The organism is Candidatus Poriferisocius sp. (genome assembly GCF_965202595.1).
GTDB lineage: Bacteria > Actinomycetota > Acidimicrobiia > Acidimicrobiales > Bin134 > Poriferisocius.
Map to the genome: position 1 here is coordinate 2708419 of NZ_OZ241836.1, position 115343 is coordinate 2823761.

Here is a 115343-nt window from a genome sequence, read left to right on the forward strand (position 1 = left end):
GCTCTTCACCCTGGGGATCCTCAGTCTCAAGTGACTTGGAGCGATCCATCACCAGTACGATTTCGGCGCGCTCAATCGAGTCTCCGTTTTGACGGCACGGTGCCCAATCGTCTTGGTTTGCTTCTGCCTGTGAGCCTTGTTGGGCATGCACTGACGCTGTGGTTGCGATTGTGGGCAATCCCGCGGCGAGTACCAGAAGAGCCCACGACAAGGCAAGAGTTCGGCGGCGCATCAGCCGGCCTGCCAGCGGGTTATTTCCTGGGCCAGGAACCAGAGATGGGCAACCCCAACCACCCAACCGACGATTGCCATCACAAATGTGGTTGGTTGGCTGGGTAGGAACCGCCAATCCCCGAACTTTCCTTTATTTGACCGCTGCTCGCTGGTTACCAGAAAGCCGATCAGCAGGAGGGGACTCGCCAGGATCCCAAACAGCGCACCGATGACGTTACCCGTGACCCCCCAAACCCAAAGAAGGCCTGCTGCGCCCAGCATCGCAGCTCCGACCAAGAGCGCAAGAACTAACGGAGGCCGTTCCGCAGTTCCTTTCGGCCTGGCCCCGGGGGAGGGAAGGCTCCACCGGTGATCGCGACAGGTCGGCCATGATGGTCGATCAGAAACATTGGCGAATCACCGGTGGAGGTGTTCCAGTATGGCACAGAGGTTGTGTGCGGGCGAGCGTGCCCGCATCGAGACTATGGTTGGGATGGGGGTGGGGACAGCTGAGATGGCCCGCCGGTTGGGCAGGAGCCGCTCCGCGGTGTGGCGGGAGTTGCGGCGCAACGGGGGTGGTTCGGTGTATCGGGCCGATGCGGCCCAAGCCGTTGCCGATGTGCGGGCTTTGAGGCCTCGCCCATCCAAGTTGGCCACAGATCCGGTGTTGGCCGACGCGGTGGCCGAGTTGTTGGCGCTTCGTTGGTCCCCTCATGCGATCTCAGAATCTCTCCGCAAACAAGGGCTGCGGGTGTGCGCAGAAACCATCTACCGGGCGTGTTACGACCCCAGCGGACGCAGCGGCCTAGCAGCCGATAGCTGGAAACTGCTGGTGCGCCGTCGCCGGCGGCGCAAACCCCGAAGCCGTTGTGAGCAGGCGAAACGCTCCGTGCTGGGTGATTTCCGGCCCATAGCGCAGCGCCCCGCAATAGTCGACACCCGAGCCGAGGCGGGCCACTGGGAAGGTGATCTGATAATCGGTGCGAACAACCAATCAGCCGTAGCCACCCTGGTGGAGCGCACCAGCCGCCACACCCTGGTAGTGCCTTTATGTGATGGTTACGACGCCCGAAACACCGCCAAAGCCGTCACCGCCGCACTCAAACGCCAACCCGCCGAAATGGTCAAAACCCTGACCTGGGACCAAGGAACAGAAATGGCCAAATGGGCCGACATCGAAAAAACCCTCAACATACAGGTCTATTTCTGCGAACCCCGATCCCCCTGGCAACGACCCACCAACGAACAAAACAACGCCACACTCAGACGCTGGCTACCCAAAAGCACCAACCTCAACATCGGCCCGGTACGCCTCGCCATCATCGAAGACCTCATCAACACCATGCCCCGCAGAATCCACCAATGGCAACCCGCCCAAACCATCTACACTAAACTCTGTCGCGATCACCAATAGAGCCTACCGAGCCTGCCGCCCTCGGCCGAGCTTGCCCACCTCTAGGTGGGGGTGGTGGAGATTTCTGGGGTCTCCGGGGCGGCGGGGCCGGGCTATTGCTCACCGGCCGCGAGCTGGTCGGAGCAGGTCGGGGGGGGGGGGGGGGTGCTCATAGCCTTGGCCTCACAACCAAGTACCCCAAAATCACAATGTGCCGCATGAGCCGGGAACCATAACAACAATCTTCCGATGACTGCAAAAAGTCTCGTGGAGGGTTTACCCCTGCTTCAGGCACCCCCATGCCGGGCAATGGTTCAGCTATCCGAACGGTGCCGGTGGATGTGTACCGAAACGGCGTAATTGCCGCCGTTCCAAGGGGCACGTTCCCAGGTCGAGAACCGCTGCTTCAAAGTTAGCTCGGCGGCGGTGCAATCCGTGTCATATTGATCCAGCCCGTAGCCCCCGGTCCGCAGTTGGAAACCGGCTACCAGGGCTCCTCCCGGCGACAGGTGAGCCGCACACCGGGCCACCACCGCGGCCTCGGTACCCGGCACGGTGAACAGCAGCACATTACCGGCCATCACCACGGCATCGAACCCCTCGCCCAGGTCGAAAGTAGACAGATCGAGTTGGTACCACACCAGTTGGAGCGCTTTGGCTCGAGCCTGCGCGATCATCTCGGTGTCGATGTCCACCCCAACCACCTGGTAGCCACGGCGGGCCAGCTCGATGGCCACCCGTCCTGTCCCACACCCCGCATCCAGCACCCGACCGGAACCACCCAGCAACTGGTCCACGAAATCAGCCTCCCCGTGGGGGTTGTGCCCATCGGCCGCCAGTTGCTCCCATCGAGCATCGTAATCCCGCCCCGACATCCGGCCACCCCACATGGATCCCACCCCCAGAGCATGTCACACCTGGTCGGTATCCTGGGTTCGTGCCCTTCCCACCACAGCTACAGGACAGAGACTGTCCCCGCGGGTGCGCTTCAACCTGGACCCAGCAACCCTTAGATGCCGTCGGTGCCCTTTACTTTCATCCCCGCGGGTGCGCTTCAACCTGGACCCAGCAACCCTTAGATGCCGTCGGTGCCCTTTACTTTCATCCCCGCGGGTGCGCTTCAACCTGGACCCAGCAACCCGTCGGTGCCGGGCTGCGGGTCATGCCGGCCCCAGGGTTTGGCGTGCCTGTGTTTCGAGGTGGTCGAGGCTTGCCTGCCAGCAGGCCGTCGTGCGGGTCGGGCGGAAACCCATGGCGGTATTGATGGCCAGCATTTGGGCGTTGCTCACCGCGTTTCCGGTTTGCAGGGCCGTGACTTCGGGCTCGGTTGCCCGCAGCCGCTGCCACATGGCCGCCTTCATCCAGCGGCCGATGCGCCGACCCCGGTAGTCCGGTAGCACCACGGTGTTCCACTGCCACGAGCAGTCGGGCCGGTGCCGGTTGACCAAAACCTCGGTGGCACCGGCGACGCCGGTGCCGGGCACTGCTGCGAGGATCCCCTGGTATTCGAGCCCGAGGGCGGCGCGGGCCTCGATCTCGGTGCGCATCATGGCCGCGTTCACGATGGTGTCCGCCATGTCGAGATCGTCAGTGGGGGCATCGTTCATGGCGTTTACCGCGGCCACCAGCATGCCCATCCACTCCTCGGGGCACTCACGGTGCCAGTGCAGCAGCTCGACATCGGGCGGTGCCGCATTGATCCACTCCTGCATCAGTGCGGAATCGACATCGGCCAAGCGCAGGCACGACTCCTGCTCGGTATAGCGCAACTCAGCGCCGAGGCCGGTCCAGGAAGCGTCATTAGCCGGGGTGTGGTCGCCCATGGCGATCACCGAGGTGCGCCCTGCGCCGCGGGCCCGCTCCAGAAGTTGCACCAGCACTGCTGTCGACCCCGGTACGTCTGCGGGCGTAATCTCCATCGTCGCCAATGCTGCGTTGGCCGGGTCGCTGGTCAGCTCCAGATGACCCATGGCGACCGCCGTGGCACCCTGAAGGGCGACGATCCGCTGGTGGTGGGCAAAATTGGTGGCATCGTCGTTGAAGAGGGCCCGCAACTCGGCGGCCCCAGTCACGGCGAAGCCCGGATCGCGCTCCCGGTCGAGCCGCTGCTGGAGCTCCAGCGCAGCCGCAAAATCCTCGGAATCGAGCAGTCTGGCATCAACCACCCGCGCGCTGGCACCACCCCACGTGGATCCCACCTCCAGAGCATGTCACACCTGGTCGGTATCCTGAGCTCGTGCCCTCCCCGACGCAGCTACAGGACAGAGACTGCCCCAGCGGGTACGCCACAACCAGCCACGATTTCCACCCGGCGGTGCATACCTGGTTCCAGCAGCGATTCCCGGCCGGGCCAACCGAGGCCCAAGCCCAGGGGTGGCCGGCCATCGCCGCGGGCCGGAACACGCTGATCGCCGCCCCCACCGGGTCGGGCAAGACCCTGGCCGGGTTCCTCATCGCCATCGACGATCTCTACCAGCGCCACACCAGCGGCGAAACGGTGATCGGGGCCAGCCAAGTGGTGTACGTGTCACCCCTCAAGGCTTTGGCCGGCGACATCGCTGAGAACCTCCAGCGCCCCCTGGATGAGATCGCAAGAACCGCCCGCGAGCTCGGCTTCGACCCCCCGCCGCTCACCGTGGCCGTCCGCACCGGCGACACTCCGGCCCACACCCGGGTCGCCATGATCAAAAAACCGGCCAACTTCGTGGTCACCACCCCCGAGTCGCTCTACCTGCTGGTAACCGCGGCCCGCAGCCGGGAGATGCTTCGCACCGTGAAGACGGTGATCGTCGACGAGATCCACGCCACCGCCCGCGACAAGAGAGGCAGCCACCTGGCCCTCACCCTCGAACGCCTGGAGCACGTGACCCTCACCCGTCCCATCCGCATCGGCCTGTCGGCCACCCAGCATCCCATCACCACCATTGCCGACCTTTTGACCGGCATTGGCCCCACCGATTGCGCCATCATCAACACCGGTCACCAACGCCAGCTCGACATCGGGCTGGAGCTGATCGACGACGAGCTGGAGGCGGTCACATCCCACGCCCAGATGGACCGGATCCTCGACCGCATGGCCGAGCTCATCGGCCACCACCGCACCACCATCGTGTTCGTCAACACACGCCGACTCTCCGAGCGTCTGGCCCATCAACTGGCCGAGCGCCTGGGTGAGGACGAGGTAGCCGCCCACCACGGTTCGCTGTCCACCGAACGCCGCCTCCTCACCGAGCACCGCCTCCGGGCCGGTCAACTCAAGGCCCTGGTGGCCACCGCCTCGCTGGAGTTGGGTATCGACATCGGGCCCGTCGAGCTGGTCTGCCAGGTGGGCTCCCCCCGCAGCATCGCCACCTTCCTCCAGCGGGTGGGCCGCGCCAACCACAGCCGCCACGGCATCCCCAAGGGCCGCCTCTGGCCCCTTACCCGGGATGAGCTCATCGAGTCCCTCGCCCTGATCAACTCGGTCAACCAGAACCTGCTCGATGCCATTCACCCCCCGGAGGCCCCGCTCGACATCCTGGTACAGCAGCTCATCGCCGAAGCCGCCGCCGACGACGGCCATACCGTTGACGGCCTCTACCGGATGTTCACCAGAGCCGCCCCCTACACCCGCCTTACCAGGGCGCAGTTCGACGAGGCCGTGAACCAGGCCGCCCGGGGGGTGAACACCGGCCGGGGGCCGAGAGGCGCTTACCTGCATTACGACTCCATAAACCAGGAGGTGCGGGGCCGGCGGGGGGCCCGGCTGGCCGCCCTCACCTCCGGCGGTGCCATCGGTGAGAACGGCGACTACCGGGTGCTGGCCGAACCCGACGACACCTTCATCGGGACCGTGAACGAGGACTGGGCGGTGGAGTCGATGGCCGGCGACATCTTCCTGCTCGGCTCCCACTCCTGGCGCATCAAGCAGGTGGCAGCGGGGGTCGTGCGAGTGGTCGACGCCGGCGATGCCCCTCCCACCGTCCCCTTCTGGCTCGGCGAGGCCCCGGCCCGAACCGCCGAGCTGTCCCAGCAGGTGTCCCACCTCCGTAACCACATATGCGGGCTCCTTCCCGGCGGCCCGGATGCCGACTCCCTCGATGATGCCGTGCTGGCCCGAGCCGCCCAGCAACTAGCCCGAACCACCAACGCCCCCGGGGCCGCTGCCGAGCAGGCCGTGACCTACATTGCCGCGGCCCGGACATCCCTCGGGGTGGTGCCCACCCAGCAGGACATCGTGTTCGAGCGCTTCTTCGACGACACCGGTGGCCAGCAGCTCGTAATTCACTGCCCCTTCGGTGGCCGCATCAACCGGGCTTTTGGCCTCGCGCTCCGCAAGCGGTTCTGCCGCCGTTTCGACTTCGAACTCCAGGCCGCGGCCAACGACAACGCCATCATCCTGTCCCTCGGCCCCCACCACAGCTTCCCCCTGAGCGATGTCCCCGCTTTCCTGCACCCCGACTCGGTGAAAGAAACCCTGGAGCAAGCAGTGCTGGACTCGCCCATGTTCACCGCCCGCTGGCGCTGGAACCTCAACCGAGCGCTGGTGGTGCTCCGCAGCCGGGGAGGCCGCCGCAACCCGCCCCCCATCCAGCGCATGGAGGCCGACGACATCATGGCTGCGGTGTTCCCCCAGGCCGCCGCCTGCCAGGAGAACGTGACCGGCCCCATCCAGATCCCCGATCATCTTCTGGTTCGCCAGACCCTTCATGACACCCTCCACGAGGCCCTCGACGTTGCTGGTCTCCAAGAGCTGCTCGCCGACATCCGCTCCGGCAGGGTGAGAACCCACTTCCGGGACACCACCGAACCCTCCCCCCTGAGCCACGAAATCCTCAACGCCCGCCCCTACGCCTTCCTCGACGATGCCGAGCTGGCCGACCGGCGCACCAACGCGGTCGCCCTCCCCCGGGGGATACGCACCCAGCAGGGCCAATCCCTTGATCTGGGTGGTATCACCCCCGATGTGGTTGCCCAGGTAGTGGAAGAAGCCGCCCCCGACCCCCGCAACCCCGACGAGCTCCACGACATCCTCACCTCGTTGATCGTCACCCGACCCAACCCCGAGTGGCTGGATCTCTATACCCATCTGGAATCCCGGGGCCGGGCCCGCACCCTGACCGCCGCCGGCGACGATCGGCTCTGGGCCACCACCGAACTGGCCGGCGACGACTCGCTCTGGGCCACCACCGAACTGGCCGGCACCGCCCTTTGTCCCGACTCGGCCACCGACATCGTCCGCGGCCACCTGGCCACCATGGGACCCACCACCCCCGACCAACTGGTTTGTCGAACCACCCTGGCGACCTCGACCGTCCGACAAGCGCTGACCACCCTGGAGCAGGAAGGCACCGCCATGCGGAGCGACCAACTCCCCGATGCCGGCCCCGACACCTGGTGCGCCCGCCGCCTGCTTTTGCGCATGTCCCACCTCAGCCGAACCCGAAAGCGGGCCTCGGTGCAGCCCGCCAGCCTCCAGGACTTCATGCGCTTCTTGCTCGATTGGCACCACGTGACCCCAGACACGACAGTCCGGGGCCGCCCCGGCCTCACCCGGATCATCGAGCAGCTTCAGGGTCTGGACCTGCCCGCCGGGGCCTGGGAATCCCGGATCATCGCCAAGCGCCTCCCCGACTACCAACCCCTCTGGCTCGATGAACTCTGCTACCGCGGCGAGCTGGCCTGGCTCCGCCTCAACCCGCCGACCAGCCCCGTCAGGGCCAACTCGATGGCTCCCCGCAAGGCCACCCCCATCACCCTGGCCTTCCGATCCGATCTCCCCTGGCTCCTGGCCGCCGCCCGCAATCATGCTCCCGAAGTCCCCGAGGCCGGTGCCGTCCAGGAAATAGCCGGCATCCTTGCCGATCGGGGGGCCAGCTTCCTGCCCGACCTGGTCGCCGCCACCCACCGATTGCCCGACGACATCGAGAGAGCCCTGTGGAATGGGGTCGCTCTCGGCTTGTTCACCGCCGACGGGTTCGCCGCGGTTCGCGCCCTGCTGAATCGCACCGGACGCCGTTCCGGGCACCACCGCTTGGGCCCCAACCCCCGGTTTAGATCGCGACGTGGATTCCGCACCGCTACCGACCTCATCGCTCCCGGCCGGTGGTCGCTGGTGGATCGCAGCGAACAGCTCTGCCCCGACGACCCGCGAACCAGGGTGCCGGTGTCGAGGTCGCTGGTGGACCGCAGCGAACAATTCTGCCCCGACGACCTGGCCGAGGCTGTAGCTCGGCAATTGCTGGCCTGTTGGGGCATCGTGTTTCGCGATCTGGCTCACCACCCCGCCGCGCCCGCCGTGGTGGGGTGGCGAGACGTTCTGAAGGCCCTGCGTCGCTTCGAGGATCGGGGGCTGGTGCGAGGAGGTCGCTTCGTCACCGGCATCAGCGGCGAGCAGTTCGCCATCCCCGACGCCGCCGAGCAGCTCCAAGCCGTCCGCCGCCGTCCCCGTACCGGCCGGGCCATCACCGTCTCCGCCTGCGACCCCCTGAACCTCACCGGCATCCTCCTCGACACCCCCCGCATACCGGCCATGGCCGGCAACACCATCACTTACCGAGACGGAGTTCCCAGCTCCGATCCTTAGGGTCGAAAGGATCGGGAACTGCTACCGGCGGTTCAACCCCCCACGACCAACCACCGATTTTATCTGGGCCGTCCCTCTCCGGTCGGCACCGCCCGCTCACATCCCACGAGCCATGTTGGCGAAGCGGGTGTGATTCTTGATGAAGGCGAGCCGGGCCACGCCGGTGGGACCGGTACGGTGCTTGGCCACCAGCACCTCGGCGGTGCCGGCATCCTTGGTCTCGGGTTTGTAGATCTCCTCCCGGTACAGGAACATCACGATGTCGGCATCCTGCTCGATGGAACCCGACTCCCGCAGATCGGCAAGGATGGGCCTCTTGTCCCCACGCGTTTCCAGGCTTCGCGACAACTGGGACAGGGCCACGACCGGGCATTCCAGCTCCCGGGCCAGGATCTTGAGCCCCCGGCTGATCTCGGAAACCTCCACCTGGCGATTCTCAGCGGTACGGCGACCGGTCATGAGCTGGAGGTAATCCACGATGATCATGCCCAGATCACCGGTCTGGCTGCGCAACCGCCGGGACTTGCCCCTGATCTCCATGATGGTCACCGCGGGGTTGTCATCGATCCAGATGGGCGCTTCGGCGAGATGGCCCAAGGCGTTGCTGATACCGATCCAATCCTGGTCGGTGAGCTTGCCGGTGCGCACCCGGGAGGCATCCACTCGGGCTTCGGCGCAAAGGATCCGCTGGCTGATCTCCAACTGGCTCATCTCCAGCGAGAAGATCAGCACCGGCTTTCCGGCTCGGATGGCGGCGTGGGCAGCCATGCCCAACGCGAAGCTGGTCTTGCCCACCGAGGGCCGAGCCCCCACCACCACCAGGGTGCTGGGTTGCAACCCGCTGGTGATCTCGTCCAGGTCCTTGTAGCCCGTGGGGGTACCGGTGATGACATCGCCCTGCTCATAGAGCTTCTCTATGCGTTCCAGGTTGGCGGGCAACAGTTCGGCCAGGCTGGCCGTGGTGTCGTCCATGCGATCTGCCGCCAACCGGTACACCATCGCCTCGGCCGAGTCCACCGTCTTGGTCACATCATCGGAACCCTCGTAGCCCAGATCGACGATCTCCCCACCGACCTCGATCAGCTTCCGCAGCACCGCCGCCTCGTGCACGATGTTGGCGTATTTGGCCGCGTTGGCCGATGCCGGGGTGCCGGTCTGGAGCTTCACCAGGGTGGCGTTGCCCCCCACTTTGTCGGCCAGGCCCAGCCGGTTCAGCTCGGCAGCCACCGTCACTGCATCGGCCGGCTCTCCCTTGGAGTACAAGGAGCACACCGCCTCGTACACATGGGCGTGCGCGGGCCGATAGAAGTGCTCGGGGCGAATCAGGTTAACCGCGTCGGCAATGGCATCACGGCTCAGCAGCATCGCCCCCAGCAGCGCCTCCTCGGCCTCCAGGTCATGAGGGGGCACACGCCCCGAACGTCCTGGCGACCCCGCCGGGGAGCGGTGGGTATCCGGGTAGCCGGAGGGATCGCTCACCGTCGCGCCCCTTTCGTCCCCGGGCCCAGGGCTACCACCGAGTTGACCGGCGCTGGCCCAGAGCGTCCAGAGGCCCCTTTCGTCCCCGGGCCCAGGGCTACCACCGAGTTGACCGACTCCGAGTTGTCCGGTTGAGTGTCCACGGTGGCCCACTCTTGTTGCTGAGAGCTGTGTGACGCTAGGGGAAATATCGTGGAAAAACTGTATTCACCTGGGGATTTGCCGGTCACCACCAGACCGCGATCACTCTGCGGCAATCACCTCCACCCTGATGGGAAACTCCACCTCAGGATGGGGCTTGGCCGTCACCGTATGGCTACCGAGCTCTTTGATCCCCTCGGACGAGAGGGCTTTGCGTTCCAGCATGATGTTGGCCTGCTCGGCCACGGCCCGGACGATGTCAGCGGTGGTCACCGAGCCGAACAGCTTGCCCTCCGCTCCGGCCCGAGCCGCGATGTGGATGGGAGTGGCCACCAGCCGGCTGGCCATCTCCTGGGCTTCGGCCAACTCCTTGGCATCCCGCAACTCGCGTGAGCGACGCATGCGCTCCGCCTGGCGTTCCGCTCCGGCCGAGGACTTGAACGCCTTGCCGGCCGGGATCAAGAAGTTGCGGGCGTAGCCATCGGCCACCTCCACCACATCACCCTTCTTGCCCAATTCATTCACGTTGTCGCGCAGAACCACCTTCATGATGCCACCTCCGGGGTGGGCTCATCCTCGGCCTCGCCCGCCGACTCCGGAAGCGCCGCATCCGGGACGACCTCATCCTCGCTCACCAATCCTGGAACCGCCGCATCCGGGACGACCTCGGCCTCGGCCCCCAACTCCGGAGCCGCCGCATCGGGGACAACCTCGGCCCCCAACTCCGGAACCGCCGCATCGGGGACAACCTCGGCCCCCAACTCCGGAACCGCCGCATCGGGGACAACCTCGGCCCCCAACTCCGGAACCGGCACATCCGGGGTGAGCGCCTCGCTGGTGGGGTCATCGACCACCGGAGTTTCCGGGTCGTCGCCGTCCACCCCCGCCGGGGTTCGTATGCCGGGAGGCGGAGCCGTGGGCTGGGGCGCGGGCCCGTCGACACGGTTGTCGTCACGGGTCCGAGACGAGCTGCGCTGGGTGGTTATCCGGTTGTTGTAGGGCAAAAGTGCCATCTCCCGGGCGTTCTTGATGGCCCGGGCTATCTCCGTCTGCTGCTGCTGATTGTTGCCGGTCACCTGCCGGGCCCGGATCTTGGCCCGGTCCGACATGAACCGGCGCAGCAGGTTGATGTCCTTCCAGTCCACATAACCGATGCTCTCCTGGGTCAGGACGCTGACCTTCTTCTTGCGGCGCCGGTTGACGTCCTTGGCCTTCGCCTTCTTGAGCTGCTTGGCCATCAGAACGGCTCCTCATCGGGATAGGGCTCCGGCTGTGAGTTGCGGGGGCTGCCACGGCCACCGCCCGGGTTTGCGGGAAGATCTCTTCGGCTGGATCCCCCACCGTCCTGGTAACGGCCCCCGTCCCGCCGCTCGTTCTTGGTCACCTCGACGGTGGCCCACCGCAGGCTGGGCGAGACCTCATCAGCGACGATCTCCACCTTGCTGCGGCGCTCACCGTCCGGGGTCTCCCAGGATCGTTGCTCCAACCGCCCGCTCACGATCACCCGAGTACCCTTGAACAAGCTCTCACTGACGTTTTCGGCCAGATTATTCCAGCAGGTCACATCGAAGAACGACACCTGCTCTTCCATCTCGTTGGTCTGACGGTTCTGCCAGCGCCGGTTCCAGGCCAGCCCGAATGTGGTGACGGCACTGCCGCTGGCAGTGAACCGAAGCTCCGGATCCCTGGTCATGTTCCCGGTGACGGTCACCGTGTTGTCAAATGCCATTTTGTGTTTCCTTTTTCTCTTTGAGTTACCCGACCGGAGCCGGGGGGTTATCGCCTTCCAGCAGGCCGCGCCGGGCGGCCTCCCTGTCGGGCAGACGGATCAGCTTGTGGCGGATCACATCATCCGCAAGTCGAAGGAGACGTTGCAGATCACCCATGTCGCGCGTCTCGGTCACGAACTCGAGAACCAGATAGTAGCCCTCGTGTTGATGGTTGATCTCATAGGCAAAGCGACGCTTGCCCCACCGGTCCTCGGACATCACCTGGCCCCCGCGAGCGGCGATGTTATCCGTAACCTGCTGGACCCGGGCACCCACATCGGATTCCCCCACGTCCGCGTCCATGATGATCATCAGCTCGTATGCTCGCATGGCGAGCCTCACCTCCCTATGGTCCCGGCAACCAGCCGGAGCCCCGCTCGAGGGGCAGGGTCCAGTTGTCCGGGTAACTCTACCCGATGGTCTCGAGGTCCACTTCATCAACCCCATTATCCATAGGGGTGCGACAGTTACCGGTACCGGACCCGGATTGTCCCGGGCTACGCACAACTACCCCAAGTGTGTACCCCAAGTATGCGACAGGTACCCGGGAGGGCGGTCATACCCGATGGCCATACAGACCCAACGCCATATCCTCCTCGCCGGGATTCATCTCGTAGCTCTCCCCCGGGCCGGGAAAGGCCCCGGATCGCACATCGGCGGCGAACCGGGCCAGGGCCCCCACCCCGTCGGAGTGCATCGAGGCATAGCGACGCACGAACCGGGGGAGCACACGGGTCTCCAGGCCCAACACATCATGGAACACCAGAACCTGGCCGTCGCAGCCGTCACCGGCACCGATACCGATGGTGGGCACATCCACCGCCTCGGTGATCATCCGGCCCACGGTGGCCGGCATCCCCTCCAGCACGATGGCGAAGCAGCCGGCGTGGGCCAGCGCCTTGGCATCGGCCACCAACCTCAGCGCGGCCTCACTGCTGCGCCCCTGCACCCGGTAGCCGCCCTGGGCCAGCATCGACTGGGGAGTGAGCCCCAGATGGCCCATCACCGGTACCTGGGCCGACACGATGGCCTCGATCATCGGCACCCGCTCGACACCACCCTCCAGCTTCACCGCCTGGGCTCCGGCCCGAACCAGCCTGGCCGCGTTGGTGACCGTATCGGCCTGCGAAACGTGGTAGCTCATCCACGGCATGTCAACCACCACCATCGCCCGGGGACGGGTGCGAGCCACGGCCGCAGCGTGGTGAGCCATGTCGTCGATGCTCACGCTCATGGTGTTCTCGTGGCCCAGCACCACCATGGCCACCGAGTCGCCCACCAGGATCAGATCGGTACCGGCCTCGTCGGCCATACGAGCGCTGGGAGCGTCGTAGGCAGTGAGCATCACCAGCGGGTCGGCACCCAGGCTTCGCTTGCGCCTGCTGATGCCCGGCGCGTTCAGCTTCGTGCCCATCTTTGTTCTCCTTCCCCGTCCAGCGCACTGGGGCTGCCGGCGGTTCCTGGCACTCTAATCCACTCCCCCCACCCCCGCGCCAACGCCGGCCGCGGGCGGGGCCAATCCGAGGGAATCTTCTCCCCCCTGCTACCACCCCCGCGCCAACGCCGGCCGTATGGTGCTCATGACCTTCGTGCAATGCCTATTATCAAGAGCTAACGGATTGTGTTCGTAAGAGGATGGGGGCCGGGTTCATGGCGCTGGATGATTTGCTGGATAAAACCGATGCGGTGGGCTTGGCCGAGGCCATCCGCACGGGTGAGGTGTCGCAGCAGGAGGTTCTGGATGCCACACTGGCCCGAATTGCCGAACGTAACCCGGCGCTGAACGCCATCACCACGGTGATCGAGCCCGAACCGGCCGCCGGCGGGCCGCTGCGGGGAGTACCGTTCGCCATCAAGGATCTGCATTTCCCGGTGCGGGGCACGGTCACCACCCATGGATCGCGGTTCTTCGCCGACGCTGCGGTGGATGACCACGATGCCGAGGTGGTGAGCCGTTACAGGGCCGCCGGTTTGGTGCTGGTGGGCCGCACCAGCAGTCCCGAGTTCGGCCTGTCCACCACAACCGAGCCGGCCCTGTTCGGCCCGTGCGCCAACCCGCTCGACCCCTCCCGCAGCGCCGGCGGTTCCAGCGGTGGGGCATCGTCGGCGGTGGCCTCGGGCATGCTGACCATGGCCCACGCTTCCGACGGGGGCGGCTCCATCCGCATCCCGTCCTCGGCCTGCGGCCTGTTCGGGCTCAAACCCAGCCGGGGACGGGTCAGCTTCGGTCCCGATGCCGGGGAGGGGTGGAGCGGCTACTCCTGCACCCACGTGATCACCCGCTCGGTGCGTGACAGCGCGGTGATGCTCGACCTCACCGCCGGTTTGGCCCCCGGCGATCCCTACGTGGCCCCCACTCCCGCGGGCCTGTTCGAGCACGCCATCACGACCACCCCCTCCCGGTTGCGCATCGCGGTGTGGGACGGCTCGGCCGACGGCATCCAACTCGACCCGGTGGCCCGGGGGGCGCTGGACACCGCCGTGGCGCTGTGCGAGCAGCTCGGCCACCATGTGGAGGAAGCCTTGCCTCCCGTGCGCCGGGGCGACTTGGGCAACGCCCAGGGGGTGATCACCGCGGCCCACACCGCGGCCCTGTTGACCCGCCGATCTACTGAAGCCGGACGGTCTCCGGGAGAGGACGATCTCGAGCCGGTGGCCGCATGGATGGCCGAACGTGCCCGGGGGATGACCGCCACGGACTACGCCGAAGCCCTGCGCACCACCCACCGCATCGGCCGGCTGATGGGCCAGTACCATGCCTCCGGGATCGACCTGATGCTCACCCCCACGCTGGCCGCCGTCCCGCCCCCTCTGGGTGAGCTGGTGGCCACCAAAAGCACCGTGGCCGAGTGGGGGGCCCGCCAGGGTGCTTACAGCCCGTTCTGCGCCCTGGCCAACGCCACCGGCCAGCCGGCCATGTCGGTGCCCCTGTACTACGACCAGCGGGGCCTCACCGTGGGCAGCCACTTCATCGCCCCCTACGGCGGCGAGGCCGTGCTTTTGCAACTCGCGGCCCAAATGGAAAAGGCCCAGCCCTTCTGGCCCCAACCCCGGTAGTAACCGGCAATAGCCAGTATCAGCAGGGCACGGGGACGATGACGCTCACGGCCTCAACCCAGTATCAGCCAGTATCAGCAGGGCACGGGGACGATGACGCTCACGGCCTCAACCCAGTATCAGCCAGTATCAGCAGGGTTGCAGAACGAAACTGCGGCGGAGGTAGTTCCAGCGGCAGTCGGGGCACACCTCCACCTCGTAGCAGGTGAACCTGCCCTTGCGCCGGGCCAGCTTGGCGATCTCCCCGCTGTAGCTGATGCACCGCCCGTGAGCCGGCAGGCGGGGGCCGAATACATACGACACCAGGGCCAGACCATCGCCCTGGCACACCGGGCACGGCTCCCCGGCGGCGGTGCCCACCTCCCGGCCGGCTCGCACCAGCTCCGGATGGGCATCGCACACATCGTCGGCCATCCGGACCCCGCTCTTGAGCCGGTTCAGAACGTGGGTCCGCGCCAGCCGGTAGTGCACCGTCGAAGCGGGTTCGGGTTGAACCCCTGCTGAGGCGGGCACCGGATTGGCCATCGCCCCAGAGTAGCCCCATACGCCAAAAGCGGGGCAGAACCTTTGTTTTGGTCCGCCTCCCGCTGACGTGGCCCACTGCCCGCAAGCTTTGGCTCTGCCCCACCCGACTGGCTCCGTCCAACCTGGCTGTCACTGGATCCCACTACTGTGAACTCATGGTGTTCGGATGAGCGGAGCCCTCGATGGGATCAGGGTGTTGGATCTGTCCACCCGCATGGCCGAAGCCACCGGCAAGACCCTGGCCGACCTCGGGGCCGAGGTGATCAAGGTGGAGCCCCCCGGGGGGTGCGATGCCCGAACCACCCCGCCATTCGCCACCGATGGCCGCTCGCTGTTCTGGGAGGCGTGGGGGTTGGGCAAGCACAGTGTCGTCTGCGACATCGGCACCCCCCAAGGCCGGGCCGAGCTGCTGACCCTGGCCGCCGGGGCCGATGTGCTGGTGGAGTCATTTGCCCCCGGCCACCTGGGCGGCCTTGGCCTCGGGCCCGACGACCTGGCTGCCATCAACCCCGCTCTGGTGTACGTGTCGGTAAGCCCGTTCGGGGCCGGCACCCCCGACGCCGCCGTACCCATGACCGACCTCACCCTGTCGGCCGCGGGAGGGCTTTTGGCCATGCAGGGCGACCACGACCGGGTTCCCACACCGGTGGGCTACCCCGAGACATCTTTTCTGGGAGCGATGCAGGCGGCAGCCGATGCGACCATGGCGCTGTGCGAACGTGACCGCAGCGGCCGGGGCCAGCACCTGGACAGCTCCATCCAGGCCGCGGTGCTGTGGTCGCTCATGTCGGTCACCAGCTACGCCGCCCTGGGTCAGGACTTCCCCAACCGGGGGGACGACCGGGCCGGCGTGACCCGACCAGAGGTGGTTCCCGGGGTGCCGATGCCGGTGATCGAACCCTGCGCCGACGGTTACGTGGGCATGACCCTGGTGGTGGGCGAGCAGGGCAACCGGGGGATGAAGTCGCTCATGGACTGGGTGATCGAGCAGGGCGCGCTAGACGACGACCTGACCGACGTGGCATGGGATGGCTGGCTGGAAATGCTGGCCAACAAGACCATGCATCCGGCCGATGCCGCCATCGCGGTGCGAGATCTGCTGGCCTTCCTCAAAACCAGGACCCAGGCCGAGATCCAGACCCGGGCCGTGGCCGGCAAGATGCTGGTGGCCCCCTGCTACACCACAGCCCATCTGGCCGGCGACCCCCAACTGGCGGACCGCGACTACTGGGTGGAGGTGGAGGGCACCATCCATGCCGGACCGTTCGCCCGCCTGTCGGCCACCCCCATCACCTACCGCCACCGGGCGCCCACCCTGGGGCAGCACCAGAACCTGCTGGCCGCCGTACTCCCCGAAGCCCCCTCCGGGGCCGGAAATCAACCCGGTGGGGTGCCGGCAACTCGACGACTCCGCCAGCATCATCACAAAATTAGTACCGGGGCCGGAAACCAACCCGGTGGGGTGCCGGCAACCCCCCGGGGCGATTTGTTCGAGGGGCTGAAGGTGGCCGACCTGTCGTGGATCGCCGCCGGGCCGCTCATCTCCAAGGATCTGGCCAACCTGGGGGCCACCGTGGTGCGGGTGGAGACCGAGGCCCGCCTCGACACCCTGCGCTGGATCCCTCCCCACCTGCCCCACACCTCGCCCATGAGCGCCGGTCACCCCATGGCCAACATGAACCAGTCCAAGCTGGGGTTGGGCCTCAACTTCACAGTTCCCGAGGCGAAAACGGTCATCGACCGGCTGGTGTCGTGGGCCGATGTGGTGGTGGAGAACTACACCCCCGGCACCGCCGCCCGGCTGGGCTTCGGCTACGAGCATGTGCACGCCCTCAACCCCCGGGCGGTGATGCTCTCGAGCTGCATGCGGGGCCAGACCGGACCCGAGGCCCGTCACACCGGTTTCGGCCTTCATGGGGCCTGCCTGGCCGGCTTCGTGGCCATCACCGGCTGGCCCGACCGCAACCCCCATACCCCCTGGGGGGCCTACACCGACTTCATCTCCCCCCGCTACGCCCTCGCCGCTCTCGGAGCTGCCCTGCATCACCGCCACCGCACCGGCGAGGGGCAGTACATCGACATGTCCCAGATCGAGGCCTCCATTCATTTCCTGGCCCCGCTGGTGCTGGAATACCGCGACAGCGGCCGGGTTCGGACCCAGGCCGGCCTGAGCTCGGAGCGGGCCGCCCCCCACGGGGTGTACCGCACCGCCGGTGTCGAGCGCTTCTGCGCGGTGGCGGTCGAGACCGGCGAGCAGTGGGAGGCCATGTGCTCGGTGATTCCCGAGCTGGGGAGATTGGACGACCGGTGGGCTCAATCGGCCACGGCCGACGAGGTGCTGGCCGCCTGGTTCGCCCCCCGGGACGGTTTCGAGGCCGCCAGGCAACTGCGGGAAGCGGGCATCCCCGCCTACATGGCCCTGCGAGCCGGCGACTTCTGCTCCGACCCCAACCTGGTGGCCCGGGGGTTCTTCATCGAACTCGACCACACCGCCATCGGCCCCATGAAGTTCGACGGTCCCGTCACCCTGTTCTCGGCCACCCCCGCCCGCCCCCGCCGAGCCGGACCCCTGGTGGGCGAGCACACCCAGCAAGTCATGTCCGATCTCCTCGGCTTCTCCGACCGGGAGATCACCGCCCTGGCCGCCACCGGAGCCCTCACCTGACCTCCATGGCCGGCCGCTATACCCCCCTACCCCTACCCACCCGAGGAGGATCCCATGACCGCCAATCGTGAGCCGGACCGGACACCGGCCGATCCATCGGTGTACGAACGCCTGGCGCTGCATCTGCCCAACGACATCGGAATCGGCAGCGCCCTCATCACCATGGTGGAGCCCCACGAGGGCCACGAGCACGACTACAACCGCTGGTACGAGGACGACCACTTCTATTCCGGGGCCATGCACGGCCCCTGGGTTTATGCCGGTCGCCGCTGGGTGGCCCCCAGGGCCCTGCGCGACCTGAGACCCGAGGTGGACGACCCCGCGGTGCGGCCCCCCGATGCCGGCTGCTACATCTCGCTGTACTGGAGCACCCCCGGCCACGAGGACGACATGGAACGATGGAGCTTTCTGGCCATGGCCGAGGCCCTCATGCCCCATGGCCGGGGTTTCACCGAACGCACCCACGTCTACACCGCCTTCCACCGGTTCCGGTTTGCCTGTGTCCGGGCGGGCAGCGGCCCCATGAAGCCCCATCTGGCCCTCGACCATCCCTTCGCCGGGCTGGTGGTGGAGGTGGTGGATGCCGCCCCGGCACCAACCCTTCATGTCGATCAACTCCGCTGATGGGCGGGTACCTGTAACCTTTTAGCCGTCGTAACTGTAATATTTGAGCCGTCGTAACTGTAACATTAATTAGTGGATTACCTGGCTGGAACCATTGACGAATAGCTGAGGAGACCGGGGGGTCCAACTAGCATCCGGGCGTGACCGTTGAAACGCACTACCGGACCTGCCCTCTTTGCGAGGCCATGTGTGGTCTCGTGATCAAAACCGAGGGGGAGAAGGTGCTGCCCCCCATCCGACCCGACCGCGACGATGTGTGGAGCAAGGGCTTCATCTGCCCCAAGGGCACCACCCTCGGCCACCTCCACGAGGATCCCGACCGGGTGCGGGTACCACTGGTGAAAGACAGCAGCGGCAGGTTCCGGGAAGCCACCTGGGAGCAGGCCTACGCCCGGTGCGAGGAGCTTCTCCACGGGGTGCGCAACACCCACGGTGTCGATGCCATGACCGTCTACGTGGGCAACCCCGCGGCCCACAACTTCTCGCTCAGCCGCTACATCGGCGCTCTGGTCATGCAGTCGGGCGTCCCGATGATCTACTCGGCGGGCACCGTGGACCAGTGGCCCAAGAACGTGTCCTCGAGGTGCATGTACGGCAACTCCTGGACCTTCCCCGCTCCTGACATCATGCGCACCCAGTACCTGGTGGTCATGGGGGCCAACCCTCATGCCTCCCAGGGCAGCCTGCTGGCCTGCCCCGACGTGCTCGGAGAGATGGACAAGATCCGCGAGCGGGGCGGCAAGTGCGTGGTGATCGACCCCCGCCGCACCGGCACCTGCGACCACGCCGACGAGTGGATACCCATCACCCCCGGCACCGACGCCGCCCTCCTGCTGGCCCTGGGCCACGTGCTGTTCGACGAGGGGCTGGTGGATCTGGGCACCATGGCCGATCATGTCAACGGGCTCGAGGAGGTCCGGGCCCTGATGGCGAGCTGGACCCCGGAGAGTGTGGAAGCCACCACCAGGGTGCCGGCGGATACCGTGCGCCGCCTGGCCCGGGAGATTGCCGCCGCCGAAAGCGCCTGCGTTTACGGCCGCATCGGTTTGTGCAACCAGGAGTTCGGCACGCTGGCCTCGTGGCTCATAGATGTGGTGAACCTGCTCACCGCCAACTTCGATGTCCCCGGCGGGATGATGTTCGCCAACCCCATAGCCCCAGCCATGGTCACCCTCAACTTCGAGGAACCCTGCGAACCCGAGTTCGGCCGGTGGCACAGCCGGGTGCGGGGCGCTCCCGAGGTTCTGGGCCAGGTGCCGGTCTCTTGCCTGTCGGAGGAGATCCTGACCCCCGGTGAGGGTCGGATAAGGGCACTGGTGGTGGTGGCCGGCAATCCGGTGATCAGCTCGCCCGAGGCCGGCCGCCTGGATGAGGCGCTGCCCCTGCTCGACGCCATGATCTGCATCGACAACTACGTGAACGAGACCACCCGCCACGCCGATGTGATCCTGCCCGGCCTCTCCTCGCTGGAACAGCCCCACTGGGACGAGCTGATCTGGTCGTGGGCGGCCCGGACTGCGGGCAACTGGTCGGACCGTATTTTCGGGTTCGGTGACCGCCCCGACGAGTGGGAGGTACTGGTGAGGGTGGGGGCACTGATGGGCGGCCGATCCAACGACGAGATCGACGAGCGCGCCATCGACGACGAAATGTTCTCCGGGCTCTGCCTGTTCTTCGGCCTCGACCCCACCCATGTGCTGGCGCACTACAACTCCGCGCCCCAAAACCCCGGTGGCCCCGAACGAATCACCAACCCCACCTCCAATGGCCCCGAACGAATGACCGACTTCATGATCCGGGTGGGGCACCGGGGCGACCGCTACGGCGAGAACCCCGACGGTCTTACCTTGCAGCATTTCAAGGACAACCCCCATGGTCTCGACTTCGGGCCGATGGTGCCCCGGGTACCCGAGATCCTCCACACTCCGTCGGGCAGGATAGAGATGGCCCCGCCCTACATAACCGCCGATGTGGAACGGCTGTACCGCCGCCTGGGTCGCGACGACGGGATGGTGCTGATCAGCCGCCGCCATGTGCGATCCAACAACTCCTGGATGCACAACGTGAGGGTGCTGATGAAGGGCAAGGACCGCTGCACGCTGCTGATACACCCCGACGATGCCGCCGGCATCGGGCTGGGCGACGGATCGACGGCCCGGGTCAGTACCGAGATCAGCAGCATCGAGATACCGGTGGAGGTGAGCGACGAGATGATGCCCGGCGTGGTTTCACTACCCCACGGGTGGGGGCACGGTCTGGACGGTGTCCAACTCTCGGTGGCCAAGGAGTTCGCCGGGGTGAACAACAACCTGCTGGCCCCCGGCGAACTGGTGGACAAGATCTCCGGCAACGCCATCGTGAACGGCATCAAGGTGGAGGTGGCCCCCGTCCCCGGCTGATGTTTTAGCCGCCGGGTGGGTATTCTCCGATTCCTATGGCTATTCCCCAAGACCGTGACATCGAAGCCCTCAAGGCCGTGCTGTCCGACTGGATGAACACCCAGCCGGGGGTGTCCGGTGCCGAGGTCACCAGGCTGGTCAATCCCGAGGCCTCCGGGTTCAGCAACGAGACCCTGGTGTGCGACGCGGTGTGGACCGCCAACGGGCAAAGCCACGACTCGGGCATCGTGGTCCGCAAACGCCCCACCAACTACGCCATCTTCCCCACCTACGACATGAGCGTGCAGTACCGCTCGATGCAGAACATGGCTGCCTGCGGCGCGGTGCCGGTGCCCGAAGTGCTGTGGGTGGAGAACACCGGCACGGTGATGGGAGAACCGTTCTTCGTCATGGAACGGCTGCACGGCCGGGTCCCCACCGACAACCCACCGTTCTTCCAGGAAGGTTGGGTTCGCGAGGCCACCCCCGACCAGCAGTCCGTGCTGTACGAATCGTCGATAGACACGCTGGCTGCGGTGTCGGCCACCGACTGGCGGGCCACCGGGTTCGACTTTTTGGACCTTCCCCGATTCGGCCCCCTGGGGTTCGCCCAGCAACTCGGCTACCAGCGCTTCTACGCCGACTGGGCCGCAGAGGGGCGACCCAAGCCGTTGATCGATGCCGCCCTGGACTGGTTCGATGCCAACGATCCCAGCGGGTCGATGCCCATAGAGCTGAACTGGGGGGACGCTCGGCCCAGCAACATCATGTACGGCGAGGACTTCCGGGTGATGGCCGTGTTCGACTGGGAGATGGCCGATCTGGGGCCGGGCGAGGTGGACCTGGGCTGGTTCCTGTTCATGAACCGGTATCTGAGCGAGGGTGCGGGAATCGACTGGCTGCCCGGTTTCACCGACCGGGCCGGCACCATCGCCCGCTGGGAACGCAAGCGAGGCCGACCCGCCGAGCACATGAACTATTTCGAGGCTTGGGGGTGCCTTCGCTTTTCGATCATCATGGTGGCCATAGTGAACATGCAGGTCAAGTACGGCTATCTCAGCGCCGAGGACGGGGCCCAGTACGAGCGGGTCAACCCCTCCACCCAGATGCTGGCTGGTTACCTAAACCTGCCGGACCCCAAGTGAGGCAATTGAGGCAATAATGACTGCTGCTGAGAACCGGGCAATAGCCGAAAAACTTTTCGCCAACTTGGAGGATCACGATGAGCGCTGCTGAGAACCGGGCAATAGCCGAAAAACTGTTCGCCAACTTGGAAAGCATGGACTGGCCCGCAGTGGCCGAGCTGTTCACGCCCGACGGTGTGTACCAGGACATGCCGTTCGAGACCGACTCCGGCGGTACCACCGGCCGGGATGGGATCATCGCCAAGCTGGAGTTCGGCCTGGGCGAGCTGGACCGCTTCGAGCTGGGGGTGACCGGTATCTGGGTGGACGGCGACGATGTGCTGGTGGAGCGGGTCGAGGTATGGCACCACAAAACCGGCGAGGTGGCCAGCCTGCCCGTTCTGTGCCGCCTCCAAATCCGCGATGGGCAGATCGCCCGCTGGCGGGAGTACTGGGACTACAACTACCTCATCGCCCAACAACCCGATTCGTGGCTCCCCCAATCCCCCCGACCCCGCTGGGACTGACCTCAACCGGCAATTGCCCCGGGACTGGAGCCCAATCGAAGGTCCCAACCCGCCTTGGTTCTTGGGGAACCCCTAGCTTTTCTGGGAGAGGGGTTGCCGTCAAGCCGCGGTGACCACCGGGGTCGGCTCCCGTTCGCCGGTGAGGCCGATGATTGGGAGAGGGGTTGCCGTCAAGCCGCGGTGACCAGGATGCGCTCGCTGGCGAAGCCGCCGATGCCGACATGGTGGCCGCCGATCTCCACGGTGGTGGTGCCATCGGGCGAGGTGGCGGTTATGACCCCCTCAGCACCAGGAACCATGGAGGCGTTCTCGAGGTAGTCCAGCAGCCCCTCGGTGAACTCCAGCTCCTCGGTGATTCGGGTCACGACGAACCGCTGGCCCACCTCGACCTTGGCCAGTGCCTTGGTGGGGGGGGACTGGTAGTCGGCACCGGGGATCGGATTGCCGTGGGGGCAGGTGGTGGGATCGTCCAGCACCCGCATCATGGCCTGCTCCACTATCGGGGAGATCACGTGCTCCCACTTTCCAGCTTCGGCATGGGCATCGGCCCAGGACAGACCCAGCACCCGGGTGAGGAAGACCTCGGCCAGCCGGTGGCGGCGCACCACCCGCTCGGCCAGGTCCATCCCCTCCGGGGACAGCTCGATGGATCGACCCTTCAGGGTGACCAGGCCCTCGGCCTTCAACCGGTGGATCATCTCGGAAACCGCGGGGCGGGACACGTCCAGGCGCTCGGCCACTCGAGCCTGGATCACGTTCACATCGTCCTCGGCCAACTCGAAAATGGTCTCGCAATACTCCTCGAAGGCCGGATGCCACTCGGGAGTCTGGTACTGAGCCACGGCTCTTATCCTAATGGATTATCCTAATGAATCCCGGCCTCCAGCACCCGAGCCAGCTCGGACCTGTCGGGCTTTCCCGAGGCCAGCTTGGGTAAATCGACAAGCGGGATGATCCACTCGGGGGTCATGAATCGGGCCGCTCCGGATCGGGAGAACCAGCGGCGGCACTCGTCCAGATCGAAATTGTCGCCGGCCACCACAAAAGCGGCCACCCGCTCCCCGAGACGGCTGTCGGGGCGACCCAGCACCACGGCCTGGTGCACCGCGGGGTGAGACTCCAGAATGCTCTCCACCTCGGCGGGGTCGATGTTTTCCCCGCCCCGGATTATCCCCTGACCCAGCCGCCCGGCAACGGTGAGCCTGCCGTCGCCGTCGATCCGCCCGAGATCGCCGGTGCGGAACCAACCGTCGGGGGTGAAAGCGGCCGCGGTATGAGCAGGGTCGAGGTAACCGATGCTCACCTCGGGGCCGTGCACCTGGATCTCACCGTGCTCATCGATCCGCACCTGGGTGGGGGCGAACGGGCGACCGTCGGTGTTGGCCATGAGTTCGAGATCCTCGTCGTTGGTAAAGGTGGTGACGGTCGGAGCCTCGGTGGAACCGTAGGCCCGTTTGACGATGCAGCCGAAGGTGTCCCGCGCCCGATGCACGAAGGCAGGTGTCACCCCGGCTCCACCGACGGAGAGAAACCGAAGGGAAGCGGTCCGGCCGGGATCGAAGTCGGGACTGGCCATGAGATCGGTGAAGAACGGGGGCGGACCGACCATATAGGTGACGCGCTCCCGCTCTATGAGCCGCAGGGCTTCGCTCGGGTCCCAGCGAGCCATCAGAACGGTTTTCATGGAAATGGCACCGGGAATGAGCACACCGTGCAGCAAGCCGGCGACATGAGCCACAGAAGCCGGGAACAGCACCACATCCTCAGAGGTGAGGTCGTTGATCCGGATGTACTGGCGAACCTTGTAGGCCAGGGCGGCCTGGGTGTGAATCACTCCCTTGGGAACCCCGGAGGAGCCGGAGGTGAACATGATGAGTGCCCGGTCATCGGGTCGAACCCCAACAAGGGAGCATCGGGAGGAATAGCCGGAGGCATCGCTGGAAACATCACTGGAGGAATAGCCGGAGGCATCGCTGGAAGCATGACCGGAGGAATAGCCGGAGGCATCGCTGGAAACATCACCGGGGGGCCGGTGGTCGGCCGGGTCGAAGAGCCGATCTATGCCGAGGCGGGCAAAGACGTGCTCCTTCTGGCGACCGGCATCGGCGTAAAGCAGGGGTACCGGAACCGCACCGGCCTGCCAGCAAGCCCGGTAGGCCACCACTGCATCGGGGCCGGTGGGCAGTTGAAAGGCGGTTGGCCGGCCCGGGGCAAGGGCGGTGGCGGCCTGAGCTGCCCAGGCAATCACCTCCCCGCGGGACAGGCGGCGGTCACCGGCAACGATAAAATCGTCCCGCTCCTCTCCGATGGTGAGCAGTTCGTGGATCATCGCTACGACTTGAACCGCTCGATCAAAAGACACCCGTGGATCATCGCTACGACTTGAACCGCTCGGCCAGGAGACGCTTTACCCCCGTAAGGTCGATCTTGCCCGAATCCAGCCAGGGCAACGCGCCGGGAGCATCAAAGAGCGCGAGATGGCGGGGGACCTTGTACGACGCCACCCGTGAAGCGACGAACGCCCTGAGGTCCTCGGCGGTTAGCGTTCGGCCCGGCCGCAGAACCACGGCGGCGGCCACGTCCTCGAGCCGGTCGGGGTGGGGCACACCGCACACGAAGGCATGCATGACCGCATCGGACTCCTCCAGAACCAGTTCTATCTCCCGGGGAGTGATGTTCATGCCCGACGACTTGATCAGGTCGCCCATACGCCCGGTGAAGTAGAAGTAGCCGTCGCCGTCGAAGTAGCCGCTGTCGCCGGTGCGATACCAGCCGTCGGGGGTGAAGGCATCGGCTCTTTCCACCTTGTACAGCCCAACCATCAGGGCGTAACCCCGCACCCACACCTCGCCCCGGCGGCCCGGCGGGCAATCCTCCCCGGTTTCCGGATCGACTATCCGGTGCTCCATGCCCGGCACCGGCCGGCCGAACGAGGCCCGCCTCTTTTCGGGAAGCGGGGTGCCCATCATGTCCAGGGTGTGGGGGCCGAGGGTCTCGGTCATACCCAGGGAGTTGACCCGCAGCTCGGGATCCTCGATCTGCTCCTCGGGGGGCAGCAGGGCGTAGAGGCTACCGCCCCGAACCGAGGACAGATCACGGGTGGGAAAGTCGGGATGGTCGGTGAGCAGCTTGGCCATGTGGGGCCAGCCCGCCACCAGCGTGACCCGCTCCCGCTCGATCAGGGCCAGGGTTTCACCGGGCTCGAACCGCTCCTCGAACACCAGCCCGGCACCGACATGGATCACCGCCACCAGGGTGAACGACATCCCCCCCACCCAGAACATGGGCATCGGTGTGTACAGGCGGTCGCCGGCCACCAGGTCACGGAACCGCCACAGGTTGTGGGCATGGCGCACCACCGCTCCCTGGGTGTGAACCGCACCCTTGGGAGCCGCGGTGCTACCCGAGGTGTAGACCACCACGAACTCGTCGGCCGGGCTCACCTGGGCCTCGACCGCGGCCAGCAACCCGTCGTCGATCGCCTCGCCGGCCGCCACCAGCGAATCCATCGAGGCCAGCCACGGGCGATCGGGTTGCCCCCAAACCCACACCGAACGCAAGTAGGGGTGCGACGGTGCCCGAATGACCCGATCATCACCAAACCACCCATCACCACCACCAGCATCCTCAACACGGTCGGGCGACGGCGCTCTAATGACCCGACCATCACCAGGGGTGGCTATTTCCTCCAGCAGGGCCGGGTAATCGTGGCCCAGATGGCGGGACGCACAGAGCAGCACCTGCACGTCCCCGTGGCGCAGTACCCAGTCGAGTTCTTTGGCCCGGTAGTAGGTGTTGAGCAGCACCCCGAGCGCGCCGATGCGACCGATGGCCAGCCAGGCCGCGATCCAATCGGGGCTGTTGGGGGCCAAAAGCCCCACCCGGGTGCCCTTGCCCACCCCGATGGCCAGCAACCCCTTGGCGATGGCCTTCGAAGCAGTGTCGGCGTTGGCGTAGGTCACCCGGTGGTCACCGAGCACGGCCAGCATCCGGTGACCGTGCTCGCCGACCGCGGCCCGGATCATCCCGGGAACCGTCGGCTCGTAGGCTGGGAAGTCGACCGGGCCCAGCCCCCCAGCGGTGCCGCCGGGAATCCCCGAAGGCACCGGTCAACTCCGGGTGGGGGAGATCACCGTCTCACCGTAGCGGGCTGAACGGGTCGATCAGGACGGGCAACACGTCAACTCCGGGTGGGGGAGATCACCGTCTCACCGTAAAGGCGCATGGTGTCCAAGGTGGCCTCGATGTCGTCACCGGGGAGATTGACCGTGATCCATGTCACTCCCAGGGCCTCGAGATCGGCCAGCCCGGCAATGTGGGTGTCGGCGTCGAAGTTGGCATCGGCCGGCTGGCCCCCGGCGGGGTTCAAATAGCTGATGTCGATGTCGGCCGGGTTGCGGCCGGCCTGATCCACGTAGGCCCACAACTCGTCGAGCATGGCGGACAGGTCGTCCAGGGTCTCCAGGGGTGGGGTCTTGGCGGTGGTGGCCAGAACCCGGGGAGCGGGAAACGGGGTCCAGCCGTTACCGACGGCAGCCACCCGCCGGCGGGCCCGCTTGGAGTTACCACCGATCCAGATGGGGGGGTGGGGTTTTTGCACCGGCTTGGGGTTGGCGGTCTGACCCAGCGCGGTGAAGGTACTGGCCTCGTAGGCGAAATCATCGGTGGTCCAGATGCCGATCATCGCCTCGATGGCCTCGTCAAATATTTGGTTGCGGTTCGCGAAATCCACACCGAGGGCCTTGAACTCGCCCTTCAGGTAGCCGGTGCCGGTGGCAAGGATGAAGCGTCCGTCGGAGAAGGTGTCCACGGTGGCGATGGCCTTGGCCATGATGAACGGGTTGCGGTAGGGCACCACAACTATGTTGGGGATCAGCTTGATGCGGTCGGTGATGGCCGCACAAAAGGCCAGGGCGGCAAACGGGTCGACGGCATCGTGGCCGCCCGCTCTCAGCCAGCGGTCGGTGGGGCAGGGGTGATCGGTGAAGCCCAGCCCATCAAATCCGGAGTCCTCGGCGGTGCGGGCAAAATCCCGCACGCCCTGCTTGGTGATCAGCTTCGGATCCCACGGATGGGCCACCATCGGATAGGTCACTGCAAACTTCATCCATCTCCTCCATGTTGTTGGGTTATTTTCTACTCCTTTTACCCCGCGGCCTCAGCGCTTGCGTCACAGGTCCGTTCACCCCGCGGCCTCAGCGCTTGCGTCACAGGTCCGTTCACCCCGCGGCCTCAGCGCTTGCGTCACAGGTCCGTTCACCCCGCGGCCTCAGCGCTTGCGTCACAGGCGGCTCGCCACTTCGGGTAGCGGCGGGCGCAGGCCTCGGCCCAGGCGGGACGGGGCTCGACCCGGTGATCGATATGGGCCCAGCGCCGGGCTCCGGCCGGGTCCCGATCCTCCAGGCCGGCAGTGATGCGGGCCAGGTAGGCCGCGCCCCGGGCCGCGCCCTCGGGAACAGCAGCCACGTCCACCGGCAAGTTGCTGGTGTCGGCCAGAGCCTGCATCCAATGCCCGACGCAGGTACCCCCGCCCACGGCCACGATGCGGTCGGGTGACACGCCGGCCAGATCGAGGTGATGGCGAACGACAAATCCCGATGCCTCGTAGGCCGCCGCCAGCACCTCCCGGGGGCCGTGGCCGACATCCAGACCGATCAGCGCCGCCCGGAGACCGGGATCGTGGCGGGGAGTGCGCTCGCCCCGGATATAAGGCACCCACAACGGCAAGCGGTTGGGGTCGAGCCGGCCGATCTCGGGGTCGCCGGTGAGTGCCCGGACCCTTTCCAGGAACAAGCCCCCGGCATTGCTCGGCCCGCCGATTCCGGCCAAACCGGGTACCACCGGATGGGGGATGGTCCACATACCCTCGGCCTCGGGCCAGCCCTCGCATACCGCCCAGGTGATCAGAGTGGTCCCGCAGATCACCAGCACATCGCCCGGCGAGTCGGCTCCGGCAACGAGCTGCTCAGCCAGCGCATCCACCGTGCCGGCGGCCACCGGCGAACCGTTCCGGTGACCAATCGGGTTCGAATCCATCACCAGATCGGGCAGCAGGGCAGGATCGCACCAGTCGGCGTCCCAGCCATCGGCACCCAGAAGGGGAAGGCAGCTCATGGCGGTGGCCCCGTCCACAGCCCCGGTCCGGCACAGGGCTGTATCATCCACCGCCACAGCACCGGTCCCACACAGGGCCGCACCATCCACCGCCCCGGTCCCACACAGGGCCGCACCGGCCACCGCCTGAGCGGGCCAGTAACCGTGGGCACCGGGGAAGGCCTGCTCAAGGTGGCGCAGGAACCCGATGATCTCACCGTCGGGGTGGTGACCCCGGTGGTCTCCGTACAGGATTCCCGGAGAGATCGGCATCCCCCCAGCATCCACGGCGGCCAGGGACAGAACCATGGCCGCCAGCCCGATACCGGCCACCCGGTGACCGACCGATACCGAGTCGCAGGCCACAACCACGTTGGCGTGCCACACGGCAGCGGCATCGTGCTCGAACACCGCCGGGGTGGGGGCATGAACGGGGTGGGGGATGCGAATACGGGCTCGGACCTCGCCCCCGGCATCCACGGCCACCGCCTTCACCGAAGTGGTACCGATATCGATGCCCACCGTGACCGGCCCTGCCGTAACCACAAGCACCAACCGTAGTGGCCAGGCCGCGAAATGACAGTACGGCAATGCTACAAACTGCCTGCTTCGGGCCAAACGATTGGGTTTGGGAACTGGTCGGATACCACGCACGGCAATGGCGCAAACTGCCTGCTTTGGCTCAAACGATTGGGTTTGGGAACTGGCCGGATACCATGCACGGCAATGGCGCAAACCCGGGAACCGGGTCATAACCTGAACCGGTGGGTCGGCATCGAGTATTGGTCACCGCCCCCCTGCGGGGGTCGGGCCTGGACCAGCTTCGTGAGGTGGCCGATGTAGTGCTGGATCCGTGGATCGACCACCAACCCGTCCGGCTCTACCGCGCCGCCGATCTGGCCGCCCGGCTGACCGAGGTAGAGGCCGACCTGCTGGTGTGCGAGGCCGACGACTGTCGAGGGCCGGTGTTCGAGCAGCCGCTGAAGGCTGTGGCCTCCACCCGGGGGGATCCGACCAACGTGGACCTGGCCGGTGCCACCGCCGCGGGCATCCCGGTGCTGCATACCCCGGGACGCAACGCCGACGGGGTGGCCGAGATGGCCGTGGCGCTGCTGTTTGCGGTCAACCGCCACCTGGTGCTGGGTGACAGGGACATGCGGGCAGGCACGGTGTTCACCGGTACCCTCCCCTACCAGCGGTACCGAACCTGGCAACTGGCCGGTCGCACAGCCGGGCTGGTGGGGCTGGGGGCGGTGGGACTGGCAACCCGGTGGCGTCTCGAGGGTCTGGGCATGAAGATCATCGCCAGTGACCCCTACCAACCCGATGGGGACTGCGAATTGGATGAGTTGCTGGCCGCAGCCGACGTGGTGTCGATGCATGCCCCCATAACCCCCGAGACCCTGGGCATGATCGGAGCCCAGCAGTTCGCCAATATGAGGCCGGGAACGATTTACCTGAACACGGCCCGAGCGGGGCTCCACGACACCGGTGCCCTGGTGGATGCCCTGCGGTCGGGCCATCTGGCCGGGGCGGGCCTCGACCATGTGGATGGTGAGGTTCTACCGACCGATCATCCGTTGACCCAGCTCGACAACGTGGTGCTGACCCCGCATGTGGGCGGTGCCACCTATGACACCGAGGTGAATCAAACCGACATGGTGGTGGAGGACATCCTCCGGCTGCTGGCCGGAAAACGGCCCCACCGCCTGGCCAACCCGGAGGTGTGGCAATGACCGAGAACACCGACATTCGAGCCGAGGTGGTGAGGGCGGCTCAGGCAATGGATGAGTCGGGGCTGGTGGTGGGCACCGCGGGAAACGTGTCGGGGCGGCACACCGGCGGGACTATCTGGTTGACCCCATCGTCGCTGCCCTACGACCAGGTGAGCATCGACAATCTGGCGGGAGTGGACCTGGAAGGGAACCTGGTGGCGGGAGTGTCCCGCCCATCCACCGAGAAGGCCATGCACCTGGCTTGCTACCGGGCGTTTCCCGAAGTGGGCGGGGTGCTGCACTGCCACCCGGTGCACGCCTCCATGTTCGCTGTGGCCCACCGGAGCATCCCCGCGGTCATCGAGGAGGTCATCATCTATCTGGGTGGGGATGTGGCGGTGGCCGACTACCGACCCACGGGGACCGACGAGCTGGGCGAGGAGGTGGTCCGCCATCTGGCCGACCGCTCGGCGGTGCTCATGGCCAACCACGGCATGCTGTGCGTGGGGTCGTCGCCCAATCACGCCCTGCACGCCGCCCAGGTGGCCGAGCACACCGCCCGCATCGTGTGGGGGGCCAGCCGGCTGAGTGACCCGGTAGAACTCCCCACCAAGGCCCGCTCCGACTTCGCCGAGGTCTACTCCTACCTCCGCACCCAAACCTGGGCAACCTCGGCGAGGCTTCTATCCTGACAGTGCCCTTGGGGTGTGGGAGCTAGGTGGCGGTTGGTTCCAGGGGGGCGATCTCGTCGAGGGTGATGGGCCGGTCGGCGATGCCCTCGAAGGCGTCGCCGGAGGAGTAAACCTCCTCGCCCGACAGCCTGGCCTCGGGGTCGTTCGGGTCCACCGGCCACACGATGCCCATGCGGGATTGGGCCATGTAGTACGAGTCGGCATCGGCCACCGGTATGCCCATGGCCTCCAGGGTGTGACCGGGATAGGCCATGCGCATAACGCCCTCGGTGAACACGGCATCGTCATCGACGATCACCCGGTCGCAGTCGAACTCCAAGCGGTGGGCCCCGGTTTGCACGATGCTGCGGTCGTAGAAGCCCCGGATGGCATCACGGGAACCGCCGGGGCTGGCCATGGGGTCGTCGGGGTTGGCCCAGATGATGTACTGGGGCTTGTCGCTCAGGGTGGCCACCACCCCCTCTATGTCGGCCCGGGCCTCGCACTTCATGTGGGCCAGTACCAGTTCCAGCACATGGCAGCGACGGGGGTTGGTCTCCGCCTCCAGGCGCTCGGCCACCAGCCGCCATGTTTTGTTGGGATTCATCTTCACGGGTTTCCCCTTTCGCTCGGATCCCGACCATAGAGCCTGAGCGGTGGCTACGTCACAAACACGAGCCGCAAGCTCATGACCGGTATTGTCGCAAGCCGATGACCGATCGGGAGTTCGCAGGCAGAACCGCCATAGTGGGCATAGCCAGCAGCGACTTCGCCGGTTTGTACCGCACCCCCGACCGGCACCGCACCGGCGAAGCCCTGGCCACCGAAACCATCGGGGCAGCCATTGCCGACACCGGCCTGGAGAAATCCCGGATCGACGGGCTGATAACCGGCGGGGTGGCCCACTACGAGCCGATTGCCTACCGCACCGGTCTCACCGACGTGCGCTTCGTGGCCGACTACCCCCAGGCCGGACGGATGTGCGCCACCGCTCTGATGCATGCGGCGGCCGCAGTGCATCACCGGCTGGCCGACTACGTGGTGCTGTTCAACTCGGTGGTTTTCCGCAGCCAGGGAACCAGGTTCGGGGCCCAGGGCCAGGGGCTTCTGTACGACTCGGTGTACGGCATGGCCTCCCCCGGGGCCCAGTACTCGCTGGGGTTCACCCGCTACCAGGCCCGGTACGGGGGCACCGAGGAGCAGCTCGGGGCCATTCCGGTGGCCATCCGATCCCACGCCCGGCTGAACCCGGCGGCCATCATGCAAGCCGAGATGACCATCGACGACTACCTGGCCTCCCGCTACATCGCCCAACCGCTGCGGCTGTTCGACTACTGCCTGGTGAACGACGGGGCAGTGGCCTACGTGGTGACCACCGCCGAGCGGGCCCGGGATCTGAACCATCCCCCGGTGCTGATCGCCGGTACCGCGGGACGGGCCAACTTCCGGGAGTGGTACGTGGACCTGGAGTTTTGGGACGAGGCCTGCCGCTCGATGAAGACCGACCTGTTCGACCCTCTGGGGGTGACCACCGGCGACATCGACTGCCTTCAGGTGTACGACAACTTCAGCGTGGCGGTGCTGTGGGGGTTGGAGGGGTTCGGGTTCGCCCCCCGGGGTCAGGGTTTGGAGTGGGTACAGAACGGTCGCATCGCCCTGGGCGGGGAGCTGCCGATCAATACCAGCGGGGGCATGCTGAGCGAGGCCTACCTCCAGGGTTGGAACCAGCACGCCGAGGCGGTACGACAACTCCGGGGCACCGCCGGGGTGCGCCAGATCCCCGACTGCGACTGGTCGCTGTACTGGTGCCTGTCGGCCCTGCCGGGCGCAACCCTTCTATGTCGGGACGGGGTGCTATGAACAACGAAATCCCACACCCGGACGGAGTGCCATGAACAACGAAATCCCACACCGCGCCGGGATGCTATGAACAACGAACTCCCACGCCAAAGTAAGGCGCTATGAACGGCAGCGGGGCGGGGTATTTCAAGCCGCTGCCCACGGTTACCACCGAGGACCGGGAGTTCTGGGCCGAGGCCCGGCGGCACCGCTTCGTGCTGCCCCGGTGCCGGAACTGCGGGCACGTGTGGTTCCCGCCCTACGCCTCCTGCCCCCGGTGCCTGTCCTTCGACCGGGAGTGGACAAGGGCATCGGGCCGGGGCACGGTGTGGGGCTTCACCCTGATGCGCCAGCCCTACATACCTTCGTTCGAGCCGGAACTGCCCTACAACGTGGTGCTGGTGGAATTGGAGGAGGGGCCCATGATGTACTCCAACCTCATCGGCATCGACAACGCCGCCATCACCTGCGGCCTGGAGGTGGAAGCCGCCTTCGAGGACATCACCCCCGAGATCACCCTCATCAAGTTCCGCCCCGCCGAGCGGGGTACGACGAGCACAGAATTATAAAACGGAGCCCAGGCCGGAGCGCACCGAGGCCCACTTTCAGCAAAGGCCTACACGAGCACAGAATTATAAAACGGAGCCCAGGCCGTGGGAGTGGCCTGCGGTGTAGCCACCGTCCACGGGCAGGGCGACACCGGTAACGAACGAGGAGTCGTCGCAGGCCAGGAAGAATGCCGCTCCTGCTATCTCCGAGGGCCGTCCCCAGCGCTTCAGCTTGTGTTGCTCGCGGATGCTGTCGGCAATCGGGCCAAGCGGGGCAATGACGGCCTGGAACATGGGGGTGTCGATGAAACCGGGGCAGATGGCGTTGGCCCTAATGCCTGCCGGGCCGTAATCACTGGCGATGTTCTTGGTGAGAAGCACCACCCCACCCTTGGAGGCGTTATAAGTGCTGCCGCCCTCGCACCCCTCGAGCCCCTCCACGCTGGCAATGGTGATGATGCTCCCCGACCGGGCCGCCACCATGGGTTTGAGGGCGGCTCGGCACGACAGCATGGTGCCCTTGAGGTTGATGTCCTGCACCCGATCCCACTCCTCGACCTCGATGGTGTGAACGTGCCCACCCCCGGCCACCCCAGCCGCGGTGACCAGCACGTCGAGCCGGCCGTGCTCCTGAATGATGCGGGTTACCAACTCCTCCTGGGCAACCGCGTCGCGGACATCCACCAGATGGAAGCCCGATGCCGGGGCGGCATCGGCCACCGCCGGCCAACCCTCCCCTTCGCTGATGTCGGACCCCACCACAATCGCTCCCTCGGCCGCGAAACGCTCCGACGTGGCCAGGCCGATGCCCGATGCCGCCCCGGTGATCCAGGCCACCTTGCCCTCCAGTCGCCCCATATCGGTTCTCCTCTCCCGTGCCCGTCAAAAGTTATGCCACCAGGCGGACCCGTTGGTGTTTCACGGCCCCCACGTGAAGGTGACCGTGACGCTCGGTTTCGCCGACCAGTTCCAGCCGGGGCAGCAGGGGCAGAACGGCCTTGAGCATGGCCCGAAGCTCCCAACGAGCCAAGTTGGCCCCCAAGCAGAAATGCACGCCGTGGCCGAACGCCATGTGGTGGTTGGGGATGCGGCCCACATCGAAACGGTAGGGGTCGGTGAACACCGCCCCGTCCCGGTTGGCCGACGGATAGAACACCCCTACGGTGTCGCCGGCCCTTATGCGCCGGCCGTGAAGTTCGACATCGGCAGTGGCGGTGCGAGCGAACTGGATCACCGGGGAGGTCCAACGCAAGATCTCCTCCACCGCGGGCTCGATCAGGGACGGTTCGGCCAGCAGGCGATCCATCTGATCGCGGTCCTGGAGCAGGGCAGTGAGGCCCCTGGTGGTGGCGTTGCGGGTGGTCTCGTTGCCGGCTCCCAGCAACAAGACGATGTAGCCGGTGAGCTGCTGGGTGGTGAGCGGGCAGCCATCAACCCGGCCGTTCACCACCGCACCGGTCAGATCGTCGCGGGGCTCCTGCCGGCAGTCCTCGATGATCGTGGATATGTAAGAGCTGAACTGGCGGCTCATCCGCAACTTGAAGTCGTCCATGGTCTCGCCCGGCTCGGCCCAGCGCAGGTTCTCCTCGTCGTCGAACATCATCTCGGTAAACCTGTGAATCCTGGCCCAGTCGTCCACGGGCAAGCCCATGAGATCGCAGATGGTGGCCAGCGGCAGCTTCACCGCGTAATCGAGTACCAGGTCGGCCTCGCCCTCGCGCTCCAGCACCTGCTCGAACTCGGTGGTGAACCGGGAGGCGTACTGATCGAGATGTGCCTCGTGCTCCCTCATGGCCCGAGGGGTGAACCGGCGAGCGGTCAGGAGGCGGAACTTGGTGTGGCGGGGACGGTCCATGAACACCATGTCCATGGGCTCGTCCAGGTCCCAGCCCAGCTCTGTGAGTCTCTTGATGCGGCGCTGCATCATTCCCTCGTCGTCTTCGATGCTGGCCAGGCGCAGGCGGGGGCCTCCGTTGATGAACAGCTTGTCGTTGGACGAAACCCAGTGGATGTCCTCGTAGCGGGTAATGGCCCAGAACGGCTCGATACCGGGGCGGTCGTACCAGTGGACCGGGGCCTCGGCCCTCAGCAGGTCCCACGCCGCCCACGGGTACCCGTGATCTCGGTACTGCTCATTGGAGTGGATGTCGATCTCATCGAGAGAGATCGCCCCGGCGGTGTCGGTCATGGCCATGCGTTTCCCCCCACGCTGCGTTGGTAACACCATCTTGTTGGTAACACCATCTTGGCAGAGTCGGCACCTCGGCCCCAAGAATCGAGCCACCCCCGCCCCCCGCATGGGCAAACCTCATGGTTAGGGGGACAGGCAGTGGGTTCCACGGGTTTGCCCGGCCCTACTGGGAGTCGAAATTGCCGCCGATGATCCCGAGTTGGGAGCGGAGCGGTTCGGGGACGACCAACTCGAAACTCTGGCTGTCGAGCCGGGCGAAGCCGGCCGGCGGGTAACCGGGACGCCACCACAGGGCATTCGGGCTGACCGAGTTGGGGCCGGTCAGGTAGCGGATGTAGCCGGCCGCCAGCATGGATGCCGAGCGATCCACGAACCGCTCGTTCAACTCCACCGGGCAAACCAGCATGGTATGGGCCGCGGGCACGGTCACCACCGCACCCAGCGGACCGATGTCGGGTACCGAGCGGGCGAAGTCGAGCAAATGGCCGGAGACAAACAGGGAATCTCCCGATAGAACCCGGAACCCTCCGTTCGACTCATCCGGTTCTTCCACCGTCAGCGGCTCGGCCATGAGCGTGTTGGCCAGCGCCACCGCCATCACCTCGTCCTGCTCAACACCCCAGTCGTGGAAGTAGCTGCGGTCTATCGGGCTGGAGGCCCCGTCCAGGTTGAGCGACAGGCAGGCGAACAGACCCACCGGCAACCGATCGCGCACCGCGTCGATGTGGCACAGATGCTGGGCGCTGACCACCCTGATTCTCAGGTCACCCCGGAGTCGCTCGTAATCGCCCAGGCGATCGGCCAGGGCATCGGGAGCGAAATCGTCGAGCCGGGCAACATGCTCGTAGATGATGAACCGCCACTCGCCAGGGTCGGCCAGCCGGCAGGTTTGCGCCAGGTTGGACAGGCCGAGCACGCAGTCCAGCTTCTCGACGGTAACGGTCCCGGCGACCTCATCAAGGCTGAACTCACCGAAGCGGGCCCGAACAACGGCCTCCACATGATCGAGAAAGCTTCGTCGCTGCTCGGGCGACCACCAGGGCACCCAGGTGCAGATTTCGGATGGAGCGGACACGGTCCTTCTCCCTTCCATGTTGTACATGGCAACTGAAGGGGGAAGTTCCGATGAAACGTAGCCGAACCAGGCTGAGGATTGCTTGTGGAAATCCAGTGGATTTCAATTATTTTCAAATTGAGCCAAGAGGGTCTGGGCAAATTTAACTTCAGGGAAAAGGCAGCAGGGGAGCAACTGTCCGGTCTAACCTGGGGATATGCCCCTGCTTGAGATCGTCAAGAGTGCGGGTTTGAAGCAGATGGACGAAGGGGGTGAGTCTCTGCTCGACATCGTCAAGAGAGCGGGTTTGAAGCAGATGGGTGAACCGGTGAAGTTGGCTTGTGGTGCGATGTCGAGCGATTTCATCGACATGAAGCAGGCACTTTGTGATTGGAAGAGGCTGGAAGTGGCGTGCCGGGCCATCGTGGAGCGGGTTCACGAAGCGGGAATCGACTTCGACGCGGCCGGGGGGATGACGATGGGTGCCGACCCGCTGGCGGTGGGCATTGCGTCGATGAGCAACTGCCGCTGGTTCTCGGTGCGCAAGGCCCCCAAGAACCGCGGCACGAACAAGCTCATCGAGGGCACTTCTCTTGAGCAGGGAGTTCGGGTCCTGCTGCTGGACGACATAACCACAACCGGTTCTTCCGCGTTGACGGCCCTGCAAGCGGTGCTGGAAACCGGAGCCGAGGTCGTGGCCGCCGCGACCATCGTGGATAGGGGTTCGCTGGCCCGACAAGCCTTCGACCAGCAAGGCGTGCCCTACTTCCCCATACTGACCTACGCCGACCTCGACATCGACCCGGTAATACCCCCCGGCTGACCGTTCCGCCTCCCTCCCTCGGGCCTACCCTGACCGTTCCCGACATCGTTTTGTTTGTCACGGCAGCGTGAGCTGCACACCACCTACTGCTAGATCGTCAGGATCTCGCAGGGCGCTGGTGGCCTCCAGTTGGCCCGCAGTTGCGGCTCGATCCTCCCAGGGCATGGCCGCCGTCCACCGCCATGCAAAACTCATAACCCGAATGAGGGCCGACACGTCGTCACCTCCGGATATGGACGCTCGCCGCAGGGCCGCCAGATACTCCTTGCGGTAGACGCTGGGAATGATAATGCGCGAGGCATTGGCAGCCGACAGCTCGGCGTTCATCATCACCCGAGCAACCCTCCCATTGCCATCGGCAAAGGGGTGAACCTCCGTGACCAGCACCATCATGTAGAGCGCCCGCCTAAAACCGGCCGGTACCTGGGCTACTAGCTCGAATCCCCTGTGCAGCGTACCCCCCACCAGCGTGGGGGCCACGAAGCTGTAACCACCGGCCTGGTTGTTGTCCTGCTTCCACTTACCGGGGCACAACTCCGGGCGACCACCAAGGATCATCATGTGCCGCTCGCAAAGGTAATCCGCCAGAACTTGAGGATCTTCAGACACGGCTTTGCGACCAACGGGATCCACAACACACCGGTAGGTGCCCAAAATGTCGTGGCCATCGGCCGGCCGGGATGCAGGAAGCTGTTGAGTCTCGACGATGCGGCGGGCCTCATCCACCGTAAACTTTGTGCCCTCGATGTAGTTGGAGAAGTAGCTCTCGTAAAAGGGCAGCTCAGCAGAAAGCCTTCCTTCGGGTAAGAAATCGGGCGCTTCAGGATCGTCGTGCTCAGCCAACATGGCTACCAACCGCTCGAACATCTCCACCCGCCGTTCGTCCCAGGCTTGATCGGTGAGCAAAGCCTTGAGCAACCTTCCAAAATCCGGGCGCAGTGGTAGAAGCCCGGCCAGCCGCTCGAAAAGAGCATCGATCTCGTGGATCCGGTCCGGTGCGGCCATCCTGCCGGCTAGTTCAATGGCTTCCTCACGAAGTCGAGACACCCGGCTCTTTTCCCAGAACATGGATTTGCGAGCCAACCAATCCTCCAGCTCAGCCAGGGACAGGGTGCGGGATCGCCGCCTTCCCGTACTCTTGCTTGTTGCCAGGTTGTCGACCAGGACGCGGGCCGGTCGCGACATCCGCAGGCCATGCGGCCACGGCAAATCCTCCGACTTCGAAACATCTGCATCATTCGGGCGTACTCGGATCTCCAAACCCGGCAACCTCAAAGTTGTTTGCCGCTCGTCGGTGGCCACATGGAGAAGGCCGTCCACCACCTTGCCGCCCTCGGCCGCCGAGCGATCCACAACCACGGCTCCCGGCAGAAGGCGACCCAGGATGTACCAACGATTCTCCACCACGATGTCAGCCGGATCGCTAACCAGGTCAGCCGTGTACAACCGGGGTGCCAGGCGGCGAAGGCGACCTTCAGCCACTGCTCGTCGCAGGGTCGGTGCCGAGGCAACGCCCTCATCGTCGTCATAAAAGACAGTACGAGGTCCCACCGGCCAGCGGAAAGCTGCTGCTTGCGCCATACCAATACTTTACGCGCAGCTATACTTTTACTTGAACTTTTTTATTCGGAATTGCTCTTTTATTAGTGTTTTCTTTCAAATAAAGGTTCTTTGGGTAAAAACTCTTATTTTAGTCGCGGGTCAGGATGGGCGGAGGGTGGCCGCCGGGAGGATTTCAAGCTGATCCAGGAGGCACTGGCCGTTGAGGCGGGTAGGGGTGCCGGCCACCAGGATGTGGTCGATGCCGCGGGGTTGGTCGGCTATCAGGCGCTCGCCGCTCGCAGGCATGTCGTTCACCCGGCGGATGGGCCCGACCGCGAGATGATCCCAGTCGAGCACGACCAGATCGGCCACCGCTCCGGGGCGCAGGTAGCCCCGGTCGGGGGCGAGGCCGAGCATCTCGGCCAGCTCGCCGGTGAGCTTGTGGATACCGGTCTCGGGGCTCATCACTCGCCGGTCACGCACCCAGCGCGACAAGAAGTCGGTGGGCATCACCGCATCGCAGATCTGGCCCACGTGGGCCCCGGCGTCGGACAGGCCCATGACAGCACCCTCGGCCTGCATGAGGGCGGTAACCCCGTCCACCTCGTCGTTGGCAAAGGTGACCTCGAAGCGGGTCATAAGCCCGTCGGCCAGGGCTATGTCACACATGGCATCCCACGGTGAGCAGCCCCGGTCGGCGGCCAGCTCACCCACCGATGACCCCACCAAACCGGGCTGGTGGGGTGACTCCACCACCGTCAGCGTGTCCCAACGGGAGGCCAAAAGACCGTTGGCATCAAGGTCGGACTGCACCCGGGCCCGCCAGCCGGGGTCGGCATACAGCGCCGGCCGGTCATCGTGGGCCAGGGCCACCAGCTCGGCGAACGAACCCATGGTGTAGAAGGGGGTGGGCTCGATCATGGTGATGTGCTGGGTGATGGGACGGCAGGTGACCTGCACCCAAACATCGGCCCCGGCGGCCCGGCCGGCCAGGTGGTCGTCCAGCTTGGTGCGATAGCCGGCTCGGGAGGTGGCGGCGGCGGGATAGGTGAGGATGGACGACCAGTTGAGCCGCCGTCCCAGTGCGGGCTGGAGGTCGTAAACCCAGCGGTAGTTCTCCCCCGGGGCCACGTGGATCACGCCCCGGCCGATCTCAGCGGTGACCCCGATGAGGGCCTCGGTCTCGGCCTGGGTTGCCACGATGGACGGTACCGGCCGCCCGCCGTCGCCCAGATGGAACCCGGCTCGGTCGGTGGAGAACCCCAGAGCACCCCCGGCAATGGCCTCGGCCACGGCGCTCTTCATCCGGTTTATCTCCCCGGGGGTGGCCTCCCGCTCGTAGGCATCCTGGCCCATGACGTAGAGCCGCACCGCAGTATGGCCCACATAACCACCGAAGTTGACGGCCAAACCCCGGAGCTGGATCACATCCAGATACTCCCCGTAAGTCTCGAAATCCCAGTTCACCCCGGCCTCCAGGGTGGCCACCCGCATGTCCTCCACCTTGTCGAGGGTACGGATGAGAGAGGCCCGATCGGCGGCTTTGGTGGGGGCGATGCTGTAGCCGCAACTCCCGGCCACCACCGAGGTGACCCCGTGCCAGCACGACGGCGACAGCCACGGGTCCCACAGCACCTGGGGGTCGTAGTGGGTGTGACAATCAATGAACCCAGGGCATACCAGCCGGCCGGAGGCATCGATCTCGGTGGGGGCTTCGACGGCATCGTCAATGGCGACTATCCGCCCACCGGCAATACCCACATCGGCCCGCCGCCCCGGACCACCGGTACCATCCACAACCGTGCCACCCCGAATGGCAACCTCCAAGCTCACCCCCTCAAATCTAGGCCCGAGCCCCGGCAGCGGCGAGAAATAGCTCAACCCCAGGTTCATGGGCCGAGCCCCCACGCAACCCCGAAAACCCGGGGCCCCAACAACCTCCCCAACCAACCCCGAAAACCCCAGAGTCTATAATGGCCGGCATGTCTTCTCGACGGCTTGGTTTTCCCGTTTTCGATGCCGACAACCACATGTACGAGACCACCGAGGCGCTCACCAAGCACCTGCCCGACTCCCACCGGGGGTTGATCGACTACATCGATCATAACGGTCGCACGAAAATCCTGGTGAGGGGCAGGATCAGCAACTACATCCCCAACCCCACCTTCAGGCGAGTGGGCTCGCCCGGGGCCCAGGAGGAGTACTTCAAGCACGGCAACCCGGAGGGCAAGTCACGGCGGGAGATCATGAAGCCCATGGATGCTCTGCCGGCGTTCTTCGAACCCGAACCCCGGCTGGAGTTGATGAACGAGTTGGGCCTGGACTACGCCATGATGTACCCCACGCTGGCATCGTTGGTGGAGGAGCGCTTCCGGGATGCCCCCGACGAGTGCCATATCGTGATCCACGCCCTCAACCGGTGGATGCACGAGCACTGGACATTCAACTACCGGAACCGCATCTTCCCGGTGCCCATCGTGACCCTGCCCATCATGGAAAAAGCCATTGAGGAGCTGGAGTGGTGCGTGGAACGGGGGGCGAGAGCGGTGCTGATCCGGCCGGCACCGCCTCCCGGTCTGCGGGGACCGCGCTCGTTCGCCCTGCCCGAGTTCGACCCGTTCTGGGAGCGGGTGGTGGAGTTGGACGTGCTGGTCGCCATGCACGCCTCCGACAGTGGCTACACCCGGTTCACCAACGAGTGGGAGGGCTCCAGCGAGGAGATGATGGCCTTCAACCAGTCGCTGTTCCAGATGTCGGTGATGCACAACCGGGCCATCGAGGACGCGGTGACCTCGTGGGTCGCCCACGGCGCACTCACCCGGCACCCCCGGCTGAAGGTGGCCATCATCGAGAACGGCAGCTCATGGGTGCGGCCACTGCTCGCCCATCTGGAAACGTGCTACCGGAGGATGCCCCACGCCTGGGAGGAGCACCCGGTGGACGTGATCCGGCGCAACATCTGGATCCACCCCTTCCACGAGGACGACCCGATCGGGCTCATCGGTGTCGTGGGGGCCGACAACGTGGTGTTCGGCTCGGACTACCCCCATGTCGAGGGCATGGCCGACCCGATCTCGTTCGTGGACCAGTTGGACGGGCTCCCCGAGGATCAGATCCAAAAGGTGATGGGCGGCAACATGTCCCGCCTAATGAAGGTGGCCTGATCGCTATCAACCACCGGCTTACCGGTGTCGATCAATCAATTGGATCACCTAATGAAGGTGGCCTGATCGCTGCCAACCACCGGGGGCCAACCCCAGGCACCGCTCCAGGTGGCGGTGCATGTTGATGATGCGGCACTCCTCACCCGACAACCAAACATGGGTGAAGCCCGGTTGGTGCAGCCCTGCCTGCATGGTGCGAATCACGCTGAAGTCCTGATTCAGCACGAATCCGAAATCGGCTTGGTCCATGGGCACGGTGACATGAACCGGCGACGAGGCCGGGGCATCGGCCGACGGCATCCGGCTCAGATGGATGGTGACCAGCTCCCCTGTGTCGGGGCTGGGGCCGGGTCTTGCTGTCAGCACCGTGAACAGATCGGCGCTGATTAGCAGGGTTGTGTTGGGGAACAGGTTGTACTGGCTGAGATGGGTGATTTGCGCGGTGTCGTAACCCTTCAGATCGACCCCCGAAGTGGCCTGATGCTCTCTGATGTTCTGGGCAATCACATCTTGGAGGGTTTGGCCTTCGGGCACCTCGGGCAGGGCGCAGGGCTCTGTGTAGTCGGGGCCCATGCGACCACCTTGGGTGGCAACAAAGGAGTCCCACACAGTTTGGTCACTCACGTTTCGGCCCAGGCGAGGGCTGGGAACGCCGTAGGCCTGGTAGGAGGCACTGTGGTGGTCCCAGATTCGCTGGGGTGCATCCACGTCGTTGATACTGCCCAGCATCTCCCGGTGAAGGCCCTGCACGTGGTAGGTCTCGGAGAACCCCTCGTTGACCACCTTCCAGTTGCAGTTCACCGGGGTGACGGTGGAGTAGGTGCCCCGGAACTCGTCCAGGTTGGCCCAGGCAATGTCGTCGGGTATGCCCTCGAGCCAACCCTCCAGAGGTTCGGCACCGGTGTCGAGGTTCACGAACACCAGGCGGCCCCAGGTATCCACCTTTACCGGCACGAGGGGTAGGTCGTCGTTGTTGATGGGGCCGAATCCCCGGCGAGACGGTATCTCCCGCAACCGGCCGGCAAGGTCCCACGCCCATCGATGGTAGGGGCAACGCAGCTCGGTGATTCCGGCACCCGATCCCTGGCATATGGGGTTGCCCCGGTGGCGGCAGGCGTTCTGAAAGCCCCGCAACACGCCATCGGTGCCCCTCACCAGCAGGATCGAATACTTACCCAGCCGGTGCTCGAACCAATCGCCGGGATTGGCGACGTGGTCAACGGTGCAGGCCACGTGCCACACCTTGGGCCACAACCGCTCGTGTTCAAGTTCGGCGAACTCCGGTGAGATGTAGCGCTGCACGGGGATCTTCACCGGAGCCAGAGATGCCAACCCCGAAGCGGTTACGGCGGTACCCAGTATTTCGGTCTCCTGCGGTGCTGCGACATCAACCATCCCGATAGTCAAGCACGCGGTCCGCCGGCGCACACCCGATAGTCAAGCACGCAGCCAACCCGCACACACCCAGCAGCACGGCTCCAGGTGGGGTGCTGGGTTAGGTGCGGGGGCGGGTGGGGACATTGGTTTGGCCGCTACTGTTGTCACCCCAGCAAACAACGTGGCCTGTGCGCAGCAGCCCGCACGAATGCTCATGGCCAATCGACACCTCTCTGAACAGGTGCGCCGAAAACTCCGACTTGCTGAAATCGTAATCGCCATCACCCCAGCAGAAAGTAGCGCCATAAGCATCCATGCCGCACGACTGCCAGTAACCAGCCGACACCCTCCTCATGGTGGATGAGTGCGTAGGCACATCAGTCTGGCCGCTACTGTTATCACCCCAACAAACAACAGTGCCGCCCCATTTGACTGTGCACGAATGCTGGTAGCCAGCCGATAGTCTAAGGAAGCTTTCGGTCCAACTTGAGCCTTGTTGTTTTACGGGTGCGTCCGTCTGGTCGCTACTGTTATCACCCCAACAAACAATACTTTCGCCTCGGAGTATGGCTATACCATATCCTCGCTTTAGTCCACAAGAATGCTGGTAACCAACCGACACCTCATCGAACGTGCCCGAAGGGGCATCCGTTTGGCCATGGCTGTTGTCACCCCAGCAGGCAATAGCGCCGCCAGGGCGCACCCCGCACGAATGAGCTCCACCGGAAGATATAGAAATGAACTCACCCGACGGAGCGTCCAACTGCCCTTTGCTGTTGTTCCCCCAACAACTAACGGTACCGCCAGTACGTGCTACCCCGCAGGAGAAGTCCTGGCCGGCGGAAATAGCAGTGAACTTACCCGAATTAGGAGTTGACTGGCCATGGCTGTCGTCTCCCCAACAAACGGCTCTGGCATCATCACTCAACAAACCAGTAAGCAAACCGCACGTGTGGTCCCCACCAGAAGATATAGACGAGAACCGGAACGGCTGGTTTGACCCATCGGTTGACGTACCCGCCAAATCCTCGGGTACGTCCGTCTGGCCATCATCGCTGATACCCCAGCACACAAGGGTACCATCAACACGCATGGCACAAGAATGCCGCCAACCAGCACTGATCGCAGTGAAGCTCCCCTCTGGTGCGTCAGTCTGGCCCAACCTCTCATCACCCCAACAGGCAATGCTGGCGTCAACACGCACCCCGCACGCAAAGTCAACGGCGGCAGCTAACGCTTTGAACTCACCCGACGGAGCATCAAACCGACCTTCACTGGGATTGCCCCAACAGGTAATAGTGCCATCAGTGCGCAACCCGCACGCAAAGTACCCGCCAGCCGAAACCGCGGTGAACTTACCCGACGGAGAAGCCAACTTACTGAAAGGGTAAGTCAATGAAAGGTCTCTGTGTAAAAGATCAGTGCCCCAGCAAGCAACGGTGCCGTCAGCGCGCAGCGCGCAAGCACTACCAAACCCTGTTGACAAGGTGCTGAACTTACCCGGCGGAGCATTCAACTGGCCAAACCCATCGCTACCCCAGCAGGCAATAGTACCGTCAGTGCGCAACCCGCACGCATGATACCGTGAAGCTGATACCGCGCTGAAGCTTCCAGATGGTATACCCACCCGCAGATCTACACCTTTACTACCCCCAGAACCCCAGCAGGCAATGGTACCGTCAGTGCGCAACCCGCAAGAAGAGTAGCCAGCAGATACCGCACTGAACTTACCCGACGGAACATCCAACTGACCATCCCGGTTACTACCCCAACAGGTAATACTGCCGTCGTCACGCAACGCGCAGGAATGATCCATACCAGCAGCAAAAAGAGGGCTCTCAGACGCAGTAACAACAACGTCATCCACCTTGCCCACAGCACCATCATCGTCGTCATTACCATCATTTAAACCACCAACATCGCTGTTATCCCCGCCATCACTATCATCGTTTACATTGCCTGGAGGAGGGGTGGGCTCAGGAGTGGAAGTGGGGGTGAGTTCGGGAGTTGCAGTGGGGGTAGAGGTTGGAGTAGGAGTAGGGGTTGGTATGCCATCTTGTAAGGGTTGCTCGTCTCTGATTCCAGCTCCATAGACTTGGGTTTGAGTTGAGACTTGGGTTTGAGTTGCATCGTCATCACGGATGGTACCGGTGGCTTCAAGTTTCCGGTCGCCTCCGGTGAAAGCAACTCGATCATCCTGGGTTTGGAGATTTTTGAGGCGGAGGACAAAGGTTTCGTCGTCCTCCGGTGTTGTGTCACCTATTACTTGAACATTGATGGTTTGAGTAAGTTGGGCTCCAGTGGCGTTGGCTGGAAAGACCACAGATTTTTTGTTGAAACCCACGTAGTCACGTCCTGGGTTGTTCTTGCTGCGGGTGGCTGAGGCGCTCCGAGGCGACACTGCTGAGGCATGCACGGTCACGTCATGGCTAGGCATACCGCTCAACTCCACCGTGAACACAAGGTCGGTGTAACCGCTATTACCCTCAACAACGCTCACATCAGCCACTGATACCGTCAACACCACAGGCGTAGGTTCCGGCGTTGGTGTCGGCGTGGGTTCGGGGGTTGGTGTCGGAGTAGGAGTTGCAGAGCCTTCATCTGTGCCTTGCTGAGCTTGGAACAAGCTTTCGGTCTGCGTTGGCTTTGCGGCAACGACCTTGAACTTGACCATCGCATCTTTGCCCCAACGGGCGCAGTCCTTTGAGTAGGCGTACACCTGCGCCTTGTATTTCGTGTCCGCGACGAGATCCAGATCCAACGCGCTGTCCGGAAATGCCACGCTGTGCTGCGCGACCGTGTCACCGGAGCGGTCATACACGTACACCTCGTAGCTCGACGTGGCGCAATTCGATTTCTTGCGGGGCTCGTCGCCACGGCTCCACGACAGCGACACGCCCCCGTCGCGAGCCGCGACATCGAGGTTGATCGGCGCGTCTATCGACACAGCCACAACCCCCTCCCCGGAAGAGCCCTGCGCCACCAGACCCTGAGGAACAACCACCACACCCGCCAACAACGCCACCACCAACAAACCCCGACGAAAACACACCCTACCCATCAATCACACCTTTCCTGGCCAAGCACCCATAACAACTCAACACCAACCTACCACACGCCCCCCCCCCCCCGCACAATTCAACTCAAACACGAGATTACATTTTGCCCACCGGCGCAGCCCCTCAGCGAAGGTTGTAGAGCGCGTAGGGGTTGAGGAATTGGCGTCCCCACAGCCGCTCGCGCTCGGCCATGGCCAGCTCGGCCTGGTCGCACACCGAGACCCACTCGTCATGAATGACAGAAATCTGGTGCTCCACAACGTCTCTGGCCTGTCTGGCCGTCAAATGGTAGATACCGGCATGGGTGATGCACCGAGCCACTTGGCTCAATCGATCACCATCATCCCCAAAAGCCATGGCCTGGGCTGCTTGCTCACCAACGCGGCTCTGGGGACAGATGTCATAGGCAGGGGTGAGCGTAAGCTGGGTACCGTCCCAGAACGCAGCATGATTGCGAGCATGATCGTCGGTGTTACCCACCAAGATGTTGAAGGTGATGCGGGCGAACAACTCGTTGAGCGCGATATCGGGGTTGGCGAATCGCGCTCTTATCTGAAAGGCAAAGTCGGGATAGGTGGCGTAGCGACCGGCCATACCGCCGGCATCGTGCAGCTCCAAAAGGGTGAGCACTGACACCATCATGCGCCGGCCGGCGGCCTCGGTACGGTCGAAACGGTCAACCAGCAGAACGTCACGGCCCAGGACGCGATCAAGACCAACTCCAGCGACCTCGAGACCGGCCCGGCGGGCCAGCTCCATGGCCACATACTCCGCCTTGACCACGGGAAAGGAGTCGACCACCGAGGTGAACTTGGCAACCATCTGCCGCATACCGTCGACTACGACTGCCTTGGGCCTGGCCCCGCCCATCGAGCTGCCATGAAACAAGGCATGTTCCAGCCCTGGGGTGAGGGGTACACCGTTCTCAACCCGCTCGGCAACCTCGGCAAGCTCCTCCAGTGGCACCACATCGTGACCGCGGGGGGTGTATTCAACCGCCGATTGCTGAAAATCGAGCGCACCGGTGCGGTTGGATCCGGATGCCAGGAGATAGGCAAGAGTTCCCAAATCAGTAGTGTTCCCAACACATTGGGACTCGATCACCCGCCGACCCCAGGCATCGGGGCCGGCATCGGCAATGCACCCGGCGATCTCGCCGGAAAGCGGGGCAACCTCTCCCCGGCGCAACGGAAGTTCGGGCAAGTACAACGCCATGGCATCGGACCGTTCCAGGAAGCTGCGCCCGTAGGTGAACGTGATGACCGAGCCCCGGTCCGTGAGCCTTCCGGCGACCACCGGCTCGGTTGACCCCGGAAGCCACACCCAAACAAAGGCTTCAACCGGACGCTCGGCCATGTCAGAGTCAGAAGTCGTCGTTGACATGGCCACGACGCACCGCCGCGGGCAGCACGGCAAGTCGAGCAACAACGTACTCGGCCTCAAGGGTCCGGCGGGCGGGATCCTCATCGAACAATGCCACCCCCACCAATGCCGCAGCCTCAAAGGCAGTGCCCAGCGCAACAGTGGGATCACCCTTTTCCACTTTGCGGATCGTCACCGGAGACACCCCAACCCTTGCCGCCAGATCCTCAACCGTCCACCGCCGTTCCCGGCGGGCCAAACGCACTCGATCTCCCAGCAGCCGGAGCGCTTCCATCGTCATAGGTGCATAAACCTTAGGACCACCCACATCGACAGCATAAAGCAAAAATAATGGCTTTATCGACAATATCCTATTGATAATCTAAGCCAAAGAGCTCGACCGGGCGGTGCTGCGAATGGGGATGGCTCTGGTGGGCAGCACCCGAACTACACCGCCGGCTCGGCTATGAAAATCGCCTCGGCGGTGGCGCAGATGGTTTCGCCGGCTCGGAGTTCGCCGGTGGCGATGTGCTTGCGACCCTCGGTGTGGGAGTAACGGGCGGTGACCTCCAGCGGGGTGTGCAGGGGGGTGCCGGCCTTATAACGGATGTTGATACCGGCGGTGAGGCCGGTGGCGCCGGCTCGGGTGGCGGCGGTACCCAGGGCCTCGTCCAGGATGGAGGCCACCACCCCGCCGTGGGCCCGGTGGGGAGGGCCGGAGTGGGCCTCGGTAAGGGTAACGGTGGCCCGCATCTCCACCGAGTGAGGCCCGGAACCGGGTGGTCGCAGCGGTACCGGGTCGAAGACCAGCCGGGGAGCCTGGGGATTGAGCCGACCCGACCCGGCCTGGGTGAGGTTGTAGATGGTGCCATCACGATCACGGGCCACCACGATGTGGGGGTGGCGCTGGTGTACCCGGAGCCGCTCGGTTATCCGGGCCAGCTCGGTGGCTATTTCGGCACGAGTGGCACGGTCGGCATCATTGGCCGCCACCGCCGCTACCAGGTCACGGGTGCGCTCCACCAGCTCATAGGCCTCGGGGCCGAAATCGTCAGGATGGGGAACATCACCCAGCAACTCGGCCAAGCGGTAGGCCGATGCGGTCCTGGGGTGTTGCGGGCTGGACGCCCCCACAACCGACTCGGTCTCGGGGTGTTGCGGGCTGGATGCCTCGGTTGACTCAGTCTCGGAGAATTGCGGGCTGCTCATGGCCATGTTTGGTTGTCGCCGGATTCCGGGATGTCGAAACGGTCGATGTAGCGGGCGAAACGGTCTCGAACCTCGGTTCGGGTGAGCCCCAGATCCTCGAACCGGTACCGGTGCTCGCCCCGCTTGCCCGGTGGGGTGGCCGCGGCGTGAGCTTCCATCGCGGCCTCGGTCTCGGGGGTCAACTCCATTTGGAGTTGCTCATACACCGAGCGGGCGGCAACCAGCTTGCCGGTAGTGACCAGGTGGTGGGGAACCTGAGCAACACGATCGGCCCGCAGGCGGCCGGAGTCGATCAGGTCGATGAGATTGTCCAGGCTTCGGCCGTAGAGCTCCAAGTGGTACCGGCCGATGGCGGCAAAGTCCACCCGGTCGGAATGGGCCCACCGCATGGTGGCAATGAGGCTGGTGACCGAGGGCAGGATGGCGGTGGGATCGCGATGGGTGATTACGAAGCGGGCATCGCCGAACATCTCCAGCAGCGCCGGTAGTGCCTGAAGGTGAGCGGGCGACTTGAGCACCCATCGGCGGGTGGGCATCCGGCGCTGCAACACCTGAAGCACCCGGCGGTAGGTTCGGTAGGCGGGCCGGAGATCGGCGGTTTCCAGCCAGGTCCGGTAGCCAGGTACGTCGGTGCGGCTGACCATCTCCTCGGAGCGGAACTCGAGCGACATGGCCGACAGGCACTCCTTGTACATGCGCCCGGAGTACTCGTGGATGGCCAGCAGCCCGTCGGCCACCATCTGGGGCATCGTCAGCTCGGCGGTGGCCAGGGCGATGCGGGGATCGGTGGCCCGGATTTCGGGATCGGGGTGGGGGGGAGGCACCGGGCGCAGCAGCTCCCAACCCTCGGGGGCCCGGTGGGCGGGGTCCTGAGCCAGCAGGCCGTGCATGACGGTGGTGCCGGTGCGGGGCGCGCCGATCACGAAGATGGGCTCGTGGATGGGTTCATCCAGGGTGGCTGGATCTGCGTCCAGGTAACCGGTGAGCTGGATGCGGACTTCCAGAAGGCGCAGGATCATGCGCCGGGACATCCACCGGCCCATCAGGTTGAGCCCGGCATCATGCTCCAGCCCGCGACAGAACAGGGTTAGCGGCTCAATGAAAGCGCCATCACCGTAAGCCGCCAGATGGTCGGGGGCCCGACCCTGGCGAACCAGGGCCTCGGCCAACAAAAGGTCGGGGTCGAACGGGCGACGAGCCTCATCAACCACCGGCCCGGCATCACCCCGGTTGATGGCAACCACCCAATCGGGCCGGGCCCTAGGAGACCAACCCATCGCTCTCTAACTGCCGGGACTTCGGCTGAGCCACGCAGCGATCAGGAAACCAAACCATCTGGGAACCGTACCGAGTTGACATCACCGGCAACAGTACGCTTTTGAGATGCTCGAAGGCTTGGTCGTGATCGTCACCGGCGCATCCAAAGGCATCGGCAGGGGCATCGCCGAGTACCTGGTGGACCGGGGAGCACGAGTGACGGTGACCAGCCGCAAGCCGGAGCGGATCGAAGCCACCGCGGCTGAGCTGCGGGAACGCGGCGGGGATGTGCTGGCGGTGGCGGGCTCGGTGGGAGAGCAAAACCACGCCACCGATGTGGTGGACCGCACGGTACGGCGTTGGGGCACGGTGGACGGGCTGGTGGCCAATGCCCAGTCGTTCCGCCCCACCATGCCGCTGCTGGAGGTGCGGGAGCCGGACATGGACTTGCTGTTCGACACCGGACCCAAGGGCACGCTGTGGCTCATGCAGGCGGTTCACCCCCATATGGCGGCCAAGGGGCGGGGCCGCATCGTCACCTTCGGCACCAACGTGGGCTTGACCGGTGGGCCGGGCTACGGACCCTACGGCGCCGCCAAGGAAGCCATCCGATCGCTCACCCGCACCGCGGCCCGGGAGTGGGGCCGTGACGGCATAACCGTTAACTGCGTGAACCCGGCATCGGTCGCTCATAGAGCCCCGCCCGAGGAGGATCCCGACCGTATGGCGGCCTATGAGGCCCTTTTCGCCAACCACCCCCTGGGCCGAGACGGCGATCCGGTGGGTGACATTGCGCCGGTGATCAGTTTCCTGCTTTCCGATGCCAGCCAGTACATCACCGGCGAAACCCTCCAAGTGGACGGCGGCGGCTTCATGCGACCCTAGCCCGTAGGTGAGAAACCCCTTAGTGCGCCAAGTTATGCGCTAGTGCGTAGCCTCATGCGTTAGTGCGTAATGTAATGAGGACATCGTTCCCGCTAAGAGCTCCGCAGCAAAGTTACGTCCTGAAGCGGTGCCGGAGGTGGGATTGGCGGGTGGCCAGGTCGGCGGCGCGGGTGGGGAGGGTGACGGTGGGGTGGTCCATGGGGATGGCGGCGGCCAGGTCGGCCAGGGCCACCACCTCGGCGGTGGGGGTCATGGCCCGGTCGCCGGTGGGCCAGAACCAGCGCAGGGTACACAAACCGTTGCGGCGGCCGGCGGTGTCGAGCCAGTTGACGGTACTGGGGTCGGTGTCGCACAGCACGTAGCGCACCTTGCCGTCGGAGTCCACCGTGGTTTGGGTCTGGTTGCGGCAGGAGATGTGACTGTAGGTATCCACCAGCTCGAACGTGCCCATCATGTAGAGCTGGGCTCCCCAGTAGCGGGCCTCGGGCACCTCGGCGGTGATGATGAGGGCCTGGTCGGGCTCCAAGTCCCAGAAGCAGAACTCGTAGCGGGCCATGGACAAGCCCTTAGACACCTCCAGGGTGCGATTGGTGAAGCTGTTGTCGATGCGTTCGGCCCGGTTCATCTCCATGTAGGCGTTCCACCGCTGGATGGAGTCGGTCATCTGCATCATGGCCCGGCGCACCCGGTTGGCGAACGTAGCGCCGTCCAGCACGGGGGCGGGTTGGGGATCGAGACACTCGATGGTGAAAAAGGCGGGCTCATCGGCGGTCCAGTCGAAGTAGTACTCGCGAATTGACGCGGAAAGCACCCCTTCGGGGATGGCCACCGCGGCGGGTTCGTCACCGCCGAGCAGTATCTCGAAGTCGTCATGGCGACCCAACCCCAACTCCGATGCGGTCACCGTGGCCTTCGTCCCCCAGACATCGTTGTGCATGAAACCGGCTCGAAGGGCCAGGATGAAGTCGTCGCAGCCGTGCATGTTGCCGCAGATGCGGTACCGGCGGCCCGCTTCGATACGGGCATGACGGTACACGTTGTCGGCGTTGGGCCCACCCCACTGGGTGATCAGATCGTTCTGGCGGCTGAACAGGGGCCGGGTGGGGTCGGCGTGCAGCACTTCCCACCCCAGGAACGCCACCGCGTTGTCGGCCAGATGTTCGAGCATCTCCAACTGGGCGTTGGCCCCGGTGGGATAGGGCTCAGCGATTACCTCGCGGCCCAAGCCATCCAGCAGAGCGCACCAATCCTCCCAGGCTTCAAGGCCGGCCCGGACCCCCGATGCTTGATTTGATGTTCCGCCGGTCATGGCGACACCGATTTCAAGAAGGGCTCCACCGCGGCCAGAAAGCCAGGGGTGTTCTGGCCGTGCACGTTGTGGCTGCAATCGGCCACCGTCACCAACCGGCCATCGGGCAAGGCTTCGGCAAACCTTTCCGCCGCCTCGGCTGTGAGAACCCAGGAGTCGGCACCCCGCAGCAGCAGCGCCGGTTGGGTGATGCGCCCGGCATCCTCCAGCGTGAAGTGATCGCCGGCCCGGCGGTGTTCGGTACCGTGAGCCAGCCGGGGACCGTGGTCCACCTTGGAGATGTAGGTGCCGTCCACCCGCTGGAGCAGGTTGTACTTGACAGTGCGTTCAATGTGCTCGCGGCTTCGGTAGGGGTCGTACTTTTGCACCGCGGCCACGAAGTCATCCAGATGCTGGAACTCCCGGTTCTCGGTAACGAAAGTGCGGATCACCTGAGTACCCACCTCGGAAATCTCCGGGCCGACATCCACGATCACGATTGCCCGGGCCAGGTTGGGGTGGACAAGGCAGAGCCGCATGGTGTTCATACCCCCCATCGAGTGGCCCATGATGATGGGGTTGGCAACGCCGAGCGCGTCGCAAAATGCAGCAACGTCGGCGGCCATCGCCCCGGAGGAATAGTCGGCATCTCGGGCCCACTCACTGTCACCGTGGCCTCGCTGGTCGAGGGCCAGCACGTGGTAGCGGTCGGCCAACGCCAGGCTGACGAGATCCCAGGAGTGGGCCGATTGGTTACCGCCGTGAAGCAGCAGAACCGTTTGGGCATCGGGGCTGCCCCACTCCAGAAAATGAAACCGGTGATGGCGGGCAACGATATTGCGGGACACGTATGAGATGTCGGAGCTGTGGGCGATGCCCAGGTCGGCGGCGCTGGTGCATAGGCTCTCGAATTCGGCGGTCACCGTCATGTTCAGGGCCTCGATGGTGGAGGCGAACTCGTTGAGGTGCACTAGCAATTGCCTCCTTTCAAATCGGCGAAGAAGTACTTGACCACCTCGTTGAACACGTCGGCCCGCTCCCACTGGAGGAAGTGCCCGGCCTCGGGGATCACCAGCGGTCCCACCCGGTTGGCGAAGGCTATCTCGCAACGCTTGGGGAAATCCTCGGGCACGATCCGGTCGTCGGGCCCGTAAAGGATGAGCGTGGGGGCTTGCACCGGGGTACCCATCATGGGCGGCTCGCTCATGGGCCTTGCGTACTCCAACTGGTACACGGCCCAACCTGCGGCCAGCCGCTCCAGGTCGGCAAACGGCTCGGTCATGAAGTCGTAGTCGTCCTCACCGAAGGAGTACTGGGAAGCCAGCAGCCGGTGCTCGTAAAAGTCCCGCACGTAGCGGCGGCAGCGCGGCGGAGTATCCAGCTCGGCCCGCAGGATGTCGGGGTCACGGCCCTGGCGGATGCGGTAATCGCCGGTGGGACCGTGGGGCAGCGGGTTCAGCGACAAACCCCGCTCGGTGTACCAGTCCGCCCGGTCGACGATGAAGGGAGCCACGGTGTTGAAGAACACCATGCGGTCCACGAAACCCGGCCACCGGTTGGCCATGTCCACGATGACCACGCCGCCCACATCGCCGCCCAGCAGGCCGACCCGGTCATGGCCGAGCACGTCGTGAACCAGGGTGTGGATGTCGCGGGAGTACAGCACCAGGTCGTACTGATCGTCGGCGGACAGGTCGGAGTCGCCGTAGCCCCGCAGATCGGGCACTATGACCTCGTAGCCCGCCTCGACCAGCGGGATGATGTTGCGCCACCAGATGCGCTTCGTCTCGGGGTACCCATGCAGCAGCACCAGGGGGTAACCACCGACTCCCTCCCGGATATAGGCAAGCGCCAGGTTGCCGTCCACCGAGGCTCGATGGATGGTGAAAGCGTCACGAGGCGGGGTGGGAGGTTGCTCGGGCCGGATGGGAAGCACAGGAACCAAGCCTATTGGCTGCCACCCGCTCTCGCCCCTAGACCTTCTATTGGCTGCCACCCGCTCTCGCTCCTAGACCCTGAGGGGGTTGGGGTGCTAGGAATTACCAGCCGTCAACAACTCATGGAGGGGCCGATATGGAGTTTGGAATCTTCGTCCAGGGATACGTACCCCAGCATCGCCGGGAGAACGACCCCGATGCCGAGCACAAGGCGTTCATGGAGGAGCTGGAGCTGGTGATCGCAGCCGATAAGGCCGGGTTCAAGTACGTGTGGTTGCCCGAGCACCACTTCCTCGACGAGTACTCCCACATGTCGGCCAACGATGCCATTGCCGGGTACCTGGCCTGCGCCACCGAGCGCATCCACATAGGGTCGGGCATCTTCAACCCTTTACCCCAGGTGAACCATCCGGCCAAGGTGGCCGAGCGGGTAGCCATGCTCGACCACCTGTCCGAGGGCCGGTTCGAGTTCGGTACCGGCCGGGGGGCCGGCAGCCACGAGATCCTGGGATTCCTGCACCGGGAGGGCATCACCGACACCTCTCACACCAAGGAGATCTGGGAGGACGTGATCGGCGAGTTCGCCAAGATGTGGACCCAGGACACCTACGAGGGCTACGACGGCAAGTTCTGGTCACTGCCGCCCAGAAAGGTTCTGCCCAAGCCGTGGGGCAAGGGCCATCCGGCCATGTGGTACGCCGCCGGCAACACCACCAGCTACGCCATGGCCGCCCGCCGGGGACTCGGGGTGCTGGGATTCTCGGTTGGGGCCATCGAGGAGCTGGCCCCGGTGCTGGAGGCATACAAGAAGGAGATCATCAACGCCGAGCCGGTGGGGGCGTTCGTCAACGACAACATCATGGTGACCACCGGCGCGTTCGTGGCCGATACCACCCAGGGGGCGGTGGACCATGCGCTGCGGTCGTCGATGACCTACCTCCAGTCCAACGTGTTCCGCTACCACGACACCTTCCCCCGACCCGACTGGGTGCCGGCCTGGCCCCAAACCATCCCCATGCCCAGCGCCGAGGAGCTGTGGCAGGGCATCGGTCAGCCGGGCAACATCATGGGTGATCCCGACCAGGCGCTGAAGGCTTGCCAGGAGTGGGCCGAAGCCGGAGCCGACCAACTGGTGTTCGGCATGGGCTCGAGCGAGCGAGCCGACGACCTCAAAACCATTGCGCTTCTGGGCGAGCACGTGATCCCCAAAATCGACACCGACCCGGTGCATCGAACCACCCGCCTGCGCGAGGCCGCCTAGGGTTATTCCGCCTAGGGTTTGTTCCATGGCTGAGGCTCCTGGCGGCCATCCCAACGCGACCGTCGATATCGACGGTGGCATCATCACGGTCACCCTCGACCGTCCCGACAAGCTGAACGCCATCAGCCATGAGATGACCGCGGTGTTGTGGGAAGCGGTGCTGGCCCTGGGCGACCGCGACGACCTGCGCTGCCTGGTGATCACCGCCCGGGGCCGCTACTTCACCGCCGGTCAGGACATCTCCAGCCCCGCAGGCAACCGGCCCGGCGATCCCGAGACCAAACACCTCCACCCGGGTTGGAACTTCCGGCGGGACTACCGCAGCCACCACCTGCTGTACGACGAGATGGAGGCGGTGGAGAAGCCGGTGATAATGGCCATCCAGGGCCGGTGCCTGGGCGCGGGGGTGGAGATGGCCGGGTCGGTGGACTTCCGGTTCTGCACCCCGGAGGCCTCGTTCTTGCTGCCCGAGGTCAAACTGGGGGGTATCGCGGGCAGCGGCGGCACCAGCAGGCTGACCCGGCTGGTCGGGCCGAGCTGGGCCAAGTGGATGGCCATGGCCACCATGGAAATAGGGGCAGAGCAAGCCAAATCCATAGGCCTGGTGCATGAGGTGTACCCGGCGGAGTCGCTTCTGGATGAGGTTTACGCATTTTGCCACCACCTGATGTCGCTACCAACCGAAGCGGTCGGGTTGGCAAAGATGGCGGTGGATGTGCACGCCGACGTAACCGACCGTAACATTCAGCGGCAATTCGACCGGCTGTCGGTGTACTCAACCCAAGCAGCCTTCGAGGACTCGATGAAGAAATTCGGGTTCAAGCCGGAAACCTAGCAGGCAACTTTCGGCCAATTCACCAGCATGATCCGCCCGGCAATTTTGGTTTCCATAGCAATGGTTGTTGTGATGGCAAGCTGCGGTAACGACTCCGATGACGTTTACACCGCCAACACGGATGCTTCACCAACTGCAACATCAACCTTGCAGGCCACAACCTCTACCACCGCATCTCCGCAGGTCATCGCATCCACCTTGCCGGAGTTGTTTGTGTGGCCCCTCCTCTCGACACCGGCTGAGTGGCCTCGCACCCCCGATGAGGCAGCCGCAGCCTTTGTTGAGTATGTGGCGATGGGCGAAAAAGCAGCAACGCCGAGGCCCGCGGTGCAAACCGGTACGACTGCCACCGCCGAGTTGCCGCTAAGGAGATGGGATGGAGTCCATGAAGGGTTGGCCTCCACCATTTACATGCAGGCTGCCCAGTTGGATGACGGTACTACGACCTGGGTCGTTGTCAGAGCTCAATCGAAAAACGTGGTTGTGGACTACCCGCCGGCCGGTGAGCTGCTGATCAAAGGCACAACCATCAGGGGACAAGGCCAAAATTTCGAGGGGTCAATCAGCTTCCAAGTCTTCGACCGTGGCGGGGTTTTGGGCACCGCGCTGGCGGTGGGGGGTGCGCTGGGAGAGAACATGCCGTTCAAAACCCAAATGCAGTTCGATCGGTGCCCGGTCTCGGAGGGTAAAGGAGTTCTAGCCAGCATACTTTACCCACAGGTTGAGGATGTCAGCCTTCAAGACTTGACCATGCTGCCAGTGAGACTGCCAGAAAACTGCTAGACAAATCACCCCAATAAACAGGCTATTCGCGTTCGGACAAGCACTAGAACATTTGACGTACTCGGCTTCGTGAGATCTTGTATATGTACGGTCCGGGCTGTTCAACTAGATACTCGATCTTGCGCCATTGGCGCATTAGGAGTTCAAGTTGCGACCAAACTGTTACGGCCTGATCAGGATGCAAAGCAAATAATCGAGCGTTGCTATCCATGACGGTGGCCCTTTCGGAGGGGTGGCGCGTGATCTTGGAGTCGCGAGTTATGGCAACCATTCCGGCGGCGGCTACCATCGGAATCCATATCCTATCTGCGATGTCAGTGCTCGTGATCTCGCAAGCAGGGCGTAGTCGGTTCTTCACAACCTGCTCGGGAGCCCCAGGGTAAGTCACGTCAGGACGCAGAGCGGCTATCACCTTGGCGAGACCGAGGATGTCCGTGTCAAAGTAGTAGCGGACTATGGCTGGTTTCATGCCGCAGCAGGAAGAGCCCTATAGGAAGTTTCGTAGGCAAGTGCCCAGTGGGTATCTTCGATTGACAAGTCAAAGTCTTTAGCAACTTCCTCAATTGGCTCCCCGCCATCGATATGCTCAAAAATGGCAACGGTGCTAATTCCTTTGATGGACGGGCGACCTCCGCGGAAACCGGGTCGGCAGCGAACAGGTGATTGGGGGTCGTCGTGGGGACGCCATGCGATGGGCTCGTTTCCGCTCCAGTCGATCCTCCGCAAGAAAGCGTCAGCAGGTGGCAGCAGTAGCGGTTGACCGGTTGCCGGAGCAACAAGCCATAGGTCTTCGCTCAGACTGTGATGTTGCTGAAGGTCAACCAACAGCCGCCGATTCGGCCCTTCCCAGGGCTTGTATGAGGCGAGAGGGTAGGGATCACCGTAGTTTTCACGCAGGGCAGCAACAACCGCTCTTATCTCTTGAAGTCTCACCCTCAGTTCCCGTCTGTACTGAGCCAGCAGACCTGCCTCAACGAACTCAGCCCAGGTGAGTTCGTTGCTGCCAGTCGGTTCGATTCGGATGATCGGCGGCGAGTGGGCACGGCTGCGGTCTTTGCTGCCGTCGAGCCACCGGCGCAATGTTGGCGACGAGATCCGCAGCAATTCAGCCGCGGCAACGACCGTATAGACCGGCTGGTTGGACATCTCATGAGGATTCACAGGCAAAGACACCATAGCACCGATTCCGAGAAAGGTAATCCGGGCTGACACCGGCGATTAGCATCCTCCAGAGCCCGAGAGGAGAATCGAACTCCTGACCTATTCATTACGAGTGAATTGCTCTGCCGACTGAGCTACTCGGGCGTGGCGGTCAGGTTACCAGCGCGGGGTCGGCGGTAGGAACAGGAATAGGGCTTGGAGCAGCAAGGCCTCGTTGGGATTGCGCACCAGGGCGGCGTGGGTGTCGCGGATGCGGTTGATGGCGGCAACTGGGGGCGGGCCGGGGTGGCCGTCGGCCATGGACCGGCGGTAGCAGTCGGCCAGGATGGCCAGACCGAAACGCAGCTCATCGGTTCGCAGCAGGCGCTGCTCCCGGCGGTGGCGGGCATCCATATCCTGACGCTGACGAGTCTGGGGGCCCATGTCGGCCTCGATCCGGGCCAACTCGTCGAACTCAGCCTGCTGGCGAGCAACCAGCGGGGACTGAGCCTCATCTATCATCGCCCGCAGCTCGTCAACCAGCACCGACACCGTGGCCCCCGTGCCGTCCAACCGGGACGGCACGGTGGTCCAAGCCTGGCGGCGGGTACCGAGGCCGTCATCGGTGGCCAGTAGCCGGGCCCGGCTCACATCCCCGGCCGCCGCCACCACGATGTCATCCAAAACCTCGGAGGCCACCCCCTCCCGCTCGAGAATGCCGCGCATGTCGTGGTCGGACACCGGATCGAACTCAACGATGACGCATCGGGAGGCCACGGTGGTGTGAGCGGGAGGGACCTCCTCGCTCAACAGCACGATCACCGCCGTGGGTGGCGGCTCCTCGATGGTCTTCAACAGGCTGGCCACCGCTTCCGGTTCCGCGGTATGAAAGCGATCGCAGATGATTACCTTGACCTGGCTCTCCATGGGGCTGCGGGATGCCTCGAAGCTGATCTCGTCGGCCTCGACCACCCGCAGGGTGCGACCCTCGGGTTCGTGAACCGACACATCGGGATGGCGACCGGCCAGAGCCAAACGGCGGCTCCGGGAATCCACCCCGATCAGGGCGGCGGCAAACACCAGGGCGGCGGCCCGCTTGCCCGTACCCCGCGGCCCATGGAACAGGTAGGCGTGGACCGGTCGAGCAGCGGCGGTAGCCAGGATGCCGGCGGCCCGGGGCTGACCCTCAAGGCCGGCCCAGAGATCGGCATCGGCTGTACCGGACAGGGCATCGGCCGCACCGGCATCGGCTGCACCGGGCAGGGTATCGGCCGGGAACCGGCTGGAGGGATCAGACACCAAGCCGCTCCCGCACGATGGCAACCACGGATTTGGCAATCTCGCCGGGGGGGCGGTTCCCGTCGATCACCACCCACCGCTCGGGATCCTGCTCGGCCAGCATCCGGTACCCCTCGAGAACCCGGTGGTGAAAATCGGCGGCTTCGGCCTCGATGCGATCGGCCGGTGATCCCCGGCGAGACCGGGCCACCCCATCCGGCAGGCTCAGCAGCAGGGCCAGATCGCAACGAAGACCACCGGTGGCGAACAAGGACAGAGCCAGCACCTCTTCAACCCCCAAGTTCCGCCCGAAACCCTGATAAGCCAGGGAGGAACCGATGAAGCGGTCGGTCACCACGTGGGTGCCGGCCTCCAGGGTGGGGCGGATCACTTCGGCAACGTGCTGAGCCCGGTCGGCGGCCATGAGCAGGGCTTCGGCCCGAAACGACAGCGAAAAGCCGGACGGGTCCAGTACCAGCGAGCGGATCCGGGCCCCCAACTCGGTCGCCCCCGGCTCGAAGGTCAGCCGAGCAGCCCCCAACCGCTCGGCCAGCAAGCGGGCCTGGGTGCTCTTACCGGCGGCCTCACCACCCTCGAACGCGATCAATCGGCCGTTCAGGGCTGCTCCTTGCCCACAGAGGCCAACATCAAGAACAACCACCTAACGGGCACCATCGGAAGACTGCTCCTTGCCCACAGAGGCCAACGTCAAGAACCAGGCGGCCAGCATGATGAGGGCAGCCAACCACAATGTGAGCCGCACGCCGGGAATGATCACCTCGAAACCGAGAATGTTCACATCCTTGTCGAAGAACTTGTCGGATAGCCCATTGAGGAACAGGGCCAGGGCCGGACCCAGAAGCAGCGCCAGCATCACCGATGAACGCACCAGAGTGAACAGCCCCGCAAATACCCGGACTCGCAATTCTTCAGTGGCGCTCTCCTGGAGCAGGGTGATTCCCAAAACATAGACGGTTCCGGCACACACCCCGAGCCCCCCGACGAGCAGGGCCGACCCGTACAGGGTCCACATGCACGTGGCTACGAATAAGCACGCGCCGGCCCCGAACACCGCGAACAAAAAAACCCGCTCCTTGTTCAAATGGCGCTGCCTCACGGTCAACCCGGCGATGGCCAGAGCCACCCCGATGCCCAGCGCAACCATGAAAACACGAAATCCATCGCCCCCATCGACACTCAGCACATCCTCGGCAAACACAGGTCCCAGCGGCACGATCATGCCCCCACCGACCAGACCGACGGCCAGCGCAACGTTCACCGTTCGCACCGTTGGATTCAAGAACATGTAGCTCCAGCCATCCTTCAAGTCACGCAAGAACTGCGCCGGGGCCCAAACCCGGGTCGAGTCCCCCGATCCGGTGGCATTCGCACCACCGGCTTGAGGGCTCCGGGGCAGAGCCAGCCGGGAGATGATGAAAGCTGAGGCCGCAAAGGTGGCGGCATCGATGTAGAACGCCATCGACTCGGGATCTATGCGCATGAAGTCAACGGCTTCTACCCGTCCGATGATCGAGGCCAGCCCGGCTAGACCGATTGAGACCCCGGCGGCCAGCGGGAAGGTGCCGTAAGCGGCCACCAGCGAGAGGGAGTTGACCCCGGTCAGCTTTTCTCGGGGCACCAGATTGGGGACCGAGGCTTCCTTGGCCGGGGCCCACAGCAAAGCGAACCCCTCAAGGATCAGGGAAGCCACCACAAGTTGCCAGATGAAATCCACGAACGGCAGCCACAGCAGGGTGGCCGCCCGGCCCAGATCGCATACCACCATCGTTCGCTTGCGATCCCACCTGTCCACCAGCACCCCGGCGGCCGAGCCGAATACGAGTCCGGGCAGGAAGCGGGCGATCATTACATAGGCAACCGAGGCTTCGGGAGTACCGCCCCCCACGCGGTCGGCGGTGATGAGAATGGCGAACAAGGCCAACCAGTCGCCTCCCGAGGACAACATCTGGGCTATCCACAGCCTGAAGTACTGGGGGCTGCCGAAAATCCTGCCAACCCGGGTGGAGGCCACCGTTGAGGGCTCCTCGAGGGAGGGCTCCTCAAATGCCACGCCGAGTCGCCTCCACACCGTTAAGGTTAGTTTCGGATCTACGACCCTGACCGAGGTGGCGGTTTTTTCTTCGCCGCTCCTGACTGCTTCGTGGTCTTCTTCCTGGTGGCGGACTTGCGGCGGGCTGCGGGTTTACCGCCCCCGGCAGCCAGCTTGTCGCGGCGAATCTGGAGCAGCTCCGCCGCCCGCTCCACGGTGAGCGACTCCACCGTGTCGCCCGTGCGCAGCGAAGCATTGACCTCACCGTCGGTTACGTAAAGGCCAAACCGGCCTTCCTTCACCAGCATGGGATTGCCGGTGGTGGGATCTGCCCCGAGTTCCCGCAAGGGTGGTTTCACCGGTTGCCCCCGGCGGGTGCGAGGTTGGGCCAGCAACACCAAGCACTCCTCCAGGGTGATGGTGAAGAGTTGATCGGCCGACTCCAGGCTCCGGTTGTCCTTGCCCTTGCTGATGTAGGGGCCAAAACGGCCGTTTTGAACAACGATCTCGACACCATCGGCCGGGTCGGTGCCCACCACTCGGGGCAGCGACAACAATTTCAGCGCTTCTGCCAGGGTAACCGACTGGGGTTGCATGCCTTCCAGCAATGAGGCCCGCTTGGGTTTGTCATCGCCGGCAGCGGGATCGTCACCCACTTGCACATACGGGCCGAACCGGCCGGTTCGCACCGTTATGGCCAGGCCGGTTTCGGGATCATTGCCCAGGAGGCGGTCATCAGCAGGAGCGGCAATGATTGCAAGCGCCCGTTCCACCGTCAGCTCATCGGGAGGCAGATCCTCGGGAAGGCCGGCCTTGTCCTCCCCCCGCTGCACGTAGGGCCCGTAACGGCCAACCCTGACCTCAACCTGCTGCCCGTTCTCATCGCTGCCCAGCAGAATCGAGTTCACGGCCCGGGCATCGATCTCTCCCAAGCGATCCGAAACCGCGGTACGCAGGCCGTACTTCGCCACCCCGTGGGCGGATGTGTCCTCGGACTCCCCACCGGAAGGGCCGAAATAGAACCGGCTCAACCAGGGCACGGCCTCCCTGTCGCCCGAGGCAATGCCATCCAGGTCGTCCTCCATGCGAGCGGTGAAGGCGTAGTCCACCAGGTTGGGAAAATGCCGCTCCAGCAGGTTGACCACCGAGAAAGCCGTGAAGGACGGCACCAGGGCCGAACCCTTCTTCCACACGTATCCCCGATCGACGATCGTATTCATGATGGTGGCGTAGGTGGAGGGCCGCCCCACCCCCAACTCCTCCAATCTCCGCACCAAGGATGCCTCGGTATAGCGGGAAGGGGGCGTGGTGGTGTGACCTTCGGGGAGCAGCGCCTGAATGCCCAGCGGGTCGCCCGGCTCCAGCGCAGGCATGCGGCGCTCCGACTCCTCCTGATCGGATTCGTCGTCGGAACTCTCGGTGTACACCCGCCGGAAGCCCTCGTGGGTAATAACCGTGCCCGCCCCCGAAAACACCACGTCACGCCCATCGCTGGTGGTGCCGCCCAGGTCGACGCTCACCGTCTCGCCAACCGTGTCGGTCATCTGGCTGGCCACCGTGCGCTTCCATATCAACTCGTAAACCTGCGCCTCCAACTTGGGCACTTCGGCAGCCACCTCCTCGACAGAGCGGAACTGCTCCCCCGAGGGTCTTATGGCTTCGTGAGCCTCCTGGGCGTTCTTGACCTTCTTGGTGTACTGCCGGGGCTTCTCGGGCAGGTATCCGGGGCCGAACCGCTCCAGCACGACCTTGCGGGCCGCCTGCGCTGCTGTTTCCGACAGGGTTGTGCTGTCGGTTCGCATGTAGGTGATGTAACCCTTCTCGTAGAGCGCCTGAGCCATCCGCATGGCCATGTTCGCCGACAGCTTGAGCTTTCGGCCTGCCTCCTGCTGATAGGTGGAGGTCATGAACGGGGCTGCCGGGCGGCGGCGGTACGGCTTCACCCGTACGTCCACCACGGCCATCTCGGTATCAGCCAAACCCTGGGCCAGATCACGGGCGGCTTGCTCATCGAGTTGCACGTTGCCGAAAGAGCGGAGCTGGCCCTGATCGGTGAAATCCTTGCCGGTAGCCACCTTGGCCCCGTCCACCGAGGTCAACGATGCCGAGAAAGCACCGGGGTCGGTGGACTCACCCAACACCCGAAACTCGCCGCTCAAGCTCCAGTAGTCGGCAACCACGAAGCCCATGCGCTCGCGCTCACGCTCCACCACGATGCGGGTGGCCACGCTTTGCACCCGGCCGGCCGAGAGCCTGGGCAGCACCTTCTTCCACAGCACCGGGGACACCTCGTAGCCATAGAGGCGGTCGAGAAGCCGGCGGGCTTCCTGGGCATCCACCAGACGCCGGTCGAGATCGCGCGGTGCCTCCATGGCGGCTCGGATGGCCGCAGGGGTGATCTCGTGAAACACCATGCGCTTCACGTCAACACCACCCCTCGGGGACAGAACCTCCAGCAGGTGCCAAGCGATGGCCTCCCCCTCCCGATCCTCGTCGGTGGCCAGATACAGCTCGTCAACCCCCTTGAGCAGTTTTTTCAGCTTGCCGATCTGGTCCTTCTTGCCCGAGGACACCACGTACAGGGGCTTGAAGTCGTTGTCCACATCAATGCCAAGGCGGGCCCAGGGTTCGCCGCGGTACGCCTCCGGCACCTCCTTGGCGTTGCTGGGCAGGTCCCGGACGTGACCTATGGAGGACTCCACCACGTAGCCGGCACCCAAAAAGCCCGCGATGGTCTTGGCCTTGGCCGGGGACTCGACGATTACCAGGGCATTGGGCACGGGCAGAAACTACGGGTAGATGGGGCAGGGATGTCAAGCAGACCTTGGGCCCGCTGATTGGCGGAGTTCGCAATCATGCCTTTTTGGCGGCCCTGTTCGAGGACTCCGTGCGCCAGAGGATACCCATGCCGACCACGGCAGCAAACAATGAACCCGCCAGAATCCCGATCTTGGCTTCGTCGGCAATCTGGGTATCGTCAAATGCCAAACCGGATATGAACAGCGACACCGTAAAGCCGATTCCGGCAACCATGGCCAGGCCCACCATGTGTCTTCCGGTCATGGAAGTCGGAATGGTTACCAGGCCCAGGCGAGCAGCGATCCATGAGAAGCAGGAGATGCCCACCGTCTTACCCACCACCAGACCAAGAACAACACCCAGAGTTACCGGCGAGGAAACGGAATCCGAGATCACGTTGCTGCCCAGCTCCACACCCGCAGCCGACAGGGCGAATATGGGAATGATGATGTAGCTGGCGAACGGGTGGAGCATCTCTTCGATTCGCAAGCTCACCGGTTGCGATTCACGAATGTGGAAGCCCACCCTGCGAATGTCGGTGAGCCTGATCTGATCCTTCCCCTGGAGCCACTCGGCCCAGCCTCGGGCTTCGTCCTCGGATTGGAGTGGCTTGGCCGGTGTTGTAAAGCCCAGGATCACGCCGGCGATTGTGGCGTGGACACCCGATTCCAGCACTGCCAGCCAGAACGCCACCCCCAGCACCAGGTAAACCGGTAAGTACCAAACGCGAAGGCACCGCAACAGGTAGATGGCACCCCACAGGATTCCCGCCTCCAGCAGCCAGGCTCCCGACAGATCGCTGGTATAGAAAATTGCGATCACCAGGATGGCCCCGATGTCGTCAACAATCGCCAGGGTGAGAAGGAATATTTTCATCTCCCGGGGGATCCGGTCGCCGAGCAGCGATAGCAGGCCCACTGCGAAGGCAATATCAGTAGCCATGGGAATGCCCCACCCTTCCGCCCCGTCACCACCAACGTTGAGAGCGAGGTAAATGGCTGCGGGTACCACCATGCCCCCGAGGGCCGCTACTGCGGGCAGCGCAGCAAAGCGGGGATCCTTGAGATCGCCGCTTACCAACTCTCTTTTGATCTCCAGGCCAACCACGAAGAAGAACACCGCCATCAAGCCGTCGTGCACTATGAATTCCAGGTCGTGGTCGAACTTGTAGTCACCCACCGAGAACGAAATCGGGGTGTGCCAGAAGTCGGCGTAGGATTCCTGCCAGGGGGAGTTGACCCAAACCAGGGCGACCACCGCGGCAACGAGCATCAATACGCCCGCTGATGCCTCAATGGCCGCGAAGTGGTGGATGGGCCGGCCCACGAACTGGGCCAACTTGCTGGAACTGCCCAGAAAGGTCAGGTCGCTAAGCGGGTTCTTCTCAGCCATCGGCGGCAAAATAGCGCTTCGGGATCAGGTTCACTCAGTCACAGCCGCCGGATCTGCTCCCGGCTCGGCCTCGAAGCCGCCGGAGGGCAAACGAACGACCAGGCGGACCTCCGTCCCGTCGGGGCTGCTGTGTATCCCGATGTCATCGGTCAGCACCCGCATGAGGTACAGACCCAAACCCCGTTCGTAATCCAAACGGGCGGGATCGTCGGGCTCGGGGAGGATTTCAACCTGGTCGGGGTAGAAGCCGGAGCCGTGATCGGTGATGCGAACCTCGATGCGGTCGGAGGTGAGGGTGCAGCGAATCTGGATGGAATCGTCGCGACAGGCCCGGACGTGGGCCTCAATGGCGTTGGTGGCGGCCTCCGAGACCGCAACCTTCAGATCCTCCAGGCGCTCCCGGGTCAGGGAGGGATCCGTGGTGGCGGCCTCCACCACCAGTGAGCGGATCAACGACAGGTATTCCGGACGAGCAGGAACCTCCAAATCAAAGCAAGTGCTACTGGACATCAAGAGTCCAAATCAAAGCAAGTGGTATCGAACATCACGAGTCCAAATAAAAGCAAGTACTACTGGACATCACGAGTCGGAACCAAAATAAACGCTATCGAACATCACGAGTCGGAATGTCCGGTGGCCGCGGCCACCGAGTCGAATACATCCAGAACCCGGTCCAACCGGGTGATCTCGATGAGGTCGGAAAGCCGAGATCCCGCCATAACCAGCCGGATGTCCCCCCCAGCGCTCCGGACACGCTTGGCCGCGCCCATGAGAACCCCCAATCCGGTGGAATCGATGAAATCCACGCCGGAGAGATCTATCACCACGTTCTGCCCACCGGCACCGATCACCGATCGCAGCCGTTGCCGGAACCGGGGGGCGGTGGCCATATCAATCTCACCGGTAACGGTCAGGACCTCCCACTGGGCGCACGAAGCAACTACTACCCCGAATTCCACGAAAAATTAGACTAGCGCCCTGTTTCCGGTATGGCGGTCATTCCCCAACCATTGCCAACCCCATGATCCACCCTCACCACCGCATCGGGGAGGTTTCCGGTGTGGCGGTCATTCCACTCGGACCGTCAATTTCTCCTCGAGCCTCACGGTGGAGAACAGGCGGCCCACGATGGGAATTGCCGGCTCGGGATGATAGAGAACCGTGACCTGAAGCCGGCTGCCGGTGACCCGACCGCCCGCTACGCCCACATGCAAACGGGTTGGGTCCAATCCGGTCGCAGCCACCGCGGCGGTGCGGGCCGCCTCGACCGTGGGGGTTACCGCGGCGGCTCGGGCCGCTTCCCGGGTGGCGTGAACCACCAAAACATAATCACGCATCAGCAGACCCACCTGCACCAGAACCAGAACGACGGCCAACAGCAGTGGAAGCACCAGGGCGGTCTCAACAGCGGCTTGGCCCCGGTCACGACGACGAAAATAGCCGGGATCAGCGCAGCAGCACCGGGGAGGGGCCTCAACCGCGGCTTGGCCCCGGTCACGACGTTGGGTGCCGGCTCGCAATTATTCCGTAATCATGAGGCTCGGATCAGCTCACCAGACCAGTGATGTGGCGAAAGACTGCATCAAGCAGGTTGGCGATGCGGTTGGTCTTGGTAACCCAGGAAACCAGCAACATGGCCACCGCAGCCGCACCCAGCAGGATAAGGGCGTACTCAGCGGTGGCTTGACCACGCTCATCGCGCCATCGAGCCGGCCGGGGGTTCAATTTCAACAACAGTCGAAGCAGAATCATTGGGGGATCCCTGTATTGAAAATGCCGAAGGGGAAGGGAAAGAGCCTGTTCATTGCCGTATCGCAATAAGGATCTCAGCGATAACGGGTGCCAACGTGAGAAGGATGAAGGCGGGCAGTATGAAGATCACCAGGGGAAGTAAAAGCCGAAGAGGCAGTTGGCGAGCCTGCTCCTCGGCATGGCGGCGGCGCAGTAACCGGCTGTCGGTGGCAACCTGCTCCAGCGCGGGCTCCAGATCGATCCCGTAACGATCCCCGTCGATCAGCACCCGGGTTAGGGGACGCACTGGCTCACCAACCGTATCGGGCAACGGTTCCAGTGCATCGGCGAGGCGCATACCCGTATTGGCCTTTCGAGCTGCGCCGGCCAGGCCGCGCCCCACCGGACCCTGGAGCCGCTCCCCAACCGCAACCACGGCGAGATGAACATTGAGACCCGAAGAAATAGCCAACCGGAGCAGATCGACCACCTCGGGCATCTCCTCGGTGACCGCAACCCGATGCCGGCGGCGCTGCCGGGCCCGCCGCCTATGGGGGGCGACCCAAACCAGCAAACCCAGGGCGATCCCTGCCACCGGATGAACAACCAGAGCAATCACTGCGGCCGATGCGAACCCCAGAGCAGGACCAGTCCTCGAAGCAGGAGATGGCAATGGCACCGGGCTTGGAGATCGAACCTGGCGGGGCCGGGCCTGCCACCCCCACAAAACCACGACGGCCATCCACAACAATCCCAAAGCGATGGAGAGCCCCACCTCAACCCCGGGAGTTGACGATCTTGAGGCCGGAACCGATGTGACCGAAATGCACGGAGAGCCCCACCTCAACCCCGAGAGTTGACGATCCGGTGCATCCACAGCGCCCCGATGGCATCCAGTCCCAATCCGATGGCGAGAACCACCAAGCCGAGGCGAGTGGTGAACAGAAAGCTCGCAGCACTGTCACCGACCCCCGCGGAAAGAAGCATGAACCCCGCGGGCAGTGCCGCGATCATCATCGCCGAGATCCGAGCCTGTGAGGTTAGTGAGCGTGTCTCCAGGTTCAGCGCAGCCCGATCTCGCAATGTGGCGGCCACCCCGTCGATGGCCCGGGCCCGAGCTCCCCCCGCGGTGGCGGCAAAGGCCATCGCTGCTGCCGCCAGACCGGCACCGCTGCCGGGCCGGCGGTGGGCCCACCGCTCGAACACATCGGCGCTGCGAAGCCCCCGGCGCAACTCCGCGGCCAGCGGAGCCACCTCGTCATGCAAGGGGGGTGGGGTGCTGGAAGCCGCCTCCATCGTTGCCGGACCGAGTTGCAGACCGGTGCGCAGGCCGCGGGCAATGGCCTCCAGAAAACCGGGAAGCTGTGCTTCAAGAACCCGGTCGCGACGATGACGGTTGGCTCGCAACCCCACGAGGACACCCGTGGTAAGGACAACCGCACCGACCGGCGCTCCCACAAGCCCCGCCTGGACCGCACCGAATCCGGCACCCAGCAGGATCACCGCTCCCAACCCCCGACCAACCTGGGCCGGGGTCAAGTTCAGGTCGGCCAGAAGAGCCATTTTATGAACGGACCCGATGATGGTGGCCAGAACCGCCCTGACGGCATTCATTGTTCGAGCCACCCCCGATCGGCATGAACCGGGCTATCCGTGACGACCGCGTGCAATCTGACGGCATTCATTGTTCGAGCCACCCCCAATCGGGTGCGGACGCATCGGGTAAAGACCTATCGGCTTTGAGATCGAGCCACCCCCAATCGGGTGCGGACGCATCGGGAACCCGGGGTGCCAGCGCCGGCAAGCTGTTCAGCCCGTGCTCGTCGGCTATCCGATGCAACCGGGGACGGCTACCGTCACCCCGGTCGTCGGAACGATCAATCACCGCCACCGACGTGATGCACCGGCGACCCTGGGAACGGCGGGAGACATGAACCACCATGTCGATCGCGGCAACGATCTGCTCACGCACCGCGGCCAGGGGCACTGCCCCGCCATCCAGAAGCACCATGGTTTCCAGGCGGCTGATCGCATCGGCCGGGCTGTTGGCGTGGCAGGTGGACAGCGATCCCTCATGCCCGGTGTTCATGGCCTGAAGCATGTCCAGGGTCTCCGCCCCTCGAACCTCGCCCACGATGATGCGGTCGGGTCTCATGCGCAGGGCGTTGCGCACCAGTTGGCGGATGCTCACCGGGGTGACCCCATCGCTGTCGGCCGGCCGAGCCTCGAGGCGCACCACATGGTCGCTGGCCAGAGCCAGCTCGGCGGCATCCTCCACCGTCACTACCCGCTCACCGGGAGCAATGGATTCGGCCAGGGCGTTTAACAAGGTGGTCTTGCCCGCCCCGGCACCACCCGAAACCACCAGATTGCACCGGGCCGCCACCGCCCAGCGCAGGGCAGCCGCCACTCCGGGCGGGGCGAAGTCCTCCAGCGGAACGGGACGGACCGAGAAACGGCGGATGGTCACATAGGGACCGTCCACCGCCACCGGGGGTACCACCGCGTTGAGCCGGGAACCATCGGCAAGGCGAGCATCCACCATCGGGGAGCTGCGATCTATGCGACGGCCCAGCGGGGCCACCACCTGCTCGATGAGCAATTCGATGGTCTCCGCATCCAGGATGGTTCCGGTGGCCTCCAACCGGCCGAAGCGCTCCACCCACACCGGGCCGGGACCGTTCACCATGATCTCCGATACCGACGGATCCAGCAGGAACGGCTCGATGGCCTCCCGTCCCCCTCCACCCCGACTCCAAACCACGACCCTCAGACTCCCTCGAACAACCGGCCGAGAACCCTGACCCGGTGTCCAACGGCGCGCCTTGCCATTTCCACGCGTCAGACTTCCTCGAACAACCGGCCGAGAACCCTGACCGCTCCCTTGGGGACCCTGGTTCTCAGCATTCCGGCATCCACCGCTCGGGCGATGTCGGGATCGACGGCCACGGTGGCCAGAACCGGTGTGCCGGTAGCCCGCTCGCAGTCGGATCTGTTCAGGGCCCGACCGGCCTCGGTCACCAGCACCACCCCGCTGGGCCGCACCGGCATCGAAACCGTCCGGCGCAAAGCCAGGTAACACGCCCGGGTAACCAGCACCGACCGGTCGGCCCCGGCGGCCAGGTACCGACGCAACTCGCGGGAACCCTGGCATTGATTCGAACAATCGGTAGCGCCGCCCAGCACCCCCGCGTCCACTATTACGATGGCGTTGGCCGCGACGGTAGCGGTCGTCGCCCACTCCAGGAACTCATCGACCCTTCGAACGCTCAGCGGAGCCCGACCCCGGGGGAGCAGGGACAGGTTCGGCATCAGCTCTTCCAGCACCTGTTCCAGCGAGCAGGGAGCTAGATCGCTGCCGAGCCACTCCCCCAATCCGGATGATGCCTCGTCACGGCCGAACACCGCGGGCAGATCACCGCATAGATCCACCAGCAGAACCGGTCGGTCACGGTCCTGGGCGGCATGCAAACCGGCCAGGGCAGCGACCACCGTCGTTCCCGAACCCCCCTTGGTTGACCAGCAGGTCACCAACATGGAAACCTCCACGATTCGAACGCTTCGACAAGCAGGGGGGAAGTGAAAGTAACTTACAGCAAGAATAACTGATAATCAACAGAAAATGCTACTAAAAAGTAATTTACCGCAAAAACAACTGATAACTAATGGAACATATTGATTCAGCGGACCTGGTCCAACCGGGGAACATGGCACTAGGCTGGTCACCTCCAGGAGGTGTCTGAGTACCTGGTGGGCTCCCCCGCCTTCAAAGCGGGCGGGACGGGCGATCCCCGTCCGGCGGGTTCGATTCCCGTCCACCTCCGCTGGAACCGGTTGGAACCGGTTGGACAAAGGGGTTCAGACAGCCAGCAGGTCGCGGGCCCCGGTGTCGCTGCTGGGGTGGCGGAGCTTCGACATGGCCCGGGCCTCGATCTGGCGGATGCGCTCCCGGGTGAGATTGAAGTGCTCGCCCACCTCCTCAAGGGTTCGGGGTTCGCCACGATCAAGCCCGAAGCGAAGCTTGAGTATCTCTCTCTCCCGCTCGTCGAGCGGGCCCAACAGCCGGGTTATCTCCTCGGGCAGCAGCGCGGTGGCCGCCACTTCAAAGGGGGACTCGGCGGAGCGATCCTCAACCACATCACCCAGTTCGGCATCACCGTCCTCCCGCAGCGGCTCACTCAGGGACAGGGGCTCAGCAGCAAAGCGGAGGGCTTCGGTGACCTTGTCCTCGGAGAGATCCACCTCGACGGCCAACTCGGCCAGGGTGGCCGGACGACCCAGTTTCTTCTCCAGGTTGGCCCGGGCCTTCTGGAGACGAGCCAGCGTGTCACCGGCGTGGACAGGCAACCGGATGGTGCGGCCGGTGTTGGCTATGCCCCGGGTGATGGCCTGACGGATCCACCAGGTGGCGTAGGTCGAGAACTTGAAGCCCTTGCGCCAGTCGAACTTCTCAACCGCGTGCATCAACCCGAGGTTGCCCTCCTGGATCAGATCCAGCAGGGGCAAACCGGATGCCTGGTACTTCTTGGCAATCGAAACCACCAGACGAAGATTGGACTGGACAAAGCGTCGCTCAGCCTGCTCACCGACCTTGACGTGGCGGCGCAGTATCCGCCGTCGAGCCGGGGTCAGGCGATCAGGGGCATTGGGCCCGTTCTCCTTGTCCAGCAGGAGGAGGGCTCGCGCCTCGCTACCCTCCTCGATCTTCTGGGCCAGCTCAACCTCGTCGTCCTTGGTGAGCAGCGGGTACTGACCAATATCAGTCAAATAGAGGCGGACGAGATCCTCGTCGTCGCGCTCTACACGCTCCTTTGGCACAATCGCACCCTCCCGATTACCCACAAGTCGCTGGTGCCGCTGTCAACCCGGTCGACGCTGACCGGGCCAGAGACACGGATAATTGTTAGTTGACAAGGATACCCGCTTACTCATGGATGCGTCACCAGCGGAGGCCATCTTTTTTCTTGGTGTTCCAAGGCGAACTCAACTACCAGATGCTCAAGAGCAGAACTCGAAGGGGAAAGAGCAGCCAACCCGGTTGCTTGCCCCTCAGACCGTTCCTCCATCAAATCGGCGCTAACCATACGGGCAATGCGCATGACGGCCCCGTCGCTGACCGGCGACAACTGACCCATCACCCGTTCGAGCGCGAGCATGAGCTGGGGCAGAGCCACCTCATGCAGCGCAGCAACCGCTTCGGTTGGCACCGACTCCTCAATTAGGTTCAGCAACCGGGCCCATGCCCTGGTGGGAGGATGGATCCGATCGGGCCCGGCCAGGGCCGGCGAGTCGGGCAGTGCGGCCCGCCACCACTGGGCGTGCTGGCCGTAGCGGCGGCTGGATCGAGCCAGCAGAACCCGCGAGCGAGCATCCAGGGGTGACCCCTCAGCGGAACCAGCAGAACCCGCGGCCAGGTGCCCCTCGACCTCGAAGAGCCGTTCGGAAATCCAGGCCAAACCACCACAGGCATCGGCCAACTGCTCCATATCCATTCTCAGGCTCTGCTCATTCTCAGATTTTATCCATTCTCAGGCTCTGCTCATTCTCAAATTTTATCCATTCTCAGGCTCCACCCATTTTCAGGCTCCGGCTCCCCGGTAGCGATTGGTGATGGGCAGGCGGCGGTCTCGCCCGAACGCCTTGGCGGTGATGCGCACACCGGGAGGGTTCTGGCGGCGCTTGTACTCGGCCCGATCCACCAGACCGGTAATGCGATCCACCATCTCCGGTGCGTATCCCTGCCGGCACAGGTCGCCGGGGGTGAGGTCGTCCTCCACATAGGCCTCGAGCAGCGGATCCAGTTCCTCGTAGGGCGGCAGGCTCTGATCATCCCTCTGATCGGGACGCAGCTCGGCCGATGGCGGCTTCACCAGCACGTTTCCGGGAATGAGATCCCATCCGGCCCGCAGATTGCGATAGCGAGCAAAGGCGTACACCTGGAGCTTCCAGAGGTCTTTGATCACGGCGTAGGCACCGGCGGTATCGCCGTAGAGAGTTGAATAACCCACCGCGCTCTCGCTCTTGTTGCCGGTGGTCAGGATGAGCCAGTCGAATTTGTTGGACAGAGCCATGAGCAGCGTCCCCCGGATCCGGGATTGCACGTTCTCCTCGGCCAAACCGGGCTCCAAGCCATCGAACGACGGGGCCAGCATCTCGAGAAAGGCCCGGTGGCCGGGCTCCACCGGGATCACCCGGTGGTCGATTCCCAGGTTCCGGCCCAGGGCCTCGGCATCGGCCACCGAATGGTCGCTGGAGTACCGGGAGGGCATCAACACACCGTGGACACGGTCGGCCCCAAGGGCATCCACCGCAATCACCGCCACCAGCGATGAGTCGATGCCCCCGGACAACCCGATGCCCACATCGGTGAACCCGTTCTTGCGCACGTAGTCCCGGGTGGCCAGAACCAACGCCTCGTACTGCTCCTCCAACCCGTCCATACCGGGATCAACCACGTTGACTTCCCTGGTAATCGGCGGTGGCGGCAGCAAACCCGCTCGATCGGCCACATCCACCTCGGCCACCAGAAGATGCTCACAAAACGAGGGAGCTCTGGCAATGATGCGACCGTCGGTTGCCAAGACCAGGGAGTTGCCGTCGAACACCAATTCGTCCTGACCCCCCACCAGGTTGGCATACACGATGGGGCAACCGGTCTCGGCGACCCGACGGCGGAGAACGGCCAAGCGTTGGTCCGGCTTGCCGGCATGGTAGGGCGAGGCATTCAGGTTGAGGATGATCTCGGCTCCCGCCGCCGCCAGTCGCCCTACTGGACCACCCGGCACCCAGGCATCCTCGCAAATGGAAACGCCGACGGTCACCCCGGCCACATCGTGGGGCACAGGCTCACCATCGCCGGGACGGAAGTAGCGGCGCTCATCGAAAACCCCGTAGTTGGGCAGCTCCCGCTTGTAGTGGATTCCGATCAACCGGCCGCCGGCCGCGATTCCGGCGGCGTTGCGGCAACCACCCTCATCATCCACGAAACCAACCACGGCGGCGCAGGATCCCGATCCAGCCGCTATGCGCTCCATGGCCCTACGGCTGTCCCGAACGAACCCCTGCTTCAGGACCAGATCTTCGGGCGGATACCCGGTGATGGCCAGCTCGGGGAAAACCGCGACGTGGCAGCCGGCCCCCTCGGCGGCGGACAGAACCGCGAGAATTCGTTCGGTGTTGCCGTCTATGTCACCAACGATGGAGTTGATCTGACCCAGGGCCACTCGCAGTTTGGCCATTGCCACAGGCTAAACGGGCCGCGGCCCCCGACACTGCCAAAAGCCGGTTCTGGTGCCCGCGGGACAGCTGCTACACGGAGTAGTACATCTCGAACGGGACGGCAACTACACGGAGTAGTACATCTCGAACGGGACGGCAACTACACGGAGTAGTACATCTCGAACGGGACAGCTGCTACACGGAGTAGTACATCTCGAACGGGACGGCAACTACACGGAGTAGTACATCTCGAACTCGATGGGGTGGGGACGCAGGCTGACCGCATCCACCTCCTCCTGCTTGACCTCCAGGTAGGACTCCACCAGCCTGGTGCTGAAGACATCGCCGGCCAGCAGAAAATCGTGGTCATCCTCCAGAGCCCGTAGAGCCTCGCTCAAAGAGCCCGGCACCGTGGGAATGCCGGCGGCTTCCTCCGGAGGCAGGTCGTAGATGTTCTTGTCCAGCGGCTCGCCGGGGTCGATCTGGTTCTGGACACCATCCAGGCCGGCCATGAGCATGGCCGCGAATGCCAGGTAGGGGTTGGCGCTGGGATCGGGGCAGCGGAACTCCAGGCGCTTGGCCTTGGGGCTGTCGGAGATCAGCGGGATGCGGATGGCGGCCGAGCGGTTCCGCTGGGAGTAGGCCAGGTTCACCGGGGCTTCGTAGCCGGGCACCAGCCGCTTGTAGGAGTTGGTGGTGGGAGCGGCAAAGGCCAACACGGCCGGGGCGTGGCGGATCAAACCCCCGATGTACCAGCGGGCAAGATCGGACAGGCCGGCATAGCCCCGCTCGTCGTACATCAAGCTCTCCCCGTCCATCCACAGCGACTGGTGGGTGTGCATCCCCGAGCCGTTGTCACCGTAGATGGGCTTGGGCATGAATGTGACGGTGTGGCCGTGCTCGCGGGCCACGTTCTTCACCACGTACTTGTAGAGCTGCACCCTGTCGGCCATGACCAGCATCTCGTCGAACACCATGTCGATCTCGGCCTGGCCCGCGGTGCCCACCTCGTGGTGCTGAAGTTCGATTGGGATACCCACCGACTCCAGGGCCACCACCATCTCCGAGCGCAGATCCTGGAAGGTGTCCATGGGTGACAGTGGGAAATACCCCGTCTTGTAGGGGATGCGGTGGCCGGGGCTGGGCGCACCGGTGATGGAGGAGCGTCCGCTCTCGAAGATGCCCTCGGCCGAACGGATCTGATAACCGGCCACGTCGGGCTGGTTCTGAAAGGCCACGCTGTCAAAGATGAAGAACTCGGCCTCCGGCCCGAAATACGCGGTATCGGCAATCCCGGTGCTGGCCATGTAGGCCAGAGCGCGGCGCACAACGCCCCGGGGATCCTTGGCGTACATCTCGCCGGTGACCGGATCCTTGACATCGGCCAGGAGAACAAGGGTTCTCCGCTTCATGAAGGGGTCGAAGAACGCGGTGTCGGGATCGGGAATCAGGACCATGTCGGAGGCATCGATCGTCTGGAACCCTCTCACCGACGAGCCATCGAATCCGAGGCCGTCCTCGAACACCGACTCGGTCAGTTGACTGAGGGGGATCGAGAAATGGTGCTGCACACCGGGTACATCGGTGAAACGTATGTCCACGAACTCTGCGCCTTCGGACGCAGCCAGCGAGATGACTTCCTGGGGGGTTGACACTGCAATTCCTCCTTTTCCATTCCTACTCTTGCACAACGGGTAAGAACACCACGCATTGTCGCGTAGACGAGTTTCCAAAGATTTACTCGTTTGTGAATAGGATGTAAACGGCTAATCACGAGCTGGCCCATGACGCTCAACGTGGGGCAATCTGGCGGTCTCCTATGGAACTTCGATCATCATTCAACAAAAACCCCCGGTAGCCCGGCATGGAACCGCAGAAGGACTACGTGCTTCGTACCGTGGAGGAGAGGGGGGTGCGGCTCATACGGCTCTGGTTCACCGATGTGTTGGGCCAGCTCAAGTCGGTGGCCATCTCGCCCGCAGAGCTGGCCGATGCCTTCGATGAGGGGCTGCAATTCGACGGCTCGGCCATAAACGGATTCTCCCGAGTCCAGGAGAGCGATGTGCTGGCCGTGCCCGACGCAGCCACATTCGAGCTGTTGCCCTGGGCCGACCCGGAGGAGCCCTCGGGCCGCATCTTCTGCGACATCCGCAACCCCGACGGCACCCCGTTCGAAGGGGATCCCCGGGGGGTAATGCGTCGCAACCTGGCCCGGGCGGCCGAGATGGGCTACACATTCTACACCGCTCCCGAGGTGGAGTTCTTCTACTTCGGCCACAGCGACCCCGATCAACCGCTCGTGCCGTTGGACAACGCCTCGTACTTCGACCTGACCACCGCCGATGTGGCCAGCCCGCTGCGCAAGCGCACCATAGGGATGCTGGAAGCCATGGGCATACCGGTGGAGTACTCGTTCCACGAGGACAGCCCCAGCCAGCACGAGATCGACCTGCGCTACACCGAGGCACTGAGCATGGCCGACAACGTGATGACCCTGAGGCTGGTGGTACGAAAACTGGCGCTGGATCGGGGGTTGCACGCCACCTTCATGCCCAAGCCGTTGAACGGTGTTCAGGGATCGGGCATGCACACCCACATGTCGCTGTTCGAGAATGACGTCAACGTGTTCCACGACGCCGGGGACGACTACGGATTGTCGGAAACGGCCAAGTCGTTCATCGCCGGACTTTTGCGCCACTCCCGGGAAATCACCGCGGTGACCAACCAACTGGTGAACAGCTACAAGCGACTGGTGGTTGGCGACGAGGCTCCCACCTTCGTGTCGTGGGCCCGCAACAACCGTTCCGCACTGGTGCGGGTGCCGGTGGTGAAACCGGGCAAGGAAACATCCACCCGAGTGGAGTACCGGGCACTGGATTCGGCAGCCAACCCCTACCTGGCCTTCTCGGCAGTGCTGGCCGCGGGGTTGAAGGGCGTGGAGGAAGGTTACGAGCTGCCCTCCGAAGCGACCACCGACCTTTACACCATGAGCAGTGGCCAGGCCCGGGCCAAGGGCTTTGAGGAGCTGCCCATGTCGCTGTCGGAGGCGTTGGATGCCATGGAGGAGTCCCCGCTCATGGTCGAGGTGCTGGGCGAGCACATCCACGAGTGGTTCCTGCGCAACAAGCGAGCCGAGTTCGCCGAGTACCGTCGAACGGTCACCCCCTTCGAGCTCCGCCGCTACCTGAACACCTGGTGACACCCCAACCACAATGACCGAGCACCTGGTGACCCCCCAACCACAATGATGCCTGAGCACCCGGTGACCCCCCAACCACAATGACCGAGTCGCTCCTGCTTTTCCCCGATCCGCCACCCCCGGAACTGGTGCGAGCGCTGGACCTGAGCGGTTACAACTGGAAGGCGGTGAGCAGCGGCCGCCCGCCGGAGGGGCGATGGTTGGGAGCAGTGATTGCGGTGGACGACAACCCCGAGGACACGTTCGGGTTCTGCCGGATGCTGAACCGGCAAGCTCCGGACATCCCGGTGCTGCTGCTGATCTCCGGCACCCACCTGGACGAGTTGGACATGCGTGACGACCTTTACACCGACTTCTGCCTCACCCCATTCCATCAGCGGGAGCTGGAGGCCCGGCTCATCCACCTGGTGCGGTGGTCGGGCACGGCACGGCACCCGGAACTGATCAAGTACGGGCCGCTGGTGCTGAACCTCGAAACCTACCAGGCATCCGTTTCCGACCGACCCCTCGATCTCACCTACATGGAGTACGAACTACTCAAGTTCCTGGCCGGCTCGCCGGGCAAGGTCTTCACCAGGGAGACGCTGCTCAACCGGGTTTGGGGCTACGACTACTTCGGCGGTGCTCGCACGGTGGATGTACACGTGCGCCGCCTGCGGGCCAAGCTGGGGGAGGAGCACGCCGGCCTCATCACCACCGTCCGCTCAGTCGGTTACCGTTTCGGCCTCTCCCGCTGGGAGCAGTGATTCCCGAACCCTCAACGTTCAACGAATCCGGTTTCAGTTCGAGGCATCGTAGGCCCAGAGTTCGATCTCGACCAGCGCCCCCAACGGGAGAGCCGCGACCCCGACCGCGGAGCGAGCAGGACGGGAGTCGCCAAAGCAGGTGACATAGGCTTCGTTCATGGCGCTGAAATCGTCCATGTGAACCAAGAACACCGTGGTTTTCACCACATCGGCCAGAGTTGCCCCCTCGGTGGCCAGAACCGCTTCGGCGTTGGCCACCGCCTGACGAAACTGGGCTACGACCCCTCCAGCCACCAAGATTCCATCGGCCAAGCCGATCTGGCCGGAGCAGATGAGAAACTCACCGGCACGAACGATGGGAGAGTAGGGACCAACTGGAATACTCATAACCAGCAATCCTACGAAGCACGAGTGATCCTATGAAGCACGAAACCCCGAACCAGAACATCCACGAACAATGAACCCCACGAACCCGAACCAGAACATCCACGAACAATGAACCCCACGAACCCGAACCAGGACATCGACGAGCTGATAGCGGCTTCTCCGTGGCCCGAGGAGGCCCGAGCGCTCATCGAGGACCTCGGGATCACCAACGAGCGCCAAGCCCGGGCCGCAGCAATACTGTCTGGTGCCTCCCGCAGCATGAGCAAGGCGGTGCGCCGCGACCCCAGCCTGCTGGAAGTGCTCAACCCGCCCACCGACTTCGTCACCGAAAAGAGCTCGCTGATCGCCCCCGAGGATGCCGGCAACCTGGACGGGCTGCGGCGGTGGAAGCGTCGCCAGCTTCTGCGCATTGCCCTGCGTGACCTCATGGGCGAGGCCGACCTGGCCGCGGTGGGGCGGGAACTGTCGGCCCTGGCCGACGCCTGCTTGGCCCGGGCGTTGCAGATTGCCGGCGACGGCCCCCCCTTGGCCATCATCGGTATGGGCAAGCTGGGGGGTAACGAGCTGAACTACGCCAGCGACGTGGACATCGTGTTCGTGCATGACGGCAGTTCGGCGGCCGCAGCTCGCCGCGCCCGAAAAGTGCTGGAAATCCTCACCGCTTTCACCAAGGAGGGGGCGGTGTACCGGGTGGACATCGAGCTGCGTCCCGAGGGAGGGGCCGGAGCCCTCAGCCGGACCCCGGAAGCCTTCGGGAATTACTTCGACCGCTGGGCCGTGCCCTGGGAACGGCAGGCTTACATCAAAACCCGGCTTTCGGCCGGCGACACCGAGTTGGGTAATGCCTTCTTCGATGCCATCAAACCAGGGGTTTGGGGCGAGAACCTGGAGGCTGACACCGTTCCCCACGTAAGATCTCTGAAGCTGCGAGTGGAGGACTCCGCCAAGCTCAAGGGGGGCCGGGAGATCAAGAAAGGACCCGGCGGCCTGCGAGACATCGAGTTCACCGTGCAGCTCCTGCAAATGGTTCACGGTGGTGCCGACCCCACCATCCGCTCCCCCAACACCCTCACCGCTCTGCGGCAGCTCAGTTGGGGTGAGTACATCGATCAGTCCGATGCCGTCCACTTCACCACGGCCTACATCCACTTGCGCACGGTGGAACACAGATTGCAGCTCCGCGACGAGCGCCAGACCCACGAGCTTCCCACCGCCGAAGCCGACCAGGAGTGGGTCGCCAGAGCAGTCGGGTTCGAGAACCTGGCCGACTTCGAGGCCTCCCACTCCCGCTACCAGGCATCGGTTCGGGAGATCCATCAGCGGATCTTCTACCGCAAGACCCTGGACCGGATTCATGAGACCGGGTTGGTCAGCGAATTGCTTCCCGATCGGCTACGACAACTGGGTTTCGCCGATCCCGACCGGGCCGCGGCCACCATAGAGCGCCTTACCGAGAACCTGGGCCGGCGGGCCAACGTTATGCAGCAGGTTCTGGTCATAATGGTGGAAGCGCTGGCGACCACGCCGGATCCCGATCTCGGGCTCGTCCGCCTGGCATGGTTGCTGGACGGCTCCTACCGGATAGGTGCCATCCTTCCCGTACTCCGGGACTCCCCCATCGCCATCAGCGACATAGCCCGCCTGCTGGGATCCAGCCGGGTGGCCGCCGGTTGGATGCGCAACCACCCGGAGTTCGCCCGCTCGCTGATAAATCCCGCAGAACTGGCCGAACCCCGGGCCGCGGCCACCCTGGCCGGCGAAGCCATCGAAGCGGTGATCTCGTGCGGGGAGGACCAGGGCATGCAGATGGCGGAGTTGCGCCGGTTCGTCCGGCGCGAGCAGTTGCGGGTGGCGGCCCGGGACATCCTGGGTCTGGCCTCGATCATCGAGATCCCCGAGGAGCTGACCACGGTGGCCGACGCCGCAGTGGCGGCTGCCATCGAAGTGCTGGCCCCCGAGGTGCCCTTCGCGGTCATCGGAATGGGACGCTACGGCGGTCTGGATCTGTCTTATGCATCCGATCTGGATGTGATCTTCGTGTACGAGGGCACCACCGCTGACGAGGCCCGAGCCGCGGTCCGAACGGCCCGGGGTCTTCTCCAGCAAATCGGGGCCCAAACGGCCGAGGGCCGGGCTTGGGAGATCGACGCCCGGCTGCGCCCCGAGGGGGAGAGCGGTCAGCTCGCCCGATCGCTGGAAGGGTACCAGCGCTACTACGCCGAGCGGGGCCAGCTCTGGGAGCGTCAATCCCTGCTCAAGCGGCGCTTCGTGGCCGGGGACACCGACCTGGGGCGACGATTTATGGTGCTGGCCGATACTTGGTGCTACCAGCCCGACTTCAGCGAGGCCGAGGCCGGCGAGATCAGGGCAATGAAGCGCCGCATCGAGGCCGAACGGTTGGGCACCGGCAGCAAGGCGCTCGACGTGAAGCTCGGGGCCGGTGGGCTCAGCGATATCGAGTTCACCGTGCAGCTCCTACAGCTCCAGCACGGTTTCGAGCAACCTTCGATCAGGGACAACCGCACCCTGGCCGTGCTGGCCGAGCTGTCGAGGAATGACCTCGTGGATATAGGTGATCGGGCCACCCTGGACGTGGGTTACCGCTTCTGCCAGAGGTTCCGCAATGCCCGCTATCACCTTTCCGGGCTGGCTTCAGACCAGTTGCCCAGCGACGACCACGAGCAACTCCTGCTGGCCAGAAGGCTGGGCTACCCCAACAGCCGGGAACTCGAAGCCGATTACCGCGAGATCACCGAAGCAGTCCGCGAAGTAACCAATCGGCTGTTCTACAACGAAACGAAGTGATCGGGCAGCGGGCCGGTGGGCCAGTCGGGGGGATGGCCGGCAGCCCGCCAGGTGGCGGCGGCCACGGCCGCGAACACCGCATCGGAGCAACCCACGGGTGGACCATCGCAAGGATTGATCTCCACCTCCACCGGGGGCATCCGGGACGCGGGCACGATGCCGAACGAGCGCATGGTGAGGTCATGCACCTCGCCGGTGGGATCAACCGTCAACGATTCGGAGGTCACCCAGCTATAGGCCATGTGAGCTGCGCCGATGCAGTAGGAGCGCAGCACAACCTCATCCAGTGGATCACCGCAATCCACCCAAATCCGCAACCCCTCCGGTCCCCACTCGGCCCGGGCCGAGCCCCCGCCGGGGGCAACCACCGGTTGGATCCCACCATCCAGCGCACTCAGCGCCACCAGAGCCTCGACCCAGCCGGCCCCCCGGATGGCAACCGAGGTGGGAGGCCCGGCGATATCCACTTCCTCCACCACCAAACCAGGGGCAACGGCGGTGATCGCGCCGGCCACTCCAGGGGTGCGCGCCACCCGGATTACCCCGCGGCGCTCGGGATTCATGCCGATGGCAACCGGTGGGCGCTTGGGACCGTGCCGCACGCTGTCCTCGCGAGACCACAACACCCTCACCGGTCGGCCCGACTCGTTGGCCAACCTCCGGGCAACCTCGGGCAACGGCGACATGAGCTTGCCACCGAAAGCACCACCGTTGGCCAGCGGGGTGGCCGGTTCACCACCCGGCTCGCACCATGAAGCATCAGTCTCCAGGTAGGCCGGATCCACCCACGAGGTTCTGAGTCGCACCGCCCAGTCCCCTTCGGGAAATGTCAAGGGCATGGGTGACTCAACCGGGGTGCGCCGACCCTGCACCTTCCCGGCCCCCGCCCGAGCCTCGACCATTGTTTCCCCCAGGGCCCAGCCGCCCCGGCCGTCGGGCAGCGCCACCAGCGCTCCGGCCGGCGCTGTGTCGGCCGCAAAACCTCCCTCTCCCAGAGCCACCGCCGACCCCACCGCCTGGGGCCAGCCACCTTCGATCTCAGCTCTATGGGCCGCAGCAACCAGATCCCGCTCACCACAATCAGCCGCAGCAACCAGATCCCGCTCACCACTGCGAGCCGCAACAACCAGATCCCGCTCACCACAATCAGCCGTACCGTAAGCCTCCCAGGCCTCCAGAATGGTTTGCCATCCAGTGCAGCGGCACAGATGGGCAGCCAGAGCCGAAGCGGCTTTCGACCTAGACTGCTCGCCTCCGGCGCGAGTTTCGAGACCGGAAAGGCGCATTATGATGCCGGGAGTGCAAAACCCGCATTGGCTGGCACCAGCAGCACAGAATGCCCCACTCCAGGCATCCCGGATCTCCGAGCTCAGCCCGTCCAGAGTGGTGATGACACGACCGGCCACCCGGCGGGCCGGGGTGACACACGACACTCGGGGTTGACCATCCACCCACACGGTGCAACAGCCGCACTGACCCTGGGGGCTGCACCCATCTTTAACCGAGCTTATGCCCAGCCGGTCACGCAGCACCTCCATGAGGGAGGCACCATCGTCGGGGATCTCAACCGGACGACCGTCTACGGTGAACTCCATAGCGGCCGCCATCGGCGGCAAACCCTCAACTGAAGCTCTGGCCGCAACCGCAGGTTCGCTGGGCGTTGGGGTTGGTGATGGAGAATCCCGCGTCGGTCAGGCCGTCCTTGTAATCCAGGACCGCTCCCTCCAGTAGAGCCGCGCTGGAGGAGTCCACCACCACCTTGACCTCACCGAAGAGAACCTCCCGGTCTTCAGCGCCAACATCGGCGTCGAAGTACATCTCGTAACTGAACCCCGAACAACCACCTGGACGCACCGCCACCCGAAGGGCCAGCTCCTCGTCGTCGGCCTGTTCCTGACGCACCAAGGCCTCGACCTTGCTGGTTGCTGAGTCAGTAAGTGTGATCACAAGCTTTTCCCCGATCTTCCCACCCGGAACCTTTTATCAACATCATTGTACCCGCGAGTTTGGGGAACATACACACTTGACGTTCTGAGCGCATTGAATGAGTCGCAATCATCCCACCCACGGGTTTGAGGGACATGCACACCCGATAGGATGGCTGGGATGAGCAATGACCCGGCTCCGGTGCTGCCGACCTCCGTCTGGCCATGGCCCGCATGCCGGCCCGTGAGACCATGAGCAATGACCCTGCTCCGGTGCTGCCGAGCTCCGGTGACGTGATGGGCGTGCTTCGGGGGGTGATCGACCCCGAGCTGGGTAGCGACATCGTTGATCTGGGCATGGCTCGAGGTGCCATTGTCAATCCCGACGGCCAAGTCGAGGTCACGGTGGCGCTCACCACGTCCGGATGCCCGCTGCGGGCCCAGATCCAGCGAGAGGTCCGCAGCCGGGTGGGCGGGTTGCCGGGCGTGAAAAAAGTCAAGATCCATTGGAGCGAGCTGACCCAGGAGGAAAAGGCGGCGGCCATGGCCAAAGCCCGGTTCAACGTGGCCCAGAACGCTCCTGACACCGCCATTTCCGCCACCACCAGGGTTGTGATGGTGGCATCGGGTAAGGGTGGGGTGGGCAAATCCACGGTAACGGTGAACCTGGCTACCGAACTGGCCCAGCGGGGCATGCGGGTCGGGGTGATGGATGCCGACATCTGGGGCTACTCGGTACCCAGGATGCTGGGGGTGAACGGCCGCCTGGCCGGGGCCGAGAACGAGAAGAAGATCATCCCCAACCAGAAAAAGGTGGGCCAGGGCACCCTCGAGGTGGTGTCGATGGGGTTCCTGGTGGACCGGGAGGAAACCGCTCTGATGTGGCGGGGGCTCATGTTGAACCGGGCCGTCCAGCATTTTATGGAGGATGTGCGCTGGGGCCCGATGGACTACCTGCTGATCGACATGCCGCCGGGCACCGGAGATGTGCAGATGGGCATAGCCAAGCGGCTTCCCCAGGCCGAGATGGTGGTGGTGACCACCCCCTCCCGCAGCGCCCAGAAGGTGGCCACCCGGGTGGCATCCATGGGCCGATCAAACTATCTCCGGATCGCGGGGGTGATCGAGAACATGAGCGCATTCGTGACCCCCGACGGGGAGTCGTACCCCATCTTCGGCCACGGGGGAGGGCAGGAACTCGCCGATGAACTGGATGTACCCCTACTCGGCTCGGTGCCCATAGACGGCTCGGTGGCAACCGGGGGTGACGAGGGAGCACCCGTGGTGCTGGGGGACACTCCCAACCGGGCGGCCGATGCATTCCGGGCCATCACCGACCGCCTGCTGGAAGAGGTTCCTCCCGTGGACATGGCCGGTTGCACGGCGCGAATGCTCGAGACCGCGGAAAAGGCTTTGGCCGATCTCGACCTCGTCTCCTCGTAAGGATACGGCCGAGGAGTCCACTCATGCTCGTCTGGTTGGTACTCATATTCATTGCGGTGCCGCTGGTGGAGCTGTACGTCATTGTGGAAACGGCCCGCAGCATCGGGACACCGGAGACAATCGGTCTGCTGCTTCTGGTGAGCATCGTGGGCGCATGGATGGTCAAGGCTCAGGGAACAGCCGTGCTGTGGCGGGTGCGGAGCAAGCTCCAGGAGGGCCGGATGCCGGGTCGGGAGTTGGTGGACGGGGCACTGGTTCTGCTGGCCGGCGCGCTCATGCTAACCCCCGGATTCGTTACCGACGGCTTTGGCCTACTACTGCTGTTCCCACCGACCCGGGCGATGATCCGCCCGATCCTGATCCGCCGCTTCCGGCACCGGGTGACCCACCACCAAGGCCCCGGACCCGGCTCGGGAACAATCCACAACACCGACATCGCCGACATCGAATAAACCACCACCGAGGCCAACCTGGTTTAAGCGGTGGAGGGTCCCCCGGGCTTTCCCGTTCCCAGGAGTGACTGATGGGCTGATGAAACCATACGCTGGCTGGGGTGAGACCCCCGTCGGTGGACACCCTGGCTCGGTCGTTGGTGGATACCGGGCTACCCCATCCGCTGCTGGTGGACGCGGCCCGGGCGGCTATTGCCGATGGCCACTGCGAGGACGCTCTCGAGCAGGCCCGGTCCAACGCCCACACCATGGCCCGAGCGCTGCTGCAACCGGTGGTGAATGCCACCGGGGTTTTGCTGCACACCAACCTGGGGCGAGCACCGGTGGCGTTCGCCGCCGATGCTGCATACTCCAATCTGGAGTTGGACCTGTCCTCGGGTCGGCGAGGATCCCGGCACGCCCACGCGGCCCGGTTGCTGGCCCGGCTGTGCGGTGCCGAGGATGCCATCGTGGTCAACAACGGAGCGTCAGCGGTGCTACTGGTGCTCGCAGCCTTGGCCACCGGTCGGGGGGTAGCGGTGTCCCGGGGGGAACTGGTGGAGATCGGCGGCGGGTTCCGGGTTCCAGAGGTAATGGAGCAATCCGGAGCTCGGCTGGTGGAAGTGGGCACCACCAACCGCACCCGTCTGACCGACTTCGCCTCAGCAGTGAGGAATCCGGACAACCACACCGCTCTGGCTCTCAAGGTGCACCAGTCCAACTACCGCATCGTGGGGTTCACCGAGCATGTGGCCATGGCCGATATGGCCTCCCTGAGCGTCCCGGTGGTGGCGGATATCGGCTCCGGCCTGGTGGATGCAGCCTGCCCGTGGATCAGCACCGGTCCCCCGGATTGGCTGGCCGGCGAACCCGCCGCTCGCCAGAGCCTGGCCGACGGCGCCGCCCTGGTTACCTTCTCGGGCGACAAGCTGTTCGGTGGGCCTCAAGCCGGAATCATCGCGGGACAAGCCGATCTGGTGAAACAGTGCGCCCAACATCCGCTGGCCCGAGCGCTGAGACCGGGCAGCCTGGTGCTGAACGCGCTCCAACAAGTGGCGTTGTCCTACCTGCACCGAGACGGGCAGGCCATCGAGTTCTGGAGAATGGCGTTGCTGAGCACCGGCGAACTGGAGGACCGAGCCCGAGCGTTGGTAACCGGGGCCAAGGTGGGCGAGGTGGCGGCAATGGCGTCGGTGCCGGGGGGCGGCACGCTGCCCGGGGCCGAGATCGACTCGTTCGGTGTGATGCTGGCCGGCGATCACTCGGCAGCGTTGCGAACCGGAACACCGCCGATCATCGCCCGAGTGAGCGACGGCCGTACCTGGCTCGACCTCAGGACCGTGGCCCCCGGCGATGATCAACTCGTGGCCGGTGCTCTCAAAGCTCTCGGATGAGCACCACCATCTCCACCGCCGGGCATGTGGACCATGGGAAGTCCACCCTGGTGGAAGCGCTAACCGGAGTGGATCCCGACAGGTTCGCCGAGGAGAAGGCCCGAGGCCTGACCATCGACTTGGGGTTCGGCTCAGCCCGGCTTCCCTCGGGGCGGTCGGTGTCGATCATCGACGTGCCCGGCCACGAGAGGTTCATCAGGAACATGCTGGCGGGAGTCGGCGCAGTGGATGCTTGCCTGTTCGTGGTGGCGGCCAACGAGGGATGGATGCCACAGTCGGAGGAACATCTCCGCATTCTCGAACTCCTCGGGGTGTCTCATGGGTTGGTCGTCCTCACCAAGATGGGATTGTGCGATGGCGACATCGCCGCGCTGGCCCGGATGGAAACGGAGGAGCGGGTGGAGGGCACGTTTCTGGCCGGCGCGCCCGTGGTGGGGACCGATGTGGTGGATGGTATGGGTCTGGATGATTTGCGAGCCGGGTTGGATGATCTGGTTGATCGGACCCCGGCGGCTGCCGACCAGCACCGGCCCCGGCTATGGATCGACCGGGCGTTTGCCGCTCGGGGCGCGGGCACGGTGGTAACCGGCACGCTGACCGGCGGGCAAATCCGAGTGGATGACGAGCTGGAACTGCTGCCGCCGGCAACAACGGTGCGGGTAAGGGCCCTTCAGAGCCACCACGAATCGCGAACGAAGATAGGACCGGGCAACCGGGTGGCGGTGAATCTCTCGGGTATCAACCATCAAGAGGTTGCCCGCGGTGATGTCCTGGTAAGAGCGGGACAGTGGCACCTGACCAACCGGCTGGATGCTTCCCTGACGGTTCTTGACTCCCTGGACCACAAGGTTTCCCGGCGGGGAGCGCATGTGGTGTACGTGGGAGCGTGCGAATTGCCGATCAGAATGCGCATCCTCGGGCCGGAAGCGCTGTCTCCGGGGGAAACCGGGTGGGTCCGGCTTCACCTCCCCCGCCGATTGCCCCTGCTGCCCGGCGACCGGTTCATTCTGAGAGAAAGCGGTCGAGCCGAGACCACCGGTGGTGGAACCGTCCTCGATGTAGACCCGGTACTGCCCGCATCCAAGGCCGCGCCCGACCTGTCAATCGACCGGGTGATTGCCGAACGAGGATGGGTGGATACCGATCGGCTGGCCCTTCTTACGGGTCAGAGGCGAACCCCGGATGTGGGTCGCTGGGTGGTGGATCCTATGGCGATGCAGAATGCCGAAGCTCGATTGCGAGGTGCGGTGGACAGCGCCGGGGCCCTGGGACTGAACGTTGCCGGGCTCAGCGAGCGGGACAGAGCGCTGCTGACCCGGTTGGAGGGCCTAACGATTGAGGGGGGCAGAGTCCGGCTCGCCGGCCGGTCGGATTTGTTCGAGAGCCACCGGTACACCGCCGCGCTGGAATCGGCTCCGTTCACCCCACCCGACCCCGAGTCCGAGGGTGTGGCCCGTAGCGAAGTACGGGAGTTGGTGAAGCGGGGGTTGGTGGTGGAACAGGACGGAGTGTTCTTTTCCGCGGCGGCGCTGGACACTGCGCAATCGGTGCTGGCCGAGATGCTGGCGGCCCAGCCCGCCGGAGTCACCGTGGCGGAGGTGCGGGAACGCCTGAGAACCACCCGCAAGTACGCCCTCCCGCTACTGGCCTGGCTGGACGGCAATGGCTTCACCCGCCGTCGAGGAGATGTACGAATCGCAGGGCCCCGCCTGCCAGAGGTTTGAGGATCCCGGGATGTGACCGGTTCTGCCCCCAGGTGGTTTGAGGATCCCGGGATGTGACCGGTTCTGCCCCCAGGTGGTTTGAGGATCCCGGAATCAGTTGCGATATGTATCGAGAATCTCGCGGCGCTCCAACTCGTTGAGGCCACCCCAGATGCCGTGCTGCTCGTGGATTCTCAAGGCGTAGTCGCGGCATTCGTCAATGACGCTGCATTGCCGGCAGATCGCCTTGGCCCGTCCTTCCCGCTCGAGCTTGTCCTGCTTGCGTTCGAAGGACGGGGGTGGGAAGAAGACCACGGCCTGCGGCCCCCGGCAAGCTGCCTTCACTTGCCAAGCTCTCTCACTGGTGACAGCACTCACTTCTTACCCCCTTTAGCCGGACTTTAGAGGCGACTATTCCCGAACACAAAATGAAGCTCGCCCACGCATGGTGCGCCGGTGGTAAGGATCCCAGGTCCTGGTCTGCCCACCCCACTACCGGCGGACCCGCCCACGCAAAGCTGGCAGAACCTTTTGTCCACTCAAAATTACCGGCGGGGCTCGCGATAGTCGCGGGCTGCTCCTTCGATGGGTTCCACCTCCAACCACAGGCCGTCGATCTCCACCACCCGGACCTGGTCGCCGCCGGTCACCGGGGTGGCCCGATTGACGCGAGCCCGCCACAGCGCACCCCTGATCCGGACAATGCCATCGGGGGAAACATCCTCGACCACCTCACCGAGCTCGCCGATCATCCAGTCCCGGCCAATTGTGGGTGTCGAGAAGCGGGTACGGACCATGGACGGCATCCCCGAGACCATGGCCACCGCCATCGCCCCGGTCATGACCACCATCGGGATCCATGACATGGAAACCCCGTCATATAGCCACCAGGTGCCCGCCGCGAACATGGTCAACCCAGCACCGGTCCAGAATCGGGGAACCGAGGTTTGGATGTCGATGCCGAATGCCACCATCGACCCCGCCAGCAGCGCCAGTGCCCAGGTGTTGTGGGGCAGCACCGACAGCCCGTAGCTCGACAGGATGAACAGCAGGGCTCCTATGACACCGGCCACACCAATGCCTGCGGTGAAAAACTCGAACAACATCAGACCCATGCCGATGACCAGCAGCAGATAGGCCACCGGCGGGCTGGCCACCGTGTGAAATAGCTGATGGGAAAGCGACAAACCTCGGAACTGGACCTGGGTCAGAGGCTCCAACCGGGGTTGACCGTCCACCTCCACCAGGGCGGACTTGAAGCCGAGATGGTCAAGATCAACCAGGAAGTCACCGATCAGCGGGGCTACACACTGCTCTTCCTCCGGGGGAACCCTTACGGTATCGGGATCGAAGGGGATACCGGCTTGGGCGTACAGGCCCCGGAGTTTGTCCATGGTGAAGCGCTCGCAGGCAATCACCCCCTCGGAGATGAGCCGTCGCCAACCGAGTTCTTCATGCCGGATCGGCTCCTGATTGACCCACGCGACCGGGTGGCGGGCCAACCGGGGGAGCGGCGGCCCCAGATCGCCCACCCGGGTGCCCGGCGCGATCCCCACCGCGTCGGCAGTGGCAAAGAGCTGGGCCACCTTGCCCCCCAGGGAGGCACCATTCGGGCCAACCCAGACGGCAACGGGCACCGGCGAGCCGGCAATGGTGCCAGCCAGCTCAGCCAGGCGTTCATCGGGCACGACGGCGCGGCTGCTGTCGACCCGAAACACCAGCAACTGAGCACCGATGGCGGAAACATCAGCCACTGAATCTTCGATGAGGTCGGCCATGACCGGATCAAGCAGGCCAGTGACCTCCACCACCACCGCAACACCGGCACCGGACAAACCACCGGCTGCTGTCGTGAACTGCTGTTCCAGACGGGCAGGATCCACCACCGCAACACCGGCACCGGACAAACCACCGGGCTCGGCGGCGGCCCCCAAAGGGCTGAGACCAGCTAGAACAGCACCTCCACCAAAGCAGGCGACGGCCAGAATCAACCTCGGGATCCGCACTACCCGGAAGAGTCGGAGTGCAGCAGAGAGGTCAAGGCTTCATCCGGGGTTTGAACCACCGGAACAATCCGGTCGAAACCGGTGGTGTGCAGCAGCCGGGCCAATGCCCCCTCCCCGCACGCCACCACCACCTCGCCGTCGGAATCTCGAATCCGGCGGATACCTCCGATCAGCGCACCCAAACCCGCCGAATCCATGAATGGCACCGAGCCCAGATCAATGAGAAGCCGGGGCTCGAGAGCCAGATCGGCAATGCGTTCCCGAAACTGGGCCACGGTGTAGGCATCGATCTCACCGCAAGGTCGAAGTACCTTGTGGGTGTCCAGGTTTTCGATTTCGATCTCTAGCAAAGCGCCTCCCCGGTGGCCACCCCCGATGCTAACGCGAGGTGACCTCGATACCATCGGTCCAAATCATCCGAGGACTCACTATCAAAGCCCCACCAGCAATCCACCATCGAAGAACCCACCACCCACCAGCAATCCACCATCGAAGAACCCACCACCCACCAGCAATCCACCATCGAAGAACCCACCACCCACCAGCAATCCACCATCGAAGAACCCACCACCCAACAAGATGGGCTTGCCCGGCAGGTTGTGGGTTGGACAAGTTGGATACCATCGGAACGTGCCTCAAGTACTCCTGGCTACTGACAGCGAATCGGTGTACAACACGGTGGATGCCGCTCTGGCCGGCGAGATGTCGAAGGTCAGCCGGGTACGAGCTGGGGTGGAGGTGCTGGCCGCGGTAAGAGAGAACCAGCCCGATGTGGTGATCTGCGATCTTCAGATCGGCAATATGGGGGGGATGGCAACCTGTCTGGATCTGCGGATGGAGGCAGAGATGGGGCGAGCACCGGACACGCGGGTGCTGATGCTGCTGGACCGCGAAGCTGATGTCTATCTGGCCAAGCAGGCCCGGGCGGATGGATGGCTGGTGAAGCCACTGGACGCGGTGAGGTTGCAACGAGCTCTGGCCCAGGTTCTGGGCTGAAAGGTTTACCACTTCCCCAGGAGGCGGTATGTACGTTTCCAACGGTTAGGATGGGCCGAACGGGCAGTGGCGCAGCTTGGTAGCGCGCTTCGTTCGGGACGAAGAGGTCGTGGGTTCAAATCCCGCCTGCCCGACAGGTGTAAACGAGGTGGACACCTCATCAAATCTCGTGCCGCCTTCTTCCCTGCGGTTTCCGTTCCTGGTTCTCCAGGTCCTGGTAGTGGGGCATGACGGTGTGGCGCATGTGGTCACTGGTTGAAGTGGGGACGGTATAGGTGGTCAGATCCATGATCTGATGCCAGTTGTCGCGGTAGGATTCGGGAGACGGGTTCAGATCGGTGTGGCCTTGGCCGGCCACCCAGCCGAGACGAGCCATGCGACCACCGTCCACGGTGAAGAACTCACCAGTAGCGGGACAGTCCTCATGCACCAACCACACTACCGCGGGAGCGACGTTCTCGGGACGCATATGGGTGTCGATGATCGAGCCGAACTCCTCACCGGAGCGGTCGGGGCTGGCGACTGTCACCGCCCAGGGCAGCACGCAGTTGACATGGATCCCGTGGTAGCGGCCTTCTCGACCCAGCGTGCGGGTGAGTCCCATCACCCCGGCCTTGCAGGCGGCGTAGGCGGACTGGCCTCGAAGGCCCCACACCGCTCCGGAGGAAACGTTCACCACCCGGCCGTAGCCCTGTTGCACCATGGTGGGCCACAACGGCCAAAGCACGTGGCACGGGCCCAGCAGGTGGACGGCGATCATCTCGCCGAACAGCTCCGGGCCGGTGCGAGGTGTCATGCCGGTGAACTCGGCGGCCCGGGCAATGCCGGCGTTGTTGATGACGATCTGCACGGCACCGAAAGCCTCCCGGATCCGGTCGGCCAGAGCGGCACCACCCTCGGGGGTGGCCACGCTGTGGTGATCGGCGGTGGCAGTGCCACCGGCCGCGATTATCTCGCTCACCACCCCGTCAGCAGCTTCGGCATCCATGTCGTTGACCACTACCCGGGCTCCCCGCTCGGCCAGCAACAAGGCGTAGGCCCGGCCCAACCCTCGACCAGCACCGGTGACCACCGCGACCTGCCCGTCAAAACGAAGCACCGGCGAGCTCATCAGCCGATGATGCCGGTGGCTCTCAGTTCTGCGAGGGTGGACTCACTCAGTCCGAGTTCCGCAGCCAGAACCTCGTCGGTGTGCTCGCCCAGCCACGGCGGCCGGGAGTCGGGGCCCTCGCTGACCGCCGACATCTTCACCGGATTACCCGAGGTCAGCACCGGAGTGTCAGCGTCGGGGCGGGGGATCTCCACCATCATGTCACGAGCAGCCACATGGGGATCATCAATCACATCGGCAGCTTCGAATACCGGGGCCGCCGCTATCCCCGCGGCCGCCAGATCGTTGGCCGCCTGGACAGTGGTGCGACTACCGGCCCAGACCCGGAGGGCAGCTCTTATCTCATCCAGGTGTGCCCGCCAACCCTCGCGGCTGGAAAACCGATCGTCGTCCAGCCATTCGGGGCGATCGATGAGCCGGCACAAGCGCTCGAACTGGTGCTCCCGACCTATCTGGATCACCAGCTCGCCGGACTCGATGGGAAAGCCGTCGTTGATGATCGAGGTGGGCACTCGGGGATCGGTACCCAGCGACCAGTAGTTGGGAACCATGTCGCCAAAAGCCACCATGGCGTCGAACATGGCGATGTCCACGTACTGGCCATGGCCGTGGCGCTCCCGCTGGCGCAGGGCCATGAGCACTCCGATTATGGCGTAGAGACCCGATCCGGTGTCGCCCAACGCGCCGACCGGGGACACCTTGACATCATCGCCCTCGGCCCGGTTGATGGCATAGAGACCCCCCATTGCCTCCGCGATGGGGGCGTAGGCCGGCCAGTGGCGGTAGGGCGACTGGCTAAGGTTCCCGAACCCGGACACCGACAGGTAGATGAGGCCAGGATGCAACCGGGTCAAGTCCTCGTAACCCAAGCCGATCCTGGCCAGCGTGCCCGGCTTGAGGTTCTCGGCCAGCACATCGAATCCAGGGACCATCCGGCGGATGAGGCCGCAAGCCACGGGGTTCTTCAGATCCATCCCCACCGAGCGCTTGTTGAGGTTGTTCCGCATATATGTACCGCCCACCGATCGGCCCTCCGGATCGATGATCCCGGGTGTCGAACCCCGCCCCAGATCGCCCCGCACCGGGTGTTCGATCTTGATCACCTCCGCCCCCATGCGGGCCATGAGCTGGGTGGCGTAGGGCAGCGACTGCATCTGCTCTATGGCCAGGATGCGAATGCCGTCGAGTGGCTTGCCGTTGCCGGCACTCCCCGGATTGGTTATGTCCCCGAGCTTCATGAACCCACCCCCATGCCGGCCCCGCCCAGGGGGGTGGCAACCGTTGCGGCATCGGCTGCCTCGCGCTCATCCAGGCTGCGCCGGCGCATGCGCCCGATGGTGGTTCCCATAATTAGCCCGCAGGCCATCAACACCGGCAACGCACCCGCACCGGTGAAAATGCCGTTCACCGATACCCGCAAGAAGCTCACCACCCATGCGGTCACCCCGAACAGGGCCGCGGTGCCGATCCCCAGGGTTAGAACATCCCACAGCGCGCCGGCACGGGGCACAGCGGCAGCCAGGAGAACAACCGCAGCCAGGGCAATGGCGATCCCCAGGATGCCCCAGCCGATGGCAGGACCCTGATCGTCAAACCCGTCATAGCGATTGGGATCCTCTTGGGCTTCCCCGATGACCTGCGCAATCAGCGACGCGCTCACTCCCCCCGGGGAGGGATTAGCCCGTTCCCGATCAATCAGTTGCTGCTGCTCGGGAGTGAAGGCACCGGGGCGCTCATCGTTGACCCAGTTGGCAAAAGAACCGATCACCAGCAACCCCACCGCGGCAATACCGACCAGCAAACCAACTGGCGCGGCCCGGAGCATCCTCCCGGCAGGAAGATAATCCCGCCACGCCAGCAAACCACCCAGCAGCAGTATCGCGCCCGCCACAATGGCCAGAAACACTCCGCTGCCGTGGCTGGTAGCACCGGCCAGATCATGGGGATCTATGGAGAGGTAAATTGCCATCATCCCAATCAACACCACCCCGGTGAGCAACAAACCCGAGGGTGCGTTCAACCAGGATGACCAACGATCCCTGATTCTCAATAGCACCAGCATTGACAGCAGAACGACCAGCACACCGGTGATGAGCACGATGGTTCCGAACCAGCTTCCCCCAGTGGCCTCAATACCACTGAAGGTGCCATTTATTGCCTGATCATCGGGTCGGGCGTAGCTGCTGAGACGCCCGGCACCTTTCACCCAGGTTAGAAAGGCACTCAAGATGGCCAGCATCCCCCCGACCAGACCGAAACCACCGGCCACTGTCATCGTGGGTTTCAACCGAAGCCGCGGCGGGCGGGTCACCACCGGGGTGTCATCCCCCGCGGGAGCGGCACTGGGCACTGCCGGCACGGTGTAGATACCCCGGACGGCTGTCCCCATCCGGCGGATCAGAGTCCGATTGTCGGACGGGTCGGGCTGGCTCAACCGATCCATGACCACCCCCACCAGGTACAGCGCCAAGCCGGATGCCGCCCCCAGAGCGGGATCGCTGGTGTTGACTCCTCGAAGCACCAACTGGCCGAGCCCTCCACCAGCAATGACCGCAATGATCCCGACAAACGACAGGGCCAGCAGCAGCACCTGATTTACACCGGTCATGATGGCTGGACGGGCCAAGGGAAGCTGTACATCGGTGAGCACCCGGAAATTGGACGCGCCATAAGCCCGGGCAGCTTCAATAACATCATCGGGTACTTGGCGGATCCCCAGGTTGGTTAGGCGAATCATGGGGGGCAGGGCAAAAATCATGGTGGCGATGGTTCCACCAACCGGCCCGGTGCCGAAGAAGAAGATGATGGCAATCAGGTATGTGAAGGCGTGGACCAGTTGCATGCCGTCCAGAAACGGGCGGGTTATGTTCCACACCCGGTCGCTGCGAGCGCACAACACCCCGTAGGGCAAACCGACAACCACGCAGATGATCACTGCCACCAGGATGATTCCGATGGTCTGCATGGTGAAGCGCCAGTAGTCCGGGCCCAGCACCCCGCACAAGAAGATGCCGGCCGCCGCTCCGAGCCCCACCTTCACATCCCGTACCAGAAAACCCAGAACCACGAACGCCAGGAGCATGAACGGCCAGGGGATGTTGAGCAGAATGTCTTTGGTGATCAGATCCAGCAGGTTCTTGAAGGGCCACTCGATCACGGCAAAAACCCTGTCGCCGTGAACGTTCAGCCAATCAATGCTCTCCTCCACCCAGCGACCAAAGGGGATCTCCCACCGGTTCAACCACTCATCATCTCGCCAACCGGTATCGAACCAGGATTCGGCGAGCACAACCACGCCTAAACCAACTCCCCCACAAAACCAGCGACCACGCCTAAACCAACTCCCCCACAAAACCAGCGACCACGCCTAAACCAACTCCCCCACAAAACCAGCGACCACGCCTAAACCAACTCCCCCACAAAACCAGCGACCACGCCTAAACCAACTCCCCCACAAAACCAGCGACCACGCCTAAACCAACTCCCCCACAAAACCAGCAGCTTTGACCTGTTCGGCCTTGGCCTCGATCTCACCCAACTCAGCCAGTACGTCCAGCGCACTGAGACGACCTTCGAGAACGCCTTGCTCGTTGACAACTGCGACCAGATCTCCCTTGGAGCACAGTTCATAGGCCTCCACCAGCGGCGCGGACCGGTTGGTGATCCCGAATTCGGTGTTCATAACCGTCTCAACCTCGACGAAAGCCTGCTCGGAAGCCACCAGCAGATCGCGAGTGATCACCCCCACCGGTTTGCCGTTCTCGTCCACGCAGAATGCGCTGGTTCTGCTGTTCAGAGAAGCCAGGGCTTCTCCCACGGTGGTGCCCAGTGTGATGGGAGAAGACGGGGTCATCACACTGTCCACCTGAAGCACCCGACCCTGGTCCACATCCTTGACGAACTCGGCAACATAGGCGGTAGCCGGATTCCGGAGAATCTCCTCGGGAGCACCGATCTGCACGACCGCCCCATCCTTCATGATGCAGACGCGGTCGCCCACTCGCAGGGCCTCGTTGAGATCGTGGGTGATGAACAGGATGGTCTTGTGCAACAGGTCGCCCTGCATGGCCAGCAGCTCATCCTGCATCTGGCGACGAATGAGGGGATCGAGAGCACTGAACGCCTCATCCATGAGGAGGATGTCGAGATCAGCCGCCAGGGCCCGGGCCAATCCCACCCGCTGCTGCATTCCCCCCGACAATTCACGGGGAAACGACAGGTGGTAACGCTCCAATCCCACTAGCTCCAAGGCTTCCATTGCCCGGCAGCGACGCTCCCCGGTGCCCACCCCGGTGACCTTGAGGCCGTAGGCCACGTTGTCGATCACGGTGCGATGGGGGAAGAGGGCAAAGTGCTGGAACACCATGCTCATCTTCTCCCGGCGAAAACACTCCAGGTCCCGCTTGTTCAAGGTGGCCACATCAATGCCGTCCACCACCACCGATCCCGCGGTGATGTCATGAAGCCGATTGACCGTCCGAATGGCGGTGGACTTGCCCGACCCGGACAAACCCATGATTACAAAAATCTCGCCATCGTCCACCGAGAAACTCACATCATGCAGACCAACCACATGGTCGGTGGCCACCTGGATGTCGTCCTTGGACATCCCCGATCGAGCCATCTTCAAGGCTCGACCCTTCGGACGAGCCCCAAAAATCTTGAAGACGTTGCTCAGCTCAATTCTGGAACTTTTGGTTCTCAAAGAGAGCCCATTTCCAAGATCAGGCGGCGGCCCTTGCTGCGGAGAGCCATTCATCAACGGTAACCCGGTTGTCGGCAATCCACTGGTCAGCGGCGGCTTGAACATCGGCTTCGGTGTTGGCACCACCGCCATAGCTCAGGTTCTGCAAAGCGACATCAATCACCGGAATCGTGACCAACTCGAACAACCGAGCCGCCGCGGGGTTGTCCGACAAGAACTGGTTGGTGGCCACCACCCGAATGTCGGCAGCCACAAATCCCATCTCGCAGGGTTGGCCCGGGCACTGCTCCTCGGGCAGCGCGGCGGCACCTACCTGATCGGGCAACGGGTTCTCGAGCGACAACCAGATCACATCCGTACCGGGTACCAATTCGGTGGTGAACGCCCCCGGAGTCCAGATGTATTGCAAGATCGACTCGCCCCGGTTGAACCGACCCACGGAGTCGGCAAACAGAGCAGCGTGCTCGGCCGATACTTGCTCGATGGTGTCCTCCCAACCGTTCCGGGCGATGGTGTCGTTGATCACCACCTGGCAACCCCAGCCATCGTTGCAGCCCATCAGATCGGCCTTGCCGTTGCCATCCACGTCGAACAGCGCGGCGATCTCGGGGTCGTCACCGATGTCGTCCAACATCGTGATCCCATGGGCCTCCGCAGTGGTCTTGTCCACAACGAAACCCTGCAAACCGCCGGACACGATCTCGTTGCCAATCGGCTGCACAATATCCTCGACACCGGCATCTTGGATCAACGTGGTGTGGATCGGGAACCAGCCGTTCACCCAAAAGTCGTAATCACCCTCACCCAGAGCCGGATAGAACGTCGCCGGAGCCAACTCTGCCTCTGCGGGATTGGACACCTCATAGCCCAACTCCTGCAACAGCGTCCGGTAAATCGCCGCCTGCATGTAACCCGTCGACCAATTCGCCCGAGCCATCGACACGCTCACACCCTCACCGGGCATGGTCATGGGCTCCGACTCAGCACCCCCCCCTCCGTCATCGTTTCCGCATGCGGCAACCAGCAGCCCGAAAGCCAAAAAAGTTGCCAAAAGAACTTTCCAGGAACTTCGCTCGTACATAATTTCTCCTTAAACCAAACTGAACAGGTCGCAATGACAGCTTGAGTGCCCGTTCACCCTAACCTGGACAACCGGTTAATGCCCATTAGTTGCTGAAGTCGGCTGCCGGCTCCACGATCAGCGGCTTGCTGAAGTCGGCTGCCGGCTCCACGATCAGCGGCTTGCTGAAGTCGGCTGCCGGCTCCACGATCAGCGGCTTGCTGAAGTCGGCTGCCGGCTCCACGATCAGCGGCGGCGGCGCAGGCGGCGGGAGTGAGCCTTGAGCTTCCTTCGCTGCCTGCGAGTCAGGCTGGTCAGCCCCTGGCCGGCCACTTGGTCCAGAAGAGCATCGATCTCGGGGCTGACCGGCTCATCGGATGGCCGAACTGCCCGCAAATGACCCCTACCCCGGGAGCGGTGCCGGACCCTCGAACCGCGAGATGAGCCGCTCGAACGGGGCTCCAGGGAAAGTTTCGGAATCCACTTCTGCTCGGTGGCGTAACCCAAGGCCCGAATACCGAGCAGAGCTACGGTGACCGTGGAGGCCAGCAGGATCAGGGTGTACTCGTCGCGATTGCCGATCGCCCGTAAACCGTCGAGTCCGACTATGACCACCGCTATGACCCAGCCGGGGATACCGGGCCAGAATCGAGCGTGGGCGTACTGGGCGGCAAACGCCACCAGCACTCCCACCTCCACCAGCCGCAGACCGCCGACACCACCGTTAATGCCCACCACGGCTTCCAACCCGGTGACCATCGTGGCCGGGACAACCGTTAGCAGCACCAGGAACCAGGCAAAGCGGGAACGGCCCACCAACCTTTCCAACTGGGAACCCAGCATGTAGAAGATGGCAAACAGGATGATCGTCCAGATATCCGGTTCGTTGGGAATGGGCCAGGTGATGAGCCGCCAGATGTCCCCCTCCAGAACGCTGCCGAAGTCTGCAAAGTCCCTCGAGACCAGGACCAGATGCCGGAAGATCGGTCCGTAGTCGCCCTCGATCCCCCAGATGAACATTGAGATCACACCGAGCCCGACAACGAAAACCGTGGTGGTTACCGCAAACCCCCCGATCCGAAACCATGGTTCGTCATTGCGGTCGAAACTTCCCCAGGGATACACGGCTACTGGTGGCTCCGCCGTCGAGGCTCGCCCACAACCCGGCCCGCGACATCGAAACGTCGGTAGGAATACACGGCTACTGGTGACGCATGGCCCGGGCCATCTCGACGTCGAAGTCGAACGGAGGCGGGGTACCGGTGTCGATGGTCAAAGCTTTCATGGCCGCCGGGCACGGAGCGGGCGGCTCGTAGTCGTCGCAAACCGGGAACGGGCGACCGTATCCCACCGTCAGGAAAGCCCCATCAGGGGCCCAGGAGGCGGGTAGGGGGACGGGTCGATCACCCCGACCGATCTCGGTACCGTCAGCGGTAAGCATCACAGTGAACAAACCTTCGCCGGTCGGGGTCACCGTTGCACCGGTAAAGCGGGCTTGCCCCGGTACCGGAGCCGCAACCCGGTACTCTCTCCCATTCACCACCGCCACCCAGCGCAGCTCGCCAGCGGCCAGAAACAACGCCCAGCCCGAAATCCAGTCCCCCTGCTCGCAGATGACTCCTGAGGCATCTGCGGGCACTCCGCCGGGAAAGGCAGCCACTGCCCGGTAGCCCCCGAACTGCAAAGGCCCGGTGGCCTCGTGCACCTTGTCACCGGGAACCAATTCGTAGCGGGATCGCAACGACATCCAGGGGGCATACAGGTGGTTCATGCGGTTGATGGCTGTGTCGTCGAGGGGTAGCACCCCGTTGCGGTCAGCGGCTTCGTTCCACAACCGCACCAATTCGGCCAACCTCTCGGGATGCTGCTCGGCCCGATCGCAGGACTCGGTGGGATCGGCAACGGTGTTGAACAGTTCCCACCGATCATCGGCAAAATCGTGACTGCCGGCAATGGCATCCCGCTCGGCGGCGGTGAGCTGGTTGACATGATTGGTTACCGCCTTCCAGCCATTGTGGTACATGGCTCGGCTGCCCCAGCACTCGTAGTACTGGGTGATGCGGTGTTCGGGAGCACCGGCATCGTCGAGCACGGCCCGCATGCTGGAGCCGTCGAACGACATCTGCTCGATCCCACCGAGGACGTTTGGGGGTGTCATCCCGACCAGATCCAGAATGGTGGGCATCACATCAGTGACGTGGCAGTACTGGTGGCGCAGCTCGCCCCGGGCCGGCAAGCCATCGGGCCACGAGATGATCATGGGATCGCGCACCCCACCCTCGAACGTGTATCGCTTCCACCGGCGGAAGGGAGTGTTGCCGGCCAGGGCCCATCCCCATGGGTAGTGGCCGGAGGAGCGGAACCCACCGAGGTCGTCGTAGTGGGACAACTCCAGGTCGAGGTCGTCGGGTTCATCGCTGATGTAGTGGCGGACCTGATTCCAACTTCCGTTGGGACCACCCTCGGCCGAGGAGCCGTTGTCGGAGATGAGCACGATCACGGTGTTGTCGAGATCACCGGTTCTCTCCAGGTGATCCAGCAATCGACCGATGTGATGATCGGCGTGGCTCAAGAACCCGGCGTACACCTCCATCATGCGGGCGTACAACCGCCGGAGATCGGCATCCAGCCGGTCCCAGGGTTGCACCCACTCCGGCCGGTCGGACAGGGCAATATCCTCAGGAATGATCCCCATGCGTTTCTGGCGAGCCAGGACTGCCTCCCGCCAGGCATCCCAGCCGCGATCAAACCGGCCGGCGTAGCGGTCGATCCACTCCGGGGGTGCCTGGTGGGGAGCGTGGGGAGTTCCGGTGGCGTACCACAGCAAGAACGGTCGCCGAGCATCGGCCAGACGGAGCTCCCGAAGGTAGGAAATAGCCTGATCAGCCAGATCGGCATCCAGGTGATAACCCTCCTCGGGGGTGGCGGGAGGTTCGATGTAGCTCTGGTCCCTGACGAGCTGAGGGGTCCACTGGTTGGTTTCCCCGTTCAGAAATCCGTAGTAGTGGTCGAAGCCGGTACCGGTGGGCCATGTCTTGTAGGGTCCGACGGCCCGCTCATCGCGGGGGGTTAGATGCCACTTGCCCACTGCGTAGGTTGCCCATCCCTCAGCACTCAGATGCTGGGCCAGGGTTCCCGCCGAAGGCGGAATCCTGCCGGTATAACCGGGAAAGTTGATTGGTAGGTCGGTGAGCATACCCACCCCCACCCGATGGTGGTTGCGGCCGGTCAGCAGGCAGGCCCGTGTGGGTGAGCAGAGGGCGGTGGTGTGAAAGTTGGTGAACCGCAGCCCCCGAGCCGCCAGGCGATCCAGGTTGGGGGTATCAATATCGGAGCCATAGCACCCGAGCTGGGCGAAGCCGAGGTCGTCCAGCACCATCACCAGCACGTTGGGAGCGTCGGGATCGTAGGGTGGCAACACCGGCGACGACCTCGATTCGGCCAGGGTGAGCCCTATATCGCTCTCACTCATATATCCCTCTCGCTCCTATACCGCCATATATCGCTCTCACCCGTGGGACAACGAAGACAGATATATCGCTCTCACCCGTGGGACAACGAAAACAGACGATGGCCCTACCGGGCAAGGTTGAAGCCCTCGTATTTGGCCGCGGCCACTTGTTCACACTTCTCGGCATAAGCGGGGAACCCGGGGAGAGGCATGAAAACCCTGGTCTTTCCGGGAATGTTGGCTCCCAGGTACCAGGAGTTGCAGGTGGGATACAACGTGTGGCCGGCCACGAGGTTGACGTGTTCCACCCAGCCATCGGTGGCCTCCTCAGTGGCTTCTATGAACCGGTATCCGCCACCTCTCAGATAGTCGATGCAGTTGCCGATCCAGTCCACGTGCTGCTCGATGCACACAATCATGTTGGCCAGCACCGACGGGCTGCCCGGTCCGGTGATGGTGAACATGTTGGGAAAACCCGGCACTGACAATCCCAAGTAGGTGCGAGGCCCGCCATACCACTGCTCAGCCAGGGAAAGACCGCCCCGACCCCGGATATCCATGCGGAGCAACGAGCCGGTCATGGCGTCATAGCCGGTGGCGAACACGATCACGTCCAGGTCGTGATGGATACCGTCAGCGGTTCGCAGGCCATCGGTCGTAATCTCAAGAATGGGGCTCTCGTTTATGTCCACCAGGGTTACGTTGTCGCGGTTGTAGGTCTCGAAGTAACCGGTGTCGAGCACCAACCGCTTGCAACCGACATGGGTGGTGGGGATGAGCCGCTCGGCCACCTCGGGATCATTAACGGTCTCCCGAATCTTGTCCTTGATGAAATCGGCGGCGATGTTGTTGGCCTCAGGAGTGCGGGCAATATCGCTATAGGCACCGAGAAAAGCGAAACCCCCGATCTCCCAGCGGGACTCGAACTCCCTGGTGGCCTCCTCGAGGTCAACCTCAAGAACCGAGCCCTCGTTCCAATCGAAGCGAGCACCTAGCGCACCGTACTGAGCCCGGTTCTGCTCTCGCAATCTGCGATAGTCGGCCTTGACCTCGGCCTGCTCCCGGGGATCCAGAGGATGGTTGCGAGCCGGAACGGCGTACTGCGGGGTGCGTTGGAACACGATGAGATGATCTGCGGCCTCGGCAATGACAGGGATGGCCTGGATACCCGAGGAGCCGGTTCCGATCACCCCAACCCGCCGGCCGGAGAAATCGATGCCCTCCTTGGGATAGCGGCCGGTGTGGTGCAGTTCCCCCTCGAACGTATCGATGCCATCGATGTCAGGAACGTTGGATGACGAAAGACAACCCACCGCAGTGATGAGATACTCGGCCGTTACCAAATCGGCATCGGTACCCGTCAACACCAACTCTTGGTTTTTGAGCTGGTTGTACTCAGCGGTCACCAAATCGGCATCGGTACCGACTTCTCCGGCCAGCGGATCGGTGCCCACCGGGGCGTGGTTGTGATCGATGTGATCAACCGAGACGGAACTGCTCACTCGCCATCGGCCGGTGCCCTCCTCGAAGACCGCCTCGGTGACCTTGGTATTGAACTGGATGTCCCGATAAAGGTCGTATCGCTCGGCCACATGCTGGGCATAGAGGAGGATCTCGGGCTGGGCCGGATAGCGCTCGGTCCACTCCCACTCCTGCTCGAGTTCGGGATCGAAGCTGTAGCAGTACTCCAAGCTTTCCACGTCGCAGCGGGCACCGGGGTAGCGGTTCCAGTACCAGGTGCCCCCAACATCGTCACCGGTCTCGTACACCCGAGCGGTCAGGCCGAGCTGGCGGAGCTTGTGGAGCATGTAGAGGCCGGCGAATCCGGCCCCTATGACCACGGCATCGAAATGGGGGAGATGTCGGCCGTTGGTGCTCATGGTGAATGGGGGAGATGTCGGCCGTTGGTGCTCATGGTGATTACAACCGTGACAGAGCAGGAGCCCGGGTTAAGCCGCGGGACGGAGCTTGTAGCGCACCGGCAGATGTTTGGCCCCGACAATCAGGTTGGACACGGTGCGAACAACCGGTCCCGCAGCCTCGATCTCGATCACCCGCTCGGCGAGCTGCTGAATCAGTGCCTGGGTGCTGGCTCGGGCCAGATGGGCTCCCAAACAATAATGCTCAGCCCAGCCGAAGCCCAGATGGCGATTGGGATGGCGCCCAATGTCGAAGTCATGGGGATTGTCAAACACGGTCTCGTCACGGTTGCCCGAGGCGTAGAGCAGCATCAGGAAATCCCCTTCCTTGACCGGTTGGCCGGCCACGGCGGCATCAGCCATCACAGTACGCTTCATATAGTTGACCGGGGTGGCCCATCGAACCACTTCCTCGACCGCGTCCTTGGCCAGATCGGGGTGTTCCCGCAGCCTCTGAAGCTGATCGGGATAGGCCAGAAATGCTTCCAACGCACCCGACAGGGCGTTACGGGTGGTGTCATGCCCGGCCACGAACACTATGAGGTAATAACCAAAGGTCTCGATCTCCCCCAAAGGCTCACCGGTGGGGAGGTGGGCATGAGCCAGCATGGAAGCCAGATCCTGGGTGGGATTGGCTCGGCGATCCTTGATGATGCGGTCGAACATGGCGTAGAACTCCATGCCCACCTCCTGGCTGGCCTCGTAGCGGCTCCCGGCCTTGCGCCGGTAGTCGGGGTCGTCGCCGGCCAGAAGTTGCTGGGTCAATACCAGCAGGCGTTCCTCATCATCACGGTCGATACCCAAGATGGTGGCCAGTACCCGCAGCGGGTGCCGCTGGGCGATGAGATCCACAAAGTCGCACTCTCCCTCATCACCCAGGCTGTCGAGCAGAGCCTTGGCGCTGTCGTGGACGATCTGGTCGAGCCGGCTGATACCCCGAGGGGTGAAGAAGCCGCTGGCAATCTTGCGGTAGAGCCTGTGATCGGGCGGATCCATGCTGATGATTGTCCGCATGTCGCCGATGACGCTCCGCCCGTTCTGCTGATCGGCAACCTGTTCGTCACTGAGCACCACAATCCCATCGGCCTCGTTGCTGAACAGCTCCGGCTGGGTGGAAACCTCAATGATGTCGGCATGGCGGGTAATGGCCCAGAAATTCTGAAAACCCTCGGATTCACACCAATGCACGGGAGAGTTCTGGCGGAGCCAACTCAATGACTCATGAGGTTGACCGTTTGCGCCGTAGCGCTCCGGGGATATCAGGTCAAGTGAGTCAATGTCCACGAGGAAACGTTAGTGGACCCCCTACTGATTGGCTATCCCGCTTCGTTGAATAATGTCCTCACTGCCCTCGAAGCCACCACCGAGCGCGTCGAAATCAACCGACCCGACGGACAGGGCGGACAGGGGAGGAAGTACCGGATTGGGCTCCACCGCATCGGCCAGGGGGTACTCGTAAGTGTTGTTGGTGAAGTAGCGCTGCACCGAGGGTGAGAGCAAGTAAGCGATGAGGTTCTGGGCCGCCTGGGGATCGTCGGCACCCGCAGTCATGGCGGCGGCGGTGATGATCAGGAGCGAACCGATGTCGTCGCCGGCCAGACCGTGGTTGGCCGCCCGATGGTCCTGCCCACCGGTCGCCGCCAATTGGTGGTTGTAGTAGTGGTTCACCAGACCCACATCGATCTCACCCCGGGAGACGGCTTCCACAATGGCGCGATTATTGGGGTAATAGCGGGCCTGGTTGGCCACCATGTCATCCAACCACCGGGTGGCGGCATCGTCGCCGTACTGGTCCCGGAACACGGTGAACCAGTCGAGGAACGATCCGTTGGTGGCCGGAATGGCTACCCGGCCCCTCCACTCGGGTTCGGTCAGATCGAACACCGAGTCGGGCAATTCGGCCGGCGACACCCTGTCGATGTTGTGGACCAGCACCCGCTTGCGACCGGAGAACCCGATCCAAGTGCCGCCGGCACCTCGATGCTGATCAGCCACCAACTCGAGCACATCGGAGTTGAGCGGAGCAAGAAGGTTCTTGGCCTCCAGGAACCCCACCGGACCGGGTGATCGGGAGATGAAAACATCGGCCTCGGTGCGATCACCCTCGGTGTCCAGCAGGAGGGCCATATCGGTCGAGGAACCCCACCGGGACCGGATCGAGATCCCGGTCTTGCAGGTGAATGCCTTCAGAACCGGGTCAATCAGGTTCTCGCTGCGACCGGAGTAGACCGTGATCGAGGAACCGTTGCCGTCGACGCATGGGCCATCATGGATGGTGCTCGCAACCCCATCCAACCGGGTGCCACCGGCATCGCCACCGCAAGCGGCGACAACCAGGGTCAAAACCACAAGAACCGCAATTCGCCGAACCATTGAAGTCATCTTCTTGCCCATGACCGCAGAACCCTAAGGTAACCCACCCTAAGTTGTCAAGTACACCTAACAAATATGGCCCGAGGGTCGGGTTTCCCCCGGTAAACCCCTCAGGCAGCGGGCTTGACCGCTCTCCAGCGCAGAGGGAGTTCGGCGTAACCATCGATGAGATTGGAGTGCAACCTGGGCAAGGAATCGGGATCGTCCACATCCAGCTCCAATCCATCAAAACGATCGACGATGGCCTCGAACATGATTCTGGACTCCAGGCGGGCCAACGATGCCCCCAAGCAGAAGTGGGGCCCACCGGCACCGAAGGACACGTGCTGGCTGGCATCCCGGGTGATGTCCAGGGTATTCGGGTTGTCGAACACCCTTTCGTCCCGATTGGCCGACACGTACCACAGAACAACCGGGTCGCCCGCTTTGATCTCCTGATCCCCCACCACGGTGTCGTAGCGGGGGCGGCGCACGAACTGCATCACCGGCGTGGTGTAGCGCAGCAGCTCTTCTATGGCGTTGGGGATGAGCGACGGATCGTCCCGCAACATCTGCATCTGTTCGGGGTGACGGATCAATTCGAGGGTGCCGGTGGTTATCAGGTTGCGGGTGGTTTCGGAGCCGGCGTTCTGGAGAAGCATGAAGAACACATCGATCTGGAGCTGGTTCAGCGATTCCCCGTCGACCTCGGCCTCCATGAGCACGCTGATGAGGTCATCGTGAGGCTCGTTCTTGCGGATCTCGCACATTCGATCGGCGTAGGCAAACATGTCCACGCTGGCCTGGTGCCGCTCCTCGGGGCTGAATCGCTCATCGAAACCGAAGGTAACCTCGGTCCAATGGAAGATCTGGTGGCGATCCTCCTCGGGTACCCCCACCAGATCGGCAATTACCTGAAGCGGTAGCTCCACTGCAATGTCACCCACCATCTCGCAGCCACGCCGGTTTGACACCTGATCCACTAGACGATCAACCGTGGCTTGAATCCTGCCTTCCAGATCGCGTACCCGACGAGGGGTGAACCCTCGGTTGATGAGCTTGCGCATCTTGGTGTGATCAGGTGGATCCAGGCTTATGAGCATTCCCGATGTGGCCTCGTCATAAGTGGACGGTGGCTGATCCTCCAGCAGGAAGGGGTTGGGCTGACTACTGAAGCACTCGGAGTCTCGCGACACCCGTTGCACATCAACATGACGGGTAACGCTCCAGAAACCTCCCCATCTGGGATGTTCTTGCCAGACCACCGGCTTGCTGTCCCGAAGGTAGCGGAAGTACTCGTAGGGCACTCCCCGGTCGTAGGTGGCAGCACTCCACAAATTCAATGGTTCCATCTATCTCTCCTTAAATATGGGGGTCCGGAGGTTTTCGGCCGAACACGGCAATCGAGACCGTGCTCATCATGACAAATCCGGGCATACGAACCTGAGCCAGAGCCTTCTCGCCGTCCTCAGCGGTAACCAACCCGGCATCCACAAGCCGGGGTATGGCCCTGTCCAGAGCCAGGAACCACCACTCCCCGCCGGGTTCGCCGGGACGCATGGCCCACACATCGCCGATGATGTCGATATCGGTGGCACCGAGATCACGAAATCGGCCGGGCAGGCGCATCCCGTAGTCGGGGTCTCGCCACTCGTTGAGGGTACCCGAGGACACATAGCGGTGGACGGTGGCATAGGGCTCGGGCAGGGCCTGCTCGCCGAAAGCCATGAAGTTGCCGTCCTCCACCACCAGCCAACCGCCGGGAACCAGCGCAGCCCACAGGGTTTCCATCACCCGGTCGCGCTCGGGCAGGTGCTGGAGCACAGCCCGAGCGTGAACAAGGTCGAAAGCTCCCGTGGGTACGGGATCGTGAACCACATTGTGCTGCTCCACCACCACGTTGGGAAGAACCTCCCGGTGGAACCGGAGATCGGTGTCGGTGGACCACACCGTGCCACCAGGTCCGACTCGCCGGCCCAGCCAGGCCGACAGCGACCCCGAACCCGCACCCAGTTCCCAGCACCGCCAACCCGGGCTCAATCCGGTGCTATCCAGAATGCGACGAGAACGGGAATCCCGAGCCTCGGCCAGCAGTGCCAGCCTGCGGCGCTCAATCTCCACCTCACCCTCTCTGACCCCGTATCCGTCGTCGGCCATTCAACTCCTCCCGCCGAAAAACCTCGAGCCCTACCGTATCGTTGTCCCATGGAAAAACGGACCAAACACCCTCAAGACACCACAGAACAAGCTGCCTTCCGAGCCGAGGCGCGGGCTTGGCTGACCGCTCGCGCCCCGCTGTGGGGTGATGGTGATGGCTGGTCCACCCGGACCACCCATTTTGACGTTGCCGCCGAGAAGGCCTACATGGATCGATGCCGGCAGTGGCAGCGGGAACTGTACGAAGGAGGTTGGGCCGCCATCGACTGGCCCATCGACCATGGGGGTCGGGGGGGTGAACGGTGGCAGCAACAGATCTTCCAGCAGGAGGTCGCCCGGTTCGATGTCACCAGCGGTTTCCTGGCCGCAGGCATCGCCCTGGCCGGCCCGGCCATCGGCCACTTCGGGACCGAGGAGCAAAAGGTCCGGCACCTCGGGCCAATGTTGCGGGGCGATATGGTGTGGTGCCAACTGTTCAGCGAACCCGGTGCCGGGTCGGACCTGGCCAACTTGTCCACCAGGGCCGAACCGGACGGCGACGAGTTCGTGGTGAACGGGCAGAAGGTATGGAACTCCTCGGCCCACCTGTCGGATTGGGGAATCCTGCTGGCCCGCACCAACCCCGATGCCCCCAAACACAAAGGCATAACCTTCTTTCTGCTGGACATGACCACTCCCGGCGTAGAGCCCCGACCAATCCGAACGATCAATGGATCAGCCCACTTCAACGAGGTGTTCCTGAACGAGGTTCGGATTCCAACCGAGAACGTGGTCGGCGAGGTGAACGGGGGATGGTCGGTTGCCCGGCTGGTGCTGGCCAACGAGTCCACCATGATCGGCGGGGGTCTGGGTCGGGCCGACAGCACAGCCAACTTGATCGAGCTAGCTCGAAGATGGGGGAAAATCCGGGAGCCAATGGTGCGTCAGGAACTAGCCCGGGCGTACACCAGGGAGAAGCTGCTGGATGTGATGGGACGCAGGTTGCAGGAAAGCCTCCGCCGGGGGCGCCAACCCGACCTGGACGGCTCTGTGCTCAAGGTGTACTGGTCGGAGAGCCGTCGAGATCGTGGCAATCTGGGAGTTGGGATGCTGGGCGGCTTCGGGGTGGCCGGGGACCACGAAGACACCAAAGTTTGGGGCAACGAAGCCCTGAACCGGTTCTGGGGCTCCATCGGAGGGGGCACCGACGAGGTGCATCGCAACAATATGGCCGAAAGAGTGCTCGACCTGCCCCCCGAACCCCGGGTGGACAAACACGTTCCGTGGAAGGAGCAAGTGGGGGGCTAGGGACAGAAAGCAGACCCAGGATGCGACCACCGAGAAAGACCGCCAGCGGTAGACTCACTCCGACATGGCCGACCAAGACCTACTAATTGTGGACGAGGACCAACAACCCCAGCGGTAGACTCACTCCGACATGGCCGACCAAGCTACTTTCACCGACCAGGCCATGGAGTACATGGATCAGCTCTACTCGGCGGCCCGGCGGATGACCCGTAACAAAGCCGATGCCGAGGATCTGGTGCAGGAGACCTACCTGCGGGCCTACCGGGGATTCGGTGGCTTCGATCAGGGCACCAACCTGCGGGCCTGGCTGTTCCGCATCCTCACCAACGCATTCATCAACTCCTACCGGAGCAAGCAACGCAAGCCGAGGTCGGTGGACCTGGCCGGGGTGGAGGATCTCTACCTGCACCAGCGACTGGGGGGCGACACCCGAGCGGCATTGGGGGCCAGCGCGGAGGATGTACTGATGGAACGGATCACCGAATCGGAGATTGTGGATGCCCTGGAGTCGTTGCCCGAGGAATACCGGATCGCCGTATTGCTGGCCGACGTGGAAGGTTTTGCCTACAAGGAGATAGCCGAGATTCTGGACATTCCCATCGGAACGGTAATGAGCAGGCTCCACCGGGGAAGAAAAACGCTACAGAAGCGGTTGTTGGAGTTCGGGCGGGCTCGGGGTTGGGTGAACAAGTCCGAGCTTGATAGGACACCGGCTCCGGCCGGTGCCTGAATCTTGGAGGCATGACAATGACCAGGAATCAGCACTGTATGGGGGTTCCCAACCATTGCGATTATTTCCGTGAACTCGTCACCCGAGCACTGAACGGCCGACCCGATCTGGATCGCATCGGCCAAGCGCGAACCGAACTGGCCGGCTGCTCCTCCTGCCTACAGATTCTGGATACCGAGATTCGTTTCAAGATGACCATAAGCCAGGTCTGCCGGGAGCCAGCTCCTGCTTCCTTGCAAATCCGCATCGCCGAGAGCCTCCGACGCGTCGTGCTCGATGACTTGGAGATCCAGGACTTCTGACCAACCAAATGACCCACACATCCAGGACTTGCGACCAACCAAATGACCCACACATCCAGAACTTGCGACCAACCAACTCAGGCGGTCCCGAGTGTTCGATCACCCCTCCAGCCGGAGGCCGGCACTGCTGGCCAAGGCCCGGGATTTCCGCTCTCACCGAATTCTGGTCGGGGTCCGGCGTGGAGTCGCCGTCAGCAAGTGGCCTAGGGTAGGGGCATGGATGTGATGGCCGCAGTGGTGTGGCATTGGTGGATTGCCCTGCTGTTGGTGCTGGGGACGGTTCCCTTGGTTATAGCCACCATTGTCGGCTACGTCACCAAGGTGATCGGGCCCCGCTACGGGCCTCGACAACCGCGGAACGACAACGCGGGCAGCAACAGTGAGAACAACCACACCGAACAGCACGGCGATCTCGGGGCTGTCACCGATGCCGTCGAGCAGAGGTAACGCCCGGTGGTAACACCGGTCGAACCGGTCGATTGGAAGCTGGCTGAGAGGGTTGCCAAACGGGTCGGTGGGCACGAGCCGTTCCTCGACTCCTACCACTACCGCAACCTCGCCCCCGAACTCACCGATCTAACCGCTGAGGCCGAGGGTTTGGTGGCCGCCGAGACCGGAATACGATCGATGTCGGGTGCCGGTAGGGCTCGGGTAACCACCCGAGCCGGATGGGTGGAGGTAAACGTGGCATCCTTCCAGCGGTTGCTGCGACCGATCACTCACAAGATGGCCGAGCGAGTGTCGCACTCGTGGTTCACCCCGGTGGCCCGGGGGGTGAGCGGGACCGAGTTGGGAGCGGTGCTGGGCTGGATGTCCACCCGGGTGCTGGGCCAGTACGACTTGCTCATAACCGAGGACGACCGCCCCGAGGATCAGGACATCTTGTACTACGTGGGCCCCAACGTGATGGCCCTGGAGCACAAGTATGGCTTCGATCCCCACCAATTCAGGCTATGGCTGGCTCTGCACGAGACCACCCACCGGGCTCAGTTCACCGGAATCGAATGGCTACGACCCCACTTTCTCAGCCTGGTGGAAGAGGCCCTGGACGCGGCCGAACCCGACCTTGAGCATTTCAGGACCGTGGCCAGGCAAGTGATCCAAGCCCGTCGAAAAGGCGAGGATCCCCTGGCCGACGGAGGCCTTCCCGCCCTGCTGGCCACCCCCGAACAGAAGGCAGTTCTGGACCGGATCGGCGGTATGATGAGCCTTCTGGAGGGTCACGGCGACATCACCATGGACCGGGCTGGGGCCGCTCGCATCCCCGATGCCCGGCGGTTCGCCCGAGTGCTCCGCCACCGCCGTAATTCGGCCACGGGGCTGGCTAAGCTGGTGCAACGCATCATCGGCATCGAAGCCAAGTTGAATCAGTACGCCGCCGGGGAGGCATTCATAGAGACGGTGGAGGTCCATGCCGGCCCCGATTTCTTGAACCGGGTGTGGGAATCGGCTGATCGGCTACCCACCATGACCGAGATTCGCAGTCCCCAAAAATGGATCGACCGGATAAGCAGCATTCCCACCCCCGCCGCCTGAAAGCCAGCGCCGAGCCACCGGCGAGGTCTGCTATACACCGGAACCCGACCGAATAGGCAAGGCCTGTGATACACCGGAACCCGACCGAATAGGCAAGGCCTGTGATACACCGGAACCCGACCGAATAGGCAAGGCCTGTGATACACCGGAACCCGACCGAATAGGCAAGGCCTGTGATACACCGGAACCCGACCGAATAGGCAAGGTCAATTCCTGTGATCCCCGAGTTGTTGGGCCGTTGCACCTTTCCCCCCGCCGGCACCCTGGTGGATTGTGCAGTGTCGGGCGGACCGGACTCTCTGACTCTTCTGGTACTGTCCCGCGAGGCCGGGTGCCGGGTTACCGCCTGGCATGTTGACCATGGGATACGTCCGGATTCGGCTGCCGAGGCCGAGGTGGTGGCCTCCACAGCTAAACGCTGGGGCGCGGCGTTCGAGACCCGTACCGCCAACTGCAAGCCCGGACCCAATCTGGAGGCCCGGGCCCGAATGACCCGCTACGGAGTGTTGCCCGAGGGCGTACTCACCGGGCACACCGCCGACGACCAGGCCGAAACGGTACTGTTGAACCTGATGCGGGGAGCAGGGCCGGCCGGGCTGGCCGGTATCGATCCCACCCGGCGCCCGCTGCTGGCTATCCGCCGGCACGAGACTCGGGCCCTGTGCGATTCCCTAGGGCTGGAAGCAGTCCAGGATCCGTCCAACCTCGACCCCACTCATAGCCGCAACCGCATCCGTCACGAACTGCTACCCCTCCTGTGCGACATCGCCAAGCGGGACGTGGTACCGATCATCGCCCGCAGCGCCGGGCTGATGGGGAACCTCCGGGACTTGCTCGACCAATTGGCCACAACCATTGACCCCACCGATGCTCGCGCCGTAGCCGAAGCTCCCGAAACCCTGGCCCAGGTGGCTCTACGGCGGTGGATCCAAAGTGAGACCGGCAGCCGGTACCCACCCGATGCCGCCACCATTGATCGAGTATTGGCAGTAGCTCGGAACCAGTCCCGGTCAACGGATGTGGGTGGCGGCTGGAGGATCTCCCGATCCGCCCAACGGCTCGGCCTGAGTAGATGAGCACCACTAGGTTGACCGCTGTGTCCCCAGAAGAACCGAACAGCAATGGCGATCCCGGGCCGATTCTGATCTCCGATGACAAGCTGAGGGACCGTATAAACCATTTGGGGGACCGCATCACCGCCGACTACCAGGGTCGGGCCCCATTGCTGGTGGGGGTATTGAAGGGTGCTTTCATGTTCATGGCCGATCTGGCCCGGGCCATCGACCTGCCGGTCGAGTTCGACTTCATGGCGGTGTCGTCCTACGGCAGCTCCACCCGTACCAGCGGTGTGGTGAGAATCGTCAAGGATCTCGACTTGGACCTGGGCGGCCGGGATGTACTGCTGGTGGAGGACATCATCGACAGCGGGCTGACCCTTAACTACCTCCGCAAGAACCTCCAGGCCCGCAACCCGGCCAGCCTCGAGGTGTGCGCCCTCCTGGTGCGCAAGGGCCGCCAGCATGAGGATCTCGGCCTGCGCTACGTGGGTTTCGACATTCCCCCCGATTTCGTTGTTGGCTACGGCCTGGATGTGGGTGAGCGCTACCGCCAGCTCCCCCACATCTACCAGTACCAGCCCAACCGTGAACATTAAAAATATTTGAAATACCCCTTGCTTCACACATATTAGATGTGACAGACTGAAAACCTCGAAGCCATCTCACGGCTTCCTCCCCGACCTTCCGGTAACAAACCATGCGAGTGGCAAGCGAGGATCGTCGGCACCAGCTCCCCTGGGTGGTTCTCGGGCTGACCGTAACTCTCACAGCGGCGATCATCTTCGCCCTCTGGGCCTCTTCACTGAGCAAGCGCACCGCTGTGGCCGTGGCCGGTCGAGACATCCCCACCGGCACAACGATTGAAATCGACGACCTGAGAGCGGTCGAAGTCGCCGGTGGCCAGGGAGCAAGATTCGTACCGATGTCGGACTTGAAGTCCGTGGTGGGCTACACCGTCCAGGCCACCATTCCAAAAGGGGCGATCCTTCACCCCGGGCTGCTATCGACAAGATCCCCGATCGAACCAGATATGGCCATTGTTGGTGTCGTTCTCCAACCGGGTGAATACCCGATTGCCCACCTCAGCCCCGGTCAACCTGTGGGAGTAATCTTTACCCGCGAGAGCCCTGAACCCGACATTACTGGTGAGAGCCATCGAGGCACTCCTTCCACTATCACCCGTAGTACAAGGGCCACAGTGGCTGAAGTCAACGAAATGCTGGAATCAGGCCGAAAAATACTATTTCTATCTTTGTTGGTCTCCGCGGTCGATGCTGAGTCCATAGGAAAAGCTGCCTCAGCCAAGGAACTACGATTAATCCTGTTACCTGAGGAACACCAATCACCAGGTAATGAACCCAATCAGCAGCCAACGATGATCAAAGCAGTTCAATGAGCATCATCGCGGTGGGCAGCGCAAAGGCTAGCCCGGGTGTTACCAGTTTGTCGGTTGGCCTTGGTTTCTTATGGGAATCAACCACAGGTCGGCAGGCAGTGTTGATCGAAGCAGATAGTGATGGTGGGGTTTTGGCAGCCCGTTTCGGGTTGAGTCTTGCCCCATCTTTGGTGGAGTTCTCAGGCGCAATCCGTCATGAAGTAACAATCGATCGACTACAAAGAAACAGTCAACTACTGGCCGGTCAACTACCTGCCCTGGTAGCTCCTGGATGTGGAGAAAC

Annotated in this window: 103 protein-coding genes, 3 tRNA genes and 1 pseudogene (2 of these 107 only partly in view); 37 read left to right on the forward strand and 70 right to left on the reverse strand. The window is 64.0% G+C overall.

Going from position 1 to position 115343, the window contains the following annotated elements:
• Positions 1-49 carry the start of a vWA domain-containing protein gene (locus tag ACOGXC_RS12190; protein ID WP_419918448.1) on the reverse strand. The gene continues 2963 nt to the left of window position 1, outside the view, so 49 of the gene's 3012 nt are visible here — the first part of the coding sequence; it begins with the start codon at positions 47-49; its stop codon lies off the left edge, out of view.
• Positions 50-652: 603 nt separating this feature from the next.
• Between ACOGXC_RS12190 and ACOGXC_RS12195 the strand changes: the two genes are divergently transcribed.
• Entirely contained in the window at positions 653-1627 is a 975-nt protein-coding gene (locus ACOGXC_RS12195; RefSeq protein ID WP_419918168.1) for an IS30 family transposase, read from the forward strand.
• A gap of 293 nt (positions 1628-1920) precedes the next feature.
• Here the strand turns inward: ACOGXC_RS12195 and ACOGXC_RS12200 are convergent, their stop codons facing one another.
• Positions 1921-2481 (reverse strand): class I SAM-dependent methyltransferase, encoded by a 561-nt coding sequence (locus ACOGXC_RS12200; protein WP_419918449.1) that lies wholly within the window; start codon positions 2479-2481, stop codon positions 1921-1923.
• A gap of 285 nt (positions 2482-2766) precedes the next feature.
• Positions 2767-3771: a hypothetical protein gene (locus ACOGXC_RS12205; RefSeq protein WP_419918450.1), complete on the reverse strand. Its 1005-nt coding sequence runs from the start codon at positions 3769-3771 to the stop codon at positions 2767-2769.
• 71 nt (positions 3772-3842) lie between these two features.
• Between ACOGXC_RS12205 and ACOGXC_RS12210 the strand changes: the two genes are divergently transcribed.
• Positions 3843-8171 carry a DEAD/DEAH box helicase gene (locus ACOGXC_RS12210; protein ID WP_419918451.1) on the forward strand — a complete coding sequence of 1443 codons (4329 nt, stop codon included), beginning with the start codon at positions 3843-3845 and terminating at the stop codon, positions 8169-8171.
• 96 nt (positions 8172-8267) lie between these two features.
• Here the strand turns inward: ACOGXC_RS12210 and dnaB are convergent, their stop codons facing one another.
• The 6 genes and pseudogenes from dnaB to panB all read right to left on the reverse strand — a co-directional run bounded on the left by dnaB (position 8268) and on the right by panB (position 12974).
• Positions 8268-9650, reverse strand: coding sequence for a replicative DNA helicase (dnaB, locus tag ACOGXC_RS12215; RefSeq protein ID WP_419918452.1), 1383 nt, complete (start codon positions 9648-9650; stop codon positions 8268-8270).
• A gap of 243 nt (positions 9651-9893) precedes the next feature.
• Positions 9894-10340: a 50S ribosomal protein L9 gene (rplI, locus tag ACOGXC_RS12220; protein WP_419918453.1), complete on the reverse strand. Its 447-nt coding sequence runs from the start codon at positions 10338-10340 to the stop codon at positions 9894-9896.
• Between the two features lie 440 nt (positions 10341-10780).
• Positions 10781-11029 (reverse strand): annotated as a pseudogene (rpsR, locus tag ACOGXC_RS12225) (30S ribosomal protein S18); the annotation flags it as partial.
• Complete coding sequence (gene ssb / locus ACOGXC_RS12230; RefSeq protein WP_419918454.1) at positions 11029-11520, reverse strand: single-stranded DNA-binding protein; 492 nt, start codon at positions 11518-11520, stop codon at positions 11029-11031. The gene ssb and the pseudogene rpsR, both read right to left, overlap by 1 nt.
• Before the next feature lie 25 nt (positions 11521-11545).
• Positions 11546-11902 (reverse strand): 30S ribosomal protein S6, encoded by a 357-nt coding sequence (gene rpsF, locus ACOGXC_RS12235; protein ID WP_419918455.1) that lies wholly within the window; start codon positions 11900-11902, stop codon positions 11546-11548.
• Between the two features lie 214 nt (positions 11903-12116).
• Entirely contained in the window at positions 12117-12974 is an 858-nt protein-coding gene (panB, locus tag ACOGXC_RS12240; RefSeq protein WP_419918456.1) for a 3-methyl-2-oxobutanoate hydroxymethyltransferase, read from the reverse strand.
• Between the two features lie 236 nt (positions 12975-13210).
• Here panB and ACOGXC_RS12245 point away from each other — a divergent pair, with 236 nt between their 5' ends.
• Entirely contained in the window at positions 13211-14617 is a 1407-nt protein-coding gene (locus tag ACOGXC_RS12245; RefSeq protein ID WP_419918457.1) for an amidase, read from the forward strand.
• 129 nt (positions 14618-14746) lie between these two features.
• On the opposite strand, the gene ACOGXC_RS12250 is transcribed toward ACOGXC_RS12245, so the two are convergent.
• The gene (locus ACOGXC_RS12250; protein ID WP_419918458.1) at positions 14747-15142 is read right to left on the reverse strand and encodes a DUF5318 family protein; all 396 of its coding nucleotides are present in this window, start codon (positions 15140-15142) and stop codon (positions 14747-14749) included.
• 166 nt (positions 15143-15308) lie between these two features.
• Between ACOGXC_RS12250 and ACOGXC_RS12255 the strand changes: the two genes are divergently transcribed.
• The 5 genes from ACOGXC_RS12255 (at position 15309) to ACOGXC_RS12275 (ending at position 22460) form a co-directional block, all read left to right on the forward strand.
• Entirely contained in the window at positions 15309-17807 is a 2499-nt protein-coding gene (locus ACOGXC_RS12255) for a CaiB/BaiF CoA transferase family protein (protein WP_419918459.1), read from the forward strand.
• A gap of 54 nt (positions 17808-17861) precedes the next feature.
• Entirely contained in the window at positions 17862-18431 is a 570-nt protein-coding gene (locus ACOGXC_RS12260) for a hypothetical protein (RefSeq protein ID WP_419918460.1), read from the forward strand.
• A gap of 140 nt (positions 18432-18571) precedes the next feature.
• Positions 18572-20830 carry a molybdopterin-dependent oxidoreductase gene (locus ACOGXC_RS12265; RefSeq protein WP_419918461.1) on the forward strand — a complete coding sequence of 753 codons (2259 nt, stop codon included), beginning with the start codon at positions 18572-18574 and terminating at the stop codon, positions 20828-20830.
• 35 nt (positions 20831-20865) lie between these two features.
• Entirely contained in the window at positions 20866-21954 is a 1089-nt protein-coding gene (locus ACOGXC_RS12270; RefSeq protein WP_419918462.1) for a phosphotransferase family protein, read from the forward strand.
• A gap of 77 nt (positions 21955-22031) precedes the next feature.
• A complete protein-coding gene (locus tag ACOGXC_RS12275) occupies positions 22032-22460 on the forward strand; it encodes a nuclear transport factor 2 family protein (protein WP_419918463.1) in 429 nt (142 codons plus the stop codon).
• A 170-nt stretch (positions 22461-22630) separates the two neighbouring features.
• Here the strand turns inward: ACOGXC_RS12275 and ACOGXC_RS12280 are convergent, their stop codons facing one another.
• The 5 genes from ACOGXC_RS12280 to ACOGXC_RS12300 all read right to left on the reverse strand — a co-directional run bounded on the left by ACOGXC_RS12280 (position 22631) and on the right by ACOGXC_RS12300 (position 29105).
• Positions 22631-23302, reverse strand: coding sequence for a metal-dependent transcriptional regulator (locus ACOGXC_RS12280; RefSeq protein WP_419918464.1), 672 nt, complete (start codon positions 23300-23302; stop codon positions 22631-22633).
• Between the two features lie 23 nt (positions 23303-23325).
• Entirely contained in the window at positions 23326-24822 is a 1497-nt protein-coding gene (locus tag ACOGXC_RS12285) for a class I adenylate-forming enzyme family protein (RefSeq protein WP_419918465.1), read from the reverse strand.
• Between the two features lie 13 nt (positions 24823-24835).
• A complete protein-coding gene (locus ACOGXC_RS12290; protein ID WP_419918466.1) occupies positions 24836-26566 on the reverse strand; it encodes a class I adenylate-forming enzyme family protein in 1731 nt (576 codons plus the stop codon).
• Positions 26567-26640: 74 nt separating this feature from the next.
• Positions 26641-27567 (reverse strand): LLM class F420-dependent oxidoreductase, encoded by a 927-nt coding sequence (locus tag ACOGXC_RS12295; protein WP_419918467.1) that lies wholly within the window; start codon positions 27565-27567, stop codon positions 26641-26643.
• Positions 27568-27716: 149 nt separating this feature from the next.
• The gene (locus ACOGXC_RS12300; protein WP_419920079.1) at positions 27717-29105 is read right to left on the reverse strand and encodes a xylulokinase; all 1389 of its coding nucleotides are present in this window, start codon (positions 29103-29105) and stop codon (positions 27717-27719) included.
• A 212-nt stretch (positions 29106-29317) separates the two neighbouring features.
• On the opposite strand from ACOGXC_RS12300, the gene ACOGXC_RS12305 reads away from it, so the two are divergent.
• Entirely contained in the window at positions 29318-30289 is a 972-nt protein-coding gene (locus ACOGXC_RS12305; RefSeq protein WP_419918468.1) for an NAD(P)-dependent oxidoreductase, read from the forward strand.
• The gene (locus ACOGXC_RS12310) at positions 30286-30960 is read left to right on the forward strand and encodes a class II aldolase/adducin family protein (protein ID WP_419918469.1); all 675 of its coding nucleotides are present in this window, start codon (positions 30286-30288) and stop codon (positions 30958-30960) included. Before ACOGXC_RS12305 ends, ACOGXC_RS12310 begins: the two co-directional genes overlap by 4 nt.
• Before the next feature lie 22 nt (positions 30961-30982).
• Here the strand turns inward: ACOGXC_RS12310 and ACOGXC_RS12315 are convergent, their stop codons facing one another.
• Complete coding sequence (locus ACOGXC_RS12315; protein ID WP_419918470.1) at positions 30983-31552, reverse strand: nuclear transport factor 2 family protein; 570 nt, start codon at positions 31550-31552, stop codon at positions 30983-30985.
• 98 nt (positions 31553-31650) lie between these two features.
• Between ACOGXC_RS12315 and ACOGXC_RS12320 the strand changes: the two genes are divergently transcribed.
• Positions 31651-32799 (forward strand): thiolase C-terminal domain-containing protein, encoded by a 1149-nt coding sequence (locus ACOGXC_RS12320; protein ID WP_419918471.1) that lies wholly within the window; start codon positions 31651-31653, stop codon positions 32797-32799.
• Between the two features lie 101 nt (positions 32800-32900).
• Positions 32901-33347, forward strand: a complete 447-nt coding sequence (locus ACOGXC_RS12325) for a Zn-ribbon domain-containing OB-fold protein (protein ID WP_419918472.1) — start codon at positions 32901-32903, stop codon at positions 33345-33347.
• Between the two features lie 63 nt (positions 33348-33410).
• On the opposite strand, the gene ACOGXC_RS12330 is transcribed toward ACOGXC_RS12325, so the two are convergent.
• The 3 genes from ACOGXC_RS12330 to ACOGXC_RS12340 all read right to left on the reverse strand — a co-directional run bounded on the left by ACOGXC_RS12330 (position 33411) and on the right by ACOGXC_RS12340 (position 36592).
• On the reverse strand, positions 33411-34184 hold the full coding sequence (locus tag ACOGXC_RS12330; protein WP_419918473.1) for an SDR family NAD(P)-dependent oxidoreductase: 774 nt from the start codon (positions 34182-34184) through the stop codon (positions 33411-33413).
• Positions 34185-34215: 31 nt separating this feature from the next.
• Positions 34216-35520, reverse strand: a complete 1305-nt coding sequence (locus tag ACOGXC_RS12335) for a cytochrome P450 (RefSeq protein ID WP_419918474.1) — start codon at positions 35518-35520, stop codon at positions 34216-34218.
• A gap of 160 nt (positions 35521-35680) precedes the next feature.
• Positions 35681-36592 carry a hypothetical protein gene (locus tag ACOGXC_RS12340; RefSeq protein WP_419918475.1) on the reverse strand — a complete coding sequence of 304 codons (912 nt, stop codon included), beginning with the start codon at positions 36590-36592 and terminating at the stop codon, positions 35681-35683.
• Positions 36593-36788: 196 nt separating this feature from the next.
• On the opposite strand from ACOGXC_RS12340, the gene ACOGXC_RS12345 reads away from it, so the two are divergent.
• On the forward strand, positions 36789-37394 hold the full coding sequence (locus tag ACOGXC_RS12345; protein WP_419918476.1) for an orotate phosphoribosyltransferase: 606 nt from the start codon (positions 36789-36791) through the stop codon (positions 37392-37394).
• 57 nt (positions 37395-37451) lie between these two features.
• Here the strand turns inward: ACOGXC_RS12345 and ACOGXC_RS12350 are convergent, their stop codons facing one another.
• Both ACOGXC_RS12350 and ACOGXC_RS12355 read right to left on the reverse strand, forming a co-directional pair.
• On the reverse strand, positions 37452-38975 hold the full coding sequence (locus ACOGXC_RS12350; protein WP_419918477.1) for a Fic family protein: 1524 nt from the start codon (positions 38973-38975) through the stop codon (positions 37452-37454).
• 120 nt (positions 38976-39095) lie between these two features.
• Entirely contained in the window at positions 39096-40769 is a 1674-nt protein-coding gene (locus ACOGXC_RS12355; protein ID WP_419918478.1) for an N-acyl-D-amino-acid deacylase family protein, read from the reverse strand.
• 149 nt (positions 40770-40918) lie between these two features.
• On the opposite strand from ACOGXC_RS12355, the gene ACOGXC_RS12360 reads away from it, so the two are divergent.
• Positions 40919-42100, forward strand: coding sequence for an amidohydrolase family protein (locus ACOGXC_RS12360; RefSeq protein ID WP_419918479.1), 1182 nt, complete (start codon positions 40919-40921; stop codon positions 42098-42100).
• A gap of 48 nt (positions 42101-42148) precedes the next feature.
• On the opposite strand, the gene ACOGXC_RS12365 is transcribed toward ACOGXC_RS12360, so the two are convergent.
• From ACOGXC_RS12365 to ACOGXC_RS12390, 6 genes are all read right to left on the reverse strand, one after another.
• The gene (locus ACOGXC_RS12365; RefSeq protein ID WP_419918480.1) at positions 42149-43495 is read right to left on the reverse strand and encodes an aromatic ring-hydroxylating oxygenase subunit alpha; all 1347 of its coding nucleotides are present in this window, start codon (positions 43493-43495) and stop codon (positions 42149-42151) included.
• A gap of 100 nt (positions 43496-43595) precedes the next feature.
• The gene (locus ACOGXC_RS12370; RefSeq protein ID WP_419920080.1) at positions 43596-46505 is read right to left on the reverse strand and encodes a hypothetical protein; all 2910 of its coding nucleotides are present in this window, start codon (positions 46503-46505) and stop codon (positions 43596-43598) included.
• 154 nt (positions 46506-46659) lie between these two features.
• Positions 46660-47892, reverse strand: coding sequence for a type II toxin-antitoxin system HipA family toxin (locus ACOGXC_RS12375; RefSeq protein ID WP_419918481.1), 1233 nt, complete (start codon positions 47890-47892; stop codon positions 46660-46662).
• Positions 47893-47899: 7 nt separating this feature from the next.
• On the reverse strand, positions 47900-48199 hold the full coding sequence (locus tag ACOGXC_RS12380) for a helix-turn-helix transcriptional regulator (protein ID WP_419918482.1): 300 nt from the start codon (positions 48197-48199) through the stop codon (positions 47900-47902).
• Between the two features lie 146 nt (positions 48200-48345).
• Positions 48346-49107 (reverse strand): PaaI family thioesterase, encoded by a 762-nt coding sequence (locus tag ACOGXC_RS12385; RefSeq protein WP_419918483.1) that lies wholly within the window; start codon positions 49105-49107, stop codon positions 48346-48348.
• On the reverse strand, positions 49104-50384 hold the full coding sequence (locus ACOGXC_RS12390; RefSeq protein WP_419918484.1) for a sulfotransferase family protein: 1281 nt from the start codon (positions 50382-50384) through the stop codon (positions 49104-49106). The genes ACOGXC_RS12385 and ACOGXC_RS12390 overlap by 4 nt, the downstream gene beginning before the upstream one ends.
• A gap of 106 nt (positions 50385-50490) precedes the next feature.
• Between ACOGXC_RS12390 and ACOGXC_RS12395 the strand changes: the two genes are divergently transcribed.
• Positions 50491-51249 carry an SDR family NAD(P)-dependent oxidoreductase gene (locus ACOGXC_RS12395; protein WP_419918485.1) on the forward strand — a complete coding sequence of 253 codons (759 nt, stop codon included), beginning with the start codon at positions 50491-50493 and terminating at the stop codon, positions 51247-51249.
• A gap of 112 nt (positions 51250-51361) precedes the next feature.
• Here ACOGXC_RS12395 and ACOGXC_RS12400 read toward each other — a convergent pair whose 3' ends face one another.
• Genes ACOGXC_RS12400 through ACOGXC_RS12410 form a run of 3 tightly spaced genes read right to left on the reverse strand, consistent with a single transcriptional unit; the run spans position 51362 to position 54473 of the window.
• A complete protein-coding gene (locus ACOGXC_RS12400; protein ID WP_419918486.1) occupies positions 51362-52558 on the reverse strand; it encodes a hypothetical protein in 1197 nt (398 codons plus the stop codon).
• Positions 52555-53508, reverse strand: a complete 954-nt coding sequence (locus tag ACOGXC_RS12405) for an alpha/beta fold hydrolase (RefSeq protein WP_419918487.1) — start codon at positions 53506-53508, stop codon at positions 52555-52557. Before ACOGXC_RS12405 ends, ACOGXC_RS12400 begins: the two co-directional genes overlap by 4 nt.
• The gene (locus ACOGXC_RS12410) at positions 53508-54473 is read right to left on the reverse strand and encodes an alpha/beta fold hydrolase (RefSeq protein WP_419918488.1); all 966 of its coding nucleotides are present in this window, start codon (positions 54471-54473) and stop codon (positions 53508-53510) included. Before ACOGXC_RS12410 ends, ACOGXC_RS12405 begins: the two co-directional genes overlap by 1 nt.
• Positions 54474-54610: 137 nt before the next feature.
• Here ACOGXC_RS12410 and ACOGXC_RS12415 point away from each other — a divergent pair, with 137 nt between their 5' ends.
• Genes ACOGXC_RS12415 through ACOGXC_RS12425 form a run of 3 tightly spaced genes read left to right on the forward strand, consistent with a single transcriptional unit; the run spans position 54611 to position 57353 of the window.
• The gene (locus ACOGXC_RS12415; RefSeq protein WP_419918489.1) at positions 54611-55735 is read left to right on the forward strand and encodes an LLM class flavin-dependent oxidoreductase; all 1125 of its coding nucleotides are present in this window, start codon (positions 54611-54613) and stop codon (positions 55733-55735) included.
• Between the two features lie 25 nt (positions 55736-55760).
• Complete coding sequence (locus tag ACOGXC_RS12420; protein ID WP_419918490.1) at positions 55761-56570, forward strand: enoyl-CoA hydratase/isomerase family protein; 810 nt, start codon at positions 55761-55763, stop codon at positions 56568-56570.
• 27 nt (positions 56571-56597) lie between these two features.
• Positions 56598-57353 carry a hypothetical protein gene (locus ACOGXC_RS12425; protein WP_419918491.1) on the forward strand — a complete coding sequence of 252 codons (756 nt, stop codon included), beginning with the start codon at positions 56598-56600 and terminating at the stop codon, positions 57351-57353.
• A 43-nt stretch (positions 57354-57396) separates the two neighbouring features.
• On the opposite strand, the gene ACOGXC_RS12430 is transcribed toward ACOGXC_RS12425, so the two are convergent.
• From ACOGXC_RS12430 to ACOGXC_RS12505, 16 genes are all read right to left on the reverse strand, one after another.
• Positions 57397-57822: a hypothetical protein gene (locus tag ACOGXC_RS12430; protein ID WP_419918492.1), complete on the reverse strand. Its 426-nt coding sequence runs from the start codon at positions 57820-57822 to the stop codon at positions 57397-57399.
• Positions 57819-58565, reverse strand: coding sequence for a DUF433 domain-containing protein (locus ACOGXC_RS12435; protein ID WP_419918493.1), 747 nt, complete (start codon positions 58563-58565; stop codon positions 57819-57821). The genes ACOGXC_RS12430 and ACOGXC_RS12435 overlap by 4 nt, the downstream gene beginning before the upstream one ends.
• A 20-nt stretch (positions 58566-58585) precedes the next feature.
• Positions 58586-58658, reverse strand: a tRNA-Thr gene (locus ACOGXC_RS12440).
• Positions 58659-58670: 12 nt separating this feature from the next.
• Positions 58671-59792, reverse strand: a complete 1122-nt coding sequence (locus tag ACOGXC_RS12445) for a hypothetical protein (protein WP_419918494.1) — start codon at positions 59790-59792, stop codon at positions 58671-58673.
• Positions 59785-60432: a dTMP kinase gene (tmk, locus tag ACOGXC_RS12450; RefSeq protein WP_419918495.1), complete on the reverse strand. Its 648-nt coding sequence runs from the start codon at positions 60430-60432 to the stop codon at positions 59785-59787. The genes ACOGXC_RS12445 and tmk overlap by 8 nt, the downstream gene beginning before the upstream one ends.
• A complete protein-coding gene (locus ACOGXC_RS12455) occupies positions 60433-61842 on the reverse strand; it encodes an MFS transporter (RefSeq protein ID WP_419918496.1) in 1410 nt (469 codons plus the stop codon).
• Between the two features lie 38 nt (positions 61843-61880).
• Positions 61881-64601 (reverse strand): type I DNA topoisomerase, encoded by a 2721-nt coding sequence (gene topA / locus ACOGXC_RS12460; RefSeq protein WP_419918497.1) that lies wholly within the window; start codon positions 64599-64601, stop codon positions 61881-61883.
• A gap of 73 nt (positions 64602-64674) precedes the next feature.
• Positions 64675-66012, reverse strand: a complete 1338-nt coding sequence (nhaA, locus tag ACOGXC_RS12465; protein WP_419918498.1) for a Na+/H+ antiporter NhaA — start codon at positions 66010-66012, stop codon at positions 64675-64677.
• A gap of 30 nt (positions 66013-66042) precedes the next feature.
• Positions 66043-66522 carry an ATP-binding protein gene (locus tag ACOGXC_RS12470; protein ID WP_419918499.1) on the reverse strand — a complete coding sequence of 160 codons (480 nt, stop codon included), beginning with the start codon at positions 66520-66522 and terminating at the stop codon, positions 66043-66045.
• Positions 66523-66626: 104 nt separating this feature from the next.
• On the reverse strand, positions 66627-66971 hold the full coding sequence (locus tag ACOGXC_RS12475; RefSeq protein WP_419918500.1) for an STAS domain-containing protein: 345 nt from the start codon (positions 66969-66971) through the stop codon (positions 66627-66629).
• A 108-nt stretch (positions 66972-67079) separates the two neighbouring features.
• The gene (locus tag ACOGXC_RS12480) at positions 67080-67532 is read right to left on the reverse strand and encodes a TadE/TadG family type IV pilus assembly protein (RefSeq protein ID WP_419918501.1); all 453 of its coding nucleotides are present in this window, start codon (positions 67530-67532) and stop codon (positions 67080-67082) included.
• A 25-nt stretch (positions 67533-67557) separates the two neighbouring features.
• Complete coding sequence (locus tag ACOGXC_RS12485) at positions 67558-67764, reverse strand: DUF4244 domain-containing protein (RefSeq protein ID WP_419918502.1); 207 nt, start codon at positions 67762-67764, stop codon at positions 67558-67560.
• A gap of 49 nt (positions 67765-67813) precedes the next feature.
• Entirely contained in the window at positions 67814-68485 is a 672-nt protein-coding gene (locus ACOGXC_RS12490; protein WP_419918503.1) for a type II secretion system F family protein, read from the reverse strand.
• 101 nt (positions 68486-68586) lie between these two features.
• Positions 68587-69357 (reverse strand): type II secretion system F family protein, encoded by a 771-nt coding sequence (locus ACOGXC_RS12495; protein WP_419918504.1) that lies wholly within the window; start codon positions 69355-69357, stop codon positions 68587-68589.
• A gap of 67 nt (positions 69358-69424) precedes the next feature.
• A complete protein-coding gene (locus ACOGXC_RS12500; RefSeq protein ID WP_419918505.1) occupies positions 69425-70507 on the reverse strand; it encodes a CpaF family protein in 1083 nt (360 codons plus the stop codon).
• 77 nt (positions 70508-70584) lie between these two features.
• Positions 70585-71292 (reverse strand): hypothetical protein, encoded by a 708-nt coding sequence (locus tag ACOGXC_RS12505; RefSeq protein WP_419918506.1) that lies wholly within the window; start codon positions 71290-71292, stop codon positions 70585-70587.
• 182 nt (positions 71293-71474) lie between these two features.
• Between ACOGXC_RS12505 and ACOGXC_RS12510 the strand changes: the two genes are divergently transcribed.
• Positions 71475-71568 (forward strand) — tRNA-Sec (locus ACOGXC_RS12510).
• 33 nt (positions 71569-71601) lie between these two features.
• Here ACOGXC_RS12510 and ACOGXC_RS12515 read toward each other — a convergent pair.
• From ACOGXC_RS12515 to glnA, 4 genes are all read right to left on the reverse strand, one after another.
• The gene (locus ACOGXC_RS12515; RefSeq protein WP_419918507.1) at positions 71602-72561 is read right to left on the reverse strand and encodes a sigma-70 family RNA polymerase sigma factor; all 960 of its coding nucleotides are present in this window, start codon (positions 72559-72561) and stop codon (positions 71602-71604) included.
• A gap of 110 nt (positions 72562-72671) precedes the next feature.
• Positions 72672-73235 carry a hypothetical protein gene (locus ACOGXC_RS12520; RefSeq protein ID WP_419918508.1) on the reverse strand — a complete coding sequence of 188 codons (564 nt, stop codon included), beginning with the start codon at positions 73233-73235 and terminating at the stop codon, positions 72672-72674.
• Positions 73236-73322: 87 nt separating this feature from the next.
• Positions 73323-74981: an NAD+ synthase gene (locus tag ACOGXC_RS12525; protein ID WP_419918509.1), complete on the reverse strand. Its 1659-nt coding sequence runs from the start codon at positions 74979-74981 to the stop codon at positions 73323-73325.
• A gap of 210 nt (positions 74982-75191) precedes the next feature.
• Positions 75192-76616: a type I glutamate--ammonia ligase gene (gene glnA / locus ACOGXC_RS12530; RefSeq protein ID WP_419918510.1), complete on the reverse strand. Its 1425-nt coding sequence runs from the start codon at positions 76614-76616 to the stop codon at positions 75192-75194.
• Positions 76617-76825: 209 nt separating this feature from the next.
• Between glnA and ACOGXC_RS12535 the strand changes: the two genes are divergently transcribed.
• Complete coding sequence (locus ACOGXC_RS12535; RefSeq protein WP_419918511.1) at positions 76826-78160, forward strand: glutamine synthetase family protein; 1335 nt, start codon at positions 76826-76828, stop codon at positions 78158-78160.
• Positions 78161-78240: 80 nt separating this feature from the next.
• Positions 78241-78906, forward strand: coding sequence for a winged helix-turn-helix domain-containing protein (locus tag ACOGXC_RS12540; RefSeq protein WP_419918512.1), 666 nt, complete (start codon positions 78241-78243; stop codon positions 78904-78906).
• A gap of 33 nt (positions 78907-78939) precedes the next feature.
• Here the strand turns inward: ACOGXC_RS12540 and ACOGXC_RS12545 are convergent, their stop codons facing one another.
• Positions 78940-79293, reverse strand: a complete 354-nt coding sequence (locus ACOGXC_RS12545) for a RidA family protein (protein WP_419918513.1) — start codon at positions 79291-79293, stop codon at positions 78940-78942.
• Positions 79294-79401: 108 nt separating this feature from the next.
• Here ACOGXC_RS12545 and ACOGXC_RS12550 point away from each other — a divergent pair, with 108 nt between their 5' ends.
• Entirely contained in the window at positions 79402-82098 is a 2697-nt protein-coding gene (locus ACOGXC_RS12550; protein ID WP_419918514.1) for a bifunctional [glutamine synthetase] adenylyltransferase/[glutamine synthetase]-adenylyl-L-tyrosine phosphorylase, read from the forward strand.
• On the opposite strand, the gene ACOGXC_RS12555 is transcribed toward ACOGXC_RS12550, so the two are convergent.
• Both ACOGXC_RS12555 and ACOGXC_RS12560 read right to left on the reverse strand, forming a co-directional pair.
• Positions 82080-83693 carry a 2Fe-2S iron-sulfur cluster-binding protein gene (locus ACOGXC_RS12555; protein WP_419918515.1) on the reverse strand — a complete coding sequence of 538 codons (1614 nt, stop codon included), beginning with the start codon at positions 83691-83693 and terminating at the stop codon, positions 82080-82082. The genes ACOGXC_RS12550 and ACOGXC_RS12555 overlap by 19 nt on opposite strands.
• Positions 83694-83718: 25 nt before the next feature.
• The gene (locus ACOGXC_RS12560) at positions 83719-84045 is read right to left on the reverse strand and encodes a HesB/IscA family protein (protein ID WP_419918516.1); all 327 of its coding nucleotides are present in this window, start codon (positions 84043-84045) and stop codon (positions 83719-83721) included.
• Between the two features lie 230 nt (positions 84046-84275).
• Between ACOGXC_RS12560 and ACOGXC_RS12565 the strand changes: the two genes are divergently transcribed.
• From ACOGXC_RS12565 to selB, 4 genes are all read left to right on the forward strand, one after another.
• Positions 84276-85466 (forward strand): Mrp/NBP35 family ATP-binding protein, encoded by a 1191-nt coding sequence (locus tag ACOGXC_RS12565; protein WP_419918517.1) that lies wholly within the window; start codon positions 84276-84278, stop codon positions 85464-85466.
• Positions 85467-85489: 23 nt separating this feature from the next.
• Positions 85490-85918, forward strand: a complete 429-nt coding sequence (locus ACOGXC_RS12570; protein WP_419918518.1) for an FxsA family protein — start codon at positions 85490-85492, stop codon at positions 85916-85918.
• A gap of 101 nt (positions 85919-86019) precedes the next feature.
• A complete protein-coding gene (selA, locus tag ACOGXC_RS12575) occupies positions 86020-87291 on the forward strand; it encodes an L-seryl-tRNA(Sec) selenium transferase (protein WP_419918519.1) in 1272 nt (423 codons plus the stop codon).
• Entirely contained in the window at positions 87288-89015 is a 1728-nt protein-coding gene (selB, locus tag ACOGXC_RS12580; RefSeq protein ID WP_419918520.1) for a selenocysteine-specific translation elongation factor, read from the forward strand. The genes selA and selB overlap by 4 nt, the downstream gene beginning before the upstream one ends.
• A gap of 93 nt (positions 89016-89108) precedes the next feature.
• On the opposite strand, the gene ACOGXC_RS12585 is transcribed toward selB, so the two are convergent.
• The 4 genes from ACOGXC_RS12585 to ACOGXC_RS12600 form a co-directional block, all read right to left on the reverse strand.
• Positions 89109-89372, reverse strand: coding sequence for a WhiB family transcriptional regulator (locus ACOGXC_RS12585; RefSeq protein ID WP_419918521.1), 264 nt, complete (start codon positions 89370-89372; stop codon positions 89109-89111).
• A gap of 167 nt (positions 89373-89539) precedes the next feature.
• Entirely contained in the window at positions 89540-90985 is a 1446-nt protein-coding gene (locus ACOGXC_RS12590) for an NfeD family protein (RefSeq protein WP_419918522.1), read from the reverse strand.
• A gap of 14 nt (positions 90986-90999) precedes the next feature.
• The gene (locus ACOGXC_RS12595) at positions 91000-91350 is read right to left on the reverse strand and encodes an STAS domain-containing protein (protein WP_419918523.1); all 351 of its coding nucleotides are present in this window, start codon (positions 91348-91350) and stop codon (positions 91000-91002) included.
• Positions 91351-91431: 81 nt separating this feature from the next.
• A complete protein-coding gene (locus tag ACOGXC_RS12600) occupies positions 91432-91575 on the reverse strand; it encodes a hypothetical protein (RefSeq protein WP_419918524.1) in 144 nt (47 codons plus the stop codon).
• A gap of 55 nt (positions 91576-91630) precedes the next feature.
• Here ACOGXC_RS12600 and ACOGXC_RS12605 point away from each other — a divergent pair, with 55 nt between their 5' ends.
• Positions 91631-91996, forward strand: coding sequence for a response regulator transcription factor (locus tag ACOGXC_RS12605; protein WP_419918525.1), 366 nt, complete (start codon positions 91631-91633; stop codon positions 91994-91996).
• A gap of 60 nt (positions 91997-92056) precedes the next feature.
• Positions 92057-92130, forward strand: a tRNA-Pro gene (locus tag ACOGXC_RS12610).
• A gap of 26 nt (positions 92131-92156) precedes the next feature.
• On the opposite strand, the gene ACOGXC_RS12615 is transcribed toward ACOGXC_RS12610, so the two are convergent.
• From ACOGXC_RS12615 to ACOGXC_RS12675, 13 genes are all read right to left on the reverse strand, one after another.
• Complete coding sequence (locus ACOGXC_RS12615; RefSeq protein ID WP_419918526.1) at positions 92157-93107, reverse strand: SDR family NAD(P)-dependent oxidoreductase; 951 nt, start codon at positions 93105-93107, stop codon at positions 92157-92159.
• Positions 93107-94345 (reverse strand): CaiB/BaiF CoA transferase family protein, encoded by a 1239-nt coding sequence (locus tag ACOGXC_RS12620; RefSeq protein WP_419918527.1) that lies wholly within the window; start codon positions 94343-94345, stop codon positions 93107-93109. Before ACOGXC_RS12620 ends, ACOGXC_RS12615 begins: the two co-directional genes overlap by 1 nt.
• Complete coding sequence (locus ACOGXC_RS12625) at positions 94342-96402, reverse strand: ABC transporter permease (RefSeq protein ID WP_419918528.1); 2061 nt, start codon at positions 96400-96402, stop codon at positions 94342-94344. The genes ACOGXC_RS12620 and ACOGXC_RS12625 overlap by 4 nt, the downstream gene beginning before the upstream one ends.
• Positions 96403-96579: 177 nt before the next feature.
• Positions 96580-97731, reverse strand: coding sequence for a quaternary amine ABC transporter ATP-binding protein (locus tag ACOGXC_RS12630; protein WP_419920081.1), 1152 nt, complete (start codon positions 97729-97731; stop codon positions 96580-96582).
• Positions 97732-97831: 100 nt separating this feature from the next.
• Positions 97832-98893 (reverse strand): glycine betaine/L-proline ABC transporter substrate-binding protein ProX, encoded by a 1062-nt coding sequence (proX, locus tag ACOGXC_RS12635; protein ID WP_419918529.1) that lies wholly within the window; start codon positions 98891-98893, stop codon positions 97832-97834.
• An 85-nt stretch (positions 98894-98978) separates the two neighbouring features.
• On the reverse strand, positions 98979-99116 hold the full coding sequence (locus ACOGXC_RS12640) for a hypothetical protein (RefSeq protein ID WP_419918530.1): 138 nt from the start codon (positions 99114-99116) through the stop codon (positions 98979-98981).
• A 2-nt stretch (positions 99117-99118) separates the two neighbouring features.
• A complete protein-coding gene (locus tag ACOGXC_RS12645; RefSeq protein ID WP_419920082.1) occupies positions 99119-99892 on the reverse strand; it encodes a DUF6576 domain-containing protein in 774 nt (257 codons plus the stop codon).
• A 181-nt stretch (positions 99893-100073) separates the two neighbouring features.
• Positions 100074-102344 (reverse strand): arylsulfatase, encoded by a 2271-nt coding sequence (locus tag ACOGXC_RS12650; protein ID WP_419918531.1) that lies wholly within the window; start codon positions 102342-102344, stop codon positions 100074-100076.
• 104 nt (positions 102345-102448) lie between these two features.
• The gene (locus tag ACOGXC_RS12655; protein ID WP_419918532.1) at positions 102449-104203 is read right to left on the reverse strand and encodes a flavin-containing monooxygenase; all 1755 of its coding nucleotides are present in this window, start codon (positions 104201-104203) and stop codon (positions 102449-102451) included.
• Positions 104204-104272: 69 nt separating this feature from the next.
• Positions 104273-105430 (reverse strand): cytochrome P450, encoded by a 1158-nt coding sequence (locus tag ACOGXC_RS12660; protein WP_419918533.1) that lies wholly within the window; start codon positions 105428-105430, stop codon positions 104273-104275.
• A 117-nt stretch (positions 105431-105547) separates the two neighbouring features.
• A complete protein-coding gene (locus ACOGXC_RS12665; protein WP_419918534.1) occupies positions 105548-106615 on the reverse strand; it encodes an extracellular solute-binding protein in 1068 nt (355 codons plus the stop codon).
• Between the two features lie 110 nt (positions 106616-106725).
• The gene (locus ACOGXC_RS12670; RefSeq protein WP_419918535.1) at positions 106726-107946 is read right to left on the reverse strand and encodes a cytochrome P450; all 1221 of its coding nucleotides are present in this window, start codon (positions 107944-107946) and stop codon (positions 106726-106728) included.
• A gap of 10 nt (positions 107947-107956) precedes the next feature.
• Entirely contained in the window at positions 107957-108751 is a 795-nt protein-coding gene (locus ACOGXC_RS12675) for a class I SAM-dependent methyltransferase (protein ID WP_419918536.1), read from the reverse strand.
• Positions 108752-108799: 48 nt separating this feature from the next.
• On the opposite strand from ACOGXC_RS12675, the gene ACOGXC_RS12680 reads away from it, so the two are divergent.
• The 9 genes from ACOGXC_RS12680 to ACOGXC_RS12720 form a co-directional block, all read left to right on the forward strand.
• Positions 108800-110038, forward strand: coding sequence for an acyl-CoA dehydrogenase family protein (locus ACOGXC_RS12680; RefSeq protein WP_419918537.1), 1239 nt, complete (start codon positions 108800-108802; stop codon positions 110036-110038).
• Positions 110039-110168: 130 nt separating this feature from the next.
• The gene (locus tag ACOGXC_RS12685; protein ID WP_419918538.1) at positions 110169-110768 is read left to right on the forward strand and encodes a sigma-70 family RNA polymerase sigma factor; all 600 of its coding nucleotides are present in this window, start codon (positions 110169-110171) and stop codon (positions 110766-110768) included.
• A gap of 38 nt (positions 110769-110806) precedes the next feature.
• Positions 110807-111070 (forward strand): hypothetical protein, encoded by a 264-nt coding sequence (locus ACOGXC_RS12690; protein ID WP_419918539.1) that lies wholly within the window; start codon positions 110807-110809, stop codon positions 111068-111070.
• A 216-nt stretch (positions 111071-111286) separates the two neighbouring features.
• A complete protein-coding gene (locus ACOGXC_RS12695; RefSeq protein ID WP_419918540.1) occupies positions 111287-111517 on the forward strand; it encodes a hypothetical protein in 231 nt (76 codons plus the stop codon).
• 6 nt (positions 111518-111523) lie between these two features.
• The gene (locus ACOGXC_RS12700; protein WP_419918541.1) at positions 111524-112606 is read left to right on the forward strand and encodes a zinc-dependent metalloprotease; all 1083 of its coding nucleotides are present in this window, start codon (positions 111524-111526) and stop codon (positions 112604-112606) included.
• A gap of 215 nt (positions 112607-112821) precedes the next feature.
• The gene (gene tilS / locus ACOGXC_RS12705) at positions 112822-113682 is read left to right on the forward strand and encodes a tRNA lysidine(34) synthetase TilS (RefSeq protein WP_419918542.1); all 861 of its coding nucleotides are present in this window, start codon (positions 112822-112824) and stop codon (positions 113680-113682) included.
• Positions 113679-114260 carry a hypoxanthine phosphoribosyltransferase gene (hpt, locus tag ACOGXC_RS12710; protein ID WP_419918543.1) on the forward strand — a complete coding sequence of 194 codons (582 nt, stop codon included), beginning with the start codon at positions 113679-113681 and terminating at the stop codon, positions 114258-114260. The genes tilS and hpt overlap by 4 nt, the downstream gene beginning before the upstream one ends.
• Before the next feature lie 143 nt (positions 114261-114403).
• The gene (locus ACOGXC_RS12715; RefSeq protein WP_419918544.1) at positions 114404-115060 is read left to right on the forward strand and encodes an SAF domain-containing protein; all 657 of its coding nucleotides are present in this window, start codon (positions 114404-114406) and stop codon (positions 115058-115060) included.
• Positions 115057-115343: the 5' end (the start) of a hypothetical protein gene (locus ACOGXC_RS12720; protein WP_419918545.1), read on the forward strand. The gene runs 460 nt beyond the window's last position; the window shows 287 of its 747 coding nt (coding positions 1-287); its start codon is at positions 115057-115059; its stop codon lies beyond the right edge, outside the window. Before ACOGXC_RS12715 ends, ACOGXC_RS12720 begins: the two co-directional genes overlap by 4 nt.

What these genes read in the sequence shown, in the direction of transcription:
- ACOGXC_RS12490 (WP_419918503.1), bottom strand. Translation starts at nt 68,485, where the DNA reads ATGGCCGTCGTGGTTTTGTGGGGGTGGCAGGCCCGGCCCCGCCAGGTT.
- ACOGXC_RS12485 (WP_419918502.1), bottom strand. Translation starts at nt 67,764, where the DNA reads ATGATTCTGCTTCGACTGTTGTTGAAATTGAACCCCCGGCCGGCTCGA.
- ACOGXC_RS12365 (WP_419918480.1), bottom strand. Translation starts at nt 43,495, where the DNA reads ATGGTTGATGTCGCAGCACCGCAGGAGACCGAAATACTGGGTACCGCC.
- ACOGXC_RS12670 (WP_419918535.1), bottom strand. Translation starts at nt 107,946, where the DNA reads ATGGAACCATTGAATTTGTGGAGTGCTGCCACCTACGACCGGGGAGTG.
- ACOGXC_RS12245 (WP_419918457.1), top strand. Translation starts at nt 13,211, where the DNA reads ATGGCGCTGGATGATTTGCTGGATAAAACCGATGCGGTGGGCTTGGCC.
- ACOGXC_RS12675 (WP_419918536.1), bottom strand. Translation starts at nt 108,751, where the DNA reads ATGGCCGACGACGGATACGGGGTCAGAGAGGGTGAGGTGGAGATTGAG.
- ACOGXC_RS12375 (WP_419918481.1), bottom strand. Translation starts at nt 47,892, where the DNA reads ATGGCCGAGCGTCCGGTTGAAGCCTTTGTTTGGGTGTGGCTTCCGGGG.
- ACOGXC_RS12330 (WP_419918473.1), bottom strand. Translation starts at nt 34,184, where the DNA reads ATGGGGCGACTGGAGGGCAAGGTGGCCTGGATCACCGGGGCGGCATCG.
- ssb (WP_419918454.1), bottom strand. Translation starts at nt 11,520, where the DNA reads ATGGCATTTGACAACACGGTGACCGTCACCGGGAACATGACCAGGGAT.
- ACOGXC_RS12195 (WP_419918168.1), top strand. Translation starts at nt 653, where the DNA reads ATGGCACAGAGGTTGTGTGCGGGCGAGCGTGCCCGCATCGAGACTATG.
- hpt (WP_419918543.1), top strand. Translation starts at nt 113,679, where the DNA reads ATGAGCACCACTAGGTTGACCGCTGTGTCCCCAGAAGAACCGAACAGC.
- ACOGXC_RS12630 (WP_419920081.1), bottom strand. Translation starts at nt 97,731, where the DNA reads ATGGCTCGATCGGGGATGTCCAAGGACGACATCCAGGTGGCCACCGAC.
- ACOGXC_RS12415 (WP_419918489.1), top strand. Translation starts at nt 54,611, where the DNA reads ATGGAGTTTGGAATCTTCGTCCAGGGATACGTACCCCAGCATCGCCGG.
- ACOGXC_RS12650 (WP_419918531.1), bottom strand. Translation starts at nt 102,344, where the DNA reads ATGAGTGAGAGCGATATAGGGCTCACCCTGGCCGAATCGAGGTCGTCG.
- ACOGXC_RS12555 (WP_419918515.1), bottom strand. Translation starts at nt 83,693, where the DNA reads ATGGAGTTCACCGTAGACGGTCGTCCGGTTGAGATCCCCGACGATGGT.
- ACOGXC_RS12550 (WP_419918514.1), top strand. Translation starts at nt 79,402, where the DNA reads ATGAACCCCACGAACCCGAACCAGGACATCGACGAGCTGATAGCGGCT.
- ACOGXC_RS12350 (WP_419918477.1), bottom strand. Translation starts at nt 38,975, where the DNA reads ATGGCGCAAGCAGCAGCTTTCCGCTGGCCGGTGGGACCTCGTACTGTC.
- ACOGXC_RS12395 (WP_419918485.1), top strand. Translation starts at nt 50,491, where the DNA reads ATGCTCGAAGGCTTGGTCGTGATCGTCACCGGCGCATCCAAAGGCATC.
- ACOGXC_RS12260 (WP_419918460.1), top strand. Translation starts at nt 17,862, where the DNA reads ATGACCGCCAATCGTGAGCCGGACCGGACACCGGCCGATCCATCGGTG.
- ACOGXC_RS12345 (WP_419918476.1), top strand. Translation starts at nt 36,789, where the DNA reads ATGCCCCTGCTTGAGATCGTCAAGAGTGCGGGTTTGAAGCAGATGGAC.
- ACOGXC_RS12565 (WP_419918517.1), top strand. Translation starts at nt 84,276, where the DNA reads ATGAGCAATGACCCTGCTCCGGTGCTGCCGAGCTCCGGTGACGTGATG.
- ACOGXC_RS12425 (WP_419918491.1), top strand. Translation starts at nt 56,598, where the DNA reads ATGATCCGCCCGGCAATTTTGGTTTCCATAGCAATGGTTGTTGTGATG.
- ACOGXC_RS12535 (WP_419918511.1), top strand. Translation starts at nt 76,826, where the DNA reads ATGGAACCGCAGAAGGACTACGTGCTTCGTACCGTGGAGGAGAGGGGG.
- ACOGXC_RS12390 (WP_419918484.1), bottom strand. Translation starts at nt 50,384, where the DNA reads ATGGGTTGGTCTCCTAGGGCCCGGCCCGATTGGGTGGTTGCCATCAAC.
- ACOGXC_RS12420 (WP_419918490.1), top strand. Translation starts at nt 55,761, where the DNA reads ATGGCTGAGGCTCCTGGCGGCCATCCCAACGCGACCGTCGATATCGAC.
- ACOGXC_RS12695 (WP_419918540.1), top strand. Translation starts at nt 111,287, where the DNA reads ATGGATGTGATGGCCGCAGTGGTGTGGCATTGGTGGATTGCCCTGCTG.
- ACOGXC_RS12655 (WP_419918532.1), bottom strand. Translation starts at nt 104,203, where the DNA reads ATGAGCACCAACGGCCGACATCTCCCCCATTTCGATGCCGTGGTCATA.
- panB (WP_419918456.1), bottom strand. Translation starts at nt 12,974, where the DNA reads ATGGGCACGAAGCTGAACGCGCCGGGCATCAGCAGGCGCAAGCGAAGC.
- proX (WP_419918529.1), bottom strand. Translation starts at nt 98,893, where the DNA reads ATGTACGAGCGAAGTTCCTGGAAAGTTCTTTTGGCAACTTTTTTGGCT.
- ACOGXC_RS12320 (WP_419918471.1), top strand. Translation starts at nt 31,651, where the DNA reads ATGACCGATCGGGAGTTCGCAGGCAGAACCGCCATAGTGGGCATAGCC.
- ACOGXC_RS12430 (WP_419918492.1), bottom strand. Translation starts at nt 57,822, where the DNA reads ATGAAACCAGCCATAGTCCGCTACTACTTTGACACGGACATCCTCGGT.
- ACOGXC_RS12645 (WP_419920082.1), bottom strand. Translation starts at nt 99,892, where the DNA reads ATGTTCATCTGGGGGATCGAGGGCGACTACGGACCGATCTTCCGGCAT.
- selB (WP_419918520.1), top strand. Translation starts at nt 87,288, where the DNA reads ATGAGCACCACCATCTCCACCGCCGGGCATGTGGACCATGGGAAGTCC.
- ACOGXC_RS12620 (WP_419918527.1), bottom strand. Translation starts at nt 94,345, where the DNA reads ATGAAGCTCGGGGACATAACCAATCCGGGGAGTGCCGGCAACGGCAAG.
- ACOGXC_RS12570 (WP_419918518.1), top strand. Translation starts at nt 85,490, where the DNA reads ATGCTCGTCTGGTTGGTACTCATATTCATTGCGGTGCCGCTGGTGGAG.
- rplI (WP_419918453.1), bottom strand. Translation starts at nt 10,340, where the DNA reads ATGAAGGTGGTTCTGCGCGACAACGTGAATGAATTGGGCAAGAAGGGT.
- ACOGXC_RS12275 (WP_419918463.1), top strand. Translation starts at nt 22,032, where the DNA reads ATGAGCGCTGCTGAGAACCGGGCAATAGCCGAAAAACTGTTCGCCAAC.
- ACOGXC_RS12270 (WP_419918462.1), top strand. Translation starts at nt 20,866, where the DNA reads ATGGCTATTCCCCAAGACCGTGACATCGAAGCCCTCAAGGCCGTGCTG.
- ACOGXC_RS12295 (WP_419918467.1), bottom strand. Translation starts at nt 27,567, where the DNA reads ATGAAGTTTGCAGTGACCTATCCGATGGTGGCCCATCCGTGGGATCCG.
- ACOGXC_RS12685 (WP_419918538.1), top strand. Translation starts at nt 110,169, where the DNA reads ATGGCCGACCAAGCTACTTTCACCGACCAGGCCATGGAGTACATGGAT.
- ACOGXC_RS12545 (WP_419918513.1), bottom strand. Translation starts at nt 79,293, where the DNA reads ATGAGTATTCCAGTTGGTCCCTACTCTCCCATCGTTCGTGCCGGTGAG.
- ACOGXC_RS12200 (WP_419918449.1), bottom strand. Translation starts at nt 2,481, where the DNA reads ATGTCGGGGCGGGATTACGATGCTCGATGGGAGCAACTGGCGGCCGAT.
- ACOGXC_RS12335 (WP_419918474.1), bottom strand. Translation starts at nt 35,520, where the DNA reads ATGGCCATGACCGACACCGCCGGGGCGATCTCTCTCGATGAGATCGAC.
- ACOGXC_RS12325 (WP_419918472.1), top strand. Translation starts at nt 32,901, where the DNA reads ATGAACGGCAGCGGGGCGGGGTATTTCAAGCCGCTGCCCACGGTTACC.
- ACOGXC_RS12255 (WP_419918459.1), top strand. Translation starts at nt 15,309, where the DNA reads ATGAGCGGAGCCCTCGATGGGATCAGGGTGTTGGATCTGTCCACCCGC.
- ACOGXC_RS12525 (WP_419918509.1), bottom strand. Translation starts at nt 74,981, where the DNA reads ATGGCCAAACTGCGAGTGGCCCTGGGTCAGATCAACTCCATCGTTGGT.
- ACOGXC_RS12680 (WP_419918537.1), top strand. Translation starts at nt 108,800, where the DNA reads ATGGAAAAACGGACCAAACACCCTCAAGACACCACAGAACAAGCTGCC.
- nhaA (WP_419918498.1), bottom strand. Translation starts at nt 66,012, where the DNA reads ATGGCTGAGAAGAACCCGCTTAGCGACCTGACCTTTCTGGGCAGTTCC.
- ACOGXC_RS12310 (WP_419918469.1), top strand. Translation starts at nt 30,286, where the DNA reads ATGACCGAGAACACCGACATTCGAGCCGAGGTGGTGAGGGCGGCTCAG.
- ACOGXC_RS12250 (WP_419918458.1), bottom strand. Translation starts at nt 15,142, where the DNA reads ATGGCCAATCCGGTGCCCGCCTCAGCAGGGGTTCAACCCGAACCCGCT.
- ACOGXC_RS12520 (WP_419918508.1), bottom strand. Translation starts at nt 73,235, where the DNA reads ATGGATATGGAGCAGTTGGCCGATGCCTGTGGTGGTTTGGCCTGGATT.
- ACOGXC_RS12360 (WP_419918479.1), top strand. Translation starts at nt 40,919, where the DNA reads ATGTCTTCTCGACGGCTTGGTTTTCCCGTTTTCGATGCCGACAACCAC.
- ACOGXC_RS12380 (WP_419918482.1), bottom strand. Translation starts at nt 48,199, where the DNA reads ATGACGATGGAAGCGCTCCGGCTGCTGGGAGATCGAGTGCGTTTGGCC.
- ACOGXC_RS12495 (WP_419918504.1), bottom strand. Translation starts at nt 69,357, where the DNA reads ATGAATGCCGTCAGGGCGGTTCTGGCCACCATCATCGGGTCCGTTCAT.
- ACOGXC_RS12385 (WP_419918483.1), bottom strand. Translation starts at nt 49,107, where the DNA reads ATGAGCAGCCCGCAATTCTCCGAGACTGAGTCAACCGAGGCATCCAGC.
- ACOGXC_RS12540 (WP_419918512.1), top strand. Translation starts at nt 78,241, where the DNA reads ATGACCGAGTCGCTCCTGCTTTTCCCCGATCCGCCACCCCCGGAACTG.
- ACOGXC_RS12690 (WP_419918539.1), top strand. Translation starts at nt 110,807, where the DNA reads ATGGGGGTTCCCAACCATTGCGATTATTTCCGTGAACTCGTCACCCGA.
- ACOGXC_RS12400 (WP_419918486.1), bottom strand. Translation starts at nt 52,558, where the DNA reads ATGACCGGCGGAACATCAAATCAAGCATCGGGGGTCCGGGCCGGCCTT.
- ACOGXC_RS12615 (WP_419918526.1), bottom strand. Translation starts at nt 93,107, where the DNA reads ATGAGCTCGCCGGTGCTTCGTTTTGACGGGCAGGTCGCGGTGGTCACC.
- ACOGXC_RS12665 (WP_419918534.1), bottom strand. Translation starts at nt 106,615, where the DNA reads ATGGTTCGGCGAATTGCGGTTCTTGTGGTTTTGACCCTGGTTGTCGCC.
- ACOGXC_RS12470 (WP_419918499.1), bottom strand. Translation starts at nt 66,522, where the DNA reads ATGTCCAGTAGCACTTGCTTTGATTTGGAGGTTCCTGCTCGTCCGGAA.